The sequence below is a fragment of the Streptomyces ipomoeae 91-03 genome (assembly GCF_000317595.1).
Taxonomy (GTDB): domain Bacteria; phylum Actinomycetota; class Actinomycetes; order Streptomycetales; family Streptomycetaceae; genus Streptomyces; species Streptomyces ipomoeae.
Genome location: NZ_AEJC01000397.1, coordinates 1 through 115,343 on the forward strand (window position 1 = coordinate 1; position 115,343 = coordinate 115,343).

96 protein-coding genes, 2 pseudogenes and 1 riboswitch (1 of these 99 running past the window's edge) are annotated in these 115,343 nt (G+C 71.5%); of the genes and pseudogenes, 33 read left to right on the plus strand and 65 right to left on the minus strand.

The genetic code is table 11. The features are described 5' to 3' along the window. Positions 1–129 precede the first annotated feature (129 nt). The 5 genes from STRIP9103_RS25460 to STRIP9103_RS25480 are packed head-to-tail and all read right to left on the minus strand — an operon-like array spanning position 130 to position 3,718. Positions 130–363 carry a hypothetical protein gene (locus tag STRIP9103_RS25460; protein ID WP_009322817.1) on the minus strand — a complete coding sequence of 78 codons (234 nt, stop codon included), beginning with the start codon at positions 361–363 and terminating at the stop codon, positions 130–132. Continuing rightward, the gene (locus tag STRIP9103_RS25465; protein ID WP_009322764.1) at positions 360–776 is read right to left on the minus strand and encodes an ATP synthase subunit C; all 417 of its coding nucleotides are present in this window, start codon (positions 774–776) and stop codon (positions 360–362) included. Before STRIP9103_RS25465 ends, STRIP9103_RS25460 begins: the two co-directional genes overlap by 4 nt. Further along, positions 773–2,221, minus strand: coding sequence for a V-type ATPase 116kDa subunit family protein (locus STRIP9103_RS25470; RefSeq protein WP_234022286.1), 1,449 nt, complete (start codon positions 2,219–2,221; stop codon positions 773–775). Before STRIP9103_RS25470 ends, STRIP9103_RS25465 begins: the two co-directional genes overlap by 4 nt. Positions 2,222–2,258: 37 nt before the next feature. Beyond that, the gene (locus tag STRIP9103_RS25475) at positions 2,259–3,218 is read right to left on the minus strand and encodes a V0D/AC39 family V-type ATPase subunit (RefSeq protein WP_048820962.1); all 960 of its coding nucleotides are present in this window, start codon (positions 3,216–3,218) and stop codon (positions 2,259–2,261) included. Further along, the gene (locus STRIP9103_RS25480) at positions 3,218–3,718 is read right to left on the minus strand and encodes a hypothetical protein (protein WP_009322876.1); all 501 of its coding nucleotides are present in this window, start codon (positions 3,716–3,718) and stop codon (positions 3,218–3,220) included. The genes STRIP9103_RS25475 and STRIP9103_RS25480 overlap by 1 nt, the downstream gene beginning before the upstream one ends. Before the next feature lie 175 nt (positions 3,719–3,893). Here STRIP9103_RS25480 and STRIP9103_RS25485 point away from each other — a divergent pair, with 175 nt between their 5' ends. Next, entirely contained in the window at positions 3,894–4,754 is an 861-nt protein-coding gene (locus tag STRIP9103_RS25485) for a CBS domain-containing protein (RefSeq protein ID WP_009322788.1), read from the plus strand. Between the two features lie 26 nt (positions 4,755–4,780). Here STRIP9103_RS25485 and STRIP9103_RS25490 read toward each other — a convergent pair whose 3' ends face one another. From STRIP9103_RS25490 to STRIP9103_RS25540, 11 genes are all read right to left on the minus strand, one after another. Beyond that, entirely contained in the window at positions 4,781–5,407 is a 627-nt protein-coding gene (locus tag STRIP9103_RS25490; protein WP_009322765.1) for a hemerythrin domain-containing protein, read from the minus strand. Positions 5,408–5,417: 10 nt separating this feature from the next. Continuing rightward, on the minus strand, positions 5,418–5,663 hold the full coding sequence (locus tag STRIP9103_RS25495) for an acyl carrier protein (protein ID WP_048820963.1): 246 nt from the start codon (positions 5,661–5,663) through the stop codon (positions 5,418–5,420). A gap of 2 nt (positions 5,664–5,665) precedes the next feature. Continuing rightward, positions 5,666–7,126, minus strand: a complete 1,461-nt coding sequence (locus STRIP9103_RS25500; RefSeq protein WP_009322819.1) for a dihydrolipoamide acetyltransferase family protein — start codon at positions 7,124–7,126, stop codon at positions 5,666–5,668. Between the two features lie 2 nt (positions 7,127–7,128). Further along, on the minus strand, positions 7,129–8,124 hold the full coding sequence (locus tag STRIP9103_RS25505) for an alpha-ketoacid dehydrogenase subunit beta (protein WP_009322825.1): 996 nt from the start codon (positions 8,122–8,124) through the stop codon (positions 7,129–7,131). A 2-nt stretch (positions 8,125–8,126) separates the two neighbouring features. Further along, positions 8,127–9,221: a pyruvate dehydrogenase (acetyl-transferring) E1 component subunit alpha gene (gene pdhA / locus STRIP9103_RS25510; protein ID WP_009322762.1), complete on the minus strand. Its 1,095-nt coding sequence runs from the start codon at positions 9,219–9,221 to the stop codon at positions 8,127–8,129. Next, positions 9,218–11,008, minus strand: a complete 1,791-nt coding sequence (gene acsA, locus STRIP9103_RS25515; protein WP_009322867.1) for an acetate--CoA ligase — start codon at positions 11,006–11,008, stop codon at positions 9,218–9,220. Before acsA ends, pdhA begins: the two co-directional genes overlap by 4 nt. 302 nt (positions 11,009–11,310) lie before the next feature. Then, positions 11,311–12,339 (minus strand): alcohol dehydrogenase catalytic domain-containing protein, encoded by a 1,029-nt coding sequence (locus STRIP9103_RS25520; RefSeq protein WP_009322829.1) that lies wholly within the window; start codon positions 12,337–12,339, stop codon positions 11,311–11,313. A 123-nt stretch (positions 12,340–12,462) separates the two neighbouring features. Continuing rightward, complete coding sequence (locus tag STRIP9103_RS25525; protein WP_234022287.1) at positions 12,463–14,067, minus strand: FAD-dependent monooxygenase; 1,605 nt, start codon at positions 14,065–14,067, stop codon at positions 12,463–12,465. Further along, positions 14,064–14,510, minus strand: a complete 447-nt coding sequence (locus STRIP9103_RS25530) for a hypothetical protein (RefSeq protein WP_234022288.1) — start codon at positions 14,508–14,510, stop codon at positions 14,064–14,066. The genes STRIP9103_RS25525 and STRIP9103_RS25530 overlap by 4 nt, the downstream gene beginning before the upstream one ends. Positions 14,511–14,806: 296 nt before the next feature. Next, positions 14,807–16,282, minus strand: a complete 1,476-nt coding sequence (locus STRIP9103_RS25535; protein ID WP_048820965.1) for a bifunctional aminoglycoside phosphotransferase/ATP-binding protein — start codon at positions 16,280–16,282, stop codon at positions 14,807–14,809. Positions 16,283–16,385: 103 nt separating this feature from the next. Next, positions 16,386–17,252: a universal stress protein gene (locus tag STRIP9103_RS25540; RefSeq protein WP_009322748.1), complete on the minus strand. Its 867-nt coding sequence runs from the start codon at positions 17,250–17,252 to the stop codon at positions 16,386–16,388. Positions 17,253–17,455: 203 nt separating this feature from the next. On the opposite strand from STRIP9103_RS25540, the gene STRIP9103_RS25545 reads away from it, so the two are divergent. The 5 genes from STRIP9103_RS25545 (at position 17,456) to STRIP9103_RS25565 (ending at position 21,255) form a co-directional block, all read left to right on the plus strand. Further along, entirely contained in the window at positions 17,456–18,274 is an 819-nt protein-coding gene (locus STRIP9103_RS25545) for a universal stress protein (protein WP_009322848.1), read from the plus strand. 136 nt (positions 18,275–18,410) lie between these two features. Next, positions 18,411–19,028 (plus strand): Rv1733c family protein, encoded by a 618-nt coding sequence (locus STRIP9103_RS25550; protein ID WP_048820966.1) that lies wholly within the window; start codon positions 18,411–18,413, stop codon positions 19,026–19,028. 41 nt (positions 19,029–19,069) lie between these two features. Further along, a complete protein-coding gene (locus STRIP9103_RS25555) occupies positions 19,070–20,422 on the plus strand; it encodes a nicotinate phosphoribosyltransferase (protein WP_048820967.1) in 1,353 nt (450 codons plus the stop codon). Between the two features lie 59 nt (positions 20,423–20,481). Then, a complete protein-coding gene (locus tag STRIP9103_RS25560) occupies positions 20,482–20,793 on the plus strand; it encodes a DUF1876 domain-containing protein (protein ID WP_048820968.1) in 312 nt (103 codons plus the stop codon). A 3-nt stretch (positions 20,794–20,796) separates the two neighbouring features. Further along, a complete protein-coding gene (locus STRIP9103_RS25565; protein WP_009322859.1) occupies positions 20,797–21,255 on the plus strand; it encodes an Hsp20/alpha crystallin family protein in 459 nt (152 codons plus the stop codon). 22 nt (positions 21,256–21,277) lie between these two features. Here the strand turns inward: STRIP9103_RS25565 and STRIP9103_RS25570 are convergent, their stop codons facing one another. Next, complete coding sequence (locus tag STRIP9103_RS25570) at positions 21,278–21,952, minus strand: CBS domain-containing protein (RefSeq protein WP_009322743.1); 675 nt, start codon at positions 21,950–21,952, stop codon at positions 21,278–21,280. 230 nt (positions 21,953–22,182) lie between these two features. On the opposite strand from STRIP9103_RS25570, the gene STRIP9103_RS25575 reads away from it, so the two are divergent. After that, complete coding sequence (locus STRIP9103_RS25575) at positions 22,183–23,109, plus strand: DUF1918 domain-containing protein (protein ID WP_048820983.1); 927 nt, start codon at positions 22,183–22,185, stop codon at positions 23,107–23,109. A 41-nt stretch (positions 23,110–23,150) separates the two neighbouring features. Here STRIP9103_RS25575 and STRIP9103_RS25580 read toward each other — a convergent pair whose 3' ends face one another. Together STRIP9103_RS25580 and STRIP9103_RS25585 are read right to left on the minus strand one after the other, a co-directional pair. Then, on the minus strand, positions 23,151–23,828 hold the full coding sequence (locus STRIP9103_RS25580) for a CBS domain-containing protein (RefSeq protein WP_009322871.1): 678 nt from the start codon (positions 23,826–23,828) through the stop codon (positions 23,151–23,153). 24 nt (positions 23,829–23,852) lie between these two features. Then, positions 23,853–24,254: a Crp/Fnr family transcriptional regulator gene (locus tag STRIP9103_RS25585; protein ID WP_078614044.1), complete on the minus strand. Its 402-nt coding sequence runs from the start codon at positions 24,252–24,254 to the stop codon at positions 23,853–23,855. A gap of 362 nt (positions 24,255–24,616) precedes the next feature. Between STRIP9103_RS25585 and STRIP9103_RS25590 the strand changes: the two genes are divergently transcribed. From STRIP9103_RS25590 to STRIP9103_RS25610, 5 genes and pseudogenes are all read left to right on the plus strand, one after another. Next, the gene (locus STRIP9103_RS25590; protein ID WP_048820984.1) at positions 24,617–25,489 is read left to right on the plus strand and encodes a universal stress protein; all 873 of its coding nucleotides are present in this window, start codon (positions 24,617–24,619) and stop codon (positions 25,487–25,489) included. Between the two features lie 100 nt (positions 25,490–25,589). Next, positions 25,590–27,926, plus strand: a pseudogene (locus STRIP9103_RS25595) (hypothetical protein); the annotation flags it as partial. Between the two features lie 122 nt (positions 27,927–28,048). Continuing rightward, positions 28,049–28,918 carry a potassium channel family protein gene (locus STRIP9103_RS25600; RefSeq protein ID WP_048820969.1) on the plus strand — a complete coding sequence of 290 codons (870 nt, stop codon included), beginning with the start codon at positions 28,049–28,051 and terminating at the stop codon, positions 28,916–28,918. After that, a complete protein-coding gene (locus STRIP9103_RS25605) occupies positions 28,915–31,560 on the plus strand; it encodes a cation-translocating P-type ATPase (protein WP_009322854.1) in 2,646 nt (881 codons plus the stop codon). Before STRIP9103_RS25600 ends, STRIP9103_RS25605 begins: the two co-directional genes overlap by 4 nt. 278 nt (positions 31,561–31,838) lie before the next feature. After that, the gene (locus STRIP9103_RS25610) at positions 31,839–32,189 is read left to right on the plus strand and encodes an Hsp20/alpha crystallin family protein (protein WP_009322769.1); all 351 of its coding nucleotides are present in this window, start codon (positions 31,839–31,841) and stop codon (positions 32,187–32,189) included. 172 nt (positions 32,190–32,361) lie between these two features. Here STRIP9103_RS25610 and fdhF read toward each other — a convergent pair whose 3' ends face one another. From fdhF to STRIP9103_RS25640, 6 genes are read right to left on the minus strand one after another with little or no spacing between them, the layout of a single operon-like run. Continuing rightward, on the minus strand, positions 32,362–35,082 hold the full coding sequence (fdhF, locus tag STRIP9103_RS25615; protein WP_009322732.1) for a formate dehydrogenase subunit alpha: 2,721 nt from the start codon (positions 35,080–35,082) through the stop codon (positions 32,362–32,364). After that, a complete protein-coding gene (locus STRIP9103_RS25620) occupies positions 35,079–36,764 on the minus strand; it encodes an NAD(P)H-dependent oxidoreductase subunit E (RefSeq protein ID WP_048820970.1) in 1,686 nt (561 codons plus the stop codon). The genes fdhF and STRIP9103_RS25620 overlap by 4 nt, the downstream gene beginning before the upstream one ends. 51 nt (positions 36,765–36,815) lie before the next feature. Beyond that, positions 36,816–37,547, minus strand: a complete 732-nt coding sequence (gene narI / locus STRIP9103_RS25625; RefSeq protein WP_009322839.1) for a respiratory nitrate reductase subunit gamma — start codon at positions 37,545–37,547, stop codon at positions 36,816–36,818. Continuing rightward, entirely contained in the window at positions 37,544–38,176 is a 633-nt protein-coding gene (narJ, locus tag STRIP9103_RS25630) for a nitrate reductase molybdenum cofactor assembly chaperone (RefSeq protein WP_009322842.1), read from the minus strand. The genes narI and narJ overlap by 4 nt, the downstream gene beginning before the upstream one ends. Further along, positions 38,173–39,870 (minus strand): nitrate reductase subunit beta, encoded by a 1,698-nt coding sequence (gene narH / locus STRIP9103_RS25635; protein ID WP_009322862.1) that lies wholly within the window; start codon positions 39,868–39,870, stop codon positions 38,173–38,175. The genes narJ and narH overlap by 4 nt, the downstream gene beginning before the upstream one ends. Next, the gene (locus STRIP9103_RS25640) at positions 39,870–43,511 is read right to left on the minus strand and encodes a nitrate reductase subunit alpha (RefSeq protein ID WP_234022291.1); all 3,642 of its coding nucleotides are present in this window, start codon (positions 43,509–43,511) and stop codon (positions 39,870–39,872) included. Before STRIP9103_RS25640 ends, narH begins: the two co-directional genes overlap by 1 nt. Positions 43,512–43,982: 471 nt before the next feature. Between STRIP9103_RS25640 and STRIP9103_RS25645 the strand changes: the two genes are divergently transcribed. Next, positions 43,983–45,146 carry an MFS transporter gene (locus STRIP9103_RS25645; RefSeq protein WP_078614040.1) on the plus strand — a complete coding sequence of 388 codons (1,164 nt, stop codon included), beginning with the start codon at positions 43,983–43,985 and terminating at the stop codon, positions 45,144–45,146. Between the two features lie 151 nt (positions 45,147–45,297). On the opposite strand, the gene STRIP9103_RS25650 is transcribed toward STRIP9103_RS25645, so the two are convergent. From STRIP9103_RS25650 to STRIP9103_RS25670, 5 genes are all read right to left on the minus strand, one after another. Next, positions 45,298–46,422 (minus strand): hypothetical protein, encoded by a 1,125-nt coding sequence (locus STRIP9103_RS25650; protein WP_009322865.1) that lies wholly within the window; start codon positions 46,420–46,422, stop codon positions 45,298–45,300. Further along, entirely contained in the window at positions 46,406–47,236 is an 831-nt protein-coding gene (locus STRIP9103_RS25655) for a thiopeptide-type bacteriocin biosynthesis protein (protein ID WP_009322883.1), read from the minus strand. Before STRIP9103_RS25655 ends, STRIP9103_RS25650 begins: the two co-directional genes overlap by 17 nt. Positions 47,237–47,255: 19 nt before the next feature. After that, entirely contained in the window at positions 47,256–48,419 is a 1,164-nt protein-coding gene (locus tag STRIP9103_RS25660) for a lanthionine synthetase C family protein (RefSeq protein ID WP_009322716.1), read from the minus strand. Positions 48,420–48,495: 76 nt separating this feature from the next. After that, positions 48,496–51,357: a lantibiotic dehydratase gene (locus STRIP9103_RS25665; RefSeq protein ID WP_234022289.1), complete on the minus strand. Its 2,862-nt coding sequence runs from the start codon at positions 51,355–51,357 to the stop codon at positions 48,496–48,498. A 125-nt stretch (positions 51,358–51,482) separates the two neighbouring features. Beyond that, on the minus strand, positions 51,483–51,665 hold the full coding sequence (locus STRIP9103_RS25670) for an FxLD family lanthipeptide (RefSeq protein ID WP_009322874.1): 183 nt from the start codon (positions 51,663–51,665) through the stop codon (positions 51,483–51,485). A 155-nt stretch (positions 51,666–51,820) separates the two neighbouring features. On the opposite strand from STRIP9103_RS25670, the gene STRIP9103_RS47040 reads away from it, so the two are divergent. Next, positions 51,821–52,611, plus strand: a protein-coding gene (locus STRIP9103_RS47040; protein WP_411572440.1) for an IS5 family transposase whose coding sequence is annotated in 2 segments (ribosomal slippage) — positions 51,821–52,151 and positions 52,151–52,611 — 792 coding nt in all. Because the reading frame shifts where the segments join, the coding sequence is not laid out codon by codon here. A gap of 6 nt (positions 52,612–52,617) precedes the next feature. Here the strand turns inward: STRIP9103_RS47040 and STRIP9103_RS25685 are convergent. Continuing rightward, positions 52,618–53,655: pseudogene (locus STRIP9103_RS25685) on the minus strand (thiamine pyrophosphate-dependent enzyme); the annotation flags it as partial. Then, positions 53,618–54,637, minus strand: a complete 1,020-nt coding sequence (locus STRIP9103_RS25690) for a sugar ABC transporter substrate-binding protein (RefSeq protein WP_009322793.1) — start codon at positions 54,635–54,637, stop codon at positions 53,618–53,620. The pseudogene STRIP9103_RS25685 and the gene STRIP9103_RS25690, both read right to left, overlap by 38 nt. A gap of 292 nt (positions 54,638–54,929) precedes the next feature. Here STRIP9103_RS25690 and STRIP9103_RS25695 point away from each other — a divergent pair, with 292 nt between their 5' ends. Further along, on the plus strand, positions 54,930–55,961 hold the full coding sequence (locus STRIP9103_RS25695; protein WP_009322861.1) for a LacI family DNA-binding transcriptional regulator: 1,032 nt from the start codon (positions 54,930–54,932) through the stop codon (positions 55,959–55,961). 401 nt (positions 55,962–56,362) lie between these two features. On the opposite strand, the gene STRIP9103_RS53535 is transcribed toward STRIP9103_RS25695, so the two are convergent. Beyond that, the gene (locus tag STRIP9103_RS53535; protein WP_078614041.1) at positions 56,363–57,079 is read right to left on the minus strand and encodes a transposase; all 717 of its coding nucleotides are present in this window, start codon (positions 57,077–57,079) and stop codon (positions 56,363–56,365) included. A gap of 15 nt (positions 57,080–57,094) precedes the next feature. On the opposite strand from STRIP9103_RS53535, the gene STRIP9103_RS25700 reads away from it, so the two are divergent. Further along, on the plus strand, positions 57,095–57,301 hold the full coding sequence (locus tag STRIP9103_RS25700) for a hypothetical protein (RefSeq protein ID WP_048820971.1): 207 nt from the start codon (positions 57,095–57,097) through the stop codon (positions 57,299–57,301). After that, positions 57,298–57,996, plus strand: coding sequence for a phosphatase PAP2 family protein (locus tag STRIP9103_RS25705; RefSeq protein ID WP_009322714.1), 699 nt, complete (start codon positions 57,298–57,300; stop codon positions 57,994–57,996). The genes STRIP9103_RS25700 and STRIP9103_RS25705 overlap by 4 nt, the downstream gene beginning before the upstream one ends. A gap of 46 nt (positions 57,997–58,042) precedes the next feature. Here the strand turns inward: STRIP9103_RS25705 and STRIP9103_RS25710 are convergent, their stop codons facing one another. The 21 genes from STRIP9103_RS25710 to STRIP9103_RS25810 all read right to left on the minus strand — a co-directional run bounded on the left by STRIP9103_RS25710 (position 58,043) and on the right by STRIP9103_RS25810 (position 85,707). Then, positions 58,043–59,368 carry a glutamate-1-semialdehyde 2,1-aminomutase gene (locus STRIP9103_RS25710; protein WP_009322835.1) on the minus strand — a complete coding sequence of 442 codons (1,326 nt, stop codon included), beginning with the start codon at positions 59,366–59,368 and terminating at the stop codon, positions 58,043–58,045. Positions 59,369–59,375: 7 nt separating this feature from the next. Further along, positions 59,376–59,927: a dTDP-4-dehydrorhamnose 3,5-epimerase gene (gene rfbC / locus STRIP9103_RS25715; protein ID WP_009322831.1), complete on the minus strand. Its 552-nt coding sequence runs from the start codon at positions 59,925–59,927 to the stop codon at positions 59,376–59,378. Next, positions 59,924–61,177, minus strand: a complete 1,254-nt coding sequence (locus STRIP9103_RS25720; protein WP_009322807.1) for a polysaccharide pyruvyl transferase family protein — start codon at positions 61,175–61,177, stop codon at positions 59,924–59,926. The genes rfbC and STRIP9103_RS25720 overlap by 4 nt, the downstream gene beginning before the upstream one ends. Continuing rightward, complete coding sequence (locus STRIP9103_RS25725; protein ID WP_009322728.1) at positions 61,174–62,121, minus strand: glycosyltransferase family 2 protein; 948 nt, start codon at positions 62,119–62,121, stop codon at positions 61,174–61,176. Before STRIP9103_RS25725 ends, STRIP9103_RS25720 begins: the two co-directional genes overlap by 4 nt. Next, positions 62,118–63,425, minus strand: a complete 1,308-nt coding sequence (locus tag STRIP9103_RS25730; RefSeq protein WP_048820972.1) for an MATE family efflux transporter — start codon at positions 63,423–63,425, stop codon at positions 62,118–62,120. Before STRIP9103_RS25730 ends, STRIP9103_RS25725 begins: the two co-directional genes overlap by 4 nt. After that, complete coding sequence (locus STRIP9103_RS25735; protein ID WP_048820988.1) at positions 63,422–64,696, minus strand: DUF4910 domain-containing protein; 1,275 nt, start codon at positions 64,694–64,696, stop codon at positions 63,422–63,424. Before STRIP9103_RS25735 ends, STRIP9103_RS25730 begins: the two co-directional genes overlap by 4 nt. 20 nt (positions 64,697–64,716) lie before the next feature. Next, positions 64,717–65,742, minus strand: a complete 1,026-nt coding sequence (locus STRIP9103_RS25740) for an NAD-dependent epimerase/dehydratase family protein (protein ID WP_009322836.1) — start codon at positions 65,740–65,742, stop codon at positions 64,717–64,719. A gap of 3 nt (positions 65,743–65,745) precedes the next feature. Then, positions 65,746–66,393 carry a PIG-L deacetylase family protein gene (locus tag STRIP9103_RS25745; RefSeq protein WP_009322878.1) on the minus strand — a complete coding sequence of 216 codons (648 nt, stop codon included), beginning with the start codon at positions 66,391–66,393 and terminating at the stop codon, positions 65,746–65,748. Continuing rightward, positions 66,390–67,184, minus strand: a complete 795-nt coding sequence (locus STRIP9103_RS25750) for a sugar phosphate nucleotidyltransferase (RefSeq protein ID WP_009322752.1) — start codon at positions 67,182–67,184, stop codon at positions 66,390–66,392. The genes STRIP9103_RS25745 and STRIP9103_RS25750 overlap by 4 nt, the downstream gene beginning before the upstream one ends. Continuing rightward, positions 67,181–68,431 carry a class I SAM-dependent methyltransferase gene (locus STRIP9103_RS25755; protein ID WP_009322760.1) on the minus strand — a complete coding sequence of 417 codons (1,251 nt, stop codon included), beginning with the start codon at positions 68,429–68,431 and terminating at the stop codon, positions 67,181–67,183. The genes STRIP9103_RS25750 and STRIP9103_RS25755 overlap by 4 nt, the downstream gene beginning before the upstream one ends. Beyond that, the gene (locus STRIP9103_RS25760) at positions 68,428–69,672 is read right to left on the minus strand and encodes a glycosyltransferase (protein WP_009322815.1); all 1,245 of its coding nucleotides are present in this window, start codon (positions 69,670–69,672) and stop codon (positions 68,428–68,430) included. Before STRIP9103_RS25760 ends, STRIP9103_RS25755 begins: the two co-directional genes overlap by 4 nt. A gap of 2 nt (positions 69,673–69,674) precedes the next feature. Continuing rightward, positions 69,675–70,943: a membrane protein gene (locus STRIP9103_RS25765; protein ID WP_048820973.1), complete on the minus strand. Its 1,269-nt coding sequence runs from the start codon at positions 70,941–70,943 to the stop codon at positions 69,675–69,677. Between the two features lies 1 nt (position 70,944). Then, a complete protein-coding gene (locus tag STRIP9103_RS25770) occupies positions 70,945–72,483 on the minus strand; it encodes a right-handed parallel beta-helix repeat-containing protein (RefSeq protein WP_009322740.1) in 1,539 nt (512 codons plus the stop codon). Positions 72,484–72,491: 8 nt separating this feature from the next. Continuing rightward, entirely contained in the window at positions 72,492–74,477 is a 1,986-nt protein-coding gene (locus STRIP9103_RS25775) for an alginate lyase family protein (RefSeq protein WP_048820974.1), read from the minus strand. Continuing rightward, entirely contained in the window at positions 74,474–76,660 is a 2,187-nt protein-coding gene (locus STRIP9103_RS25780; protein WP_009322725.1) for a bi-domain-containing oxidoreductase, read from the minus strand. Before STRIP9103_RS25780 ends, STRIP9103_RS25775 begins: the two co-directional genes overlap by 4 nt. Positions 76,661–76,677: 17 nt before the next feature. Beyond that, a complete protein-coding gene (gene asnB, locus STRIP9103_RS25785) occupies positions 76,678–78,612 on the minus strand; it encodes an asparagine synthase (glutamine-hydrolyzing) (RefSeq protein ID WP_009322881.1) in 1,935 nt (644 codons plus the stop codon). A 3-nt stretch (positions 78,613–78,615) separates the two neighbouring features. Beyond that, on the minus strand, positions 78,616–80,169 hold the full coding sequence (locus STRIP9103_RS25790; protein WP_009322858.1) for a Wzz/FepE/Etk N-terminal domain-containing protein: 1,554 nt from the start codon (positions 80,167–80,169) through the stop codon (positions 78,616–78,618). Next, positions 80,166–81,533 carry a Wzz/FepE/Etk N-terminal domain-containing protein gene (locus STRIP9103_RS25795; protein ID WP_009322785.1) on the minus strand — a complete coding sequence of 456 codons (1,368 nt, stop codon included), beginning with the start codon at positions 81,531–81,533 and terminating at the stop codon, positions 80,166–80,168. The genes STRIP9103_RS25790 and STRIP9103_RS25795 overlap by 4 nt, the downstream gene beginning before the upstream one ends. Continuing rightward, positions 81,530–82,810, minus strand: a complete 1,281-nt coding sequence (locus STRIP9103_RS25800; RefSeq protein WP_009322821.1) for a glycosyltransferase family 4 protein — start codon at positions 82,808–82,810, stop codon at positions 81,530–81,532. The genes STRIP9103_RS25795 and STRIP9103_RS25800 overlap by 4 nt, the downstream gene beginning before the upstream one ends. Further along, positions 82,800–84,125, minus strand: coding sequence for a nucleotide sugar dehydrogenase (locus tag STRIP9103_RS25805; RefSeq protein WP_009322799.1), 1,326 nt, complete (start codon positions 84,123–84,125; stop codon positions 82,800–82,802). The genes STRIP9103_RS25800 and STRIP9103_RS25805 overlap by 11 nt, the downstream gene beginning before the upstream one ends. Positions 84,126–84,228: 103 nt before the next feature. Then, entirely contained in the window at positions 84,229–85,707 is a 1,479-nt protein-coding gene (locus tag STRIP9103_RS25810) for a sugar transferase (RefSeq protein WP_078614042.1), read from the minus strand. A 582-nt stretch (positions 85,708–86,289) separates the two neighbouring features. Here STRIP9103_RS25810 and STRIP9103_RS25815 point away from each other — a divergent pair. From STRIP9103_RS25815 to STRIP9103_RS25840, 6 genes are all read left to right on the plus strand, one after another. Beyond that, positions 86,290–87,843 carry a TIGR02677 family protein gene (locus tag STRIP9103_RS25815; protein ID WP_009322809.1) on the plus strand — a complete coding sequence of 518 codons (1,554 nt, stop codon included), beginning with the start codon at positions 86,290–86,292 and terminating at the stop codon, positions 87,841–87,843. Beyond that, complete coding sequence (locus STRIP9103_RS25820) at positions 87,840–89,186, plus strand: TIGR02678 family protein (RefSeq protein WP_009322853.1); 1,347 nt, start codon at positions 87,840–87,842, stop codon at positions 89,184–89,186. Before STRIP9103_RS25815 ends, STRIP9103_RS25820 begins: the two co-directional genes overlap by 4 nt. Continuing rightward, a complete protein-coding gene (locus STRIP9103_RS25825) occupies positions 89,183–93,340 on the plus strand; it encodes a TIGR02680 family protein (RefSeq protein WP_009322767.1) in 4,158 nt (1,385 codons plus the stop codon). Before STRIP9103_RS25820 ends, STRIP9103_RS25825 begins: the two co-directional genes overlap by 4 nt. Continuing rightward, positions 93,337–94,578 (plus strand): TIGR02679 family protein, encoded by a 1,242-nt coding sequence (locus STRIP9103_RS25830; RefSeq protein WP_009322771.1) that lies wholly within the window; start codon positions 93,337–93,339, stop codon positions 94,576–94,578. Before STRIP9103_RS25825 ends, STRIP9103_RS25830 begins: the two co-directional genes overlap by 4 nt. A 211-nt stretch (positions 94,579–94,789) precedes the next feature. Then, positions 94,790–97,270, plus strand: coding sequence for a glycoside hydrolase family 2 protein (locus STRIP9103_RS25835; RefSeq protein WP_009322849.1), 2,481 nt, complete (start codon positions 94,790–94,792; stop codon positions 97,268–97,270). Continuing rightward, complete coding sequence (locus tag STRIP9103_RS25840) at positions 97,267–98,313, plus strand: LacI family DNA-binding transcriptional regulator (RefSeq protein ID WP_009322797.1); 1,047 nt, start codon at positions 97,267–97,269, stop codon at positions 98,311–98,313. Before STRIP9103_RS25835 ends, STRIP9103_RS25840 begins: the two co-directional genes overlap by 4 nt. A 391-nt stretch (positions 98,314–98,704) precedes the next feature. Here the strand turns inward: STRIP9103_RS25840 and STRIP9103_RS25850 are convergent, their stop codons facing one another. Beyond that, a complete protein-coding gene (locus tag STRIP9103_RS25850) occupies positions 98,705–99,199 on the minus strand; it encodes a MarR family winged helix-turn-helix transcriptional regulator (RefSeq protein WP_009322840.1) in 495 nt (164 codons plus the stop codon). 66 nt (positions 99,200–99,265) lie between these two features. Continuing rightward, the gene (locus STRIP9103_RS25855; protein ID WP_181800411.1) at positions 99,266–99,718 is read right to left on the minus strand and encodes a carboxymuconolactone decarboxylase family protein; all 453 of its coding nucleotides are present in this window, start codon (positions 99,716–99,718) and stop codon (positions 99,266–99,268) included. 335 nt (positions 99,719–100,053) lie between these two features. On the opposite strand from STRIP9103_RS25855, the gene STRIP9103_RS25860 reads away from it, so the two are divergent. Then, complete coding sequence (locus STRIP9103_RS25860) at positions 100,054–100,755, plus strand: helix-turn-helix transcriptional regulator (protein ID WP_048820976.1); 702 nt, start codon at positions 100,054–100,056, stop codon at positions 100,753–100,755. A 24-nt stretch (positions 100,756–100,779) separates the two neighbouring features. Here the strand turns inward: STRIP9103_RS25860 and STRIP9103_RS25865 are convergent, their stop codons facing one another. The 3 genes from STRIP9103_RS25865 to STRIP9103_RS25875 all read right to left on the minus strand — a co-directional run bounded on the left by STRIP9103_RS25865 (position 100,780) and on the right by STRIP9103_RS25875 (position 103,802). Then, positions 100,780–101,976 carry a sensor histidine kinase gene (locus STRIP9103_RS25865; RefSeq protein ID WP_009322834.1) on the minus strand — a complete coding sequence of 399 codons (1,197 nt, stop codon included), beginning with the start codon at positions 101,974–101,976 and terminating at the stop codon, positions 100,780–100,782. Between the two features lie 229 nt (positions 101,977–102,205). Continuing rightward, positions 102,206–102,883, minus strand: a complete 678-nt coding sequence (locus tag STRIP9103_RS25870) for a response regulator (RefSeq protein ID WP_100243990.1) — start codon at positions 102,881–102,883, stop codon at positions 102,206–102,208. After that, on the minus strand, positions 102,846–103,802 hold the full coding sequence (locus tag STRIP9103_RS25875; protein ID WP_009322852.1) for an NAD(P)-dependent oxidoreductase: 957 nt from the start codon (positions 103,800–103,802) through the stop codon (positions 102,846–102,848). The genes STRIP9103_RS25870 and STRIP9103_RS25875 overlap by 38 nt, the downstream gene beginning before the upstream one ends. Before the next feature lie 104 nt (positions 103,803–103,906). Here STRIP9103_RS25875 and STRIP9103_RS25880 point away from each other — a divergent pair, with 104 nt between their 5' ends. Further along, positions 103,907–104,512 (plus strand): TetR/AcrR family transcriptional regulator, encoded by a 606-nt coding sequence (locus tag STRIP9103_RS25880; protein ID WP_048820977.1) that lies wholly within the window; start codon positions 103,907–103,909, stop codon positions 104,510–104,512. A 9-nt stretch (positions 104,513–104,521) separates the two neighbouring features. Here STRIP9103_RS25880 and STRIP9103_RS25885 read toward each other — a convergent pair whose 3' ends face one another. Beyond that, positions 104,522–105,706, minus strand: a complete 1,185-nt coding sequence (locus STRIP9103_RS25885; protein ID WP_234022290.1) for a pyridoxal phosphate-dependent aminotransferase — start codon at positions 105,704–105,706, stop codon at positions 104,522–104,524. 208 nt (positions 105,707–105,914) lie between these two features. Between STRIP9103_RS25885 and STRIP9103_RS25890 the strand changes: the two genes are divergently transcribed. Further along, on the plus strand, positions 105,915–106,667 hold the full coding sequence (locus STRIP9103_RS25890) for a hypothetical protein (protein WP_141581707.1): 753 nt from the start codon (positions 105,915–105,917) through the stop codon (positions 106,665–106,667). Between the two features lie 39 nt (positions 106,668–106,706). Here STRIP9103_RS25890 and STRIP9103_RS25895 read toward each other — a convergent pair whose 3' ends face one another. Continuing rightward, positions 106,707–107,105, minus strand: a complete 399-nt coding sequence (locus tag STRIP9103_RS25895) for an aromatic-ring hydroxylase C-terminal domain-containing protein (protein ID WP_009322855.1) — start codon at positions 107,103–107,105, stop codon at positions 106,707–106,709. 110 nt (positions 107,106–107,215) lie between these two features. Here STRIP9103_RS25895 and STRIP9103_RS50110 point away from each other — a divergent pair, with 110 nt between their 5' ends. From STRIP9103_RS50110 to STRIP9103_RS53180, 5 genes are all read left to right on the plus strand, one after another. Next, positions 107,216–107,368 (plus strand): hypothetical protein, encoded by a 153-nt coding sequence (locus tag STRIP9103_RS50110; RefSeq protein WP_009322851.1) that lies wholly within the window; start codon positions 107,216–107,218, stop codon positions 107,366–107,368. A 69-nt stretch (positions 107,369–107,437) separates the two neighbouring features. Then, positions 107,438–107,649: riboswitch (cobalamin riboswitch) on the plus strand. A gap of 168 nt (positions 107,650–107,817) precedes the next feature. Next, positions 107,818–108,834 carry an ABC transporter substrate-binding protein gene (locus STRIP9103_RS25900; RefSeq protein ID WP_048820993.1) on the plus strand — a complete coding sequence of 339 codons (1,017 nt, stop codon included), beginning with the start codon at positions 107,818–107,820 and terminating at the stop codon, positions 108,832–108,834. A gap of 37 nt (positions 108,835–108,871) precedes the next feature. Then, positions 108,872–109,885: a FecCD family ABC transporter permease gene (locus STRIP9103_RS25905; protein WP_086019309.1), complete on the plus strand. Its 1,014-nt coding sequence runs from the start codon at positions 108,872–108,874 to the stop codon at positions 109,883–109,885. Then, a complete protein-coding gene (locus STRIP9103_RS25910) occupies positions 109,882–110,694 on the plus strand; it encodes an ABC transporter ATP-binding protein (protein ID WP_009322730.1) in 813 nt (270 codons plus the stop codon). The genes STRIP9103_RS25905 and STRIP9103_RS25910 overlap by 4 nt, the downstream gene beginning before the upstream one ends. Before the next feature lie 61 nt (positions 110,695–110,755). After that, the gene (locus tag STRIP9103_RS53180) at positions 110,756–111,175 is read left to right on the plus strand and encodes a hypothetical protein (RefSeq protein ID WP_009322712.1); all 420 of its coding nucleotides are present in this window, start codon (positions 110,756–110,758) and stop codon (positions 111,173–111,175) included. 84 nt (positions 111,176–111,259) lie between these two features. Here STRIP9103_RS53180 and STRIP9103_RS25920 read toward each other — a convergent pair whose 3' ends face one another. The 4 genes from STRIP9103_RS25920 to STRIP9103_RS25935 form a co-directional block, all read right to left on the minus strand. After that, a complete protein-coding gene (locus STRIP9103_RS25920) occupies positions 111,260–111,760 on the minus strand; it encodes an RNA polymerase sigma factor (protein WP_009322827.1) in 501 nt (166 codons plus the stop codon). Between the two features lie 65 nt (positions 111,761–111,825). Continuing rightward, positions 111,826–112,461 carry a class F sortase gene (locus tag STRIP9103_RS25925; RefSeq protein WP_009322847.1) on the minus strand — a complete coding sequence of 212 codons (636 nt, stop codon included), beginning with the start codon at positions 112,459–112,461 and terminating at the stop codon, positions 111,826–111,828. Then, the gene (locus tag STRIP9103_RS25930) at positions 112,458–112,859 is read right to left on the minus strand and encodes a hypothetical protein (protein ID WP_009322737.1); all 402 of its coding nucleotides are present in this window, start codon (positions 112,857–112,859) and stop codon (positions 112,458–112,460) included. The genes STRIP9103_RS25925 and STRIP9103_RS25930 overlap by 4 nt, the downstream gene beginning before the upstream one ends. Positions 112,860–113,022: 163 nt before the next feature. After that, positions 113,023–113,646: a hypothetical protein gene (locus tag STRIP9103_RS25935; protein WP_009322757.1), complete on the minus strand. Its 624-nt coding sequence runs from the start codon at positions 113,644–113,646 to the stop codon at positions 113,023–113,025. 176 nt (positions 113,647–113,822) lie between these two features. Here STRIP9103_RS25935 and STRIP9103_RS25940 point away from each other — a divergent pair, with 176 nt between their 5' ends. Continuing rightward, positions 113,823–115,112, plus strand: coding sequence for a sensor histidine kinase (locus STRIP9103_RS25940; RefSeq protein ID WP_009322838.1), 1,290 nt, complete (start codon positions 113,823–113,825; stop codon positions 115,110–115,112). Beyond that, on the plus strand, positions 115,109–115,343 hold the 5' end (the start) of the coding sequence (locus STRIP9103_RS25945) for a response regulator transcription factor (protein WP_009322823.1). Its footprint extends 368 nt past the window's final position; 235 of the gene's 603 nt are visible here — the first part of the coding sequence; the start codon lies at positions 115,109–115,111; its stop codon lies off the right edge, out of view. Before STRIP9103_RS25940 ends, STRIP9103_RS25945 begins: the two co-directional genes overlap by 4 nt.

Sequence of the window (115,343 nt, forward strand, 5' to 3'; positions counted from 1 at the left end):
GGTCGAGCAGTGCGGCTGCCTCCCGCTCGGCGCGGGCCAGGAGCGCCTCCGAGTCGACGCGAGCCGCCCGCAGCAGCCCCGCCCGGACCGGCCGGAGCGCGTCGATCGTCTGGTTGGGGGCCGGGAGCGTCATGACGGCATCACGGCCGTCAGCGGGTGGCGACCCCCGGGCGCCACGGGGTCCGACCCCAGTGCCTCGGCCGCGGCGGGGGTGAGGATCACCAGGTCGACGCTGTCCGGCAGGCTCCGCCAGACCCGGCGTACGTCGTCGGGGCCGTCGGCGGCGAGGACGACAGCTCCGGCCAGGGCCAGACCGGCCACCCGGGCCCGTTCTCCGATGGCGGCGACGCGGCCCATGGTCATGCCTTCCCGATGAGGATGACCGCGACGACCAGACCGTAGATGGCGATGCCCTCGGCCAGGCCGACGATGACCATGGCTCGGCCGAAGAGTTCGGGCCGTTCGCTGAGCGCCGCGAGGGCCGCCGCACCGGTGTAGGCGACGGCGATGCCGGCCCCGATCGTCGCTCCGGCCACCGCGATCGCGGCTCCGATGAGGGCGGCGGATCCGGAGCCGGAGTCCTGTGCCGTTGTGGTCGCGGCCTGCGCGGATCCGCCGCCGAGTGCCAGGGCCAGCACCACGGTGGCGGCCACCAGGAGCACGGCGTCGGCGGCGACCATCCACCACAGGGCCGTCCGGCCCGAGCGCCGCAGCACCAGGCGTACGGCGACGAAGCCCGCGACGATGACGGGCAGGGCCAAGAACCAGGTGATCACGATTCCTCCTCCCTCACGGTGCTGTGGCGGACGACCGCCGCCGCTGCGAGCGGCCCGGCGTCGGCGCCCGGCGCCGTGAGGTGTTCCACAGGCAGGTGCCAGGGCCTGAAGGGGCGGCCTTCGCCCTCGAAGAGCCGGGAGAACAGTTCGTAGAACTCCAGCCGCAGGGCCTGGACACCGGCCACGAGTGCCTCCAGCGAGAAGGCCAGGGCATTGCCGACCAGGAAGACCAGCACCGCTGCGACGACCCCAACTGGGCCCAGGCCCGCCAGCGCCGTCGTGCCGTCCCAGACGATCGCGCCGAGTGCCGCATGGGTCAGCCCGAAGGCCGCGAGCCGCGCGAAGGACACGACGTTCGAGCCGATCCGCACCACCGCGTCGAACAGTTGGATGCCGGTCTGCACGGCGCCGCCCGGGCCGCCCGCCGTGGTCGCGTACAGCCCCACCCCAGCGAGCGCCAGGCCGACAGCCGCGATCACCGCACCCACGACCCCGTACGCGACCTGGCCGAGCCACACGTACCCGGCGACGACGGCGAGACCGAGATAGAGCGTCGCCCCGGCGATCCCGGTCGTCGCGTAGAGGGCCGCTGCCGGTCCGCCCTCCCGCCACCGGTTCACGATGCCCGCGGCGTAGGCGACGGCGAGCAGTACGGCGCCGAGTCCGACGGCGGTGGCCAGCAGCCGCATGGGCTCCTCCAGCGGCTCCAGCCACAGCACCGGCAGTATCCCGGTCGGGCCGAAGAACTCGCCGTACGCCACCCCGGCCAGGGTGGCGGTCAGACCCGCCCCTGCGATGAAGGGCCACAGCGGGCGAAGCATCGCAGCTCGGCGCGGTCGGCCCGCGCGCAGCAGGAATGCGATGGCGACCAGCAGCAGCCCGTGCCCCGCATCGCCGAACATCAGGCCGAACATCACCACGTAGACGAACCCGGCCGCCATCGTGGGGTCGAGGTCGGCGTAGGGCACGGTTCCGTACGTGCTGACCAGAGGCGTGAAAGAGCGGCGCACAGTCGTCGCCGCGTACGCGGAAGGCGCGGTGTCCGCTCCGGTCAGCAAGGTCGGCGGATCGACACCGCGCGGGGCCCGCAGCGGCACCAGCGCGCCCCCGGCACCGGCTATGCGCGCCGCCGTGGCGCCTACCTCCGTCTCGGGACACCAGCCGGCCAGTGCCGCGACCGCCCCGTGCCGGACCGCGCTGCCGAGGCGTTCCTCCAGCTGCGCCTCACCGGCCAGCAGGTCCGTCCGGCCCTCGCGTTCCAGGGCGTCCAGGTCGGGGGGAGCATCGCTGAGAACGGGTCGCGCCGGCTCTGAGCGCACCCGCTGCAGACGCGTCGCCGCGGGCCCGCGGACATCCGGCCCTCCGTCCCCGGCCAGGTCGATCTCGACGCAGCCCGCCTCGGCGATCCGCACCAGGCTTTCCCGCAGCGCCTTCTCAGGGGCCACGATGGCCACCCTGCGCATCCGGACCGGCATCGCTGCCTCAGCCCGGAGCATCGAGCACCTCCGCCGGCCAGTCCCCGGGGCCGCCGCCCCGGGCGGCCAGTTCCAGCGCGCCGCGGGTCCGCCACGCATCGGCGGACAGCAGTGCCACGGCCCCCACCACCGGCTGCGGACCGAAGTGGGCCCGACGCAGCAGTTCCAGGCCGTCCCGCTCGACGGCCTCCCACCACCGTGCCTCCGCCCGCCACAGGTCCGCAGCCTCGTCGACGTCGTCCAGCAGCCACCTCGCGGTGGTCGGAAGCGCCTGCCGGAAATCGGCGTACGACCCCGCGTCCACCGCCCGCAGGCCGAGAAGACGGGCTGCCCGGCGGGTCGAGACGTCCGGCACCCGGCGGCCGACGACGAACACCTCACGGCCGAACAGCAAGGCGAGCCGGGCCGCCGCCCAGCGCGCCACGTCGGGAACGGCGGTGGCGAGACGTACGGCGGCGGAGACCCGCATACCGGTGGCGACCGCGGCGGGGGAGTCGCCCCCGGGGTCGCCCCAGACGGAGGCCGCCAGCGCGGTCCGCAGCTCCGACGGCGTACGGGTACCGGCGAGCCGCGTCCAGGCGATCGCCAGCGCGCCCAGACGGTAGGCCGGGGGACGGAGGCGTTCGGCGCCCGGCTGACGGGAGTCGGCCGCGAGAGCCCTCAGGTGGTGTTCGGTGTTGGAGATTTCGAATCCAGCGGCGAGTGCCCGGATGGCGTCGGCGCCGGCGGCCGGCTGCCAGCCGGCGAGAACCCGCAGATGCCACAGCAGTGTCGCGGAGACCGCACGCTGGGCCTCGGTCGGCGTGGCTCCCGAAGTGACGTCGTGCCGGTATGGCGTGGCCGCCAAGTACCGCAGGGCGTCATCGAGGGTGCGGGACGCGGCTACCTCCCTGATGCCCTCGGCGCCCAGGCACCTGGTTCGCAGAGCGCGGGCCCGGGTCACGCCCGCCACCCATCCGGCGCCCATCACGGACCACCCTCCTGTGGTTCCTCCGGGCCTGGAGCCAGTTGATCCGCCGGTGCGAGCGGCGACGTCTCCTCCGCCGCGAGGTCCTCCCGCACCAGCGCGAGCACATGCTCGGCGAGCGCAGGCGTGCGGTTCCTGGCACGATCGCGTACGGCGACCGCCTCGCGTTCTGCCTCGGTCAGCAGTGCCGCCGCCTCGCCCTCGGCCGCACGCAGCACCTGCTCGGCTGCGTGCGCCCGTACCCGACCGGCCTGCGCACGTGCCTCGGCCACGATCTCCTCGGCCTGCCGTTCGGCTTCCCTCCGACGGGACGCGGCGGTGGCGTCGGCCCGCTCGCGTACGGCCTGGGCTTCCTCCTCCGCCTGTTCGAGCAGGGCCAGGGGCGGCGCGAGTTCGGCATGGAGTTCGGCGGAGCGGTCCACGGGGACACCACTCGGTGCGGCCCGGCCGGGCGACGCCGCCGGCCGGAACCGTGCCAGAAAGTCCCGGAAACCCGTCACGAACTCTCCTCCAGGTGGGCCCAGGCCCCGTTTCCCAGTCTCCTTGGTAGGCGATGGCGTGTCGCGCCGCGCCGGGCCACCTGTCCCGCAAAACGGGCCGTTCGGCCCGCAGGCCGCACCCGTGGATCGATGCGAGACTGACCGCGTAGGTGGACTGTGTCCCCGGGAGGCAGCCATGAGCGACTACGAGCACAGCTCTGCGCAGAAGGAAGCCCGTCGCACCACGCCGCGCCGCCCCTGGACACCTCAGGAGGAACCGCGCCAGGACGCGCTGCGCCGCTACCTCACGGCAGTCGCCGCCGCCGCGTCGGCGAGGAGCACCGAGGGGCCCGAGACCGCTCCCGGGAGCGAGAAGACACGGCCTCCCGCCACGGCTGCACACGAACCGCCCGCCGGTGAACCGGCCATCCTCCGTGTCCGGGACGTCATGCAGGTACCGGCGGCCTCCGTCCCCGGTGACATGCCGTTCCTGGACGTGGCCCACACACTCGGCCGCGAGCAGGTGAGCGCCCTGCCGGTGGTCGACGCCGACGATCACGTGATCGGTGTCGTCTCGGAGTCCGATCTGCTGGCCAAGGCCGCCGTCATGGCGGAACCGCACCGGCACGGACCTGTCGGCAAGCTGCGGCAGCACCACCTCTACGAGAAGAGCCGCGGGGACACGGCAGCCACCTTGATGACCTTCCCGCCGGTCACCGTCCACCCGGCGCAGCGAGTGGCGGACGCAGCGTGGACCGCTGCCCACGCGCGGCTGAAGCGGCTCCCGGTGACCGACCACCACGGCCGGCTCGTCGGTGTGGTGAGCCGACGCGACCTGCTGCGTGCCCTGATCCGTGACGACGCCGAGATCCGGGCCGAGGTCGAATCGCTGATCGGCCGGCATTGGCTGGATCCGCGTGCCGTCGGGGTCGCCGTGGAGAACGGCGTGGTGACCATGACGGGGAGGGTGGACAAGGCCGTTGCCCCCGAACTGCTTGCATCGGTGCGGGACATCGATGACGTGATCGAGGTCGTCGACGACATGGAAGCGTTCTGAGCCGTGATCGTCCGGCTTGGCGGGTTTCACCGGCGGGGGTCGGGGTGGGCCAGCTCGGCGAGAAGCTGTTCGGCCTCCGAGGCGGTGAGCCGCTCTTCGAGCAGCGGCAGGTAGATCTCCTCTTCCTTCGCGAAGTGGACCTTGACCAGTGTGTACAGGCCGTACAGGACGCGTCGCAGTGCGGCCTGGCCTTCGCCGTTGAGCCCGTCCCGGCCCATCGCCTCCCGCAGTGTGCCCAGCTCACGCGCCAGTCGACCGACCTCGGCGTGCTCCCTGGACATGGTTGCGGTCGCTTCTGCGGCGCCCATCACTCGAGCGACCGCCGGGTACAGCACCCGCTCCTCGGCTTCGGCATGCGGGATGAGGTGATCGGCCAGGAAGAGCTGAAGGTCGGCGAGCGCGGTGCCGAGCGCCTCCGGCGTCGCTCGGCCCACGGTATCCGCGACCGTGCGCAGTGCTTCGATGTGTGGCAGCAGGTGCTCGTGCTCGTGGTGCAACTGCTGGGTCAGCGTGGTCACGATCTCCTCCTTGCTCGGCAGGGCTGTGGTGGTCGCCCCTGTCATCAGGCTGGGGAGCTCGACGGCTCGCGCCCCCCCGAGGCGCGGTCCGCTCAGGGCCGCGACGGCCACCTTCGTCGGCGGCTGGTCATCCATGGGGCGCACGTCACTGCATGCGGGTGACGAGGAAGTCGGCGCTGCCGGACAGCGTGGTGAGCCGGGGCGTGTCCTCGTCCTCGATGCGGATGCCCGACCGTTCGCTGAGGACCTCGACAAAACTCAGGAAGTCCAGCGAGTCCATTTCGAGCACCTCGCGGAACTTGTCGTCGGGCGCCAGCGCGGCGACGTCGGCGTCGGGGATGACCGAGGAGATCGATTCCCTGACCATGCCCAGTGCATCGGTTCGGTTCATGTTCACAGTTGCTCCGGGTTCTGCAGAAGGCGGGAGACCGCCGTGAGGTAGCGGGCACCGACGGCACCGTCTGTCGCCCGGTGGTCGGCCGAGAGGGTCGCCGTGACCACGGGGCGCACGCCCAGCAGCCCGTCGACGGCACACGGCCGGTCGACGACCCGCCCGAATCCGACCAGTGCCACTTGTGGCGGGTAGATCACGCCGAAGACGGTCTCCACGCCCTGGTCGCCCAGGTTGGTGACCGTGATCGTGGCGTCGGACACCTCGGAACCGCGCAGCCTGCCGGTGCGGGCCCGGCCGACCAGGTCCCTCAGGGCGGTCATCAGCTGCGGGAGTGCCAGGGTGTCGGCGTTGTGCAGAGCGGGGGCGACGAGCCCGCCGTCGCGCAGGGACACTGCCACGCCGAGGTGGACGCCCTCGCCTGCCGTGAAGTGGTCGTCGGTCCAGAAGCCGTTGAGGTCAGGGACCTCCCGGGCCGCCAGGGCCGCCGCCTTGAGCAGCAGCGCCGCGGGGAGCAGCCGTTCACCGACCGGGCTGCCCCGATTGTGTTCGTGCAGCCAGTCCATCGCGGCGGCCATGTCCACGGTGGTGGAGAGGTAGTAGTGCGGGATGTCCCGGTTGGCGCGGGTCATCAGGCCGGCGATCGCCTGGCGCATGGCTGCCGCCCGGTCTTCGGTCGGGGGCGCGGCAGAAGGCCGTGGAGCGGAAGAACGTGCCGCGGTGACGCCCGCGGGTGCGGGGGCGGGTGCGGGTGGGGTCGACGGGCCGGGGACTGCCCGGCGTACGTCCACGGCACGCACGGCCGACTCCCTGCCCGTCCCCGTCACCGTGGCCACGTCGACGCCCAGTTCGGCGGCGAGCCGCCGGGCGAAGGGAGTCGATCGCACGCGTGGCGGTCGAGAAGTGGTTCGGGCAGCCGCTTCCTCGACGTCGGTCCGGGTGACGCGCCCTCCGGGTCCGGAGCCGTGCAGCGTTTCCAGGTCGACGCCGCTGTGCTCCGCGAGGTGCCGGACCAAGGGGCCCGCCTCGATGTGGCCGCGCTGCCGAGCGGCGGACGGTATCGACGGCACCGGGACCGGGACGGGTCCGGGTGGCGGGGATGGGGCCTCGGAGGGCTCGGCCTTCCTCGACACGTGGGGGACTGGTCCCTTCTCCGCCTTCTCGGCTTCCGTAGGGCCCTCGGGCCTCCTGGTCTTCCCTGCCTTCTCCGGTTCCTGCGGCTTCCCCGCCGTCGGCCCGATCAAGGCGAGGGGAGTGCCCACCGGGACCGTCGCGCCCGGTTCGACGAGCAGCTCCGTCATGGTCCCCGTCTCGAAGCACTCCACCTCGATCGTCGACTTCGCGGTCTCGACGACCGCGACCGGATCGCCCTTGTGGACGAGGTCACCGGGCCCCACCAGCCACTCCAGGAGCGTGCCCTCGTCCATGTCGGCGCCCAGGGACGGCATGGTGAACTCGCCCATGATCAGTCCACCGCCCGGTGGGCCGCCGCGACGATGTCGGCGGTCTGCGGCAGGGCGGCCTCCTCCAGCCGCCTGGCGTACGGCACGGGCACCTCCGCGCTGCACACCCGCTCGACAGGCGCGTCCAGTTCGTAGAACGACTCCTCGGCGATGCGGGCGGACACCTCCGCGGCGAGGCTGCCGGTGCGCCAGCCCTCGTCGATGATCACCGCACGGTGGGTACGGGCCACGGACGCGGCGATGGTCACGCCGTCGAGAGGCCGCAGCGTGCGCAGGTCGATCACTTCCGCGCTGAGCCCCTCGGCGGCCAGCTCGTCCGCCGCCGCAAGAGTCTTGGGCAGCGAACCGCCGTACGTGATCAGGGAGATGTCGGTGCCGGGCCGGTGGATCGCGGCATGGTCCAGGTCCACGGGGGCGGTGGGCGGGAGGAGTTCGCCGGAGGCGTTGTAGAGGCTGCCGTGCTCGAAGATCAGTACGGGGTCGGGATCAGCGAGCGCGGGAGCCAGCATGTGGCGTGCGTCCTCGAGGGTGGCGGGGGCGAGAACGCGGATGCCGGGGATGTGGGCGTACCAGCCCTCCAGGCTGTGTGAGTGCTGAGCGGCGAGTTGCCGTCCGGCGCCCGTGGTCATGCGGATGACCAGCGGCACGGGCAGTTGGCCGCCCGACATGTGCAGCAGGGTGGCGGCGTTGTTGAGGATCTGGTCGAGGGCGAGCAGGCTGAAGTTGACGGTCATGATCTCGACGATCGGCCGCATCCCGGCCAGGGCGGCGCCGATGCCGGCGCCGACGAACGCGGACTCCGACAGCGGGGTGTCGCGGACGCGTTCGGGGCCGAACTCCTCCAGCAGTCCGAGGCTGACGCCGAAGCATCCGCCGTACCGGCCCACGTCCTCGCCCATGAGGAAGACCCGGTCGTCGGCGCGCAGAGCCTCCCGAAGAGCCTCACGCAGCGCCTCCCGGTAGGTCGTCTTCGCTTCCTGCGTTCCGCCGGCGCCCATGGTCAACTCACCACTCCCGTCGACGCACTGGTGACGTGGCGGAGCAGGGTTTCGACCGGCTCCTCGGGTGCCTGTTCGGCTGCTTCCACGGCACGGTCGATCTCGGCGGTGATCTGTTGCTCGATTCGAGCGAGCTCCTTCTCGCCGGGTTCACCGTTCTCGCGCATGCGGTCCATCAGCCGGTTGATCGGGTCCCGGGACTTCCACTGCTCGATCTCCGCCTTGGCGCGGTAGCGGTCCGGGTCGTACATCGAGTGGGCACGGAAGCGGTAGGTGCGCAGCTCCAGGAAGTGCGGTCCGGTACCGGCCCGTACGCCCTCGACCGCCCGTCGGGCGGCCTGCTCGACGGCCTCGACGTCCATGCCGTCCACGGCCCAGGCGGGCATGCCGTAGGAGGCGGCGCGCATCGCCAGGTCGGTCTGCGCGTGCTCCCGGGCGAGCGAGGTGCCCATGGCGTAGAGGTTGTTCTCACAGACGAGCAGCAGAGGCAGACTCCACAGCGCGGCAAGGTTCGCCGTCTCGTGGAACTCGCCCTCGGCGAAGGCCCCGTCGCCGAAGAAGCAGCAGGTGACCCGGGACTTTCCGCGCATTCGGTCGGCAAGTGCGAGTCCGGCGGCGAGCGGAAGCCCGCCGGCGACGATCGCGCTGCCCCCGTAGAAGCGGCGACTCGCGTCGAACAGGTGCATGGATCCGCCCCGGCCGCCGCTGCATCCAGTGGTCCTGCCGTACATCTCGGCCATGACTGCCTCGGCTGTGATGCCGCGCGCCAGGGCGTGCCCGTGTTCGCGGTAGGTGGAGACGACCGCGTCCTCGGGTGTCAGCGCCTCGTTGACGCCGACGGCGACAGCCTCCTCACCGATGTAGAGATGGACGAAGCCGCGGATCTTGGCGGCGCTGTACAGCTCGACGCACCGCTCCTCGAAGCGCCGGATGCGCAGCATTGCCTCCAGCAGGTCCATGCGGTGCCCGGTGCCCGGTCGGTCGGCCGGAGCTCCGGCACTCGCGTTCCGCTTGGGCGCCCCGGTCGTCGCCGTCTTCTTGCCGGATTTCGAAGGCGCCGGGTCCTTCCGCGCGCGGGTGGAGCGGGCCACGCTCATGCGGATCCCTCCAAGGTCGACAAGTCGCCTGTGGGCAGGCCGAGTTCACGTGCACGCAGCAGACGGCGCATCACCTTCCCGCTGCGGGTCTTGGGCAGGTTCTGGTCGAACGCGATTTCCCTGGGAGCGACGGCGGGCCCCAGCTTGCGGCGACCGAAGGCCAGCAACTCCCGCTCCAGATCCGGGGTTGGCCGGACATCGGGGCGCAGCGACACGAACGCCTTGACGACGTTCCCGGCGACCGGGTCGGGCCGTCCGATCACCCCGGCCTCGGCCACTGCCGGGTGCTCCATCAGCGCGCTCTCCACCTCGAAGGGGCCGATCAGATGCCCCGCCGACTTGATGACGTCGTCGGCGCGCCCCACGAACCAGTACCAGCCGTCCGCGTCCCGGCGGACCAGGTCACCGGTCAGGTACCAGCCGTCCGCGAACGCGGCGTCGTAGCGCTCCTTGTCGTGCAGATAGCCGCGGAACATCGACGGCCAGCCCGACCGCAGCGCCAACTCGCCCTCGACATCGGGACTTTCGACCTGCGTGACCCGGCCGTCGGTGACCAGTGCCCGGCCGTCCTCGCCCTGCTTCAGCACCGTCGCGTCGACGCCGGGCAGCGGCCGCCCCATAGAGCCGGGCCGGATGTCGCAGGCCGCGAAGTTCGCGATCATGATGCAGCCGGTCTCCGTCTGCCACCAGTTGTCGTGCACCGGCAGACCCAGCACGTCCCGGCCCCACACGACTGCTTCCGGGTTGAGTGGCTCGCCGACGGAGGCGATGAAGCGCAGGGCCGACAGGTCGTAGGAGCGGGGCAAGTCGTACGGGCCCTGGCGCGGGGTGGCGCGCATGAGCATCCGCAGGGCCGTAGGGGCCGTGTACCAGACGGTGACCCGCTCTTCGCCGAGGATCCGGTACCAGCGCCGGGCGTCGTAGTCGCCCTCGTCTACGACCAGCGTCACGCCGTGGACGAGTGGGGCGACGATCCCGTACGACATGCCGGTGACCCAGCCGGGGTCGGCGGTGCACCAGTACACGTCCTCGGGCTGCAGATCGAGGGCGTACGCGGCCGTGGCGTAATGCGCGACCACGGCCTCGTGGACATGGACCGCACCTTTCGGTGTGCCGGTGGTGCCGCTGGTGAAGTGCAGCAGGGCCATGTCGTCGGGCGAGGTCGGCGGGATGGTGAAGGTGTCCGGGGCGGCGGACATCATGTCGTTGAAGGAGGCCGTGCCGGGCAGCTCCTCCGCGCCGGGGCCGACGATCAGGACGTGTTTGAGGCCGGGAACGGACGCCCGGCGCTCGGCGACCTTGCGCCGGTACAGGGCCGCGGTGGTGACCAGGACCTGGGCGTCGCCGAGACCCAGCCGCTGCTCCACCGGGTCGGGGCCGAACGCGGAGAAGAGCGGGCAGACCACGCTGGTGTTCTTCAGCGTGCCCAGCACCGTGGTGTAGAGCTCGGGGCAGCGGCCCAGCAGCGTGAACACACGGTCCCCGTGGCTGACGCCGAGTGACCGCAGGACGTTCGCGAAGCGGGATGTACGACGGGCCAGTTCCGCGTAGGTGACAGTCGAGACGGAATCGTCCCGGGCCACGCACCGCAGCGCGACCTTGTCCGCGCGCTCCGAGGCGGCGTGCCGGTCGACCGCCTCGTGGGCCATGTTGAGCCCTCCGCCGGGCAGCCCGGCCAGTGCGGTGCGCGCCTGCGACCAGGTGAAGTCGGAGCGGACCCGGTCGTAGTCGGTGAGACGGGGTGGGACGACCGGTGCGGTGTCCTTGTGGATCGTTTCCCAGTGCATGGATGCTCCTCCCGGCACTGCCCCGATCTCCAGAGTCGCCGAGCCCGGCCCTTGCCGCATTTCGGCCGGAGGACACGGACCGGTTGTGGCATACTGCCGCGCTGCCGACGCTCATGGAGCCGAGGGCCGCCCGCTTCTTGCGGGCCCGAATCGCACGGTGCGCGGTTTCGCTCCGCTTCGCCGTGTCTCCTTGTGGCCCTCGGCTCAATTCCATGGGACCGCCGCTCGCCGACGGGTTGTAGGGCCGGACGGCCCTGACCGAGGATCCGGTTGGTCCGTTCAGGCTCCTGCCGGCGGACGGTTCACCCGCGCTGCAGCACGACTTTGAGGGCGCCCGTGCTGGTGCCGTGTGCGAACACGTCGTAGGCGTCCTCCATCCGATCGAGGCCGTAGGAGTGGGTGACCAGCTGGGAGACGTGCAGGCGTCCGTACCTCACCAGCTCCAGCAGCCACGGTGTCGAGGACGTGTCCACCTGGCCCGTGCTGATCATCACGTTCTTGCGCCACAGTGCTTCGAGATGCAGCGTGACCGGTTTGCCGTGCGTGCCGATGTTGGCGATGTGACCGCCTGTGCGGACGGCGCGGGTGCACAGGACGAAGCCCTCCGGTTCACCTGACGCTTCGATGACCACGTCGGCCCCCGGTCCCTCGGAGAGGTCGGCGATCATTTTCCCCGGCAGTTCGGCGGCATCGGCACCCACACGGAGGGCGGCTTCCAGCCGTGCGGCGGACAGGTCCGTCACGATGACCCGGCGGGGCGAGTAGAGCCGCGCGATGACCGCCGCGGCGAGACCGACGGGACCCGCGCCCACCACGACGACGGTGTCTCCCGGGCCCACATGCCCGTTCCGCACCCCGACCTCGTAGGCGGTGGGGAGGACTTCGGCGAGCAGGACGGCGTCGCTGAGCGCCAGGGCATCGGGCCGCCGTCGCGCCGAGTAGTCGGCGAAGGGGACCCACACGAACTCGGCCTGTGTTCCGTTGACCAGGTTCCCGAGGATCCAGCCCCCGCCGCCGTGGCACTGTCCGAGCATGCTGTCCCGGCAGAATTCACAGCGGCCGCAGGCCGAGACGGACGACACGATCACTTGATCGCCCGGAGTGAGGGAGTGGACCTCGTGGCCGACGCTCAGCACTTCGCCGACCGCCTCGTGGCCGAGGACGGTTCCCGGCTTCACCTCGGGCAGGTCTCCGCGCAGGATGTGCAGATCGGTGCCGCAGACGGTGGTGGCGTCGACGCGCACGACGGCGTCGGCAGGGTCCTCGATCCCCGGATCCGTGACCGTGTCCCAGGAGATCTGTCCGGGGCTGTGGTAGACGAGGGCTCGCATGGTCACCCACTCCTTGGCTGACTCGGCCGGCTCTCTCCACCGTCGCCCTGGAGGGATGCCCGGGCAACCGGGATCAGCACTCCGTCGGACTCCCCGGGGCCGTCGGGCTCCGGCGCTCGCGGTTCATGGCCGGATGGGTGGGGGTGCCGCTGCGCCGATCAGCGAGAGCCAGCCGACCAGCCCGGCTTGGTCGGTGGTCCCGCATCGGAAGCCGACATGGCCGTCCGGGCGGACGGCCACCAGACCGTGACCGGGGCTGTTCGTCAGCCGGAGGACATGGATGTGGGGACCGGTCACAGCGTCCGGCAGCCCCTCGGCGTCGCGTTGCAGTAGGAGGTGCACACCTGGACGGGCCAGTAGTTGGTGCAGCCGCCTGGGAGGTCCTCCGACGCTGACGGTTGCGTCCGGCAGGCGGTCGCCTGGGCGAGGAGCGCCCCGCAGGCGCGGTGTTCCCTCCACCGACAGGGGGCTGCGTCGGTAGTTGACCCGCAACTGGGAGATGACCCGGAGCGCCTCGGCGATCAGCCGTCGCTGCCCCAGGAGGACGGGTATGGCCGGGGTAGCGAGCGAAGCGGCCACCGCGCGCAGCCATGAGGGAATCAGGCCGGTCGACGCCTCTGCCCAGAACGCGGTGTGAGTGAGGATCATCCGTCGGTGGGCAGCGGGCCTGCGCTCTCTCTCATAGGAGTCGAGCAGCACGTCTGTGCCTGGCACGTCTGCGGACTCCCCGCTGAAGCGGCCCGCCGCGAAGCCGAGCTTCCAGCCGAGATTGACCGCGTCCTGGATGCCGGCGTTCATGCCCTGGCCGGTGGCCGGCGAGTAGTTGTGTGCCGCGTCCCCCGCGAGGAAGAGCCGCCCCTGGCGGAACCGCCGGGCGAGCGCACACTGCAGCGGAACCCGCGCGGACCACGCGAGGTGCTCGATACCTGCCGGAAGCCCCGCGTCTTCCAGGAGGCGCTGGACCTCGGCTCTCGGGACGGCGGCTCCGGGCTGGCCGAAGCTCTGCCCGGGTTCGCCCGTGGACGCCCGCGTGGCCAGCAGTCGCCAGGTGGCCTGCTCTCCGAGCGGGAAGAGGAACAACAGCCCTTGGCGCCCCACGTAGAGCTGGGCACCAGAAGGACCGGACGGCCCCGAAGGTCCGGAGATGGCATCGGGCTCGAGGTCGGCGAGGACCACCTCTGCGGCGTAGGGCCTGCCGTGCCACCCGATACCAGCGCAGGACCGCACGGTACTGGCCGGCCCGTCGCAGCCGGCGACGAAGGGACAGCGGACCTCCTCGATGCCGTGCGCCGATCGCAGCACGGCCCACGCACTGTGCCCGTCGTCGCGGGCAGTGATCAGTTCGGTTCCCCGTTCCACCGTTACCCCGCGGTCGGCGAGCGCCTGCGTCAGCACTGTTTCGACGTCCATCTGCCGCAGGAGTGACAGATGGGGGAACGCCGTGTCGGGCAGCGCGAGGTCCGCGAGCCTGGTTTCGACGACGCGGGAGCCGAGATGCAGGTGGGCCGTCGGGGCAGTGTCCGCCACCTCCAGCAGGGCGTCCGTGACGCCGAGTGGGCGCAGGACTTCCAAGCTGCGTGGATGCAGGATGAGCGCGCGGGAGGGCCGGAACGGCTCGGGACGTCGCTCGACGACCCGGACCCGTGCTCCGTGGTCATGAGCCTGTAGCGCCAGGGTGAGGCCGGTCGTGCCGGCCCCGACGACCAGGATGTCCACCGCTGTCGTCATACCCCGGCCTGGATGCGCCACCATGCCGCGGCGTCGTGCGAAACGAGATCCTCGATCAGCCCGGGGTCTGCGATCACGTCGTCGCGGCGCACGCCGGGGAGCACGGTGTAGCTGATCGAGCCGGGCACGCTGACCAGAGCCAGAACCCGCCACAGGGAACGCGCGTAGTGCTCGGCGCGCTCCCGGCCGTCCCACTCGTACACGCCGCGGTAGCGGTCGTGCTCGTCGTGGGCCAGCCACAGCTTCGAGGTGAAACCGGGGAAGCCCACGAACAGTGGCGTGTTCAGCAGGCTCTCCCTGCGGAACAGTGCGTGCGCGGGCCCGCGGACCAGGCGCAACCTGAAGGTGACCACCAGTGTGCAGGGGTCCTTCGCCAGGCCGCTGCCGAGGCGGGTTTCCCGGTACACCCGGGCCGAGGTGCCATCGGCGAAGCGCAGCCCCATTCCCACCCGTTCCTTCGGGAGGCGGATTCGGCGCCGCGTGAGCAGGGGGAAGGTGGTGAGGAAGCATGCGGCCACGGCTCGCCAAGCCTCGCCAGGGGGAAGCGGTCTCTGTTCACCCATGGTGGCCTCCTCCCGAAGAGCCTAAGTGAGCCTGCGATGCCCGGTGCTGCCCCGCCCACTGGGCCTGGGTTCTGCCCGTACAACCACCATGAAGGACGGCACCACGTCCCGCGAAACCTGGAGAGGCGCACCGGCGACCAACGGTCGTGCCCGGATACCTGGGCATGACCGCTCCTCTAGTCCGGCTCCATATAGGGGCGGCGGAAGACCGGGGCCTGGCCGGTGCCCCACGGGCGTACGGCAGCCAGTGCTTGGGCGACCGCGGACTCCAGCGGACCGCTGGTGTCGACGGCGACGGCCTCGGGCCACGGCGATTCCCTGGCCGCCATGGCGGTGGCGACGTCGAAGTCGGCGTCGGACGGTCCGGGGGCGCGTGTGCTCAGGCGGGCCGCTGACACGTCGCCCGGCACATGGCAGTGCAGGGCCACCAGGTCGGCGCTGGTGCGTTCGGCCATGCGCAGCGCCGCTTCTCGCTGTGCCGCGTCGGACCAGGTGGCGTCCAGGACGACGGACTCGCCGGAGGACAGCAGGGCGGCCGCGCGGTCGAGCAGGGTGACGTAGGTCCTGGCCGTCCACTGGGGCGTGTACAGGCCCTCTCCGTAGTCGGCGGCCGCGGACTGCTCGGCGGGGATGCCCGCCAGCTCCTTGCGGAGGCGGTCGCTGCTGAGCAGCGTGACCCCCAGCCGGTCGGCCAGCGCCCCGGCGAGGGTGGACTTCCCGCTGCCGGGCAGCCCGCCGACGAGCGTCAGACCCACGGCGGAGGTGCGCAGGTGGCGCAAGGTTGTCGAGACCAGCCGTCGTGATGCCGTCTCTGCGTCCGGCGCGCCCTGGCGGGCCTGGATCAGGGAGACCTTGGCCCGCACGAAGGCGCGGTAGGCGACGTAGTGGTGCCACAGGGAAGGGGGTGCGGGGTCGCCGGAGTACTCGCTGTACTGGGCGAGGAAGTACGCGGCGGCCTGAGGGGCGCCGAGCTGTTCCAGGTCCATGGCGAGGAAGGCGGCGTCATCGAGACCGTCGACGTAGCGCAGGTGGTCGTCGAACTCCAGGCAGTCCAGGACGCGAGGCCCGTCGCCGAGGCAGAAGATGTCCTCGGCGAGCAGGTCGCCGTGGCCGTCGACCACCCGTCCCTGGGCGATGCGGGAGTCGAACAACCGCTTGCGGCCGGTGAGATAGAGGCGTACCAGCTGCTCGATCTCCGCCATCCCGTCGGGCACGTGGCCGTCGTCGGTCAGTGCGCGGACCTGCGCGAAGCTGGCCTCCCAACGCGACGACAGCGCGTCCCGCGTGCCTTGTTCGTCGATGTCCCGGCCGTGGGGCGCCTGCGCGTGCCACGCGGCGAGGTGTCGGGCGACGGCCCGCAGGACGTCGTCGACGGCGGCCCCTTCGCGTACCAGACGGGACAGGCGGCGGTCCGCCGGCATGCGGCGCATCACCACGAGTGGTTCGGGCGTCTCCGCGTCGGGGCTGCGGATTACGCCCAGGCCCAGGTAGACGTCGGGAGCGAAGCGGCGGTTGAGAGCGACTTCGCGTTCGCACGCGGCCCGGCGAGCCGCGACCGTGGTGTAGTCCAGGAATCCCAGATCCACTGGCTTCTTGAGCTTGTAGGCGCGGTCGCCGGCGAAGAACACGATCGCGGTGTGCGTCTCGCACACCTCCGCACGCGGCAGCGGCTCACCGTCATGCCGGGCACTGCTTCGGAGCACTGACGCGTCGGCCCGGGGCACTGACCGGACCGACGTCACCTGCGAGCCGGGCTCAGTCATGAGGGACGACGACGACGGGGCAGCGCCCGTGATGGATCGCGGCCTGGGCCACTGGACCCAGGTGGGGCGGAAGCCCGTGCCGGTGTGCGCGTCGGCCGACGACCAGCAGCGCGGCGCCTTCGGCGGCCCGTACGACGGCCTTGGCGGGGCTGTCGAGACGGATGCCCTCGGCCACGTCCACCTGCGGGTACTTCTCACGCCAGGGGCGGAGCACCTTGTCCAGCTGCTTCTGCGCGTCCTGAGTGATCTCTTGGGAGACGTCATGGTCCACCCCCCAGGGGACGCGTGCATGGAGCGGCACGCTTCGGCCGTGGATGGCCTGGAGAGGAACGCCTCGTGCCGCGGCGGTGTGGAAGGCGAAGTCGAGCAGGTCGTCGGAGGATCCGTGCAGTTTCAGGGCCACGACCACGCGGCTCGCGAGTGCCTGGGGCGGCCCCTCCTGGTCTTCGGCGCGGACCAGTACGACCGGCCGCTCGGCCCGTGCCACGACGGGCATGCTGACGTCTCCCAGGAAGTAGCTCTCGACGGGCTCCAGCCCCCGTGAACCGAGGACGATCATCTCGGACTCCGACGCCGCTTGGAGCAGCGCGTTCTGCGCGTCTTCAGCGACCAGATTCCCGACGATGGACAGGCCCGGGTGACGTGCCTGGAGCTCCGCTCGCGCGGTGTGCACGAGACGCTTGGCCCAGTAGTTCTGATCGACTTCCGAGGGGACGCGGGGCGGTTCCGGCGCCAGCAGCGGCCAGGCGTGCAGCAGGCGCAGGGTGAGCTTGCGCTTCTCCGCCTCGTCGGCGGCCCAGCGGGCGGCGGCAAGACTCTCGGGTGAGCCGTCGAGGCCCACGGTGACGGCTGCTTGCATGGCGGCGGCCTCCGTCTCGTACGAAGCTGGAAATGGCGGTGGATGACGGTGAATGAGTCCGATGGCGTGGAGGTCCGGACGCCGCCGAACGCCGAGCGTGGTGTCTTCTCTCCTTCGAGGAGTACCCCAATCCGCGCGGCAGCGCATGTGGACCTGTGGCCGCGGGGCACGAGGCGCGGAATCCGGCACGAGAGGAGCAGGCGGTGACGATTCCCCTGGTGGTCGGCATCGACGGGTCCGAGGCGAGCCTGGAGGCGGTGGACTGGGCCGCCGGCGAGGCCGTCCGGCACGAGGTGCCGATCCATCTCCTGCACGCGGCGGCGCAGGACGACGAAGCGTCCGATGTGATCGGCACAGCCTCGGAACGCGCCAGGAAAGTCGCCCCCACGGTGCGGCTGTCGAGCGAGGTGCTGCATGTGGACGCGGCCTCCGCGCTGGTCGACAAGGGGCGCAACGCCTTCGCGCTGGTGCTCGGATCCCGAGGGCTCGGAGACCTCGCCGGGATGCTCCTTGGCTCGGTCAGCCTGGCCGTGGCCGCCCACGCCGACTGCCCGGTCGTCGTCGTGCGCGGTGGGGTGGAGCACCGGGGCAGCAGGTTCGGGAACGTCGTCGTCGGCGTCGAGGACGGGGAGGGCAGCGGTACGGCCGTGCAGTTCGCTTTCCGCGAGGCCCACGTGCGGCGCTGCCGACTGGTGGCGCTGCACGCCTGGAGTGTCCCGGTCGGGCCCCCTGGGCCCCCGGGCGTGTCCGGATACGCCCTCCAAGCCTTCCGGCGCCCGCCGACGCAAGTGCTGTCCGAAGCGCTGCGCGAGACCGCGGAGCGGTACCAGGACGTGAAGGTGAGCAGCGAGGCGGTCGAGGGCCCGGCACGACGGGCGCTCCTGGACGCGGCCTCCAACGCGGATCTGCTCGTCGTCGGGGCCCGCAGGCGGCTTGGGCACCTTGGTTTGCAGCTGGGTCTGGTCAACCACGCCGTTCTGCATCACGCTCCGTGTCCGATCGCGGTCGTGCCGCAGATATGACCGATGGTGGGCGGGGTGGGCCGAGTGGTGGTCGGCAGGGACCTTCGGCCCCGTGACCGGGTCCTGCCGCCCTTGGAAGGTGGTGAGGAAGAGAAACGTGGCGGGGGACGCACCAGCGACAGCTGGAGGCCAGATCATGAGCGCACAGGATCCGCCGCACGCGTCCGGTCCTCACCGACCGCACCAGGAGCAGCACCCGCGCAAGGGCGCGAACCCGCTGAGGCGTACGTCCGACCGCGTCGAAGCCTGGTGCTCCGCATTGCTGTTGCTGTTGCTGGCCCTCGGACTGCCGGTGGCTTCGGTGAGCGCCGGACTGGCTGTCTACGAGTCCACGATGCGCACCGTCCAAGCCCAGGCCGCGGAACGGCACCAGATCACCGCACGGGTGACCTCGGCCCCCGAGGCAGCACCGGGCAGTGCCGCGGACGAGAAGCAGACGGTTCGGGTGAGCTGGACCGGGGAGGACGGCCGGCAGCGGACCGGAACCACCCGCGTACCCCCGGACAAGACCGCGGGCTCGACCGTGCGGATCTGGGTGGACCGGGAAGGAACCGTCCAGGAGCCGCCGATGTCCGCGGACAATGCGACGGCCACCGGCTGGCTGACGGGCGGCCTGACAGCGGTCGCCGTGTACGCCGGCTTCGTCGCCGGGCGAAAGGCTGTGCGCTTGGCGCTGAACAGCAGAAGGTACGCGCGGTGGGACGCCGAATGGGACCTGGTGGAGCCCACGTGGTCCGCGCGGTTCCACGGGTGAGAGGCGGGGGTCCCGGGGCGAGAGTCCAGGAGGTGACCGTGATGTCCGATGCGACGACCACGGATCTGTACGAGGTCACGATGGCGATGTCGTACCTGAAGGAGGGGCTGACCGGCCCGGCGACGTTCAGTCTCTTCGTCCGTGACATGCCGCCCGACCGGGGGTTTCTGGTGGCTGCCGGCCTGGAGCCGTCGCTCGACTTCCTCTCCGGCTATCGGATCACCTCTGAGGACATCGACGCGTTCGCCTCGGCGCTGCACCGGCCTGTCCGCGATCTGGAGCCGCTGCTCGGCACGGAATTCACCGGTGAGGTACGGGCGATACCGGAAGGGCGGATCGTCCTGGCGGGAGAGCCGCTGCTGGAGGTGACCGCTCCGCTTCCGCAGGCGCAGCTGGTCGAAACGTACGTACTCAACCAGGTCAGCCACCAGACGACGATCGCCTCGAAGGCCGCCCGGTGCGTCCTGGCCGCGGCGGGACACCCGGTCGTGGACTTCTCCCTGCGACGCACCCACGGCCCTCAGGCCGGTTTCCAGGCCGCGCGGCTGGGCGGCCTGGTCGGCTTCGCCGGGACAAGTAACGTCGCCGCGGCCACGGCTGAAAGGCTGCCTGCCGTCGGCACGATGGCCCACTCCTACATCGAGGCGTTCGCGACGGAGGAGGACGCGTTCCGTGCCTTCGCCCGCTCCCACCCCGGCCCGGTAACGCTCCTGGTGGACACCTACGACACCGAGGAGGGAGTCCGGGTCGCGGTGCGCGTGCTGCGAGACCTCGACCACGCGGCCCGCGGGCCCGGCTCGGCCGTACGGCTGGACAGCGGCGACCTCGGCGCCCTGGCCGTGCGCGCCCGCGCACTCCTCGATGCCGGCGGGCTGCCGGACGTCCGGATCATCGCCAGCGGCGGCCTCGACGAGTACTCCGTGGACGAACTGGTCCGCTCCGGTGCGCCGATCGACATCTACGCCGTCGGCACCCGCGTCGGTGTCTCGGCCGACGCCCCGTTCCTGGACTCCGCCTACAAGCTGGTCGAGTACGACGGCCGGCCGGTGATGAAGCTCTCCTCCGCCAAGGTGACCGCCCCAGGGCAGAAGCAGGTTTTCCGTCGCCCCGGATACGGCGATGTGATCGGGGTGCGTGATGAGCAGCCTCCCCGGCAGGGCGTGCCGTTGCTGGTGACGGTGATGGAGAGGGGGAGGCGCACCGTCGAGCGCCCAACGCTGGAGGAGAGCAGGGAGAGGTTCGCCGCTGACCTGGCCGGGCTCCCTCCGGCGGCGCGCAGGATCCGGGCGCCCGTTGCGCCACGGGCGGTGACCTCCGGTCAACTGACCTCGCTCAGTGAACAGGTCCGGCGCCGTATCGAAAGCGAGGTCCTGGCCTCGGCCGTGGACCTGTGAAGCCGTGAGCAGAGCGCGTCCGGATCACAGCGGTCCGTACCGGGATGAGGAGGAACGTGATGGCGCATACGGTGGAGTGGAAGGTCCGTCTCTACCTCTTCGAGGAAGAGGGAACGACCAAGGCGCGCGTGGTGCTGAACACCGGGACCAACGAGTTCACCGGGCACGGTGACGCACACCGGAACCCCGCGGACATGGATGTGCCGGAGATCGGTGACGAACTGGCGGCGGGCAGGGCGATGCACGACCTCGGCCGGCAGCTGGTGGATGTTGCGGAGCGTGACATCGAGGGTGTGAGCCCGCCCGCCACTGGGCCGAGTGCTCGGCCGGAGACCGGCTGGCCGCTGCCGGATGAGATACGAGGAGGATGACCGATGACGCTGCCTGTCCGTCGTGGCAGGGGTGCTTTCCCGGTATGGGACCCCTTCCGCGAACTGGAGGAACTGCACACACGCATGGACCGGCTGATGCAGTCGGCTTTCCCCGGTGGCGGTGAGTTGGGAGTGGCTGGGGCGTGGGCGCCACTGGCTGACGTCGAGGACACCGAGGACGCGTATCTGGTGGAGCTGGAACTTCCCGGTGTGGACAAGGACCAGATCACCGTCGAGGTCGCCGAGGGCGAGCTCGACATCCACGGTGAGATCAAGGAGAAGGAACGCACCGGTGTGGTTCGGCGCCAGACCCGCCACGTTGGGCAGTTCGACTACCGCACGAGTCTGCCGCCGAACGCGGACACCGCACACGTCAGTGCTGAGCTGACCAACGGAGTGCTCACTGTGCGCGTCCCGAAGGCTGAGAAAGGCAAACCGCATCGCATCGAGATCGGTGGCTGACGCAGCAATTCCGTTGTAGGGGTCAGGTGCCGTCGCGGGAAGCACGGGAGTCGTCTGCCCGGTCGGCGATGTGCCCGGAGACCGAGACCACGCCGTCCACACTCCGGCACAGCCGCTCGATCACCTGGATCAGGGTCTTGACCTCGACGCATCCCCCCAGGGTGACCTGCCCGTCGCGCACCTCGACCGTCACGTCCGAGGCAGCAGGGCCCAGCGTCCCGCGCAGTACGTCTTCGGTGATCTCGTCGCGGATGGCGTCATCACGGCGCAGGAAGACTCTCAGCAGGTCACCGCGGCTCACGATGCCCTGCAGCCGGTCGGCCTCGTCCACCACGGGCAGCCGCTTGACGTTGTGTGCCGCCATGAGGCGAGCTGCCTCGACAACGGTCCATTCGGGACGCGCGCACACGGCGGGAGCCGACATCAGTTCCTCGGCCCTGGCGCCCTCGGCCTTGGCACGCTCCCATTCCTCAAGACGGGGGACCGGTGTCAGGCCGGAAGGGTCGACTTGGGTGGAAGACTTGCGCAGCAGGTCGGCCTCGGACACCACGCCCATGGGATGGTCGAGTTCGTCGACGACCGGCACGGCGGTGACATCGTTCTCCGCGAGCAGCTTGACGATCTCCTTGAACGGCATGTCGCGCCGCGCCCGCACGACGTCTCGGGTCATGAGGTCTGCGACCGTGCGGTGGTGCATGTCGCCTCTCCGTTCCTGGTGGAGACAACCGGTGGTGACAGGGGTGGTCGGTTGCCCAGCGGGCCATGGCCATGCACGGCAGGTGCTTCGGCCGGTGTTGTGGTCCAGCCTTGGGGCGGCCGTTGGCGGTCGTCCATCTGACCGGACCACCGGCTGTCTCATCCCATGCGTCGGTACGCCGTGCGTGGCACGTTGGGTTACAGCAGCATTCTCAGGAAACGGTGGCGATCATGCGAGCTCGACTCGGCGATCAACTCATTGTCGAAAGCCCTGCCACCGGCGCCACCAGGCGCGATGGCGAGATTGTGGGACTCCACCACGCGGATGGCACGCCGCCCTACGACGTGCGCTGGTCGGACACGGACGAGGTGACGCTCGTCTTCCCTGGGCCCGACGCGCACATCCGTCACATCGAGCACCAGCCCAGAAGCCCACACACCCCTTCCCGGCCGAGCATGCACGGGACGGGCGGGCAGCCAAGTGCCGGGTCCGGCGGGACACCGCCGGGCAGGGCGCCCAACCCCGGTGACATCGGCCGACGCGTCGCTGCCGAGCGCACACGCCAGGGACTGACCCGGGCCGAGACGGCCCGCCGCGCCGGAATGGCGCCGGGGTACCTGGCATACCTCGAAGAAGAGCCGGCCGACCCGACCTCGGCCAGTCTCCTCAACCTGGCCGCCGCACTGGGAACCAGCGCCGCAGCCCTGCGCGGGGGCGGCATCGATCTGCCGCCCGGCCAGGGCCAGGCGCTCCTGCATCCTCAGCTGCGGGACCTTGGCCTCGACGAATGCCGCGCCTTGCTCTCCACGCACGGCGTGGGGCGCGTCGCGGTGTCGACACCGGACGGCCCGGCCGTCGTTCCGGTCAACTACGAGGTCGTCGACGACGTGATTGCGTTCCGGACGGCGCCGGACTCGGTTCCGGCGAGGGCCGTGGGATCGGAAGTCGCCTTCGAGGTCGACCATGTGGACGAGGCGATGAGCCAGGGCTGGAGTGTGCTCGCCGTCGGATCGGCGCGGGTGGTCACCGAGCCCGAGGTGCGGAAGCTGGTCGAACGTGCCCACACAAAGCCGTGGGCCGGGGGCGAACGCGAGATGTGGGTGTCGATCGAGCCAACGCGCCTCACAGGCCGCCGCATCAGTCCGGCCGAGCACTGAGCGAGCCGCGTTTCCTTCTGCAGGCAGGGCGTACTCATGTCTCACTGCGTGCCCTCCGCACCAGCCGAAGGGCCGGACTCACCGGTGAGATGGGGTTCGACGTCCACGACGCCCTCCACGGCGCGCACCAGGCGCACGGCGACCGAGATGAGTGAGGTGTCGCGGATGTGCCCGCGCAGGGTGACGACCCCCTCGTCCACGTTCACGTGGATGGCGTGGCTGAAGGCCGGGAAGAGGTAGGACACCACGGTGCGGCGGACCTCCTCCTCGATCTCCTCGTCCGACCGCAGGAAGACCTTCAGGAGATCGGCGCGGCTGACGATGCCCTGGAGCATGCCCACGTCGTCGACCACAGGCAGCCGCTTGACATGCCGGACCGCCATGATCCTGGCCGCATGCGCCAGGGTGACGTCAGGGTGGACCGTGATGGCGGGGGTGCTCATGAGATCCTCCGCCGTCACCGCCCCGGCCTTGGCGACGTCGGAGAGGCGCTGGCGTTCCTCGTAGAGACTCGGGTCGGTGTCGCGGAACTCCTCCTTGGGCAGCAGGTCGGCTTCGGAGACGACGCCGATGACGCGCCCTTCACCTTCCAGGACCGGCATGGCGCTGACTTTCCACTGCTCCATGGTTCGGACGATCTCCTTGAAGGGTGCGTCGCGGCCGACAGCCACGACCGTCTGGGTCATGACATCGCTCACGATGTGTGGGGTTTCCGGCATTGCCAACCACCTCGTCTCGCCTCGTCAGGGCACTTCGCCCGCGCCGTGGGGTGCGTACAGGTCGAGCAGTCGTACCCGGGCGGACCTGAGCCGGCGCGCGAGCACGCCGAGGACGTAGGTGCACAGCTCGTGGTCCAGGGCCGGGTCCTTCGCGCACATCTCACGGACCGCCGCCGCGTCGAACTCGTAGGCACGCACCGGGCTGCTCGCCTCGGCCCCCAGATGCCACTGATGGGGAGGGACCAGCCAGGACCAGCCCAGCAGTTTTCCGGCGTCGAGGGTCTCGATGACCGCTGCTTGCCGGCCGGGCACGTGAACGTCGAGAGCGACCGTGCCCGTGTGAATGATCCAGAAGCGGTCGGCCTTTCCGCCCTCGTTGAAGATGCGCTCGCCCGTCGCGAACGACACCTCACGAGCGAGTGGCATGAGCTGCTCGCGATGCTCCGTGCTCAGGGCGCCGAAAACGCCGGGCCTCGTCACCACTGTGGTCTTCCCTTCTCCATGGCCTCGAAGGTGGAGGGCGGGCTTCGTCCAGTCACGGACGTCGCACCGTGCGGGGCCGTGGTCTTCGTGGTCGGGTCGGCGATGGGCACGCACGCAGCGCTGTCCCTCCCGGCCGTATGACTCCACCATCGCCGCAAAACGGCGCGGTGCAACCGGGGCCGAGGTCTGCTCCCAAGCCGATCCGCGTGTCACGAAGCCGGTCCACGTGTCGCGACGGACCCAGGGCGGTGCGACGGTGTTCACAGGAGGTCTCGCGGTTGCCGGACAGAAGGGCGGTGGGGACAGTGGAGCTTCCGCTGGTCGTGGGCGTCGACGGATCGGATTCCAGCCTGCAGGCCGTGGACTGGGCGGCGGACGAGGCGGCACGCCATGGGCTGCCGTTGCGGCTCGTCCACGCCTCCCTGTGGGAGCGGTACGAGGGAGGCCGCCCGTCCTTCACCACCGACCGCCCGGCCGAAGAGATCATGGCGGAGCACATCGCCGCGTCCTGCGCGGAACGAGCCCAGCTCCGCAACCCGGAGCTGAAGGTGTCGAGCGAGGTGCTGCCCGACGACGCCGTGTCCGTGTTGCTGCACGCGGGCCATGAATCCTTCGCCCTGGTCACGGGCTCCCGCGGCCGCAGTGAGCTCGCTGGGTTGCTGTTGGGCTCGGTCAGCCTGGCGGTGGCCGCCCGCGCCGTCTGCCCGGTCATCGTGGTCCGTGGCGGGGAACGGAATCGGCAGGGCTCCTTCGGCCGGGTGGTGCTCGGAGTCGGCGATGCCACCGAGGGCTCGGCCGCCGTACGGTTCGCCCTGCGCGAGGCCGAGGTGCGCGATTGCGCCCTGGATGCCGTTCGGGCCTGGCGCTACCCCGCCCATGAGCACGTGGACCAACCCCTGCTCGAGGTCGCCGCCAGTGTCCACGAGGAACGAGCCTCTACCCTCCTCACCGACGCACTGCGCGACGCGGTGAGGGATCATCCCAAGGTTGAAGTACACCGCCAAGCGGTGGAGGGTCCCGCGCACAAGGCCCTTCTGGACATGTCGGCCGACGCCGACCTGATCGTTGTGAGTGCACTGCGCCGGCACGGCCACTTCGGTCTGCAACTCGGCAGGGTCGCCCATGCCCTCCTGCATCACGCCGCGTGCCCGGTGGCCGTTGTCCCGCAGCGAGCCTGAACTCCAGTACGTGGGCTGGCGGGAGAGGGTGAGGCCGGCGGATGTCGGAGTGGACCTGGGAATACGAGGGCTACGATCCCGCCGCCGAGCGGTTGCGTGAATCGTTGTGCACACTCGGCAACGGCTACTTCGCCACCCGCGGCGCGGTGCCCGAGCGCAGAGCGGGCCTTGTGCACTACCCGGCCACTTACGCGGCCGGGGTCTACAACCGCCTGGAGTCCACCGTGGCGGGGCGCCAGGTGGTGAACGAGGACGTGGTGAACCTCCCGAACTGGCTGCTCCTGCGGTTCCGTCTCCGCTCCGCCGCGGGCACGGCGGGCCCGTGGTTCTCTCCGGACGTGCGGAAGCCGTTCGAGCACCGGCACTCCTTGGACTGCGCCGTGCCACGCTGACGCGCACGTTCTGGTTCCGGGACGGTGAGGCAGGCGCGCTGAGCGTGGAACAGGTCCGCCTGGTGCACATGGCGGACCCTCACCTGGCCGCGTTGCGGACCGTGTTCACCACGCAGGAGTGGTCGGGGGAGATCGAGGTCGAGTCCGTCCTCGACGGCGACGTGGCCAACGGCAACGTGCACCGTTACCGCTCCCTCAACCGCAACCACCTGGCCCATGTACGGACCGGGACGGCGAAGGACGACATGACGTGGCTGCGGTGCCGCACCAGCACCTCCTACATCGGTATCGGTATGGCGGCCCGTACAGTCGCCCTGGGACAGCGGCCGACATCGTCGCAGCTGCGACCCTCCCGTCGCCGCGCTGTGCACCGGCTGGTGCTGCCGATCGCTCCGGGCCGCCCCGCCGTCGTAGAGAAAACCGTGGCCCTGCACACCTCACGTGACGTGGCGATCGGCGACCCGCTCGAAGCGGCGCTCGACCGGGTGACCGCGGCTCCCGGATTCTCGGAGCTGCTGGACTCCCACGTCGCGGCGTGGGCGCGGTTGTGGCGGCGCGCGGACGTGCAGGTGCCCGGGGAGGCGGGCCGCGTCCTGCGCCTGCATCTGTTCCATGTGCTGCAGACGTTGTCGCCGCACACCACGGAGCTGGACGTGGGGGTGCCGGCCCGGGGGCTGCACGGCGAGGCGTACCGGGGCCATGTCTTCTGGGACGAGCTGTTCGTCCTGCCGTATCTGAACCTGCACTTCCCGGAGGTCTCCCGGGCGCTGCTGAACTACCGGTACCGGCGCCTGCCTCGGGCATGCCAGGCTGCGGCTGCGGTCGGCCGGGCCGGGGCGATGTACCCGTGGCAGAGCGGCAGTGACGGCCGTGAGGAGACCCAGGTGTGGCATCTCAATCCCCGCTCGGGGCGCTGGCTGCCGGACCACTCGCGGCTCCAGCACCACGTGGGCTCGGCGATCGCCTACAACGTGTGGCAGTACTGCGAGGCCACCGGCGACACCGAGTTCCTGCACACCAGGGGTGCGGAGATGCTGCTGCAGATCGCCCGCTTCTGGGCGGACCTCGCCGACTTCGACCCCGAAACGGGCCGCTACCGCATCGGTGGCGTCGTAGGCCCCGACGAGTATCACGACAGCTACCCGGGTGCCGGCCTGCCGGGCCTGGACGACAACACGTACACCAACGTCACCGCCGCCTGGGTCCTTACCCGCGCCCTGGATCTCCTGCGGCGCCTTCCCACATGGCGCCGGGAGGAACTGCTCGAACGCGTGCGGCTGGACTGCGGCGAACTTCCGCAGTGGGAGGACGTCTCCCGGCGGTTGCGGGTGCCGTTCCACCAGGGCGTCATCAGCCAGTTCGAGGGCTACGACGACCTCGCCGAGCTCGACTGGGACGCCTACCGGGCACGCTACGACAGCATCCGCCGACTGGACCGGATCCTGGAGGCCGAAGGCGATTCGGTCAACCGCTACAAGGCGTCCAAGCAGGCCGACGTCCTCATGCTCGGCTACCTCTTCTCGCCCGCCGAGCTGCAGCACCTGTTCCGGCGTCTCGGATACCGTCTGGACGACGAGATCTGGCGAAGGACCGTCGACTACTACCTCCACCGCACCAGCCACGGCTCCACCCTCAGCGGACTCGTCCACGGTCTGGTCCTCGCCAGGGCCAGACGGGCCGAGGCGTGGAGTTACGTCCACGAGGCGCTGGAGGCCGACATCGCCGACATCCAGGGTGGTACGACCGGCGAAGGCATCCACCTGGGGGCCATGGCCGGAACCCTCGACCTGATCCAGCGCGGCCTGACGGGACTGGAGACACGCGAGGACGCCCTGTGGCTGGACCCGGTGCCTCTTCCGGCGCTCTCCGAGTACGGGTTCTCGCTGCGCTATCGCGGTCATTGGGGTGTCGGCGTACGGCGCCGGAGCGGGCAACTGGAGATCGGTGTGCCCGACTCGGAGGAGTCGCCGATCCGTGTGGTGCTGGCCGACCGAGCCGTGACCGTCGCGCCGGGAGAGACATGCGCGCTGGTGCTGCCGACGAGTTGATCCGACGGGATGTGGCCTGTGAGCGCGGCGATTCGGCCCTGCCTGCGGCGGTGTTGCCATCGGCCTACGCTCCGAGAGCGGGGGTTCGGCTTCGGGGATCAGAGCCGTGGGAGACACGTATGGAGTGGTTGGTCTCACTGGTGGGCGCGGGTCTTGTCATGGTCACCCTGCGGGACCTGTTCCATACGCTCTGGCACCCCACCCGCCACGGCGGCCTGAGCCGCCTCGTCATGACGGCGCTATGGGGACTGGCCCGGCGTTTCCGTGCCCGCAGGCGTGTGGTCGGGCTGGTCGGGCCGCTCGCCATGGTGGCGGTCGTGTGCATGTGGGCCGGCACCGTCATCCTCGGCTGGGCGATCGTCTACTGGCCTCACATGCCTGGCGCGTTCACCTTCTCGCCCGGTTCCGAGGCGGCGCAGGAACCGGCGCTGCTCGACTCCCTGTACCTGTCGCTCGTCACGGTGGCGACGCTCGGGCTGGGGGACATCGCGCCCGGTGAGGGTTGGCTCCGCGTGGTGTCGCCGTTGGAGGCATTGGTCGGGTTCGCCCTGCTGACAGCCACGGTCTCCTGGGTGCTGGAGATCTACCCGGCGCTGACCCGCAGGAGGGTCCTGGCCATTCGGCTGGCGCTGCTGCGCGACGCGGACCCGGCGCAGCAGCAGATCGACTGCACGGCCGGGGCAATGCTGCTGCACAGCCTGGCCACCGAAGTCGTACGAGTCCGCGTCGACTTCACCCAGTACGCCGAGGCGTACTACTTCCATGACGGGGAGGACCACTCGTCGCTGGCGGCCATGGTCGGCTGCGCCGCCGCGCTTGCCGAGCGCGGACAGGCAGCCGGGCGGCCGGAGGTGCGACTGGCGGGTGACGTGCTCGCCGATGCGCTCAAAGATCTCGCCGCCATCCTTGATCAGCGTTTCCTCCACACCGGCGGAACACCGACGGACGTTTTCGCGGCCTACGCCGCCGACCACGGGCGGGCCTCGTGAACCGGCCCAGGGACAGCAGGACGCCCGACGCGGACATCGGCGAACCCCGGGGTGCGACCCCCTGGGCGGGTCCGTCGGGCCTGTCGTCGGACGAGGCCGCGCGGCGGCTGGAGTTCCATGGTCCCAACGAGATCCCGGCGGAGCCGCGGATCCCGGTGTGGCGTCGGGTACTGCAACAGCTGCGCGACCCGCTGATCCTCGTCCTGCTCGTGGCCGCCGCTCTGACGATCGCCACCGGCGATCTCTCCGACGCCGCCGTCATCCTGCTCGTGATCACGGTGAACACCGTGGTCGGTGTCGTACAGGAAGTCCGGGCGGAACAGGCGGTGATGGCCCTGTCCGCGATGAGCGCTCCCGCCGCCAGGGTGGTGCGCGACGGCGAGGAACGCTCTATCCCGGCTGCCGAGGTGGTGCCGGGCGACCTGGTGCTGGTGGCCGAGGGGGACATTGTTCCCGCGGACGGAGACGTGCTGGCCGCGGCGTTGCTTCTGGCGGACGAGTCCTCGCTCACAGGTGAGTCCGTGCCGGTGGAGAAGGCCCCTGACCAGGACGCGTCGCGAGGTGCGGTGTCGGCGGGCACGATCGTCGTCCGCGGCCACGGACGTGTCGTGGTCACGGCCACCGGCGCCGACAGCGCGCTCGGCCGGATCGCTGCCCTGATGGGTGCCGCACCCGGTCTCACTCCGCTCCAGCACCGGCTGGCGAGGTTCGGCCGGACTCTGGCGGCGGCCATCGTGGCGCTGTGCGCGGTGGTCCTCGCTCTCGGGCTGGTCCGCGGACAGCCCGTCGAGCTGATGATCGTGGCGGCTATCAGCCTTGCCGTCGCCGCCGTCCCGGAGTCCCTTCCCGCCGTGGTGACCCTGGCTCTGGCTCTGGGAGCGCGGCGCATGGCGGACCGGCACGCCATCGTCCGCAGACTGCCCGCGGTGGAGACACTGGGTTCGGTGACCGTGATCGCCACCGACAAGACCGGCACCCTCACCGAAGGCCGGATGGCGGCCGAGCAACTGTGGACACCGTACGGCGAGGCGGCGGTCGTGGGCACGGGCTACGAACCCGAGGGCCAAGTCGTCCGCGACGGCGAGCCGGTCATCGTGAGCACCGCGCCCGACCTGGCGGAGCTGCTGCGTGCCGCGATGCTGTGCAATGACGCGGCGCTGGAGCCCCCGCCGGACGGCTCCACGGAATGGAGTGCGCTGGGCGATCCCACGGAGGCCGCTCTGTTGGTGGCCGGGGCCCGCCTCGGGCTGGACCGTGGGGCGCTGGATCGAGGGTTGCCGCGCCTGGAGGAGATCCCGTTCGACAGCGGTCGCAAGCGCATGACGACCATCCACCGCAGGCCGGAGGGCGGAGTGCGGGTCGCATGCAGAGGAGCGCCGGAATCAGTGCTCCAGCCGCAGATCCTCACCGACCGGCCTGACGTAATCGCCCAGGCGGCCGCACAGGCCGAGGTGCTGGCACGCTGCGGATACCGGGTCCTCGCCATCGCCTCGGCCGACCACCAGGACACGGCGCAGCAGCCCCCGACGTGGGAATCGGGCCTGTCGCTTCTGGGCCTCGTCGGCATCCTGGACCCACCCCGCAGTACGTCCGAGTCGACGATCTCCGCCTGCAAACGCGCCGGCATCGTCCCCGTACTCATCACCGGAGACCACCCGCTGACCGCACGGGCCGTGGCCGGGCGCCTCGGGATCGCTGCCCGGGACGAGGAGGTCACCACGGGGGACCGGATCCGGGAAGGCACAGCGGGCGACCTGACGGACGTACGGGTCTACGCCCGCACCACCCCCGAGCAGAAGCTGGACATCGTCCAGGCGTGGCGCGGGGCCGGGCACGTGGTGGCGATGACGGGGGACGGCGTCAACGACGGCCCGGCTCTGCGGCAGGCCGACATCGGTGTCGCCATGGGGCGGCGCGGTACCGAGGTCGCGCGCCAGGCGGCCGATCTGGTCCTCGCCGACGACAACCCGGCCATGATCGTGTCCGCCGTCGAGGAGGGACGCCGGGTGTACGCGAACGTACGCCGGTTCCTGCTCTACGGCCTTGCCGGGGGCACCGCGGAGATCCTGGTCATGCTCCTCGGCCCCTTCCTGGGAATGCCGCTGCCGCTGCTCCCCGCACAGATCCTGTGGATCAACCTGCTGACGCACGGCCTGCCCGGCGTTGCCCTCGGCGCGGAGCCCGTCGACCCGGACACGATGCGCCACCTTCCCCGTCCTCCCGAGGAGAGCGTGCTCGGGGCCGGCCTGTGGCCCCGCATCCTCTTCATGGGAGCCTTCGTCGCCACGGTGACCCTCGTGGTCGGTGTCTGGGCCCGGGAGACCGGACGCCCCTGGCAGTCCATGATCTTCCTGATCCTCGGCGCCACCCAGCTCGGCGTGGCGCTCGGCTCACGGGCCCGCCCGGGCAGCCTGGCCAACCCGTTCCTGCTCGTCGCCGTCGGCGCGGCACTGAACCTCCAGGTAGCGGGCGTCTATCTGCCGCCCCTGCAGGAGCTGCTGGGTACGGAGCCGCTTCCGCCCACCGACCTCGCGATCGCCTGCGCGGTGTCCGGTCTCGGCCATGTCGTCATGCGCCTTCAGGCCCGACTGAAACCGGAACGCCCACCGCGCGGGGGCCCTCCGGAGGTCCGAGAGCGTTGAGCCCGTCATGCGCGACGGAAGCGCGAATTCCCACCCGCTGACCGCCATGTGACCCTCACGAGAGGGTGAGGCCGGCCCGCGCTGGAGGAAGTCGCTGATCGGCTGACAGGGCCGAACGGACCGCGCACGGGGACCGGTCGGCCCACGCGTCTCGAACTCGGGCAGGTGACCCTGGAAGCGGGGAAGAAGGAGGTGCTGGACATGACCGGCACGACCGAGCGGCTCCCCGGCGCCCTGCACTGCCCGACCTGTCCGAATGGGCGGAGGCGGGATTCCCCGTGCTGGAGGAAATTCCGGCGACGCACGGTGTCCACGTCGAAGAACGCCTGGCGGACGGGCGGTACGTGCTGCAGGCCGAGCTTCCGGGGATCGACGCCGAGGATATTGAGATCACCGTCGCGGAAGGTTGCCTGACCCTCCGGGCCGAGCGCAGCGAGGAGACCACCCAGCAGGGCCGCGCGGAATTCCACTACGGCCACTTCACCCCGCTGCCGCCGGGGGCCGAGAGCGACGAGGCGACGGCTGAGTACAAGCATGGTGTCCTGACCATCACGATGCCGGTGCGGGAGGCGAAGACGGGCATGAGGACCATGCCGATGCGGGAACTTCTGAGCGTAGGTGCGCATTGAACCGCATCCTGGTGCGCGGCCGATCCGTTCTTCTGGCCGCGCACATATCTGTTATCTGTCCGTGGGCTGCCGACACCCAGCGCGTCACCCGTCCGCTCGGCCCCTGCGGCAGCGCCACTACATCCTCTGCCCGAGCGGGTGGGCCATTTCGTTCGCTCGTCTGCGCGGCCCCCTAACCCATACCAGTGACCCCTTGGACCGCCCCGTCCGACGCGGTCATGATGCGCCCCACGCGCACGGCCGTGACCTTGTACTCAGGGCAGGACGTGACGGTGTCCGCCTGGTCGGAGGTGAGGCGGTTCACCCCGCTCGTGGGGAAGTGGAAGGAGCAGAAGACCTGGCCGGGGGCGGTCTGCTCACCGACCCGGGCGACGAGCCGGGCTTGGCCGTGCCGACTCTCCACGGTGAGCTGCGTGCCGTCCCGCACACCGTAGCGGGCGGCATCGTCGGGATGGAGGTCGAGGAAGTCGACCGGGTCGAGTGCGAGGTTGCCGCCGCGTCGGGTCATGCTGCCGGAGTTGTAGTGCGCCCAGCGCCGCCCGGTGACCAGGACCAGCGGGTAGTCGTCGTCGGGCTGTTCCCCGGGCGGGAGGTAGGGAGCTGCGATGAGGCGGGCCTTGCCGTCCGGGGTGGCGAACCGTTCCTTGTAGAGCTTGGCCTCTCCTGGGCGGTCGGGATCCGGGCAGGGCCACGGCACGGCGCCTTCCCGGTCCAGCCGGGCGTGGGAGAGGCCGGCGAAGACGGAGGCGATACGTCCGCATTCGGCCAGGGCGTCGGCCGGAGTGGGGCAGCCCAGGTCGCCGCCCATCAGGCCGGCGAGGGCGTGTACGGCATCGAAGTCGCTGCGTGTTTCGCCCGGCGGGGGTACGGCGGGGCGGACCCGCTGGAAACGGCGGTCGAAATTGACGAAGGTGCCGTCCTTCTCCAGCCAGGACGTGACCGGCAGAACGACGTCGGCGTGGCGGGCGGTCTCGGAGAGGAACAGTTCGTTGCAGACGACGAGCGGGCAGGCGTCCAGGGCTGCGGCTACCTGGTTGCTGTCGGGGTCGGTGGCGCAGACGTCCTCGCCGATGATCCACAGCGCCCGCAGATCCCCCGCCCGTGCGGCGGCGAACATGTCCGGGATCCTCAGTCCGGGGCGCTCCGGAACCTGTACTCCCCACACCGCTTCGGCCCGGGCTCGGGCGGTAGGGTCGGTCACCTTCCCGTAGCCGGGCAGGAGATCGGGCAGCGCTCCCATGTCGGAGGCGCCCTGGACGTTGTTCTGGCCGCGCAGGGGGTTGACGCCGTGCCCGCGGTCGGTGCCGACGGCGCCGCGCAGGATCGCGAGGTTGGCCAGGGACCGTACCCCGTCGGTGCCGTGCAGGTGCTCAGTGACGCCCAGGCCGTAGACGATCGCGGGCTGCCGGGCGCGGCCGTACAGCCGGGCCGCGGCGACCAGGTCAGCGGCGGGCACCCCGGTGATGTCCGCGATACGGTCGGGCGGGTAGTCCAACAGCAGCTCGGCGAGTTCCGGCAGGCCGGTGACCCGTTCGCGCAGAAACTCCTCGTCCACGAGCCCCTCGGTGAGCAGGACGTGGGCGAGGCCGTGGAAGAGCGCCACGTTGGTGCCGGGCCGGGGCCGCAGGTGTACGTCGGCATGCAGCGCGAGGCCGACGGCGCGGGGGTCGGCGACGACCAGCTTGGCTCCGCGCAGCACGCGGCGGAGCAGGCGGGCTCCGACCACCGGGTGGGCTTCGACGGGGTTGGCGCCGACCACGAGCAGGCAGTCGGACCGCTCCACGTCATCGAAGCTGTCGGTGCCGCCGGAGAGCCCGAAGGAGGCGGTCAGGCCGGCGGCGGACGGGGAGTGGCACAGGCGGGAGCAGTTGTCGACATTGTTCGTGCCGATGACGACCCGCATGAACTTCTGGACGAGGTAGTTCTCCTCGTTGGTGGCGCGGGCCGAGGAGATCGCCGCCACCGCGTCCGCGCCACCGGCGTCGATGGCCTTGCGCAGGCCCTGGGCGACATGGCCGAGCGCCTCCTCCCAGCTCACCGGCTCCAGGCGGCCGTCGCGCCGCAACAGAGGCCGGGTGAGCCGTTCGGGAGAGGCGAGGTAGCCGTGGGCGAAGCGGCCCTTGACGCAGGTGTGCCCCTGGTTGACGGGGCCGTCCCGGGCGGGCAGCACGGCCGTGACCTCGCCGTCGGAGGTGACGACGTCCAAGGCGCAGCCGACGCCGCAGTACCCGCACGTCGTACGTGTGGCGGTCGGCCGGTGGGCGGAGGTGAGCCCGTGCCCCGGGCCGGGCTGGGTGATCGCACCGGTGGGGCAGGTGTCGACGCAGCCGCCGCAGGCCACGCAGTCCGACTCGGCCCAGGTCCCACCGGTGCCGGGAGCGACCACGGTGTCGGCGCCCCGGCCGGTCAGGGTCAGGGCGAAGGTGCCCTGCACCTCGGCGCACATGCGGACGCACCGCCCGCAGGCGATGCACAGGTCCCGGTCCAGGTGGACGTACGGGTGGGAGTCGTCCCCGCCCCGGCCTCCGATGCCCTGTGCCGCGTCCGGGCCGATGCCCAACGACCGGCAGACATCGGCCAGTTCGCTGGGATTGTCCTCGGTGAGGGCACGGGGAGGCAGGGCGGAGGCGATGAGCTCCACCGCATCCCGGCGCAGCTGCCGGAGGTCTTCCGCGGCGGTTTCGACGTGGACACCGGACGAGGCCGGGGTCACGCAGGCCGCCACGATCTGTCCGTCGGCCCGTACGAGACACGTACGGCAAGAGCCGGCCGGGCTGAGCCGGTCGTCGGAGCAGAGCGCGGGCAGCTCGGCGCCGGCCGCCCGCACCGCCGAGAGCAGTGAGGCTCCCTCGGCAACGGCGACCCTGACGCCGTCCACGTCGATTCCCGTCATGGTTCCCATCCCGTGAGTCGGGCCCCGTAGGCCAGGGCGAGGCTGTGCACCGCGGGCGGAATGCGCCGTCCGAAGGCGCACAGGCTCGCCTCGGCCAGGACACTGGCGAGCCGTCCCCATTCCGTTCCGGGCGGGGTGCCGGCGGAGGCCAGCTCCAAGCCGCGGCGCGAGCCGACGCGGCAGGGGGAGCAGGCGCCGCAGCTCTCTGCCGCCGCGAACTGCCAGATGTGCCGCAGTACTTCCTCCGGCGGCACGTGCTGGTCGAAGGCGACCAGCCCGGCGTGGCCGAGGGCGGCGCCCCGGGCCGCGAGGTCGGAGGTCGTCAGCGGTACGTCCAGCGCGTCGGGGCCGAGGAATCCGCCCAGCGGCCCGCCGACCTGCACAGCGGTCAGTTCGCTGCCGTCCTTCAGACCGCCGCCCAGCTCGGTGACGATCCGCAGCAGCGGGGTGCCCAGCTCGACCTCGTACGCCCCGGGCCGGGCGAAGCGCTCCGACAGGCACACCAGCTTCGTCCCGGTCTCGCCCGGATCACCGCGCCGGCCGTACGCGTCTCCACCGTGGGCGATGATCCACGGGACGGAGGCGAGGGTCTCTACGTTGTTCACCACCGTCGGCTCATCCCAGAGGCCACGCTTGGTCGGGTAGGGCGGGCGCGGCCGGGCACAGCCACGGTCCCCTTCGAGGCTCGCGATCAGGGCGGTCTCCTCACCCGCGACGTAGGATCCGGCGCCCTGCACCACTTCCACGTCCAGGCTCGTGTCCGTTCCGTGTACGGACGGACCGAAGTGCCCATCGTCGTACGCCTGCCTGACCGCTTCGCGTATCCGCGCCAGCGCACGCGGATACTCCGAGCGCACAAGGATCACGCCTCGGCGTGCCCCGCATGCGAAGCATGCGAGGGCCAGGCCCTCCAGTACGCGCTCCGGCTCCGCCTCCATGAGCAGCCGGTCGGCGTACGAACCGGGATCCCCCTCGTCGCCGTTGGCCACCACCACGGTGCCGGGCGCCCGGCCGGCCGATTCCCACTTGGCGGCCACCCGGAACCCCGCGCCGCCGCGCCCCCGCAGCCCGGATGCGGCCACCTGCCGTTGGACCTCGTCGGAAGCGCTCGTGGTCACCGTCCGTGGCCACACCTGCCACGGGGGCTCACCGGCCACCACGCTTCCCAGCAGCACGGGGTCGCCGGTGTCGTCGGCCGCCGGGATCTCGGGCGCCCGAGGGGCCTTACGTCCCGCGAGCTGGCCAGCCAGCGTCGGGCCGGTGCAAGGCGTGTCACCGTCGAGGGCGGCGGGACCCGCGTAGCAGTACCCCAGACAGCGGACGGTCTGCAGCGAGGTCGCCGCGTCAGGCGAAACCATGCCCGCGGTGACGCCCAACTCGTGCTCCACCTCGGTGAGGTGCCGTCCGGCCTGAGCGGCGAAGCACGCCGTCGCCGCGCAGGCGCGGACGTGACGGCGGCCGTGCGGGGCGGCGAGGTCCGCGTAGTAGCCCGCAGGCCCGAGCGCGGCGGCAGCGGGCAGGCCGAGACCGGCAGCGACAGCCGGAGCCCACGTCCCAGGACTGTCCGCCGTACCCGCCCTGACGTCGGCCAGCGACTGGATCAGCCTGTCTCCCGGCCGACCGCGCCGGTCGTCCAGGGCCCGAAACGCGTCGAAACGGTCTGCGGAACCCACCGGAGTCATGACCTCATCGTGGAGCCAGTCACCAAGGCTCGCAATCCGGGGCATCAATGCTCATCTTGGTCCTTCCCAACCCCGGCGGGGCCCCCGCGACGGGACACCGGCCGAGCGGGACCGGTAGACGATGTACGGCCGGAACAGGTAGCCGACGGGCGCGGTGAAGGCGTGGACGAGCCGGGTGAAGGGCCAGATGGCGAAGAGCAGCATGCCGATGAGGGTGTGCAGTTGGAAGGACAACGGCGCGGCGGTCATGGAATCGAGGTCGGGGCGCAGCGTGAAGACGGAGCGGAACCAGGGGGAGACCGTCGCGCGGTAGTTGTGCTCCTCACCGACGACACCCGCCCCCAGCAGGGTGGTGATCAGTCCGACGACGATGGCAGCGACGAGGACGACGTACATCGTCTTGTCGTTGCGTGTGGTCGCCATGAACACCGGTCCGGTGGTGCGTCGGCGGTAGATGAGGATCGCGACGCCGGCGAGCGTGGCTACGCCGGCGACGCCGCCGAGGACCAGCGCCTGGACGTGGTATGCCGTCTCGGACAGGCCGACGGCCGATGTCCAGCTCTCTGGAATCAACAGTCCGATCACGTGGCCGATGACCACGACGAGGATGCCGAAGTGGAACAGCGGGCTGCCGATGCGCAGCAGCCGGGACTCATACAGCTCGGAGGAGCGGGTGGTCCAGCCGAACTGGTCGTACCGGTACCGCCACACGGTGCCGCCGATGAGGATCGCAAGGGTGACGTACGGCAGGACGCCCCACAGGAGGATGTCGAGAGCGCTCATCGCCGGGCACCTTCCGACGGTGCCGGACCTACGAAGGGCTCCAGGCCGACGGTCTCCTGTGGTGGTCCGGTGCGGGCCAGGCGCTGGGCGGCGGCGCGGTCCTGCGGGGACGGGCCGGGCAGAGTTGCGCACACGGCTTCGAGGACGGCGGCGTAGGGCGAGCCCGCGTCGCGCAGGGCCAGCCGGAGCAGTTCCATCCCGGCGCGGTGCTCCTGGAGGAGCGCGAGGCCGTCGGTCAGGTCGCCGGTCGCCGTGTACTCGAGCGCGACCGGGAGGTAGTCGGGCAGCTCGGTGCTGCTCAGTTCGAGGCCGTGGCGGCGGTAGCGGTCCTTGAGCGTGGCCAGGGCCTGGCCACGGCGGCGGGTTTCGCCGTCGGTCCACCAGGTCAAGTAGAGGCAGCAGCGGCGGCGCCGGTCGAAGGTGGCGACGTAGGTCTCGGCGAGGTCGCGGGGCGAAGTGGCTGCGATGTGCCCGAGGAAGCGGGTCAGGGCCGAGTGCGCCGTGCCGCGAGGCAGTGCGGCCACGGCTTCGGTCACCAGGGGGATGCGGTCCCGAACCGTTTCGTCGGGGTACTGCAGCAGGATCGCGGCTGCCTGGCAGACCACGGCGGCATGGCGCTCGGCGATCACGGCTCCTCCTCGGGCTGGGGATGCCTGGGCGGGAAGAGGCCCTCGGGCCGGCCCTTGCCATCCCAGTTCAGCAAGTTGATCCGCGCGCCGGGGCGCTCCGGATCGGCGATGCCGCCGGTGGTCTGCCGTTCCTTCAGGGCATGGAAGGTTTCGACGGAGACGGGTGTGGGCCGGCCCGAGGCTTCGCCGAAGGGCCCGCTGTCGTACATTCCGGGGCCGCCTTCGTAGTCGAGGCTGCACGCGGTCTCTTCGAGCCGCCGGCCCTCGGCTTCGTGAGCGGAGGGAATGACGTAGCGGTCGTGGTACTTGGCGATGGCGAGCAGACGGTAGAGCGAGGTGACCTCGCGTCCGGTCATGCCGGCCGCCGCCGCGATCCGTTCGTCGGGTGGGTCGCCCAGATTGACGGCGCGCATGTAGGAGCGCATGGCCGCCAGCCGTTCCAGCACCTGGCGGACAGGTTCGGTGTCGCCGGCGGTGAAGAGTCCGGCGAGGTACTCGATCGGGATCCGCAGCGTGTCGATGGCGCCGAAAAGGTTGTCGACGTCCTCACCGTCGTGGCCGGTGTCGGTGAGCGCGTCGACGACCGGGGACAGCGGGGGCACGTACCAGACCATCGGCATGGTGCGGAACTCCGGGTGCAGCGGCAGGGCCACCCGGTAGTTCCGGGCCAAGGTGTAGACAGGGGAACGCCGGGCTGCTTCCAGCCAGTCCTCGGGGATGCCGTCCCGGCGCGCTGCTGCGATCACCTGGGGGTCGGCCGGGTCGAGCATCAGGTCCAGCTGTGCCTGGTAGAGGTCTTTCTCGTCGGCGACCGACGCGGCGGCGCCGACGCGGTCGGCGTCGTAAAGGATCAGGCCGATATAGCGCAGGCGTCCCACGCAGGTCTCGGAGCACACGGTGGGCAGGCCGACCTCGACGCGGGGGTAGCAGAAGGTGCACTTCTCGGCCTTGCCGGTCCGGTGGTTGAAGTAGACCTTCTTGTACGGGCAGCCGGTCACGCACATCCGCCAGCCCCGGCAGCGGTCCTGGTCGACCAGGACGATGCCGTCCTCGGACCGCTTGTACAGCGCCCCCGAGGGGCAGGAGGCGACGCACGATGGGTTCAGGCAGTGCTCGCAGATGCGCGGCAGGTAGAACATGTACGCCTGCTCGTACTGGAAGCGCACCTTCTCCTCGGCTTCGCGGCGGATGCGTTCGACGACGGGGTCGTGGTCGGCGATCTCGGCGCCGCCCGCGAGGCTGTCGTCCCAGTTGGCGCTCCACTCCACGCTCATGGGCTCGCCGGAGATGAGTGACTTGGGCTGCGCGACGGGGAAGTCGTCGCCGAGCGGTGCTGTGGTGAGGTTGCCGTAGTCGTAGGTCCAGGGCTCGTAGTAGTCGCGGATGGTGGGCAGCACGGGGTTGGCGAAGATGGTGAGCAGCTTGCGCAGCCGCCCGCCGGACTTGAGCCTGAGACGGCCGCCGCGGGTGCGGACCCAGCCGCCCCGCCACTTCTCCTGGTCCTCGTAGCGCCGCGGGTAGCCCTGGCCGGGGCGGGTCTCGACGTTGTTGAACCAGACGTACTCGACGCCGCTGCGGTTGGTCCACGCCTGCTTGCAGGTGACCGAGCAGGTGTGGCAGCCGATGCACTTGTCGAGGTTCATCACCATCGCGAGCTGCGCCATGCAGCGTCCGATCGGCTCACTCCCGGGCATCAGTACGTCACCTCCTGGGAGCGGCGGCGGATGACGGTGACCTCGTCGCGCTGGTTGCCCGTCGGGCCGAGGTAGTTGAAGGCGAACGACAGCTGTGCGTAGGCGCCGATGAGGTGGGTGGGTTTGATCAGGATGCGGGTGAGGGAGTTGTGGATGCCGCCGCGTCGGCCACTGGCCTCGGCAATGGGGACATCCACGACCCGTTCCTGTGCGTGGTGGACGTAGACGGTGCCGGTGGGCATGCGGTGGGAGACGATCGCGCGCAGCACCATCACGCCGTTGCGGTTCACCGCCTCGACCCAGTCGTTGTCGCGGGCGCCGATCGCCTCGGCGTCTGCGGGGCTCAGCCACACGGTCGGGCCGCCGCGGGAGAGCGTGAGCATGAGCAGGTTGTCCTGGTACTCGGAGTGGATGGACCACTTCGAGTGCGGGGTGAGGTAGCGGACGGTGACCTGGCGCGCGCCGTCCGGGCCGATCTCGGGCTCCCCGAACAGCCGGTGCATGTCCAGCGGCGGCCGGTAGATGGGCAGTGTCTCGCCGAACTCGTGGATCCAGTCGTGGTCCAGCAGGAAGTGCATCCGGCCGGTGAGGGTGTGCCAGGGCTTGAGCTCCTCGACGTTGGTGGTGAACGCTGCGTAGCGCCGCCCGCCGGTCTCACTGCCGGACCACTCGGGGCTGGTGATGACGGGCACGGGTTGGGCCTGGGTGTCGGCGAAGGTGATCCGTCGTTCCCCGCTGCCCTCGGCGAGGTGGGCGAGTGGCCGTCCGACGCGCTGCTCGGCGGTGCGGAAGCCCTGGACGGCGAGTCGGCCGTTGGTGGTCCCGGACAGGGTGAGGACGGCCTCGGCCATCTTGGCGTCGGTGTCCAGGGCGGGCCGTCCGTCGCCCGCGCCGCCCAGCATCACCCCGTTGACGCGGGCGAGGTGCTCCACCTCGTCCTTCGGGGAGAGGGTGAGTCCTTTGACGGGGAGCCCCAGTCGTTCGGTGAGCGGGCCCAGCGCGGCGAGCTTGTCCGCGACCGCCCCGTAGTCCCGCGTCACCAGCGCCAGGGCGGGCATCGTCCGGCCGGGGACAGGGGCGACGTCGCCGCCTCGCCAGTCGCGGACCGTTCCCAGGGCCTGCCCCGCGGTCTCGCCGGGGGTGTCGTGCTGCAGCGCGGTGGCGACCACGTCACGTCGTACGCCGAGGTGCTCGCGAGCCAGCTCGCTGAACCGCCGGGCGATCGCGGTGAACGCGGCGAAGTCCGAGCGGGTCTCCCAGGGCGGGTCGATGGCCGGAGTGAAGGCGTGCACGTACGGGTGCATGTCCGTCGAGGACAGATCGTGCTTCTCGTACCAGGTCGCGGCGGGCAGCACGATGTCCGCGAGCAGCGTCGAGCTCGTCATCCGGAAGTCCAGCGCCAGCAGCAGGTCCAGCTTTCCCTCGGGCGCCTCCTCTCGCCACCTGACGTCACGGGGGCGGCACTCCGGCGGTGTCTCGGCCACGCGCAGGCTGGAGTGCGTGCCGAGCAGGTGTTTGAGGAAGTACTCGTTCCCTTTGCCCGACGAGCCGAGCAGGTTGGCGCGCCACAGCGTCAGGCAGCGCGGCCAGTTCTCCTCGGCGTCCGGGTCCTCGCAGGCCCAGCCCAGTTCTCCCGACGCCAGCGTGCGGGCGACATACTCCGTGGGCGCCTCGCCCGCCATGGCGGCTTCGTCGGCCAGGTCGAGCGGGTTGCGGTCGAACTGCGGGTAGGAAGGCATCCAGCCCAACCGGGCGGACAGCGCGATGGTGTCGGCGGTGTGCAGGCCCGTGAGGTCGCCGCGGGCCAGCGGCGAGGCGAGTGCGTCGGCGCGGTATCCGTCGTAGCGCCACTGATCGGTGTGGGTGTACCAGTACGCCGTGCCGATCATCTGCCGGGGCGGGCGCTGCCAGTCCGTTGCCATCGCCAGCGTGGACCAGCCGGTAAAAGGACGGCACTTCTCCTGGCCGACGTAGTGCGCCCAGCCGCCGCCGTTGCGGCCCATGGCCCCGGTGAGCATCAGCAGCGCCAGGATCGCCCGGTACGTCGCATCGCCGTGGAACCACTGGCAGACACCCGCCCCCATGATGATCATGGTGCGGCCGCCGGACCGCTCGGAGCTGCGCGCCATCTCGCGAGCTACTCGGATCATGGCGCCGGCCGGTACGGATGTGTGCTCCTCCTGCCAGGCAGGCGTGTAGGGCCGAGTGGCGTCGTCGTACCCCGTCGGCCAGTCTCCGGGCAGGCCATCGCGTCCAACGCCGTACTGCGCGAGCATCAGATCGAAGACCGTCGTCACCAGCCTGCCGCCGATCTGCCGTGCGGGGACGCCGCGGCGCAACACCGCGCCGGTCCCCTCCGCCGTGTCGAAGCGCGGCAACAAGACCTCGACAGGCTCCGCCCGCTCTCCGAGAAGCGTCAGCTGGGGGCTGGTGTCCCCGAGGCCGAGATTCCAGCGCCCCATGCCGGATTCGGTCCACCGCTCACCCAGCGTGCCGCGCGGCACGACCGGCTCACCGGTGCGCCCGTCGACGAGTACGGTTTTCCACTCGGCCCCTTCGGAGGTGTCGCCGAGGTCGGAAGCCCGCAGGAACTTTCCCGGTGTGAAGGCGCCGTCGCGCTCCTGAAGCGTCACCAGGAACGGCAGGTCGGTGTACGTCCGCACGTAGTCGACGAACAACGGTACCCGGCGCTCGACGAAGCACTCCTTGAGGATCACGTGGCCCATGGCCATCGCCAGGGCGCCGTCCGTGCCCGGCTGGGCGTGCAGCCACTGGTCCGCGAATCTGGTGTTGTCGGCGTAGTCCGGCGACACCACGACCACTTTCTGGCCGCGGTAACGGGCCTCGGCCATCCAGTGCGCGTCCGGGGTCCGGGTGACGGGGACGTTGGAGCCCCACATGACCAGGTAGGCGGCGTTCCACCAGTCGCCGGACTCCGGCACGTCGGTCTGGTCCCCGAACACCTGCGGGGAGGCCACCGGCAGGTCGGCGTACCAGTCGTAGAAGGAGGTCATACAGCCACCGATGAGCTCGATGAACCTCGATCCGACCGCGTGTGAGACCATCGACATCGCCGGGATCGGCGAGAACCCTGCGATCCGGTCCGGGCCCCACCGTTTGATCGTGTGCACATGCGCGGCGGCCGCCATCTCGACCGCCTCGTCCCACGTCACCCGCACATGGCCGCCCTTGCCCCGGGCCTGCTGGTACCGGCGCCGTCGCTCCGGGTCGCCCACCACGTCGGCCCACGCCAGCACCGGGTCACCCAGGCGGGCCCTGGCCTCCCGGTACATCTCGACCAGGAGACCGCGCGCGTAGGGGAAGCGCATGCGGGTCGGTGAGTAGGTGTACCAGGAGAACGCAGCGCCGCGCGGGCAGCCGCGCGGCTCGTACTCCGGAGAGTCCGGGCCGACGGACGGATAGTCGGTCTCCTGACTCTCCCAGGTGATGATCCCGTCTTTGACGTAGACCTTCCAGGAGCACGAGCCGGTGCAGTTCACTCCGTGAGTCGATCGCACGACCGTGTCGTGGCTCCACCGGTCCCGGTAGAAGACATCGCCCTGCCGGCCGCCCTTGAGGAAGACCGCCCGCCGGTCGGGTGAAGCCTCGCGCCGGGTGAAGAAGCGCCCGGCGCGCAGCAGGGCGTCCGCGGCTGCGCCGTCGTACGCGAGCCTGTCACCCCTGACGGGCTCGCCAGGGGTACTGCTGCCGTCCGCCACGATCGTCACCTCTCGCCTGCATGCGAGTCGCGGGACACCTAATCGTCCGTAATTTACCTATATGTCGCATTTCTGGAGGGGTGAATCGTGGACAGGTATCGGCCGTCCTTCCCCTTGTCCACTCCAGCCGTACCGAGGCCGCGCGGCCAGCGGCCGAACGTCCCATGCTTGACCTCGATGGTCCTCGCGCCGCATCACACGTTCTGGGCAGCATCAACCGAAGCGGCGGGCGCGTCGAGCCGATAGGCAGGTGAGCACCCACCAGCATCGTGAGGTGGAGCGACAAGTCACTGAACCCCGAGGAAACCCGCCCTGGAGCATGGAGGACGCCACTTGAGCCGCATTCCGACGCCACGGATCGCTGGGGCGGCGGAAGCCGCCCAGCCGCAGCGGATGCTCGCCCTGGCCACGGCCGGATTCATGCTCTGCTTCTGGGCATGGGCGCTGCTGGCTCCGCTCGGCCCAACCCTCCGTGAGGATCTGGACCTCACCTCGCTCCAGCAGTCCCTCGTGGTGGCGGTACCGGTGATCGTCGGCTCGCTCGGCCGGATCCCCGCGGGCGCCCTCACCGACCGCGTCGGGGCGCGCCGCATGTTCCCCCTCGTCGCCGCCCTCACCGTCCTGCCGGTGCTCTACCTCGGCCACCTGGCCGACTCCCTGCCCGAAGTGCTGGCGGGCGGCTTCTTCCTCGGCCTGGGCGGCACGACCTTCGCGGTCGGCGTGCCGTTCGTCAACGCCTGGTACCCGCCCGAGCGGCGCGGACTGGCGCTGGGGATCTTCGGCATCGGCACCGGCGGCACCGCCCTGTCGTCCTTCACCACCGTGCAGCTGGCCGACGCCGTCGGGTACGCGTTCCCCTTCGACATGGTCGCCGGCCTCCTGGTCGTCTACGCCGTGGCGGCACGTCTTCTCCTGCGCGACAAGCCCGACCGCGCCGTCCCGGCCGGCTCGCTGCTCGCACGAACCAGGGCGACCCTGCGGATGCCCGCCACCGTGCAGCTGGCCTTCCTCTACGCCGTGGCCTTCGGCGGATTCGTCGCCTTCAGCGTCTACCTGCCCACCTACCTCACCACCGCCCACGATCTCGGACGGTCCGATGCAGCGCTGCGCACCGCGGGCTTCGTCGTCCTCGCCGTCGCCATGCGCCCGGTCGGCGGATGGCTCTCCGACCGGCTGCATCCCGTGCCCGTGCTCGTCCTCGCGTACGCCGCCGTCTCGGCCCTCGCTCTCCTCGCCGCCTTCGAGCTCCCGCTGATCCCGGTCGGAACGCTCGCCTTCCTCGGCATGGCGGCCGCCCTGGGCACGGGATCGGGCGCCGTGTTCGCGCTCGTGGCCCGCCTCGTACCCCCCGATCGGGTCGGTGCGGTCACTGGTGTCGTCGGGGCCGCCGGAGGTTTGGGAGGCTTCTTCCCGCCCCTGGTCATGGGCGCCGTTTACGGTGCCACGGACGACTACACCTGGGGATATGTGTTGCTGGCGGTCACCGCGGGCGCCGCCGTGGCATTCACGACTACTGCAGTACGGCGCGAAGCTGGGCAGGCAACGCGCCGGGCGTAGGCTGTCCACGCTGACCAGCGTGTCCGGCACCACGGTGCGAGCGGCGAGAATTTTGGCCGAATCGCCGAAGTCTGAAACTCCGGTGACACGTGAGGTTTCCGCCGGGATGGCTCATGACGAGAGCGGGCATCACCCCGGAGTAAGATCATTCCTATTCAACTACGCAAGCCCGTTTCAGACGGGCAACGTGTTTTCGGATCGTGTGGTCGCTCGTACGCAGCGCCTTGGCCAACTGGCTACTCAGCCCTGTGGGGAGTGCCCCGGTTTCGAGCGCGCAGGCGTGGAGGAGAGCACGGCAGTCCTGCGCCTCTCGGTTCGTGGCGAGAGCGGTGAACAAGGGGTGCGCCAGGATCTCTCGGGCGGCGTATCCATCGGTTGCCTTGATCGTCCGGCGATACAGTTCCGCGACCACCACACGCGCCACTGGGTCCTCGGGCGAAATGAGCACGTCCAGGACTGCGAGGCCGAGCCGCGTGTTGAAGACGGTCATGCCGTCCTCGCCTGGTTGTTCGAGGTAGGTGGTCACCAGGTGCTGCTGGTAGTCGCGCCACGGCAAGCCAGCTGCGCGGTGGCATAGGACAGTCAGGCAGTGCGTGACGGCGTCCTCCCAGGGGTCCCCGGACTCCGTGGTGGTCAGCAGGTTGTCGGCGCCGAGGGTGTTCCCCGTGGCGATCGCGGCAAGGACGGCGACTTGGCGGCCGTCGAGCATGCGCTGCCCGACGCCGCGGTGTGCCTCGACATGGGCGAGTGCTTCGGTCCAGCGGCCGGCTGTCGTCAGAGCGCGTGTCCCGTCGGAGAGGAGGACCCGCCACAGCCAGGTGCGGACCTCCTGGCGGTCCTCGGCGTTCGCGGTCAGGTCGGCGGGTATGGCGATGCCCTGGACTTGGGCTGGGGATTCGGCGCTGACGGCGTCAAAGAGTGTCAGGAGGTGTTGGTGGCCGTCGTCGGCCTGTCCGGCGCGGATCTGGAGGCGCGCGAGGTTGACGATGGGTTCGAGGGCTCGGATCGCGGTTGTGCCGGGCAAGGGGGCGGCGTTCAGATAGGCAGCGGCGTGCTGGTGGCACATCGTTTGGGCAAGGTCCGTGGCTCCTACGTCAGAGGCGATCAACGCGGCCTGGTTGTAGACCGTGGAGGCCACGCTCGCGTCGCCCGTCTTCGCCGCGGTGTCAGCGAGTTCGGCCAACGCCTGCACGCGCTGGGCCAGAGGGAGGCAGGCGGGGCGGGGGCGCGCGACGAGTGGGAAGCGCTGGGCTACGGCGTCAGGGAGTTCCCACACGGTCCCCGGTGCTCCTCTCGGTGCTGGGGTCCGGGCCGAAGAAGACGGTCTTCGCGGCGGCGGTGAGGGTGGCTTGCGTGGCGTAGGGCAGGCCGATCCGGTTCCAGGCGAAGAGCACGTGGTGGGCCAGGACCTCACGCAGGCCACGGTGAAGCTGTCCGGAATCTGTGAGGTGGGCCAGTTCCCTTCCGGCGTCGGCGTAGGCGCTGGCCCACTCGGCAGCGCGGGCCAGCAGTCCACCTCCGCGCATCATGTCCTCCCCGTTTACGGAGACGAGTCGGTGCACGGCGGCGAGCAGTCGGTCGCTGTTGCCCTGTTCGGTGTCGGCGGGCAGCGCGCGGTGCGCTCCCACGCGCGCCCAGACGTCGCCCTGCTCATACCAGTCCAGTCCGGCGGACCGCATCATGAGGCTGCACAGCAGGAGGGATGTCTCGCGTCGGTGTTTGGCGGCGTCGCTCCGGAGAAAGTCGATGAGGCTCCGGCTGTCGCGGTGGAAGAGGCGATGCGCGGATGTCATGGCTCCGGCGCCGCCGAAGGCGTGGATCTCGGGTTCGTAGATGATCTCCGTCCACGCTGTGATGGAACCCTCGGCGATCAGGAAGTCGAGGCCCTGGCCGATACGGTCCTGCCCGCCGGCAGCGGGCAGGTAGCGCACGCGCCAGCAGGGACGCTTGCGGATGATGAACCACGAGGTGAGGGCGCCGTCGTCCTCTGCGGTGCGTAGGAGTGGGCCGAGTCGGGCCACGGCGATGGTCTCGGCGCGTTCCCAGTCCGGGAACGCAACGTTGGCCTGGCACCAGGTGGGTGAGTTCATGAGATGGTCTCCGAGGTGATCACGCCAGGGCGAGGAAGGTGTCCCAGTGCGGTGCGGGCGCAAGGTCCGTGCCGAAGGTGTGCAGGGCGAGGGCCGCTCCGGCGGCTCCGTCGAGGAGTTCCGGGTCGTGGTCGTCCTGGTCGAGCGCGGTGATCAGACGGTCGGCCAGGCGCGGCAGCTCCGCAGAGATCTCAGCGTTACCTGTCTCGGTGGCCATCCGCCAGGTAGCGTGCAGCAGTCCGGCCATGCCGTGACACAGCCCGATCTCGGGGAGCTTGTCCAGCTGATGCGGGTCGCGCAGGGTTGCGAGGATCGCGCTCTCGGCGGCCTGCAAGCGGGCTGGGTCTCGGAGGGCGAGTCCGGCCAACTGCTGGGCGCGGGCGGTGCCGGTGACCCCGTAACACCAGGAGGGGCGGGGGCGAAGGGCGGAATGGATGTGATGGTCGGTCGCCTGCTGCATCGAGATGTAGCCCGGCCACCACGGGGCGATCTCGTCGACTTGGCGCCAGTGGTCGGTCCAGGCGCAGATCCGCTCGACCGCATCGACCAGGCCGGGCACGGCCAGATCGCGTAGCAGGGCCAGGGACAACACGGAGAGGGCGGACCCGATGCCGTGGGAGAGTCCGAAGTTCCCATGCCCGCCGGGGTAGTCGGTGTGCGGTGAGCCAGTGGGTGCGACGTTCATCCACCATGGTGGCAGTCCGGCCGGGTCGGGCAGGGGCTCGGTCAGTCGCACCAGGTAGGACAGGACGTCCCGGGTGACCTGGTGGTCGGGATGGCGGCTCAGGTGGTATGCCCCCAGCCCTGACAGGCCCTGGATCAGGTCGAATTCCTCCATGGGAGGCCGCTCGGCGCGGTCGATGCGCTGATGGGCCGCGGCCAGGCGGTTCCGAGTGACGGTTAAGGTCGCCGTGTCCAGACGTTCCAAGATGCGCAGGTACCGGCTCGCTGCGCTGGCCGCGCGGTGCGTGATGTACGCGAGGGCGGGAGCGCCGAAGTACAGGTTCGCGTTGACCGCTGCGCTGACTTCGCCGCGCATGGCCGTGGTCAGCCAGGTGTGCGCGGTGTTCCAGTCGCCGTGGCCGGTCCGGGCGCGCTCGATGTGCAGTAGGGCGATGCCCGTGGCTCCCCCGGCGAGCGACTGCGGCCAAGCGCGGGCGCCGTCGGCCGGCCGCCGGGCCACACGATGCTTGGGTCGGCCAGTGCGCGGGCCATCTGGTCGGCGGTTGACAGCGCGGCGTGGGCGGGGGCTGTCGTGGTCACGATGTCCTCCTTGCTCGTGCTGTCCAGCTCAAGGCGGCAGCTCTGGCCAGGTGCAGGTGCGTGCTCTCCTTGGGCAGTCCCGGCCCGCGCATCCGGACGTGGTGGAGGTGCAGTAGGTCCGGCAGCACGTCCTGGGGGTGCGTGGCCGTGTCCTCGAGCGCGTGGCGGTAGGCGGTCAGGGCCACGCGGCGCGCGGACCAGGCCGAGGTGACGCGCTCGTGCAGGGCGGAAGGGCCGGCGTTCACCAGGTCGACGGCTTGCCGGTAGACGGCGCGGGGCGGAGCGGCCTGGTCGGTGCGGGTGCGCTTGATGAGCCAGTGCATCGCCGCAGCGGAGTCGCCGAGCAGGCCGGTGACGATGTCCACCATGCTCGCGGCGGTCATCGCGCGGGCATCCGGGGCGTTCTTCCCGTCCCGGGTGGCGAGTTGGGCCAGGGCGGCGGTGGAGTCGGCGGTGAAGTAGTGCTCGGCCGCGTCGATCGCCGCGGGGCCACCGAACCGGGCGGTCTCCGGGTGGTAGGTCTCCACGCTGGCGTGCGTGATCAGGCCGCTGTGCCGCAGCTGCTGGGTCCACTCCCCAATGCGCTCGATGGCAGAGCCGAGGGTGCCGGGAGCACAGGTGAACCGAACGCGGAGGTGGTGCTCGGGGTCTGGGTAGCGGACGAACCACCAGTGGGGGTCGCCCAGTTCCTTCAGCAGGGTCGGCAGGTGCCGGGTCAGGAGCGGGTTTTGTCGGTCGCGGTGTCCGTGGAGCTGGAGGTAGATGCGGTTGCCGCAGCCGGGCAGGTGGCCGTGCTCGCGGCTGACGACGTGGCCCGCTGCCTTGACGGGGGCGACGTTCTGTTCTGCGGTCAGGGGGATGACGACTTCGTGGGCGCGTCCGCCGGTCCAGCCCAGGTCCTGGGGTTCCGGTGCGGGGCGCAGCGTCACCGTGCCGTCGCGGTCCAAGTGGGCGCGCAGCAGGGACCGGTGTGAGAGCTCCGTCAGGTCCAGGGCTATGCACTGGTCGGCTTCGCTCAGGTATACCCGCTCGGGCAGATGTACGTCGCGGCGCCATTGGGTCAGGGCTTCGTCCCACTGCGGCCACGGTGCCGGCGCGGAGGGGAGGTCGTCACTGGCGAGGAGCCAGCGGGCCGGAGAGAGGATCGTGCGTCCGTAGCGCAGCGCGGGCAGGAACGGCAGGTTGGAGGCGGCGGTGCCCCACATGAATCCGGTGCATGGGACCGCCAGCGCGACGGGTGCCTCGGCCAGGAACCGGGCCAGCGGATGGGTGTGATAGCCCAGATCTACGGCGTTCAGCAGCAGCGTGTGAACCGGGCGCCGGCGGGAGAGCGAGACCAGGTGCAGCCGTTCGGCGTCGGCGGTCACCGCAAGGTCCGTGAGGGGAAGGAGCTTGGTATCCGAGCCGTGATAGTCGCCGAGTGAGATCACCAGGTCGGTCACCTGCGGGGCACGCGCGACGTTCTCAGCCGGTGCGGACAGCGGGGTAGAGCTGATCTGCGCGAGGAGCGCGCCCTGGTGCACTCCGGGCAGCCCGGCATACACCGTGGTCATGCGGCGGCGGTCCTCGTCGTCCAGTGAGGCCAGGAAGCGGCCGGTGGTCGTTCCGGCCGAGCGTGCCACCCCGACGACGTGCAGGGTGAACTCACCCTTCCGTAGCGCCGGAAGGCTCGCGGCGGCGATGCGGACGGTCACCTCGGTGCTCGGCTGGACGCAGTGGTCCGGATCGGTGGTGGCCATCTCCTCAAGCGCGGCATCGTCGAGCTCCACTTCAAGGCGGCGGTGCATGCCGGCGGCGTGGGCGAGCTTGATGAGCCGGCTGTCACGGTCGGGCAGCGGGGAGGGCGTCGGCGCGGAGGTAGACCCGAGGTAGCCGGGTGGATATCCGAGCGCGTCGATGGCATCCACGACGGGGACGAGCGCCCCGGGCCCGTACCGTTCAAGGAACCGGCCGTGCCACTCGGGCCAACCGGCCAACGTCGCACGGGGCGCAAGACGGGTGAGTGCCTTGGCCGCCGCTGCCGCCTCCTGGGCCACCGCCTCCGGGACGACCAGGTCCCAGTCCACCCGCAGGTCGAGCGCGGTCTTGGGGGCCTCGTACAACTCTGCTGTCTCCGTGGGCGCAAGGTACCGCGTGTGTGTGCGGAGGGCGGCGAGCGGGTCGGTGGTCGTCATCGACGGGCGGAGGCTGTTGATCAGGAATCGTTGCCTGACCAGGCCCGCGAGCAGGCTCTCAATCGAGGCGTGCGGCGCGGCAGGAAAACAGGCCGAGAGCTTTGCGGCGAGATCGCTCCACAGAATCGGAGTCCGCGCACCATCCAGTGCTTTGCGGACCGGTCCGGTCATGCGTATGTGCACGTGTTCAGAAGAGCCGTCACGCGTGCCGCGTGAGCTGTGCTCGATCACCACGTACCCGTCTCGCTCGACGGTGAGGCTGGACGCGACCAGCATCAGATGGGGCCGCAGTCCGCTGTGCTCCTCGAACCGGTCGATGAGCGCCGCCGTCCATGCGGCGTCGGGTCTGGCGGATGCCTGGTGCCCGGTGCCCACGCGCAGTACCGGGGCGGCGCCTATTCGCGCTGCCGCGACCCCGGCGAACAGACCGAACGGCGTTGCGCGCGTGCGGGCCCGCAATAGGTACCGCAGGACCGAGAGCACGGTGCGGCGTACAGCAGCATCCGGCAGCGGTCGGCCGGCACAGACCTGGTCCACTCGACCGGCGAGGTCCGGGCTGGCGGCTTTGACGGCGGTCGCGAAGTCGGCTGTCTGCCAGGTCTGTTGCAGCCACGCCCGCCACGACGCCGTGTTCGCGAGCGGGCCGGTCAGCCCGGGCCAGATCACCTGACGGTCGGATTCCAAGACAGCCGCCCGTACCACTGCTGCATCAACGTAGCGATACACAACCCCTCCTGTGGCCGAGCAGTGCCCGGGCCGCGCCCGTGGGGCAGGCGCGGCCGGACACCGCCATCACGCGGTCTGTGCTGTTACGGGCAGCTCGTGCACGCGGACGCGCACGTCGAGCCGCAGCCGTCGTTCGTCAGACGGATGAGCTGGTCCGCGGCTGGGCCGCCCTCGACGATCGTGATGTCCAGGTCGAAGTCGTCCTGTCCGGACGCCCCCTGTTCGGTGACCGGCTGAGCAGCCGGACGCTCCATCTGAACGGTCATACATGCCTCCTTGGCAGTGAGTGATGGTGCAAGGAGCCGGGGCCCGGGAGCGGACCCCGGAGTCTTAGAGGTCCTAACAGAAGTTGTTGATCATGTGACTTTCGGCGTGGACGGTCGTTGGTCTGGTCGTGGGGAAACGTCAGTCGCGGCCTTGGATCGTGTCGGATGAACTGTGGTCGCTCATCGAGCCGTTGCTGCCCGAGCCGGGGCCGAAGCTGGTGGAGGGTCGGCCTCGGGTGCCGGACCGGCAGGCGTTGTGCGGGATCCTGTTCGTGCTGCACACCGGTATCCAGTGGGAGTATCTGCCCCAAGAGCTGGGCTTCGGCTCCGGCATGACCTGCTGGCGGCGCCTGGCGGCCTGGAACGAGGCCGGTGTGTGGGACGAACTGCACCTGGTGCTGCTGAAGAAGCTGCGGGCCGCGAAGAAGCTGGACTGGTCGCGGGCGGTGATCGACTCCTCCCGCGTCCGGGCGGCCCGGCGCGGCCCAAAAGCGGGCCCAGCCCGGTCGACCGAGCACGGCCGGGCAGCAAGCACCACGTCCTCACCGACGGACAGGGCATCCCGCTCGCGGTGTCGCTGACCGGCGGAAACCGCAACGACGTCACCCAGCTGATCCCGCTGGTGGACAAGGTTCCGGCCGTGGCCGGCGTGGTCGGCCGGCCCAGGCGCCGACCCGACGCGCTCCTCGCGGACCGTGGTTACGACCACGACAAGTACCGGCGCCTGGTGCGGGCTCGCGGTATCACGCCGGTGATCGCCGAACGAGGCCAGCCACACGGCTCCGGCCTGGGTGTCTTCCGCTGGGTGGTCGAGCGCACCATCGCGTGGCTGCACGGCTTTCGTCGCCTGCGCATCCGATGGGAGCGGCGCGACGACATCCACGAAGCCTTTCTCGGCCTCGCCACATGCCTGATCACCCACCGCCACGTCCAACGCCTTTGTTAGGACCTCTTACAGGTAGTGGCGCTGGGCGCGCTTGTGCGTGGCGTACGTCTCGTACGCGGAGCGCGTGGAGTCCAGGGCGGAGACTTCGCTGACGGGAACGTCCCACCAGCCGTGGCCGGGCGGGTTGGGGCCGTGGAGGTCGGTCTCGACGTGGACGACGGTGGTGCGGGTGGCGGCCTTGGCCTTTTCCATCGCGGAGCGGAACTCTTCGACGGAGGTGGCGTGCAGGACGTCGGCGCCGGGGCTGGAGGCGTGGGCGGCGAGGTCGACCGGGAGGATGTCGCCGTCGAGCCGGCCGGAATCGCCGTTGCGGTAGCGGTACTTGGTGCCGAAGCGGCGGCTTCCGAGGGACACCGACAGCGAACCGATCGAGGCGAAGCCGTGGTTCTGGACGAGGACGATGATGACCTTCAGGCCCTCGGAGACCATGGTGACGATCTCCTGAGCCATCATCGGATACGAGCCGTCGCCGACGAGGACGACGACCTCGCGACTCGGGTCGGCCATCTTGGCGCCGACGCCCGCGGCGACCTCGTAGCCCATGCGGGAGTAGGCGTACTCGACGTGGTAAGCCTTCGGATCCCGGGCCCGCCACAGCTGTTGCAGGTCGCCCGGCATGGAGCCGGCCGCGTTGATGACCACCGCGCGGTCGTCCGGGACGTCGTTCAACGCGCCGAGGATCTGCGTCTGCGCGGGCAGCTCACCAGTGTCGCGGTCGTCGGCGAAGCACTCCTCCTCGACCTGCCGGGTGCGGGCGATGAGTTCACGTGTGCGGCGGCGACAGGACTCCTCGACCTCCCAGCCGTCCAGGGCCCCGGCCAGGGCCTGGATGCCCGGCCGGGCGACGTTGAGGTTGACGAAGGTGACGTCCGGGTTGCCGAAGACGGTGTGGCTGGCGGTGGTGAAGTCGCTGCAGCGGGTGCCGATGCCGAGGACGACGTCTGCCTCGCGGGCGAGTTCGCCGGCGGTGTGGTCACCGCCGGCGCAGCCTGTTGGGCCATGCTCATCACCGGGTGCCCTTCGCGGCGAACTCGGCGACCCGGTCGACGTTGGACTTGTCGACGAAGGCCGGGCCGGTCAGCACCGGCTGCTCGCCGCCGCCGCTGAAGTTGCCGTTGGTCTTGTAGAGCCACAGCGAGTCGACGGCGAGGTAGCCCTGCAGATACGGCTGCTGGTCGACGGCGAACTGGATGTCGCCCTTCTCGATCGCCGAGACGAGCTCCTTGTTGAGGTCGAAGGTGGCGACCTTCGCCTTGCCGCCCCCCTCCGACACGGCCTGAACGGCGGTCAGTGCGATCGGGGCGCCGAGGGTGACCACCTCGTCGATGGAGGAGTCCTGCTTGAGCTTGGCGGTGATGGTGGATTTCACGGACGGCATGTCGGTGCCGTTGACGTAGAGGATGTCCGTCGTGCCCTCGAAGGTCTTCTTCACGCCGGCGCAGCGCTCCTCGAGGTTGACGTCGCCCTGTGCCTGGATCACGCACAGAGCGTGCTTGGCGCCGGTGCCGTTGAGCCTGCCGCCGAGTGCCTGGCCGGAGACGGACTCGTCCTGGCCGAAGAACGACAGCAGGCCCTGCTGCTTCCACACGCTCAGGCCCGCGTTGAGGCCGACGACCGGGATGCCGGCCTTCTCGGCCTTGGCGACGACGGCCTTGAGCGCGTCGGGCTTGGCCAGGGTGACGGCGATGCCGTCGACCTTCTGGTCAATGGCGTTCTGCACCAGGTTGGCCTGGTCGCCGGCGTTCTTGTCGTTGGAGTAGACGAGCTTGACGTTGTCCTTGGCGGCGGCGGCCTCGGCGCCCTTGCGGATGGTGTCCCAGAAGGTGTCGCCGGAGGGGGCGTGGGTGACCATCGCGATGGTCATGCGGGGCGTGTTGGCCTTGCCGGCGGAGACATCGTTCGCTGACTCCTCGGCCTTCTTGCCGCCTGAGCTGCTGGAACAGCCGACGAGGGTCAGGGCTGCCGCGGCGGCCACGGCCACGACGGGGACGGCTCTGCGGGAGCGGGGAAGATCTGTGCGATTCATGCTGTCTGCACCTCACTGTGCAACTGGGGGAGCGGAGTGTGATCGCCGGCTGCCGGCGTGGGCCGACTGGGGTGGCCGCCCCTGTCGGGGCGCGCTCGGGAAGGAACGAGGCCGAACCCGGTTCGGCGGATCCCCGGCGCGGGTGGCAGTAGGGGTGGCTGCCACGGTCCGGAAGATTGCTTCGTTGGAACGACAGGACGAATTAAAGCGCTTTAAGTCCTGGTACTATCGGCCTTGTTTCGCGAAGGTGTCAAGGGTGTTGCACGAGGGGATTTGCCGCGGGGAGGCACAAGTGAACGACGACGGCTCCGTGCGTCACCGGAACGGCACGCACAAACGCCCCAGGCTGGAGGACGTGGCCGCACGCGTGGGCGTGTCCATGGCGTCGGTCTCCCTGGTGCTGCGCGGAGTGCCCGGCCCGAGCGAACGGACCCGGCAGCGGGTGCTGAAGGCCGCCGCCGACCTCGGCTACCAGGTCGACCGCACCGCGAGCACCCTGGCCAGCAGGCGCAGTCGGCTGCTCGGCGTCATGGTCGACGTCCACCGCCCCTTCCACGCCGAACTCGTCGAGCACCTGCACACCGCCGCCGAAGAAGTCGGCTACGACCTCGTCCTGAGCACCACGACGCGCACCCGTGGCGAGCAGACCGCCGCCGAGACACTGCTGGCCTTCCGCAGCGAGGCGCTGATCCTGCTCGGACCGACCTCCCCCGACGAGACACTGGCAGTCCTCGACCGCAAGGCGCCCGTCATCGTCGTCGGTCGCCGAGTTGCCGATGCCCCGCTGGACGTCGTGCGTACCGCTGACAACGACGGCGTGGGACAGGTGGTCGACCATCTCGTCGGACTCGGGCACCGTGAGATCGTCTATGTGGACGGCGGCAAGGGCGTCATCGCCACCGACCGGCGCCGCGGCTACCGCTCCGCGATGCGCCGGCACGACCTGGACGCGCACATCCGGATCCTGCACGGCGACCACACCGAGGGATCGGGCGAACGAGCCGCCCGTAAGCTCCTCGACAGCGGCGACCTGCCCACCGCCGTCGTCACCTACAACGACCCGGCCGCCATCGGTGTCCTGGCCGCCCTCGCCCGTGCCGGCGTCGCCGTCCCCCGTGAGGTGTCCGTGGTGGGCTACGACGACGACACGCTCTCGCGGCTGAGCTGCTTCAACCTCACCACCGTCAGTCAGAGCGCCCGTGAACAGGCCCGGCACGCGGTGGCCGCCGCGGTCGAGCGGCTGGACGAGGACCGCACCGAGCCCCGCGAGGTCGTTCTCACCCCACGCCTCGTCGTACGCGGTACCACGGCCGCACCTTCCTGACGGCAACGGGGCGCGCCGGTCTGTTCCGCGGATGGACTCGCCGGCTCATGAACGCCGCGCCAACGGGGATGCCGAAACGGTCGGAGGACTGGGAGAGGCGACCGGGCGACGTGGTTGCGGTAGCGGGGGTGTGCGTCGGAAGACCGTTCGTGCCTGATCGCGAGGGTGAGCGTCCCGGTGCTGGGCGGCGTCCTCGGCGGTGAGGTGTTGCCGGCCCGGCGCGGTCATCCCTCGGGGCAACCCAGCGCTCCGCACGTCGGCCGGGCCCGGGGGTTCCTCGTCCGGCGCGTTCTGGGAGCGTTGGGATCGAGAACGGCCATGGCGGCCTGATGAGGCGGGCCGAGCACTCTTCGGGCGCGTCCGAACGCGAGCCGAGGCTCGGGAACAGGCTCTTCCCGGGCCTAGGTAAGGAGCGAGCCGCATCCCGTTTCGTAGCGTCTCTGGAGCCAGGACAGCGGCTGCTGTGCCAGAGTGCTGACACGCGGACTGTCCGACGGCGGTTTGCCGCGACCGCAGTGTTGGGCAGGGTGGCGAGGAGAGACTGATTCCGATGCTCTTGGCCAGGGGGATGGACAGGCCGGTGGGTTCGGGGCTGCGCAGGCTGACGGCTCCCGCGCGGGCCAAGTCGGACACGACGGGGGCTCGTTGGGGGGAGTCGGCGCCGGCAGAAGCCGAAGGTCACGTCGACCGGCGTCAGTGGCCGGCGGGCAGTTCTCGGGGACGCGGCATCGTGGTAGCGGCGGGTGACACGGCGTCAACGGTCCCGACGGGCGGGGGAGGTGTATCGCATCTGCTGGATGGTCTGCGACGGTGTGCGGGCTTTCCCCCGTCTCGGTCATGAGCGGGGTCTTCGGCTCGACCGCCACCCCGTAGGGGGGCGCGGCGTGCGGCGGATAGGGCACGAGCTCATCGGCCCGGACGGTGGTGGCCGCGACCATGCCGTTTCCGACCTGCCCGCCGGAGCCGAGGTACTGACGGGACACAGGGGCCGTGGCGTGCCCGGACCTACGGTTGCCGGAGGCGTCCGGCAACAACGCCCCGCCGTCGTGGGGCACGGGCATCAGCAGGTCGATCCGCCGGTCGTCGACCGGCTCGTGGTCCCACGGGGACCGGGACATGAACCACTGCCGCGCATGGCGGACAAGAAGGTCACCGAAGGCAGGCCGGGCAGTCTTCAGGAGGGCCTGGAGCAGGGCAGACAGGAAGCCACTGATTCAGGGCTGCCCACCGGTCGGATGAAGGGCCGCACCCTCACCCTGCCTCAAGAAGTCAAGATCCGGAACACCATCTACCGATCACGGCAAAGCACCGCAGGCCGACCGGACGCGGTGGGCGTGTGACCGGCCGGTCGGCGCCCGCGGCGCTGCCCCGGGCGCTGTGCGCGTGGCTCGGGCCGATCGCGGCCCTCGCCGCGCTGGTGGTCGTCGTGCTCGGGGTCCTGTACGCCGGCCACAGCCGGCCCGGCAGGGTGGACAGGTGGATCATCCAGCCGACGGCGGACAGTGTGCGGCCGCCGTGGCGGCGCGTCGCTCTGGCCGTGGACTTCCTGGGGGAGCCCGTGGGAGCGGCGACGCTGGTCGTGGCCGCCGTGACGGGCTGCCTGCTGCTTCGGCGTCCTCGCGCGGCGGTGCTCGTCGTTGCCGGCGCCGCCATGACCGTGGGGACGGCGACGCTGCTCAAGCACCTGGTGGGGCGCACCATCCACGGCGACGGCAACCTGTCCTACCCGAGCGGGCACACCGCCTTCCTCACCGCACTCGCCCTCATCGTGGCGCTGCTCGCGAGCGGCCGGCTCGGCCTCGGCAGGACGGCCGGCACGTCACTCGTGCTCGCCGCGGCGCTGGTCGCCGGCGCAGCCATGGGGTGGGCGCAGGTCGCCCTGGGCGCCCACTATCCGACCGACGTCCTCGGCGGCTGGTGCACCGCGCTGGCGGTGATACCGGCGACCGCGTGGCTGGTCGACCGGCTGGCCGACCGGACGGCCGACCCGCTGGTCGATCGGGTGGCCGACGCCGGCCGGCGGGAGCGCCGCTGACGTCACGTCACGTACCTCACGTCACCTCACATCACGTCACCTCACATCACGCCAAGCGGCGGAACACGGGCTTCACCGGTCGTCCTGCCAGCCAGGGGGTGGGGTCGGCGGCGTCCAGCGCCTTCCGGTACACCGCACATGCCTGGGCCACCACGTCGACGGTGTGATCGATGTCGGCGTCGTCGAGCGCGCTGCTCACCACGAACGACGGGGCCAGCACCCCGCCCGCGAGGAGCCGGCGCAGGAACAGGGTGCGGTACTGCTGCGACGGCTGCCGGTTCTCGTCGAGGGTGGCGAAGACCAGGTTGCTGGCCCGGCCCCGGACGACGACGTGGTCGCCGACGCCCATGCTCGCCGCGGCGTCGCGGACACCGGCGGCCAGCTTCTCGCCGAGGGCGTGCAGCCGCGCGGTGATGCCCTCCTCGACGTAGGTGGTCTGCACGGCCATCGCGGCTGCCAGGGAGTGCGTTTCCGCACCGTGCGTGGTGGACAGCAGGAACACCCGGTCGTGGGAGTGGCGCAGCCCGCCCCGCTCCATCAGATCGCGGCGCCCGGCCAGCGCGGAGACGGCGAATCCGTTGCCCAGCGCCTTGCCGAACGTGGAGAGGTCGGGGACGACGCCGTACAGACCCTGGGCGCCCGCCTCGGACCAGCGGAAGCCGGTGATCATCTCATCGAAGACGAGCACGCAGCCGTGCCGGTCGGCCAGCTCGCGCAGGCCGGCGAGGTACCCGGGCGGCGGCTCGGTGTGGGAGGCGGGTTCGAGGATCAGGCAGGCGACCTCGCCCTCGTAGCGGGTGAGCAACTCCTCCGTGGCGGCCAGGTCCCCGTACGGGAACGTCACGGTCAGCTCGGTGGTCGCCGCCGGAATGCCGGCGGACATCGGCGTGGTGCCGATGAACCAGTCGTCGACGGAGAAGAACGGATGGTCGGCGCAGATGGCCACCCGCGGGCGCCCGGTGGCGGCGCGGGCGAGGCGCACCGCGGCGGTGGTGGCGTCGGAGCCGTTCTTCGCGAACTTCACCATCTCGGCGGTCGGCACCGTGGCCAGGAAGCGTTCCGCGGCCTCGACCTCCACGACGGACGGCCTCACGAAGTTGCTGCCGCGGTCGAGTTCGCGCCGCACCGCCTCGGTCACGCGTGGGTGGGCGTGGCCGAGGCTGACCGACCGCAGGCCGGAGCCGTACTCGATGTAGCGGTTGCCGTCGACGTCCCACACGTGGGCACCGCGTCCGTGGCTGATGACCGGGGCCAGGTTCTCGGGGTACTGGTCGTCGCCCTTGGCGTAGGTGTGCGCGCCCCCGGGGATCATGGCGTGCAGCCGCTCGTTCGCCGCCCGCGACCGGGGCAGATGGAACTCTTCGGTGTCCACGCGGACCTCATCTCTCTTTCTGCTTCAGGACCTCGGCGAGGCTCGGCGCCTCCCGGTCCCGCTGGGACATCGATGTGACCGGCAGCGGCCAGGGAATGGCGAGCTCCGGGTCGTCGAAGGCGATCGTCACGTCCTCGGCCGGATCGTGCGGGCGGTCGATCCGGTACGAGGTGTCGGCGGTCTCGGTCAGCGCCTGGAAGCCGTGCGCGCACCCCGCCGGGATGTACAGGGTCGCCTGCGTCTCACCGGACAGCTCGAAGAAGGCCCGGTTCCGGTACGTCGGTGAGTCCGGCCGCAGATCCACGACCACGTCGAAGATCCTCCCGTACGAGCAGCGCACCAGCTTGGCCTCGCCGGCGCCGGAGCGCAGGTGCAGGCCGCGCAGCACGCCCCGGACGGAGCGGGACACGCTGTCCTGGACGAAGGCGTGCGGGTCGAGGCCCACCGAGCGGACCACGTCGGCGTCGAAGGTGCGGCAGAAGAAGCCGCGCTCGTCGGCGTACGGTGTCGGCTCGAAGAGGAACGCGCCCGCGATCTCCGGGACTTCGATCGCTTTCATGAAGCCTCCTGCCGGGCGTGGGCCCGGGCATGGTCGGTCGTCGGGAACAGGACCGCCGTCAACTCGGTGAACTGCTGCTCAAGTTGCCGGGCGGCGACCAGGTTCCGCTCGGTGAGGGTCCGCCGCAGCTCGGCCGAGCGCTGTTCCAGCTCCCGGAACTGCGCGAGCAGCCGGTCGGCGTCGACCTCGCGCGCCGGGTGGCAGAACGCGCCGAGGCCCATCCGGTCCATGAGCGCGTCGCTCTTCGCCGCATAGCTGAGGGCGAGCACCGGTGTGCCGGTCTTCAGCGCGCAGATCAGGTTGTGGTACCGGACCGCCACCACGCTGTCGGCGGCCGCCATCTCCTTCATCAGGTCGGCCAGTGAGGACGGCTCGGCGGCGGTGACCAGCGGCGAGTCCACCGCGTCGAGGATCGCGGCGACCACCGACGCGTCACACGCGTCGCCGGTGAGCAGTCGGACCGGCCTGCCCTCCTCGACCAGCGCGCGGACGAACCGGATCGTCCCGTCGAGGTAGCGCCGGTGGATCTCCTCGGCCCGGGCGCGGTCGTCGTTGCCGCCGTGGAAGTCCATGACACCGACGCAGACCGTGCCCGGCGAGCCCGAGGGCGTGCCTGTATGTGAACGACTGGCCTCCGGCGTCGGCAGGGCGAACGCGAGGTCCGGGTAGACCTCGTCGCGCGCGGTGTCCACGCCCATCGCCCGCATCGCGTCACGGGACTGGGCGTCCCGGTACGACCGGTACGCGGCCAGCCGCGCCGACCAGCGCACCAGGGCCCGGGTGGGCCGGTTGCCGATCGTCGCGGCGCCGACGCCGACCAGCGCGACCCGGGTGCCGAGCAGCCGGCCGCTCGCGCAGAGCAGGAACAGGGAGTACGGGAAGCCCCACGGCCGCAGCGGCAGCGTGGCCTCCAGGACACCCATGCCCGGCACGATCACCACGTCGTGCCGACGCACCCAGGCAGCGGTGCGGAAGACGTCGACGAGTTTGCCGAGACCCTTCGCCGCGATCGCGCCCGCACGCGAAGCGGTCCGGTACTCCCCGCGGTACCAGTGCAGCCGCGTCGCGGGGATCCCGAACCGGGCCGCGACGGCCTCGGGTCCGCCGCACAGCGCGTCCACGACCGCCTCCGGGTGCTCGGCGCGCAGGTACCCGAGCACGGCCTCCAGCGACCCGTCGTTGCCGAGGTTGCCGGAGCCGAGCAGGCCGAACACCCCGACGCGCACCGGAGCTTCGTCTGCTGACGTCATCCCCGCCTCCCCTCACGGCCGGCGACGAGGGCGTCCACGGAGACGGTCGGCCTGGCCGGGTCGACCGGGGCGCGGTCCTCGACCCGCTCGCCGGCGCCCGGCCGGGCCCGGCTGGCCATCCATGCGGCCAGGTGGCGGTAGCACGCGCGCCGGTCGGCTGCGGACAGCGGCGCCCGCCGGATCGCCGAGACGAAGCCCCAGACGTACTCGGCGAGCAGCCGGGGCGTCGGGTGCAGCGGGCCCGCCCGGCGCGGGTCCAGGTTGACGCACCGGGAGCGCTTGGAGGGGTTCGCCCGCTCGGCGCGGGTGGGGTGGTCGCGGCGGAAGTACAGCAGCTCCGGCACCTGGTGGAAGGGCCCGTGCAGGCCGATCTCGGCGACGAACGTGCGGTCCGCGTGGTGGTAGCTGTCATGCGGCTTCACCTGGCGCAGCACATCGGCCCGCATCACTCCGTAGAAGTCGTCGCCGCCGGGCTCGAACAGCATGCTGCGGAAACGCTCCGGCGCGCTCGGCGAGGCGGTGGCGAGCGTGTACTCGTACGGGACCTTCACCTTGCCGTCTTCGTCGATGACCGCCTGGTCGGCGTGCGCGAGGATCACATGGGGCCGCTCGTCCAGCGCCTCCACGCAGCGCCGCAGCAGGTCCTGGGCGTACAGGTCGTCGTGCGAGGCCCACTTGAACAGCTCGCCGTGGCACTGGGTGAACACGTAGTTGTGGTTCGGCGCGGCGCCGATGTTCCGGGGCAGCCGGATGTACCGGATGCGCGAGTCCTGAGCCGCGTACTTGCGGCAGATGTCCTGGGTTCCGTCGGTCGAGGCGTTGTCGGAGATGACCAGCTCGAAGTCCTCGTAGGTCTGGCCGAGCAGGGCGTCGAGCGACTCGGCCAGGTACTCCTCGCCGTTGTACACGGGCAGGCCGATGCTCAGCCTGGGTCGGTCGGTCATGAGGTCCTCACTTCGGGAACGGAGTCGTGGCGGTGCTCGCGCAGGGCGGACCGCAGCTGCAGCCACCACACGGCCGAGCTGCTGACGGTCGCGGTGGCGACGCCCCAGGCCGAGCCGACCGTGCCGGCGACGGCCGCTCCGCCGAGCCCGCCGCCGACATAGCAGGCGGAGGCGAACAGCTGGGAGCGCAGGCTGCGCCGGGCCGCGCCGAGCGCACGCAGCCCGGCCGCGGCGCCGGTGCCGAGGCCCGCGCCCGCGACGCCGAGGGTGACCGGCACGATGAGCTCCGAGGCGGAGTGCCAGACGCCGCCGAGTACCAGCTCGCCGAGTCGGTCCGGCATCAGCAGCAGCGCCCCGCCCCAGAGCAGCGCGGCGGCGGCCTGCCCGCCACCCAACAGGAGGCAGAAACCGCCGAGCCGGTGCGGGGCCCGCCGCAGCACCCGTGCCGCCTCCGGGACGGTGACCAGCGACAGCCCCATCAGCACGGCGAGGAACGGGCCGAGCAGGAGCTCGGCGCCCCGCACCGCGCCCACCGCGCCGACCCCGACGATCGCGCCGAGCCCGTACGCCCGCAGCTGGCTCGCGCCGCTGAGGCAGGTGTTCTCGACCAGGTACCGGTAGCCGAGGTCGCGGTGCTCGCGAAGCCACTCGCGTGCTCCGCTCACCTGGGGCCGGATCCCGGACTGGAAGCAGCCGTACACGGCGGCCACCGCGGCGGAGGCTCCCCAGGCGAGTACGAAAGCGGCCACGCTGCCCACGCGGGCCGCCACGACCATGGCCGGGACGAGCGCGACGCACCACACGAGGTCGTTGACGAACGCCTTCCGCCCGGCGCCGGCGGCGAAGAACGAGAACCGCCAGGCGTCCTGCAGCAGCAGCCCCGGCAGCAGGACGCCGAGACAGGCGAACGCGGGCCCCACGCGACCGCCGAGACCGAGCCCGGCCACCAGACAGGCCGCGCCGATGGCTGTGCCCACGCCGAGTGCGGTACCCGACGACCGGGCCACCGCCCCGCGCCAGGACGCGTCCGACACGCCGCTGAAGCGCACCGTGAGAGGGTCTGTGGCCAGCCCGCGGGAGACGTTGAGCACCACGCCGTAGGTCACCCAGGCGAGGCTGAACACGCCGAACGCGGTCACCCCCAGCGAGCGGGCCACGTAGATGCCCACCGCGAAGTTGCTGATGCTGGAGGCCGCCTGGTCGGCGAGCCCCCAGGACAGCCGGCCGGCGATGGCCCGCCGGGCGGATCCGGCCGGTGGCGTCGTTGTCTGCGGATTCTCCCTCTCGGTGGTCATCGGCGTCATGCCTTGATCAGCCCGGCGCCGTGCAGGGCGTCGGCCGCGACGGCGACGGTGTCGAACGGCAGCCCGGACCGCTCGGCGACCTCCAGCAGACTGTGCTCGCCGTCGGAGAGATTGAGCACCCAGAGCATGGCCATCTGGGCCTGCTTGGTGTCGCTGCGCCCACCGAGCGCGTCGTACAACCCGCGCCGGCCCAGCTGTGGCTCGCCGTAGGGGCTGAGGTTGAGGTACCGCCGGTTGCGGTCGAGGACGGCGAACGCCTCGCGGCACACGGCGAGCGTGTCCGCCATCGCCTCCGGGGAGACGAAGTCCAGATTGTCCGCCGAGGTGTGGTACTCGGGATAGCCCGCGTACGGGGTCCGGGTGAGCGAGCCGACGCCGAGGTTGAATCCCGGCGAGCAGAACTGCCGCTCGTCATAGCCGTACGGAGTGAACTCGGCGACGCGGTGCGGGCGTTCTGAGGCGGCCAGCACATGCCGCATCACCCGGTCGATCTCCGCGTCGCCGCGCCTGCTCTGCTTGTACGTCAAGGAGCCCGGGTCGCCGGCGCAGGCCAGCACCAGCCCGTGCTTGACCCGCTCCACCCGCTCCGCGTTGCGGGCCAGCCAGGTGATCGCCCCGATGGTGCCGGGCGCGAAGATGAACCGGTAGGTGTAGTACGGCGTCTCCTCGGCCAGCGCCCTGGCCAGGAACGTCGCCACCGCGACGCCGGCCATGTTGTCGTTGGCCAGCGACGGGTGGCAGACGTGGCAGGAGACGATCACCTCGTCGGAGACCTGCCCGGGGACCACGTGCTCGGCGTAGGTGAGGTGGCCGTCGGCGAGGGTGGAGTCGACGCGCACCTCGTACTCGCCGTCCGGCATGGCGTCCAGGGTCTCCTGGGCCAGGCAGAACCCCCAGTCCGGCTTGTAGTAGCTGGTCCGGTACGGCACCCAGGACGGGTGGTCCGGCAGGGTGTGCAGGTGCGCGCGCAGCTCGGACAGCGGCATGGTCCTCGACACCGGCACGCTGTAGCCGAGCACGTGCAGGCTGGACGCGGCGAAGTCGACGACCCGGTGTCCGGTGGAGTCGGCGATGTACGCGTCCCGGATGTTCCACTCCTGCGGCACCGTCCAGTCGAGCACCTGCGTCCCGGTCGGCACCTCGTGCACCTGCAGCGGGACGTACTCGCCGACGATGTCCAGGGTGGCGCGCACACCGTCGCCGGTGATGCTCCGGCACAGCGGGTACAGCCGCTCCACCAGCGCGTACATCTCCTCGCCGGGCGTGGTCATCGGCTGGTCGCCGGCCGCCGTCACCGGCGCCACCGCAGGGTGTCGTCCACGGCACCGGCGTCGGACGCCGCGCGCAGCACGGCGAGGCGCGTGAAGCGTCGCTCGAAGTCCTCCCGGGTCAGCCCGTGTTCCCGGTAGGCGTCGGCGAGTTCGAGCGCGCCCTGCTTCACCGTCCACTCGCAGTCGAAGCCGGGCACCGCGGCGCGGAACCGGGAGAAGTCCACCCGGTACGACCGCGGATCGGCGCCGGTTTCCCCGGTGATCACCACCTTCGCGCCGGACACCGCCTCGGCGACCTGCCCGGCGATCTCGGCGACCGTGACGTTGTTGGTCTCGCTGCCGATGTTGAACGCCCGGTCGTGCACCGCCTCGCGCGGCGCGGTCAGCGCGGCCGTGAAGGCCCGTGCGATGTCGGCGGCGTGCACCAGCGGGCGCCAGGGGGTGCCGTCGGAGAGCACCAGGACCTCGCCGGACAGCAGCGCGTGGCCCACCAGGTTGTTCAGCACGATGTCGGCGCGCAGCCGGGGCGAGTGGCCGAAGGCGGTGGCGTTGCGCATGAACACCGGGGTGAAGTCGCCGTCGGCCAGCGCGTGCAGGTCGTCCTCCACCCGCACCTTGGACTCCGCGTACGGCGTCACCGGGCGCAGTGGGGCGTCCTCGGTGACCAGGTCGTCGCCGCCTGCGGCGCCGTAGACCGAGCAGGTCGACGCGTACAGGAAGCGCCGCACCCCGGCGTCGCGGGCCAGCCGGGCCAGCCGTACGGACGCGTGGTGGTTGATGTCGTAGGTGAGTTCCGGCGCCAGCGATCCCAGCGGGTCGTTGGAGAGCGCGGCCAGGTGGATCACGGCGTCGACCCCGGCCACGTGTTCGGCTGTGATGTCGCGCAGGTCCACCCGATGCCCCGGCGGGTCCGCGGGCGTCGGGCCGAGGACGCAGTCGGCGAACAGGCCGGCGTCGAGGCCGACGACCTCGTGCCCGGCGGCGGCGAGGACCGGGGCCATCACGGTGCCCAGATAGCCCTGGTGTCCGGTCAGCAGTACGCGCAAGGTTCAACCCCCCAGGTTGAGCGTGAGTTTGGTGACGGCGAACGCCTCGGCGTAGCGCTCGTGGCATTCGATGCCGCGGATCCGTGCGAGGCCGAGGAAGGCCTCCCGGTCGTACCAGGGCCGGTGCCGCTGCGAGGGGTAGTGCTCCTGCAGCAGTCGTACCTTCTCTTCGGCGATCTCCGGCGACAGCGGCTGGTACGCCGCCATACGGCCGAGATCGCCGTCCCACTTGACGATCTCGTAGCCGAGCACGAGGTGGTCGCGGAACGCGGTGGGTATCAGCTGCGCCAGGCCGCGGTGGTCCTGGTGCGCGTCGTCGGTGCGCGGGGCCAGGATCAGCTCCGGCTCGGTCTGCGCGCGCAGCTCCTCGACCGCCGCCTTGGCCTCCTCCCAGTGCACGGGCAGCCGGCCGTCCGGCAGTTTGTGCACGGTCAGCCGCAGGTCGGCGCCCGGGCAGAAGGCGGCGAGCGCGGCCTGCTCCTCCTGCTCCCGCTCGGTGCCGCCGCCGGAGAGCACCAGCGCGTCGACCCGGATACCCGGCCGCGCGAGGCACAGTGTCAGCAGCGTGCCGCCGGCGCCGATGGCGATGTCGTCGCAGTGCGCGCCCACCGCGACGATCCGGTCCGGGCGCCCGGACCCGAGCCGGATCACGCGCTCACCGCCGCACTGTCCCGCTCCCACACGGCCCACGGGCGGTCGCCCCGCGCGTAGGCGGCGTCGAGCGCGGCCCGCTCCTTCACGGTGTCGGTCGGCTTCCAGAAGCCGCGGTGCTGGTGCGCCACCAGCCGCCCCTGCTTGGCCAGTTGGGCGCATCCGTCGGCGACCAGGTCCCCGTTCTCCGGGATGTGGTCGAAGACCTCCTGGCGGAGCACGAAGTAGCCGCCGTTCTCCCACAGCGGCAGTTCGCTCACCGCCGTAATACCGCCCACCAGGCCGTCCTCGCCCAGCTCCACACAGTGGAACGACGACTGCGGCGGCACCACCATCATCGACGCACCCGCGTCGCGCCGGGCGAACCGGTCGATCATCTCCGGCAGCGGGGCGTCGGTGAGAACGTCGGCGTAGTTGGCGAGGAACATCTCGTCGCCGTCCAGGTGATGCCGCACCCGGCGCAGCCGCTCGCCGATCGGGGACTCGATGCCGGTCTGCGCGAACGTGATCGTCCAGTCCGAGATGTCGGTGGACAGCAGCTCGGTCCGACCGCCTCTCAGCACGAAGTCATTGGACGCCGTCTCCTCGTAGTTGAGGAAGAAGTCCTTGATGTGGTGCGCCCCGTACCCGAGGCACAGAATGAACTCCGTGTGCCCGAAGTGCGCGTAGTAGCGCATGACGTGCCAGATCAGCGGTCTGGGGCCGACCATCGCCATGGGCTTGGGCACGTCGTCGGAGGTTCCGTTGCGCATCCGCATCCCGTAACCGCCGCAGAACAGAACGACCTTCATGCTGTGACCTTTCGGGACGCGACCTCGACAATGCTCAGTTCCGGGATGGGAAAGACCAGCCGGCCGCCCCAGTCGTGCACGAACGACAGCTGCTCGACCAGCTCGGCCCGCAGGTTCCACGGGAGGACGAGGACGTAGTCCGGCTTGTCGGCGGCTATCTGCTCGGGCGGCAGGATCGGGATGCGGGTGCCCGGGGTGAACCTGCCGTGCTTGTAGGGGTTGCGGTCGACCGTGTACGCGAGCAGGTCGGGGCGGATGCCGCAGTGGTTGAGCAGGGTGTTGCCCTTGCCCGGGGCGCCGTAGCCGACGACCGTCTCGCCGCGCTCGGCCGCCTCGATGAGGAACTTCAGGAGGTCCCGGCGCACCTTGGCCACTCGGGCGGAGAACTCGGTGTACCCGGACAGTTCCTGCAGCCCGGCGGCCTTCTCCCGGGCCAGTACGTCGGCCACCCGCTGCGACGGCTCGCCCGCCACCTCAGCCGGCCGGGCCCACAGCCGGATGGAGCCGCCGTGCGTGGGCAGCAACTCGACGTCCACGAGCGCGAGTCCGCCGCTCGCCAGCGCCCGGATCGCGGACGCGACCGTGTAGTACTGGAAGTGCTCGTGGTAGATCGTGTCGTACTGGTTCTCCTCGATCAGGGTCAGCAGGTGCTGCACCTCGATGGAGACCCAGCCGTCGTCGGCGACCAGGGCGCGCAGCCCCTGGGTGAACCCGACCACGTCGGGGATGTGCGCGTACACGTTGTTGGCCACGACCAGCTCCGCCGGGCCGTGCTCTTCGCGGACGGCCGATCCGGTGTCCGGGCTCAGGAACTCCGTGAGCGTGGGCACACCCGCGTCCCGCGCCGCGGCGCCGACGTTCACCGACGGCTCGATGCCGAGGCAGCGGATCCCGCGGTCCACCACATGCCTCAGCAGGTACCCGTCGTTGCTCGCGACCTCGACCACGAAGGCGTCGGTGCCAAGAGCAAGGCGCCGCACGGCGTCGGCGACGAACGTGCGCGCGTGCTCCACCCAGGAGGTCGAGTACGAGGAGAAGTACGCGTACTCCTTGAACGTCTCCTCCGGCGTGATCAGCGGAGGAATCTGCGCGAGCCAGCAGGCGGTGCAGACCCGCAGGTGCAGCGGATACGCGGGCTCCGGCTGATCCAGTTGGTCCGCGGCGAGAAAGCTCTCACACGGTGGCGTCGCCCCGAGGTCGACGACGCTCGCCATCGCTTCCGAGCCGCAGAGTCGGCATCGTGTCATCTACTGTCCCCATCCCCCCTGCTCGCGCGGGTTTTCCCGCCGCGAGTCAGTGCTGACCGACCCGCGATCGCGGTCCGGTACTCCTCCACCAGACGCTCAAGCCCGACGGCCGGGCTGAAGCGCTGCTCGTAACGGCGCCGGGCCGCCTGGCCCATCTCCCGGCCCAGGGCCGGTTCGGCCGCGATCCGGCGTATGCAGGACGCGAGCGAGGCGGACTCGCCCGGCCGGTGCAGCAGTCCGGTCACCCCGTCCTCGACGAGTTCGACGAAGGCACCGTGACCGGCGGCGACGGCCGGGACCCCCGCCGCCATCGCCTCCGCGACCACCAGGCCGAACGTCTCCAGAGCCATCGAGGGAGCCACCACGGCGACCGACCGCGCGACGGCCTGCCGGACCTGGGCCGGGTCGAGCAGGCCGACGTACCGCACGTCGTCCCGGTCCGCCGCCCAGGCGGTCACCTCTTTCTCCAGCGGCCCCGCGCCGGCGAGCACGAGCGGCACGCCCGCACCGCCGCTCGCCGCGATCTCGTCCCACGCGGCCATGAGCAGCCGCACACCCTTGGCCTCCGCGAGCCGGCCGAGAAACAGCAGCTGCTCGCCGGCGCCCTCTCGGCAGGCACCCGGGTCGGGTACGAAGTTGTGCTTCACCGTCAGCAGCTCGGGTGGCATGCCGGACCGCACCAGGATGTCGCGCTGCGCCGCGGAGATGCAGAAGAACCGCTCCACGCCGGACCACCACCGCCGCCGGTTGACCGACAGGCTGACCGCGAGCGGCACCGTCGCGAGGCGGGAGCTCCGGTAGCAGCCGTGCCGCACGGCGGGCAGCGACGCCGCCGACCCGACGCACTCGGTGCACAGCCGGCCGTCCCGCTGCAGCGTGCCGGGCGGGCAGATCTGGGTGTAGTTGTGCAGGGTGGCGACGGCGGGCACGTCGGCGTCGGCGCAGGCGGCAAGCACCGCGGGCGACAGGAGCGGGAAGACGTTGTGGACGTGCACCACGTCCGGCCGCTCGGTGCGGAGCCGGGCGGCCAGTTCCGCGCGGACCGCCGGGTTCCACGGCACCAGCAGCGGCACCGCGACCTTGCCCAGCAGGGACCGGGCGGCGATGTCGTCACTGCGCCGCTCGAACACGTCGACCCGGTGGCCGGCCGCGCGCAGCAGCGCCACTTCCTCGTCGACGACCCTGTTCTCCCCACTCGGCTGCGCCGAGGAGTACCGGTTGTGCACCACGAGAACGCGCATGGTCAGCTCACCTTCCGATCCCGGACCCAGCGCGGGACAGGTCGTCGGGGGACCGGGGGCGCCGGGAGGGGCGTGTCCGCGGCAGGGACGGCAAGGAGCGAGGCGGCCAGGGCCAGATGCAGCAGATACGGCGAGGCGTCGCCGAGACCGGCCTCGGTGTACGACGAGATCGCGACGTAGCTGATCAGGAAGATCGCGCAGGCCCTCGCCAGCGACGGCGGCCGTAGCAGCGCGACGCCGCCGAGGACGAGGATGATGGCTGCCACGAGGGTGACGCCGACCAGACCCTGCTCGTTGTAAACGGCCAGCCAGCTGTTGTCGATCGGCAGCCCGCCGAACGACTTGTCGCCCAGGCCCATGCCGAACAGCTGCTCCGAGGTGGTCCGGGGGGCTGCCAGCAGGGCGTCCCAGACCTTGGCCCGACCGGTGAGGCTGGAGAAGTTCTCCTTGCTCTGTCCGCGCAGGAACCACGTCTGGAGCGCGGAGGCGAACCCCACCGCGGCCACCGTGACCACCAGCACCGCCCACGCGAAGAACCGGCGGGCCGCGGCGCTGGTCAGGACGAGCGAGCCGATCGCCAACACCAGCCCGATGAGCAGGCCGACCGTGGCCGTCCGGGTATGGGTGAGCGCGAGCAGGACGAGTGAGGCGGTGATGACCACCGCCGCACTGGCCTTGTCGACCTGGCGGCCCAGGAGAAGCAGCACGGTGAGCCCGGTGATCACCGCGGTGTACTGTCCGATCTGCGGCGGGGTGAGCGGCCACAGCGCGCCGACCAGCCGCCCGCCGTAGAGCTCGGGCATGGCCGCGCCGGGTGAGACGGCCAGGCCGGCGACCACCGACACGAGCACCGCGAAGTACATCCGGATGTGGTGGCGGACGAACGTCAGGCTGCCGTCCCACCAGCGGCTGACCAGCCACAGTGTGCCGACGAAGAGAGCCAGCCGGGTGCAGCGGAACAGCGCGCCGAACCCGGACTCCAGGTCCGCGCTGGAGATCACGCTCGGCACCAGCAGCAGGGTGAGCAGGAACACGAAGGCGCTCGGCCGGATGCGCAGCCGGAGATTGACCGTGAGCGCCAGCGCGAACGCGGCGACCAGCGCACCCATGGTGACCATCTGGATGAGGGAGCGGGGCAGCGGGACGATGGTCTTCGCCCCGGCGGAGCCGAGCGTGTTGAGGCCCAGCAACGCCCAGACGATCCCGACGGTCTTCGGCGTGCCGGCAGGGGCCCGGTCCCTCTCGACCCGGTCCCTCTCGACCCGGTCCATCTCAACCACCGGTCCCTGGGGCGAAGGTGCTGCCCGTGTCCTGCTTGTACGGCGGGCTCTGCCACTGCCCGGAGTCGAGCACCTGGCTCGGGTCCTGGACGACGAAGGTCCACGACCCGAGGTAGACGTTGTCGTGCCAGCGGTTGTGCTGCTTGCGGGTGATCGCCTCGGCCACCCGCTTGCCCTTGTACGGCGACCAGTCCGGATAGGTGCCGTAGTTGGAAAGCACCGCCATGCGGTCGCACTTCGCCGTGCACTCGACGACGGACTTGTCCAGGACGAAGCGGTTGCCGTGGATGTCCACCCGCTGGGTCTTCCACCGGCAGTCGGCGTGGAGCGGTGCGGTGGCGATCGCCGGCTGCGCGCAGCGGTCCTTGTCCTTCACCAGCAACGTGCAGTCACCGGACGAGGTGTTGGCCGGGCTGTTGCAGAACCGGTCGGCGTTCTCCCACAGGGTGATCCCGTTCCAGTTGTTCTCCAGCACGTTCCGGTAGACGTCGATCTTGTCCGTGCGGGCCCGGACCCGTGGTTCGCCGCCGGCCTCGGACAGGTAGACGGTCGCGAACGGGAAGTTGTCGCCGCGGTCGGCGGACCTGCGGCCCTCGACCCAGTTGTTCCGCCGGATCGTGTTGTTCCGGATGACCGCGTTGTAGCTGATCTCGTAGATCAGCGCGGCACCGTCATTGGCCTCGAGCACGTTGTTCTCGATGCGGAAGTCGTTGTTGTTGGTGTCGGCCCACAACCCGGCTCCACGGTTGTCGTGCACCCAGTTGCCGCGTATGTCGGCACCGTTGACGGCCCAGAACTTGATGCCTCCGGTGCAGCCGCAGCCCGGCTTCCGCCGCTCCCAGTCGCCGGTGTTGTTGCCCACGATCTCGTTGCCCTCGACCACCAGGTCACGGATGGAGTTGCCGGTCTTGTAGGCGTTCATTCCGTACTGGCCGTTGTCGCGCAGGCAGTTGGCGCGGACCTGCTGGCGGGCGCCGGCCATCAGCCCGGCGCCGCCGTTGTCCTGGATCGTGGCGTGCTCGATCACCCACCCGTCGGCCATGTCGTGGTTGACCACGCCCTCGTCGGTCGGTGCCACGAAGCGCTGCACGGTCAGGTAGCGGATGGTGACGTCGCGGGCGGTGCCGCTGAACGCGTACGCGTTCTTCTTCCCGCCGTCGAGAACCGCGCCCGGCGCGCCGAGGTAGCGGTTCCCCTTCTTGGCGATGACCTGGGCGTAGCGGTCCGGCTCAAGCCTGTGCTTGCCCGGTCGAAGCCAGAACGTGGTGCCCGGGGGGCTGCTCTTGGTCTTCTCCGCCAGGTCACCGATCACCCCGGGGTCGACCGTCACCGCGCCCGCCGGCGCCTTCGCCGGCCCGGCCGGGGGCTTGGCGCACACCCGGGCCACGGACGTGGAGGGCGCCCCGGTTGCGGAGGGCGCATCGGTCGGCTCGGCTCGGGCGTCCGGCGTGCTCGTACAGCCGGTCGCCGCCAGCAGGGCCAGCGCCAGCGGTGCCGTCGGCCACGCCCAGTGCCGCCTCTTGATCCCCACGCGCCCCCCTAGCCGCGGAACCTGAGTACGGTGGTGAACCCCGCCACGCCGTCGGTGAAACCGGTGCCGACCAGCGTGGTGGCGGGTTCCTTGCGCCCGAAGCCGGCGGAGTACCAGCCCAGCGGCGGATCGGTCTCGCCGCGATGCGCCCGCCAGGACAGCTGCCCGGGCAGGTCGAGCACCGCGGAGCGGTCCTCGCCGTCCCGGGTCCAGGTGAGCACCGCCCGGTTCCCCACGAGGTCCGCGGCGATCGCCGGGCCGAGGTGGAACGCCAGCCGCACGGCCCTGTTCGGGCTGTGTTGGCCGCGGACCTCGTCCACCACCCTCAGCTCCTGGCTCGCGGCCGTCAGCTCCACCCGGCGGCGGTGCACGGAGCCCTGGTAGCCGTCGTGCTCGGCACACCAGCGGGCCGTCCCCCCGTCGGAGGTGCCGGAGGTGTCCACGGCCAGGACCCGGCTGCGGGCATGCCGGGTCCACAGGAACGGGCCGCCGGAGACGGACTGGTCACCGCCGTCCAGCTGCAGGGTGTTGTGGCCGAGGGTCGACCGGAAGTACTGCCGCCACTCGGGCTGCCCGTGGTAGCAGTACGTCCCCGGGTCGGCGAGCACGTCGACCCCGTCGTGCCGGACCTCCACGGACAGCGCGTCCGCGTGGGCATGCGCGGCGATGGACAGGAAGCCGTGCGGACCGCCGTCGCAGCGGCACCAGATCTCCTCCGGACCGCGCAGGATGGTGAGCCCCGCGTCGGCGAAGTGGGCCGGTCGGTTTGCCGGGCGGGTCACGGCCGGTGCGGTGCCGTCCTTCGCGTACGGCCGGATGAGCGCGGCCAGCAGCGGGGTGCGCACATCGGTGCCGGTCACCTCCGGCCACCAGGCGAGCCGGCCGAACACGGCGTCCCCGGTGGCCAGCAGCGAGGCCCAGCGGTCGGTGCCCGCGCCGTCCACGATCAGACCGTGCCCGTCGTCCGCGTCTCCCTGGCGCGGCGGCCGTAACCGGCTGTCCACGATGGCCGCGAGCGCGTCGGTCATCCGCAGCAGCACAAGGCGGATCGACTCGGGGACCGGCCTGCCTGCGGCATCCGCCTCGGCCACCGCGGCCAGGCCGAGTTCAAGGACGAGTCCGTGATACTCGGTGGCCAGCTCGCGGTTGAGGCCCGAGTCGAAGGTGTTGCTCCGCAGGTGCCGCTCCAGCGACCACAGTGCGTCGGCTCGCCAGCGAGCCGAGGAGGGGAACCACCCGAACGCGCAGGCCGCGGCGAACTGCCCGGCGGCCTCGGCGATGACGTGGTTGTTCGCCGAGGACCCCCGGCTGGGGAAGGCGGCCAGCCAGCGCTGGTGGTGCCAGATCTGGTTCAGGGCCACCGGGTTGTCCTCGAACAGCCCGGCCGCGCCCGGCCAGCCGTCGAGCAGCCGGCGGATCCACACCCACGACAGCAGCCGGATGCCCAGCTCGATGCCGCTGATCCAATGGACGCCGCGCAGGGGTGGGTTGGCCGCCCACCACGACCGCAGGTGCTCGGCGACTCGCTCGGCGTACCGCTCGTTCCCGGTGATCGCGTAGGCGGCGGCGAGCACGGTGAGGTACTGGTGCCGGGACGGCTCCCAGATCTGCTTGATGTCCCCGACGGCGTCCTCGTTCCGGTACGGCACGTCGAAGGCGTAGTCCCAGGGAGCCCGGCGCCCGGTCTTCGGGTCGTACGACCAGTCCGGGTCGGTGAGGTCGTCGCGGACCACCCCGAAGTACTCGGCATGCCCGTACATGAGCCGGTCCGCCTCGGCGACGAGACGTTTCGCGGCATCGGGAGGTATCGCGGCGACTGCCTCGGCGGGCAGGACCGCGGTGAACCGGGCGCCGGTCACGCTCGGGCAGTCGGGCCGCGCCGACCGCCACCGCCGCCTGCGCACCGCGTCGCCCACCCGGCCCGCGACCTCCTGCGGTCCCATCCGGGACAGCCGCCGCAGGTACCAGCCCGGACTCCCCGAGTTCACAGTCATCGCGTCCTCGCCAACGTCACCGGCGCGCCGCCCGCCAGGCCGGTCCGCACGGCGAGGGTGGCCGCCGTGGTGGCGACCAGCGACTGAAGCGGCACCGGCATCGGCCCGCCGGTCCGCACGGCCTTGATGAACGCGGCCAGCTCGGCGTTCTGGCCCTTGTCGCGGGCCTTGGGCAGCCGCGAACTGACCCACCGCTTGCGGCCGACCCCTCCGTCTGCAAACAGCGAGGCACGGACGAAGTCGTCGAGCCGCAGCGCACGGCCGTCCGCGACCAGGTCCAGCGTCTCCTTGGGGAAGTTGGATGGGCCGGTGGTGACGTAGCTGATGGTGGCGGTGGACCCGTCCGGGTAGCGCAGCACGACTTGGAGGTCGTCGTTGCCGGACGTGGCGACCGCGTACACCGAGACCGGGTCGGCGTCGAGCAGCCAGCTCGCCGTGTCGATGAAGTGTCCGCCCTCACCGGCGAACCGTGAACCCTCGGTGCCCTGTTGGAGGTACCAGCTGCCGTGCTGCAGTCGGCCCGCGTTGACCAGGTAGCGGAGGTTCGCCGGACCGGTCCGGGCGCCGAACCGCTTCCTGGCCTCCTGCAGCAGCGGCGCGAACCGGCGGTTGAAGCCCACCTGCAGCCGGTCGTTGCCGGACTCCTCCACCGCCGCGAGCACGCCGGCCAGTTCGTCCTCGGTGAGCGCCAGCGGCTTCTCCACGAACACGGTCTTGCCGGCCAGCAGTGCTTTTCGGGTCAGTTCGGCGTGCGAGCTGTGCCGGGTGACGACGAACACCGCGTCGATGGACTTGTCGCCGAGCACGGCGTCGAGGTCGGTGGTCGCCTCGGCGAAGCCGAACTTGCGCTGCGCGTTGGCCGCGGACAGCGCCGTCGTGGTGACGACGGTGGACAGCTCGACGCCGTCGCGCTGTACCAGGTGCGGCAGCAACATCGACGTCGCGTAGTTTCCCGCGCCGACGAACGCAAGACGCACCGGCGTCTTGGCGGCCCGGACCGGGCTCCGCTTCACGTCGACCTCGGGCACGGCCACTGCCGGGGCCTCCGCTTCCACCTTCTGTTCGGGGTAGCGGAACAGCACGGCCACGGCCTTCAGGTCGCCGTCCTTCAGGCTCTGGTACGTCTCGACGGCGTCATCGAAGTCGGCGACGTGGGAGACCAAAGGCTCCACGTCGACGCTGCCACGGGCGAGGAGATCGAGGAAGCACGCCAGGTTGCGGCGCTCGGTCCAGCGCACATAGCCGATCGGGTAGTCCCGGCCCTCCAGCTCGTACTCCGGGTCGTAGCGCCCGGGGCCGTAACTGCGAGAGAACCGGACGTCGAGTTCCTTCTCGTAGTACGCGTTCCACGGCAGGTCCAGGCGGCACTTGCCGATGTCGACGACCCGGCCGCGGTCGCGGCACAGCCGGGCGGCCAGCTCGACGGGTTGGTTGCTGCCGCCGCCGGCGGCCAGGTACACCTGGTCCACGCCGTGACCGCCGGTGAGTTCGGCGACGGCGGTTTCCACGGCCGCGGACGCGGGGTCGCCGCAGGCCTCCGCGCCCAGGCGCTCGGCGAGTTCGCAGCGCACCGGGTCGGGGTCGGCGCCGACGACGCGGACTCCCGAGGCGGCCAGGAGCTGCACCACCAGCTGCCCGATCAGGCCGAGGCCGATGATCAGCGCCACTTCGCCGAGCTGGGACTCGCCCTGGCGGACGCCCTGCAGCGCGATCGACCCGACGGTGCCGAAGGCCGCGTGCCTGGGCGCGAGGCCGTCCGGCACCGGGGTGTAGAGGTTCTTCGGCACCCAGTTCAGCTCGGCGTGCAACGCGTGCTCGTTGCCGGCGCAGGCCACGAGGTCGCCGACCTTCACGTCGTCGATCCCGGCGCCGACCTGCTCGACCACCCCGCACAGCGAGTAGCCCAGCGGCGTGTAGGAGTCCAGCTTGCCCATCACCTTGCGGTAGGTGGCGGGCACCCCGTTGGTGGCCACGCTCTGCATGACCTTGGCCACCTGGTCCGGCCGGGAGCGGGCCTTGCCCAGCATCGACATGCCGGCCTCGGACACCTTCATGAGCTCGGTCCCGGTGGAGATCAGCGAGTAGGCGCTGCGGACCAGCACACCGCCCGGCTTGCACCCCGGCACCGGCACGTCGAGCACCGCCAGCTCGCCGCTCTTGTAGTTCTGCACAACCTGTTTCACCCGAAGTCCCCTGATTCCTAAGCCGTTTGCCGAGTGCTCTGGCCGGACCCGGAGGTCGCGTCGCGATACCAGTACTCGAGGGTCAGCACATGCCACAGATGCTTGGAGAAGTCCCGCTGCCCGGCGGCGTCCTCGGCGACCATCCGCGCCAGCGCGTCGCGGCGCAGGAACCCGGAGCGGACGAGCTCGCCGTCGTTGACCACCTCGCGCACCAGCGGTGCCAGATCCCGGCTCATCCAGGCCCGCAGCGGGGCGCTGAACAGGCCCTTGGGCCGGTACACGATCTCCCGGGGCAGGACCGAGCCGGCCGCCTCCTTCAGGACCGCCTTTCCCTGCCGTCCGACGATCTTGCGATCACCGGGCACCGCGAACGCCGCCTTGACCACCTCGACGTCGACGTACGGAACCCGCACCTCGGTCGACGCGGCCATGCTGGAGCGGTCCGTGTACGTGAGGTTCAGGCCCGGCAGGAACATCCGGGCGTCGGTCAGGCACATGCGGTTGACGAAGTCGTCGAGGTCGTTGTCCTGGTAGATGTCCGCATGCTCGGTCAGTACGTCGTCGACCGCCTGGGCCAGGTCCGGATCGAGCAGGGCGAGCAGCTCCTCCTGGTCGTACATGGTGTAGCTGCGCCGGAACGCGGTCTCCTCCGGCAGATCGGCGAAGGAGAGGAACCGCTTCGCGAAGCGCACCGACCGGTACCCCCGGCGGCTCGTTGCGACCGGCAGCCGGTCCACGGCCCTGGACAGGCCGCGCCGCAGAGGCCGCGGGACGCGCTGGTAGCGCAGCGCGATCAGGTTGGCCAGGTGCTTGCGGTAACCGGCGAACAGCTCGTCGGCGCCCATCCCCGAGAGCATCACCTTGACCCCGGCCTCCCGGGCGGCCGAGCAGATCAGGAACGTGTTGATCGCGGCGGGGTCGCCGATCGGTTCGTCCAGGTGGTACGTCATCTGCGGCAGCAGGTCGAGCACGTTCGGGGCGATCTCGATCTCGTGCAGGTCGACGCCGAACCGCTCGGCCACCTGCCGGGCGTAGCGCAGGTCGTCGGGCATCGCCTCGAACCTGGCGTCCTCGGCGCGGAACCCGATCGTGTAGGCGGAGATCCCGGGTCGGTGGCGGGCCGCCAGCGCGGTCAGCCAGCTGGAGTCGAGGCCGCCGGAGAGGAAGGTCGCCACGGGTACGTCGGAGAGCAGGTGCTGCCGGGTCGACTCCTCGACGACGGCGGCAAGGTCCGGCCGCTCGCCGCTCCGGGCCCGCTCCCGGCCCTCGGCGGCGACGTCCTTCAGATGCCAGAACCGGCCGCGCTCCACCCGGCCGTCGGCCCGGCACCTCAGCCAGCTCCCCGGCGGCAGCTTCTCCGCTTCACGGAACGCGCACCGTGAGTCCGGCACCCAGTAATAGAGGAGCGAGGCCACCAGTGCCGCATGGTCCACCTCCAGCGACCCGCCGGTCGCGGCGGCCAGCGCCTTGAGCTCGGAGGCGAACACCAGGCCCTCGCCGCGCCGGAGCAGGAACAGCGGCTTGATGCCGAGCTGGTCGCGGGCGAGCACCAGGTCACCGGTGCGCTCGTCGAAGATCCCGAACGCGAACATACCGCGCAGCCGGGGCAGACAGTCCGTGCCCCAGCGCCGCCAGGCCTCGAGCAGCACCTCGGTGTCGGAGGTACCGCGAAAGCTCACCCCGGCGGCTGCCAGCTCGGCACGCAGCTCGGGCGCGTTGTACAGCTCGCCGTTGTACGTCAGGGCGAGGCCGTCCGAGACCATCGGCTGGGCGCCGGTCTCGGACAGGTCGATGATGGCCAGCCGACGGTGCCCGAGGTGCACTTCGCCGTCACCGACGGGGTGACCGTACCGGCCCGCCCCGTCCGGACCTCGGTGGGCGAGGGTTTCGGTGAGCCGGTCGGTCACCAGCTTCCCGTCCGGCCATCGGTAAGTACCTGCGATGCCACACATGTCCTACCGCGCCTCCTGGTCGTTGTCCGGGACCCGTGCGGCCCACATCGCCTGCCGTTCCGCCCGCCGCCGGCCCTCCCCCACTGCCTGAACGGCGTGGGAGGTACCCCCACCGCTCTGCCGGGCCGGCGGCTCGCCATGGCCGCGCAGCGCGGTGTGCGGCCCGTCCCACAGCGTGCCGTCGGTCCGGTCACGCGGATCGGGGTCGATCAGCACCACACCGATCACCGGAATGCGCTGGTCCGCGAGCTGCCGCGCCACGGTGTGCAGCCATGCGGCGCTGCCGTGCCCGGCACGCACGACGAGCACGGTCCGGGTGCCGAGGTACTGGAGGTCGGTCCACGCCGTGCCGGGCGCCACCGAGCCGACGCCGAGCCGGCGCTCCTGAGGCGACACGGCCGCGGCACGCTCGCCGCTGACCACGGTCGGGTCTCCTGGCTTCGGGCGGCGGCCCGAGAGCCGCGGGCCGGGCAGACCGTCGATGACGGCCACCGGCCCGTCCGCCGCCAGTGCCCTGGCGACGTCCAGGGCGATCGCGCCGGCGCTGCGCGCACAGCCCAGTTCCAGCAGCGACACCGGTTCCGCGGAGCCTCGTACGGTGCGGGCAAGGCTCGCGGTGAGCCGTTCGCGTGCCGCCCGGGTCCGTCGGCGCTGCCACAGCCCGCCCGACCGGCGGGGCAGCTCCGCGACGACCGAGGCGCCCAGGTTCGCGGCGATGTCCCGGCGCAGCACGGGACGGTCCGCCACCACCGTGCCGACCGCGGCCAGCGCGAGCCCGACGACGAGCCCGAGGACGAGCCCGATCGCGGCGTTGGTGACAGTGGCTTTGGGCAGGGAGTGCCGCACCGCGCGCGGGGCGTCCACGATCTGCGTGCCGGCGATGACCTTGGGCGTGCCGATGCGCGCCTCCTCGGCGCGCTGGTCGAAATCGGCGATCCGCGAGTTGAGCTCGGCCCGGCGGGCGAAAAGCGTCTCGATGCTCGCCGACGCTTTCGGGTCGCTCTCCGGCGATCGGTTTCCGATCGCCTTGTTGATCTTGGTGAGCTCGTCCCGCATGCGGTCACGCTGGTCGAGCAGGGCCTCGGCCTCGGCGTTCGCGGCTTCCCGCATCCGCCTCACATGGTCCGCGACGAACGCGTCGGCCAGCGCCTCGGCCCGGGCCACCGCATCCGCGTCGCTGTCACCTGTCACGGTGATCTGCAGCAGGTTGTTGGTCAAGCCGGTGCCCCGGTAGTCCCGCATGAAGTCCTCTGGATTTTCCGGGGACTTGAGGGTCCGCAGGGCCTTGTCGGCGATCCGCGTGGTGTGCAGCAGCTCGACGTCGGTGCGGATCAGCGTTCCGGTGTCGTTCGGCTGGTCCTCCTGATGGGTGACCAGCACCTTGGTCACCGCGGTCGGTGGCGGCGGCAGCAGGACCGCCACCGCCGCGCCGACCAGCAGCCCGAGCAGCGCCAGGGAGCCCCAGAGGCGGCGGCGCCTGCGCACCGCCACCACCAGCGCCTGCAGGTCCAGCAGCGGAGCGGCGGCCGACGACTCCGCGGTCTTGCTCGTCGTCACACCGAACCTCCCGTCGCGTGGCCGCGCACCGCGAGCGCCAGAGTGGCCTCATCCGAGGAACGGCCGGCGGTCCGCGTCGGACGGGCCCGGACCGTTCCGGCGACGACGATGCCGACGACCGCGTGCCCGGCGTCCGCACACGCCTCGGCGATGCCGGCGAGCTCCTCTGCGGTCCGGCTGCCCACGCTGAGGACGACCAGGGCACCGGACTCGGTGTCGCGGTCCGGCACCATCGGCCGGTCCACCGAAACCTCCACCACCCGCAGCAACGGATCGCTCTTGGCCTCGGCGACGAGCTGCCCGGCGGCCCGGCGGGCGATCTCGTCGCCGTCCGGTACGACAACCAGCAGCCGCCGGGGGGCCGGCAGCTGATCCCGGAGGCGAGCACACACCCGCCGGTAGCGGATCCGCCTGTCGGCCTCGTCGCCGGGCCTCCGCGGCGTCGGTAGGTCCCACCGGGTGTCGACGCCGAGGAGCCGGCGGATCCAGGCCTGTGGGCCACGGCCCTCCGACCGGTGCGCGGGCCATTCACCAGGCACGTCGACGGTGCCCAGCAGTGCCGAGCCCAGCGCCGCGGCGATCTCCGGTTCGGTGCGCAGTCGGCGGTTCATCCGTGCGGCGGCGAGATGGCCGATGACCGCGAGCAGGAAGAACAGCACCGCCCCGGCGACGATGAGCTGCATCCTCGTCGGTGGCGCCTCGCCGGTCGGCCGGGCGGCCGGCCCCATGACGACCATGCCGGCCTTGTCGGTCGCCGGGTCGGCCTCGTCCAGCTTCTTCATGGCCTCTTCCAGCGAGGTGCGCAGCTTCTCGAGCGCGGTGCGGGCCTGGACGCTCTCCACGGTCTGCCCCGGATCGGCCGCATTGGCCAGGTCGGTGATGCGGCGGTTGGTCTCCACGACCTTCTGCCGCAGCGCCTCGGACTCCGTAGCCGCTTCGGGGTCGGTGCCGCCGCCCGCGATCCGCGCGGCGAATCCGACGAATTCCTGGGCCACCCGGTCGGAGAGCTGCTGAGCGCGCTCCGGGGTGTCGGCCGTACCCGAGATCTTGATGATGTTCCCGTCGGCGGCCTTGGCGCTCACACGATCCAACAGCTCGCCGCCGCTGACACCCTTCCAGCCGAGCGTGGCGGCAGCGCGGTCGACCACCGCCGAACTGGTCGCGATGTCCACCTGAGTCAGCAGCTCGCGCTCTTCCCACTGCCCCGGCAGCAGTACCGATGCCGACGTCGTGTACCGCGGCGGAAACAGCAAAGAAGTGCCGTAGCCGACGAGCGCGCCCACGACGGCGATGACGGCGAGAAGCCGCCGGCGCCGACGGAGAATCCGCCCGATCGTGACCAGGCGTATGGTTTCCTCGCTCAACTGCGCGGCCTCTTCCCTGTGCGGACCGGGCCACCCGCCGACACCGGAGTGCGGTCACGGCAGGCAGCGGCGTAGGCGGCGAGCAGCGACGCCTGCGAGTTCCGCCAGGAGAGCGGCCCGCTGATCCGCTCCTGGCCGATCTTGCCCATCCGGGCCCGCTTCTCCGGATCGTCAAGGAGCAGCGCGATGAGCCCCGCGAACCGGGCCTCGTCGTTGGCGGGCGCGTAGACGGCGGCGTCACCGGCGGAGACGCGCGCCTCCTTCAGGTCGAAGGAGACGATCGGCCGGCCCATCGCCATGTACTCCAGGACCTTGTTCATGGTCGACACGTCGTTGAGCGGATTGCGCGGGTCGGGGGAGAGACACACGTCCGCGGTGGACAGGTAGCGCACCAGGTCGGCGTCCGGAATGCGCCCGGTGAACCGCACTTGTTCCGAGAGCCCGAGCCGCCGGGACAGCTCCACCATCGCGTCGAAGGCGTCGCCGGAGCCGACGAACACCGCATGCCAGTCGGTCCGCCCGCACTCGTCGCGCAGCTTCGCGAGGGCCCGCAAGGCGTAGTCGACGCCGTCCTGCGGGCCCATGACGCCGAGGTAGCACAGCAGATGGGGTTTGCCGCGCTTCAACTCCGGCTCGGGCGGCACCGGTTGGAACCGCTCGATCTGGGGCGCGCTGCGCACCACGAAAACGTCCTCAGGGCGTCGGCCGCCACGGCGCACCGCGACGTCCCGGTAGCTCTCGTTCGTGGCGAGGACGACGTCCGCCGCCCGGTAGGTCCGCCGTTCCAGCGCGCGCACGGCCCGGTAGAGCAGGTCCTTGCCGCGGTCGAACCGGGAGAGATACAGCTCGGGTACCAGGTCGTGCTGGTCGAAGACGAACCGCGCGCCGCGCCGCTTCAGCCACAGTGCCGGCAGGAACAGCAGGTCGGGCGGGTTGCAGGCGTGGACCACGTCGACCGGGCCGACCTTCCGGGCCAGCCGGGCCGTGTGCCACAACGCCGATCCGTACTCCCGCAGGTAGCCGGCGGGTCCTCCGGTGGCCGCGCGCAACGGGTAGCGGTGGATCCGCACCCCGTCGATCTCCGCCTCCGGCTCCGTGTCCCGCTTCTCCCCCCGGGGGCAGATGACGTGCACCTCCCAGCCCGCGTCGCGCAGCGTCGTGCACTCCTGCCACACCCGCCGGTCGAACGGCACCGACAGGTTCTCCACCAGGATCAGCGCGCGCCGGTCCGGCCGGTTGCCGCTGGTCGTGTCACCAAGCGTCGTGTCACCAAGCAAGGCCCATGTACCCCGGTTCGGCCCGGCGCGCCTCGGCGTCGGGAAGGCGGATGAGGTCGACGATCACCGGGCCGCCGCCATGGGGCAGCGCCGACAGCACGGCCGGGTCCCTGGTCCCGACCAGGCACACCTCGGCGTGCTCCAGCACCTCGTCGACGGAATCCGCGAGCAGTTGCGCGAGGTGCGGCAACCGGGTCTCGATGTACTCGCGGTTCGCGCCGATCAGCCGGGAGAGGCTCACGTTGGCGTCGTGGATCTTCAGGTCGTAACCCTTGCCGAAGAGCCGCTCCGCCAGTTCGACGAGCGGGCTCTCGCGGAGGTCGTCGGTGCCGGGTTTGAAGGAGAGCCCGAACAGGCCCACCCGGCGCTTGCCGGTGCGCTCGACCAGCTCCACCGCGCGTTGCAGATGGGCGGAGTTGGAGGACAGCACGTGGGACAGGATGGGCACCGAGACGTCGGCCCGCTGCGCCGCGTGGACCAGGCTGCGCAGGTCCTTGGGCAGGCAGGAGCCACCGAAGGCGAAGCCGGGCCGCAGATAGGCGGGGCTGATGTTCAGCTTGCGGTCGGCCAGGAACACGTCCATCACCTGGTGCGAGTCCACGCCGAGCGCCTGGCACACCGCGCCCAGCTCGTTCGCGAAGCCGATCTTGAGGCCGTGGAACGCGTTGTCCGCGTATTTGATCGCCTCGGCCGTCGGGACCGGCACCCGGAACACCTCGCCGGGCAGGCCGTCGTACAGCGCCGTCACCGTGTCGCCGCTCGCCGGGTCGAGCTCGCCGATGACGGTCTTGGGCGGGTCGAAGAAGTCCCGCACGCTCGTGCCCTCGCGCAGGAACTCCGGGTTGACCGCGACCCCGAAGTCCACCCCGGCCGTGCCGCCGACGTTCTTCTCCAGGATCGGTACCAGCAGGTTCAGGCAGGTACCCGGGAGCATGGTGCTGCGGAACACGACGGTGTGCCGACCCCCCTGCTCGGCCCCCTCGGCCAGCGCGGCGCCGATCTGCTCGGTGACCCGTTCCAAGTACGTGGTGCACAGGCTGCCGTTGGGCTCCGACGGGGTGCCCACGCAGACCAGAGACACCTCGCTGTTCATGATCGCCTCGCGGACGTCGCCGGTGGCGCGGAGCGCCCCGGTCCGCACGACCTCGGCGATGAGCTCGCCGATCCGCTCCTCGACCACCGGGGCCAAGCCGCTGTTGACCAGGTCGACCTTCACCTGGTTCACGTCCACCCCGATGACCTCGTGGCCCATGCTGGCCAGGCACGCGGCCGACACGCAGCCCACGTAGCCGAGCCCGAAAACGCTGACTCTCATGACGCGTTCCTCCCCCCAGGCAGGCCCTTGTGGCCTGCGGTCCCCCAATGCAGGCCCTTGTGGTCTGCGTTCCGCGCGCCGGCCGGACGACGGCCGCCGCGCATCAATAGGCCCCCTGCCCGTGGATCACCGCACGCAGCGTCTTCCACAAGATCACTGCGTCCAGGGCGAGCGACCAGTCCTCCACGTACCGCAGGTCGAGCCGGACCGCCTCCTCCCACGGCAGGTCGCTGCGCCCGCTGATCTGCCACAGGCCGGTGAGCCCGGGCTTGACCAGCAGCCGCCGCCGGATGTCCGGGCCGTACGCGGCGGACTCCTCCGGCAACGGAGGCCGCGGACCGACGAGCGACATCGATCCGGTGAGCACGTTGAAAAGCTGCGGGAGCTCGTCGAGCGAGTACCGGCGCAGCACCGCTCCCACCCGGGTCACCCGCGGATCCCGGCGGAGCTTGAACAGCAGGCCTGCGCCCTCGTTGCGGTCGGCCAGCTCGGCACGTGCCCCATGAGCCCCGGCGACCATGGTGCGGAACTTGAGGATGGTGAACTCGCGGCCGTCCTTGCCGACCCTGCGCTGGCGGTAGAACGCCCCGCCCCGGCTGTCCACCATCACGAGCAGCGCGACGAACACCATCAAGGGCGCGAACAACATCAGCAGAAACGTTGCGCCTACTCGGTCGACCACCCCTTTGACCGCCCGGCGGCCCCCGGTGAAGGCCGGCATGCTGACCCGCAGCAGCGGGATCCCGAGCACCGCGTCGACGTGCAGCCGCGGGCCGGCCACCTCCATGAGCACGGGGGCCACGACCATCTCGGCGTCGCTGCCTTCGAGGTTCCAGGCCAGCCGCTGCAGCCGGTCCGGTGACCAGTGCGGGTCAGGTGTGACCGCGACGACACGGTAGCCGTCGTGGCGGACATGCTTGGCGACGTCCTCCAGTTGGCCGACGACCGGCACTCCGTCCAGTTGGTCACCGTCGAGCCCGCGACCGTCCGCCGTGCACACCGCATCCACTCGCCAGCCGAGGTGCGGGAACTTGCGGGTGCGGGTGATCAGGTCCCGCACGGTGGCCGGGCTCCCGGCAGTGAGCACCGGTCTCAGACACCGCCCTTCCTTCCGCTGTTTGTGCAGCCAGAGGCGCAGCAGATACCGCTCGGTCATGGTGATGAGCGCGATCGCGGGGATCGCGACGAAGATCCAGAGCTTGATGTTGCGCGAGGTGAGGGCGATCCCGCCGAGTGCCAGTACGACGGTCGCCATGAACAGGGAGCGTCCGAGCCGGCGGAATTCCTCGGCGCCCTGGCCGAGCACGGCCGGAGCCCAGGACCGGCTCACCGCAAGAGCTCCCAGCACCAGCAGCTCGGTGCCGAATGCGAGAATTCCCCACTTCTCGTGCCAGTTGGCCGCGTCCCGGGCCCCGAAGAATTCGCCGATCGTCGCCACCACGAAGGCGGTGGCCACGGTATCGCTGGTGATCACGGCACGGCGGTACCGCTGCTCCCAGTCGTTCGCGCTCTGGCTGATCGCCCCGTTCGCCAGACGCCCGCGCGCCGACGGAAACGGGTCGACTAATTCCCCCTGCTGCACAGGACCCCCCAGGTCGCCAGTGGTTCGACGTGCTCGCCTCACACTGTTTCTCCCGGGAGGCACCCCCGCCCCCCGTGCCGCGCTGTTCCTCCCCTCGGGAGGACCCCGCCCCCCGCGCATGACATTCCGGCTATTTCAGCGCCACTTGAACAACCCACCCCGGCGGCAGCGGACTCACATGTCCTGCCGGACTCTCGACGTGCGCCGGGAACCCATCGAAACCCCGGGTGCTCCCCGCACCCAAGGCCCCTCTCGGGCTCCAGGCATTGATCACCCCCAGGTCGGCGCCGGGGACGCGACTGCTGGCTGTCTGTGGCGCCGGACCTATAGATCATTAACGGTTGCTTCGTGTTCGAACAGCTGAAGCACGGTCAATCTAGACCATCGGGGCCAGTATGAAGAGAGGGCGTGGGGAATTTGTGCGCAAGCTTTGAGACTGGATTCTCCGGCCGATGACCGCCTACGGGTGCCCTGTTGAGGGCGCTACGGCGAGCGCGGCCATGTCCTCCTCGGCACCGGCACGCGCCCTCTACGGTGGAGATCCGGATGCCGCCGAGGCGGTGGGGGAGGAGGGCGACAGGCGTGCGCAGGGTTCCGCCGGAGATGTTCCGGTTCACGACGGTGGAGAGGTCGGATCTGTACGGGGCGGTGCTGGACGCCTTCGGTGTGGCCGGCGAGCACCTGGAGACGGCGCTGGGGCTCGACGCGGTGCGCGAGCGGCTGCGCGGGGTGGGCTGGGCAGCGGCGGTCGAGGACGAGGAACTGCATGAGGCGCTCAGGCGGCTTGTGCAGTGGGAGCTCCTGGACGTGGTGCACAACCACGCGGAGAACTACCGCATGGCCGAGGAGTACGAGCGGCGCAACCTGCAGTACTCGCTGACCCGCCGGGGCGAGGCCGCTCTCGCCGGAGTGCGGCACGCGCTTGAGGTTCTCGCCTCCACGGGGGCGCTGCAGACGGCCGTGCTGGAGGCGATCGCCGACCGGCTCGACGAGCTGTGCCTGCTGTCCGGCGAGCCCGCCTCGGCCGATCGCCGGATCTACACCACGCTGCGGGAGCTGGAGGGGCATCTGGAGGCCCTGGTGGAGAACACCAAGGCATTCAACGGCGAACTGCAGCGGCTGCTGCGCGCCGAGGGCGCCGATCTGGAGGTGTTCCGCGAGGTCAAGGCCGCCACCGTCGCGTATCTGCAGGAGTTCCTGGTCAACCTCGACCGGCGCGGGCAGACGGTCGCCGCCGCGGTGGCCCGGGTGGAGGAGCGAGGGACCGCCGTGCTGCGCGAGCGAGCCCTGCGCGGGGCCGAACTGCCACCGGTGGCCGGTGAGGATCCCGCGGCCGGCTGGCTGGAGAGCCGGCGGGCACGCTGGGCGGGCCTGCGGGCGTGGTTCCTGCCGGACGACGGGGCGCGGCCCCGGATCGAGCAGTTGCACGACATCGCCCGGCGGGCCATCGTCTCGCTGCTGCAGGTCCTGGAGCGGATCAACGAGTCACGGCGCCGCTCCTCCAGCGCCGTGCAGGACTTCAGGGAGCTGGCGCGCTGGTTCGCGGCGGCCCCCGTGGAGGAGGACCTGCACCGGCTGTGGTCGGCGGCCTTCGGTCTCGGCCCGGCGCGCCACGCTCATCTCGCCCACCCCGACCCGGAGTTGATCCCGTCGTCCCATTCCTGGTCCGAGGCCCCGCCCGTGCGGGTGTCGGCGCTGCTGCGGACCAGCGGACGGACCGAGCGCTTCACACGCACGGCCAGGGTGCGGGACGTCGCGGCGGTGAGGGCGGAGCGCGCCGAGCGGGCCCGCGCGGAGCGAGCGGAACTCGCGCGTGCCTGGCGGGTGCTGGAGACGGACGGCCCCGTGCGTCTGTCCGCCTTCGGCGCGCTGGATCCCGCTGTCTTCGACCGGCTGCTGGACCTGCTGGGCCGGGCCCTGTCCGCCCGGCCGGACGCGGGCGGTCTGCGGCGCGCCACGACCGGGGACGGCCGGGTGGAGATCGCGCTGTCTCCGCCTCCCGACGAGCGCACCGCCGTACTGCGCACCGCGAAGGGCGCGCTGGCCGGACCGGACTACGTCGTCCACATCATGGCGGCGGGCGGAGCGAGCGCCTTCCCGGCCTTCGGCGCCGCGCGGCAGGAGGCGGCCGGATGAGCACCCTTGCCAACCAACTGGCCGCCGCGGAACGGGAGGAGGTCGCGCGCGCCATCCGTCTCCTGCTGGCCCGCCCCCTGCTGACCGAGGCCGCCGACCCGGCCGGCTTCGAACTGGTACGCCGCCGTCGTGAGCCGCTGGCCCAGTGGTTCGACTACACCTGCGGCTGGAGCCTGGTGGTGGAGCCCCGCCGCGGTTACGCCCGCCTCACCAAGGTCCGCGCCGACCCGGACGGCTCCCGCCCGGCCCGCAGGGCGCGTTCCGGCCGGGCCCCGTTCGACCGCCGGCGTTACGTGCTGCTCTGCGTGACGGCGGCCGAACTGTTGTCGATGCCGATGACGACCATCGGCATGCTCGCCGACCGTGTCGTGCAGGCCACGGCGGCCGACCGGGCACTGGCCGCGTTCGACCCGGTCCACCGGGCGGAGCGGACGGCGTTCGTCGACGTCCTCAAGCTGCTGGAGTCGTACGACGTGCTGCGCGTGGTGGACGGGACGACCGAGGCGTACGTCGAGTCAGCGGAGGCGAAGGTCCTCTACCGTGTGGACACCACGCTGCTGATGCGGCTGCCCGCCGCGCCCGTCGGTGCCTCCCGCCTCGCCGTACCTCCGGACGAGGTGCCGGCGCGGTTCGAGGAACTCCTCACGGGGCTGGTGCGGGAGCGCCGCTACGGCGGCACGGTCGTCGACGGGACGGCGGACGAGGCGCACGGCGAGACCGCCGCCACGGACGCACAACGCAACCTGCGGCTGCGCCACTCGGTGCTGCGTCGCCTCTTCGACGACCCGGTGCTGTACCGGTCGGACCTCGCCGACGACGAGCTGGCGTATGTCACCTCCCTGACCGGGCGCCAGATCCTGCGCCGCTCGGTCGAGCAGGCCGGCTTCCTCCTGGAGGAGCGAGCCGAGGGCTTTCTGCTCGTGGACCCGGACGGACTCGCCACCGATGTCCGCTTCCCCGACGACACGTCCACCGCCCGGGTCGCCGCGCTGCTCCTTCTGGAGCCGCTCTGCGCCGCGCCCGCCGGGATGCTGCCCGAACAGCTCGCCGAGGCCGGAGCGGATCTGCTGCGCCGCTTCCCGCGCTGGGCCAAGGCGTACCAGTCCGAGGACGGCGCGGCCCGGCTGTCCGACGACGCCGTACGCGTACTGCGGGATGTCGGCCTGGCCCGCCGGGCCGGGGGCCGTGTCGTCGCGTGCCCGGCCGCGTACCGCTACCGCCTGACGGAGACGACGAGTTCGGACCCGGAAGACAAGCCCGGACCGGAGCGGGGCGCGAGTCCGCGCGAGACGGCAAGTGCCACGGCCTCCCGTGGCGTTGTCGCGGAAGGAGACCAGCAGTGAGCGTGACAGAGCTTCCCCACCCGCGGCGGCCGGAGTCCGTCGAGCCCGCCGAGGCACCGGCACAAGCGGCGGATGCCGCCCGCAGCCGCTGGCAGCCGCACCGCGCGGGCATCCTCAACGTCTGGCGCTACTACGACGAGACCTTCACCTTCCACCAGGGCCGCCTGCTGCTGCGCGGTCAGAACGGTTCGGGCAAGTCCAAGGCCCTCGAACTTCTGCTGCCCTTCCTCTTCGACGCCAGCCTCCGCCCCAACCGCCTGTCCACGTTCGGCGGTTCGGAACGCACCATGCACTGGAACCTGCTGGGCGAGGGCGCCTCCGGCAAGACCCGCGTCGGATACGTGTGGATGGAGTTCCGCCGCGTCGGCGACGACGGCAGCGAGCGGTGGTTCGGCTGCGGGGCGCGCCTCCAGGCGACCGTGCACACCAGCGGGGCCCACGCCGACTACTTCACCACCGGCGCCAGGATCGCCCACCCGGACGGTGTGCTCCTCGTCAACGAGGCGGGACAGCCACTGACCCGGGCCGCCCTCGCCGAAGCCCTGCGCGACCGCGGCGACGTGCACGCCTCCGCCACCGACTACCGCACGGCCGTACGACGTGAGCTCTTCGCCGGCATGGGGGAGCAGCGTTACGAGTCGCTGCTGTCCGCCCTGCTCCAGCTGCGCCAGCCCAAGCTGTCCGAACGGCTCGACCCGTCCCTGCTCTCCACCCTGCTGTCCCGTGCCCTGCCCCCACTGGGCGAAGGAGAGATCGCCGAACTCGCCGAGGGCTTCGAGCGGCTGGACCGCCAGCGCGAACACCTCAAGCGGCTCGACGACGAGGTGACGGCGGCCGAGACCGTCGCATCCCGGCAGCGCGCCTACGCGCGACGGGTCCTGCGTGCCGGTTCCGCCGCGCTGATCTCGGCGACCACCGAGATGGACAACCTCACCCGTGTCGCCCGCCGGAGCGCCGAGCAACTCGAACAGGCGTTGGCGGAACGCGAGTCGGCCCAGGCGCTGCGCGAGGAACAGGGACTGCGCGCGCACGCCCTGGAGGAGACCGTCGAGGGCCTGCGCGAGAGCGACGCGTACAAGCAGGGTGAGGAACTCGACCGGCTCCGCCGCCGCACGGAAGACATGGCAGCCGCCGCCGGGCGGCAGCGCGCCACCGCCCAGGCCGCTCAGGCCAGGGCGGAGGAGGATCAGCGGTACGCCGACGAGGCCGCGAGGCAGGCCCGCGCCCTCGACGAGCACGCGCGCGAGGCCGCCGAGGAAGCACGCCGGTCGGCCCGGGCAGCGGGTCTGGAGTCCATCCATCACGAGGCGAGGACAATCCTGGGCGCTGATCATGTGGTGCCCCTCCCCGACGGCACGGGGGGTGAGGCGGGCGGCAGTCGGCCCGAGGGCTCCGGCGCTGCACCCACGGTGGGCGAGAACGGGGCCCGGCAGGCCCGTCGGCTGCTGCGGGGCGCGGTCACCGCCCGACGGCAGCAGGTCACCCTCATCACCGAGGCGATGGACGACCACGATCGCGCGGTACGCGACCGGGGCGCCGTCGAGGACCTGCTGGACGAGGCCCGTACGCGGCTCGCGGAGGCGATCGCCCGGCGGGACGAGGCGTCCGGCGCCTGGGACGACGCCCTCGCCGCGCAGGGGGAACGGCTGCTCGCCTGGGCCGGGGGCTGCGCGGAACTGCGTATCGCCGACCCCGGGGAACTGGTTGCCGGGGCGGCGACCGAGGCCGCGGTGACGGCCCTGACCGAAGCCGCCGCGCGCCCGCTGGAACAGGAGATCGCCACCGCGGAGGCCACCGCCCGAGCCGCACGCCAGGGCCTGCGGGACGAGCGGAGCCGACTTGAGGAGGAGGTACGACGGCTGAGCGGTGAGACCGACCTGCCGCCTGCGCCCCCGCTCACCCGCACCACCGTCCGCACGGCGACGGCGGGAGCACCACTGTGGCGGCTGGTCGCCTTCCGCGAAGGTGTCCCGTTGTCCGTCCAGGCCGCGGTGGAGGCCGCTCTGGAGGCGTCGGGCCTCATGGACGCGTGGGTCAGCCCCTACGACGGGATCACGCTGCCGGGGCACGACACGCGGGCCGAGGCGGCCCTGGCCGTGGCCGCCCCTGGGCCCAGCCTGCTGGAGGTGCTGAGGCCCGAGGAGGCCATCCCCGTCCCGGTCGACACCGTGATCCGTATCCTCGCCGGTGTCGCGTACGGCACATATCTGCCCGGCGGGCACCCCGCGGCCGTGTCGGCCGACGGTGCCTGGCGTCTCGCGCTCGCCACCGGTACCTGGAGCAAGCCGGAACCGGCCCACATCGGCGCCCTCGCGCGACAGCGGGCCCGGCAGCGCAGGATCGGTGAACTGACCGAGCGCATCAGCGAGACGAACGCCTCCCTCGCCGCGCTCGACGATCAACTGCGCGGCCTCGCCGCTCGCCGCGCCCGGCTGGACGCCGACCGCGCCGCTCGCCCCGACCACCGGGAACTCGACGCCCGGCGGCGCGACTGGGACCGCGCCGAGGAAAGAGTGGCCGCTCGGGACGACGCCGTACGTGACGCCGCCGGGCAACTGGCACGGCGCGAGAGCGAGGTGGAGGGCACTCTGCGCACGCTCAGCCGCCGGGCCGCGGAACACGGACTGCCCACCGACCGCGACCGATTGCGTGAACTCTCCGCCGACATCGACCGGTTCCGGGACTCCGCCGACAGCTGGGTGGACGCCCGCCTCACCGCGACCGCCGCCGCCGACAGGGCCCACCAGTTGGCCGCGCAGGCGGAGCGCTCGCGCCGGACCGCCGGGGAACAGGCCGAGGTGGCGGCTGCCGCCGAAGCGGAGGCGGCCGGGCTGAAGGCCCGCCTGGAGGCGGTGGAAGCCACCGTCGGCGAGGACTACCGGCAGATCGTCGCACGCGTCGCCGAGGCGCGCGCCGAGCTGCGCCGCTGCCGCGAGGAGGCCGGCCGGGCGGCCGACCTCCTGCTGCGCCTGGAAGGGCGCATCGGAGAGCTGCGGGCCACCAGCGGACAGGACGCCGAACGACGGGAACAGGCTGTCGCGACCCGGGACGGCGCGGCGCACCGGTTCCGGCACCTGTGCCTGGTCGGGCTGGCCGAGGACGCCGGCATCACACCGGAACTCGACGCCGGGGACGGCACCAAGGCCACCTTGGAGGCCGCCCGTGCCACAGCGGCGAAGTGGCCCGGCATCCCACACGCCCCACGCAACCTGGGCGACGCCGCGACCCGCCTCTCCGAAGCGGTCCACGAGGCCCGCCGGCGCCTCGGTGCCCGCGCCGACCTGGACCTGGAACCCGACGACGACATCCAGCTCTTCACCGCGACCCTGGACGGCGTACGCGTGGGGGCGACGGGCCTGCTCACCACGCTCACCCAGGAACGCGACCGCAGCCGCGACGACATCACCACCGCCGAGCGGCGCCTCTTCGACCAGATCCTCACCGGCGACATCCGCCGCCACCTCGCGGCCCGCATCCGCCAGGCCGGCGAACTCGTCGACCGTATGAACGGGCACCTGGAGCGGGTCCGTACCGCCTCCAACGTCGCCGTCCAACTCGTCTGGGACGTCCGCCCGGATCTTCCGGACAGCACCCGCACCGCCCGCCAGCTGCTCCTCAAGGACCCCGGCCGGGTCACCGAGACCGACCGGGAGGCCCTGCACGCCTTCTTCCGCGCCCGTATCGAGGAGGCCAAGGACGGCGACACGGCCGCGAGCTGGGAGGAACAGCTCGGCGAGGTGCTCGACTACACCGCCTGGCACCGCTTCACCGTCCGCCTGGACCGGGCGAACGGGACCGGCTGGCAGCCGCTGACCAAGAAGCTGCACGGTGCGCTCTCCGGCGGAGAGAAGGCCATCGCACTGCACCTGCCGCTGTTCGCCGCCGTCGCCGCCCACTACGAGGCCGTGCCCCTGGCACCCCGGCCGATCCTGCTGGACGAGGTCTTCGTCGGCGTCGACACCGTCAACCGCGGACAGGTCTTCGCGCTGCTCACCGCACTCGACCTGGATCTCATGGTCACCTCCGACCACGAGTGGTGCACCTACGGCGAGCTGCCCGGCATCGCCGTCCACCAACTCCTCACCGACGGGGACGACGACGCGGTCACCAGCGCCCGCTTCGTCTGGAACGGCACCGACCTGGAGGCGGGATGACCCACCCGGAACCGGCCCCGGGCGAACGCACCCTGCGCCGCCCCGAACTCCGTCCGCTCTGGCACACGGTCCACGACCGCCTCTCCTCCGGCCGCCCCGTCACACGGGTGCGCCTCGGACCGCTCGACGACGCCCAACGCGAAGCCCTCGCCGACCTCCTCGGTCTGGACCGGCTGCCGGACGTCCGGCCCTCCGTGGCCCTGGCCCGGCTGGAAGAAGCCGTCACCGAGCTGTGCGGCCGTACCGTGCGCGAAACCGTCACCGAACTCGTGGGCCCCCTCGACGACCGGGCGGGCGAACGACGCCGCCAGGACGGCGAACGCGCCGAATTGTGGACATGGCTGGACGGCCACGACATCGTGCGGGCTCTGCCGGCGCTCGCCGACTGGGTCGCCTCCTGCCGAGCCACCGGTCTGGTCGACGGCTCACCGGAACGCACCCGATCCCTGCTGACCGACGCGCTGACCGTGCTCGCGGAGCTCCCCGCCCGAGCTGAGCCCCTGCCCGTGTTCGCCGCCCGAGTCCTGAAGGGCGACTCCCACGCGCTCGACGACGGCACCCGCCTTTCCACCCTCGTCCTGCGTGCCCTGGCGACCCTCCACGACACCGCCCCGCCACAGTCCGCGGCGGACCGGCGCGCCCTGTGGGCTCGCGCGGGTGTCGCCGACGACGACCTGTCCGCCACCGTTCTCGTCGGTGGACTGCGCCCGTCCGGCGACGGTCCGCTCGCCCGCGTGGCCCGCGTCTGTGCCGAGGCCGGGCAGGCGGCCAGCCTGACCCTCGCCCAACTGCGGGCCCCGGGCGAGTTCACGCTCGATGCCGACCCCGCGCCCGTCGTCCACGCCGTGGAGAATCCCAGCGTCCTGGCCCTCGCGGTACGCCGCTTCGGGCCGGACTGTCCGCCGCTCGTGTGCACGTCCGGCTGGCCCAACAGCGCGGCCATCCATCTCCTCCGCCTCCTCGCGGACCAGGGCGCCGTCCTTCGCTACCACGGCGACTTCGACGGTGAGGGCATCCGCATCGCCGCGTATCTCCTGGACAAGACGCCGGCACGCCCCTGGCGCATGACGGCGGCGGACTACCGCGCCGCGGTCGCCCGCACACCGCACGGCCCTCGGCCGGGCCGTCTGACCGAGGCACCCTGGGACCCCGAACTCACCCGTGCCATGACCGAACACGGCATCGCCGTGGTCGAGGAACTGGTGGCCGACGTCCTGCTGGCGGACCTGGCTATGTGAACCGGTAAAGCTCGGCTTTCCATCGCGATGGGCAATCGTTGCGCGAGCGGCTTGAAATACCCTCAACTTCCCGGGACCAAGTGGTGTATCGCCAATGGAATCCGGCAAATCGGACTGCACTATACCGGTTCATGGACATCGATAGGGCAGCCGGTTAGGTTGTCCCGCGTCACATCCAGACCGGCCGTGCGTCACGTGAGGGGAGCCGCAGATGAAGGACGTCACCCTGCTCAGCGACGGGTGGGGGCTGTGCCACGAGGGCGCGGTGCTGCCCGCCCGGGTGCCGGGCTGTGTCCACACCGACCTGCTGGACGCGGGGCTCATCCCCGACCCCTTCATCGGCACCAACGAGCACGAGATCGCCTGGGTCGGCGAGCGGGAATGGACCTACACCACCCGGCTGACCGCCTCCGGCACCGCGCACGAGCGCACCGATCTGGTCTTCGACGGCCTCGACACGGCCACCGAGATCACCCTGGACGGGGAGGTGCTCGGCCGGACCCGCAACATGCACCGCATGTACCGCTTCGACGTCACCGGCCGCGACGGCGAACTGCGCGTGCGCTTCCTCCCGGCGCACGAAGAGGCGGAGGCCGTACGGCAGTCGACCGGCGACCGCCCGAACGTCTATCCGGCGCCCTCGCAGTACATCCGCAAGATGGCGTGCGGCTTCGGCTGGGACTGGGGCCCCACCGTCGTCACCGCCGGAATGTGGCGGCCCGTCCGTCTGGAGCACTGGTCGACCGCCCGGATCTCCCAGGTCCGGCCCCTGGTCACGGTCGCCGGACGACGGGGCCGCGTGGAGGTCCACCTCACCGTGGAGCGCACCGCCACCGGCACCGGACGTCCCCTGACCGCGCGGGCGTCGGTGGCCGGGGTGGACACCGAGGTCACCGTCGAGGACGGACACGCGCTGCTCACGCTGGAGGTGCCCGACCCCGAGCTGTGGTGGCCGCGCGGCCACGGCGAACAGCCGCTGTACGACCTGACCGTCACCCTCGCCGACGGCGACACCGCACTCGACACCTGGCAGCGCCGGATCGGCTTCCGCGCCATCGAGCTGGACCGCACCGCCGACGAGCACGGCACCGGCTTCACCCTCGTCGTCAACGGCGTGCGCCTCTTCGCGCGCGGCGTGAACTGGATCCCCGACGACGTCCTGCCCTCCCGCGTCACCCCCGAGCGCTACCGCCACCGCCTCACCCAGGCCGCCGAGGCGAACGTCGACCTCGTCCGCGTCTGGGGCGGCGGCATCTACGAGGACGACGCCTTCTACGACGTGTGCGACGAACTCGGCCTGATGGTCTGGCAGGACTTCCTCTTCGCCTGCTCCGCCTACCCCGAGGAACAGCCACTGCGCGGCGAGGTGGAGGCCGAGGCGCGCGAGAACGTCGTACGGCTGATGCCGCACCCCTCGCTGATGCTGTGGAACGGCAACAACGAGAACCTCTGGGGCTTCCGGGACTGGGGCTGGGAGCCCGAACTCGCGGGCGACTCCTGGGGCGAGGGGTACTACCTCGGCCTGCTGCCCCGTGTCGTCGCCGAGCTGGACCCGACCCGGCCCTACACGGCGGGCAGCCCCTGGTCCGGCTCCTGGGACCACCACCCCAACGACCCGGCGCACGGCACCCACCACTCCTGGGAGGTGTGGAACCGGCGGGACTACGCCGAGTACCGCGACAGCGTCCCCCGGTTCGTCGCCGAGTTCGGCTGGCAGGCCCCGCCCGCGCTGGCCACCCTGCGTCGCGCGCTGCCCGGTGAGGAGCTCGCCCCCGACTCGCCCGGGATGCTCCACCACCAGAAGGCCGAGGACGGCAACGGCAAGCTGAACCGCGGGGTCGCCCGCCACTTCGCCTTCCCCGAGGGCGACTTCGACCGCTGGCACTATCTGACCCAGGTGGTCCAGGCCCGGGCCGTCGCCGCCGGTATCGAGCACTGGCGTTCCCACTGGCCGGTCTGCGCGGGCACCGTCGTATGGCAGCTGAACGACTGCTGGCCGGTCAGCTCCTGGGCGGCCATCGACGGGGACGGCCGGCTCAAGCCGCTCCACCACGAGCTGCGGCGCGTGTACGCGGACCGGCTGCTCACCCTCCAGCCCGCCCCGGACGGTGTGGTGCTGGCCCTGGCCAACCAGTCGGCCGAGGACTGGGCCGCCCGGGTCACCGTGCGTCGGGTGACCGCCGACGGCACGGTCACCGCCGAGACGACGGTCGCGGCCGACGTGGACGCGCGCGGCGCGGTACGCATGCCCCTTCCCGCCGACTTCGCGCTCGGCGCGGAGGGCACCAAGGAGTTCCTGGTGGCGGACGCGTGGGGGTCCCCCCGTCCGAGCGAAGCCGAGAGTGGAGGAGAGGTCGAGGGTGGGGGAGAGGTCGAGCGTGGGGGAGGCCTGCGCGCGCTGCACTTCGCCGTGCCGGACCGCGAGTTCGCCTACCCCCGGCCGCGGTTCGACGTACAGGTGGAGACGGATCCCGGCTCCGGACCGGACGCTACAGTCGACGTCGTGGTCACAGCACGCACCTTGGTACGCGATCTCCTTCTGCAGCCCGACCGTCTCGCCCCGGCGGCGGTGGCCGACACGGGCCTGGTCACGCTGCTCCCCGGTGAGCAGGTCCGGATCCGGGTCGGCGGCTGGTCCGAGCCCACCGTCGCCGGTGCCCGCTCGGCGCTCTTCTGCGTGGAACCGGCGTGAGCGTCCCGGCCTCCCGTGTGCCCGCCTCCCGCGTCACGATCAAGGACGTCGCGGCACGAGCCGGTGTGTCCAAGGGCGCGGTGTCCATGGCCTTCAACAACAAGCCCGGTGTCTCCGAGGCCACTCGGGACCGTATCTTCCAGGCGGCCCAGGAGCTGGGCTGGGCGCCCAACGCCCGGGCCCGCGGCCTCTCCTCCGGGACCCGGGTGGACACCATCGGCCTGGCGATCTGCCGCCCGGCCCGGCTGCTCGGCCTGGAACCCTTCTACATGGAGTTCATCTCCGGGGTCGAGAGCGTGCTGGCCGAGCGGTCCTGCTCGCTGCTGCTGCACCTGGTGCGCGACCCCGACGAGGAGATCACGCTCCAGGAGAACTGGTGGCGGGCGCGGCAGGTCGGCGGCTCGATCCTGGTCGACTTCCGGCAGAACGACCCCCGGGTGCCGGCGCTGCGGGCCGTCGGACTGCCCGTGGTGGCGGTCGGCCATCCGTCCCTGACGGGCGGTTTCACCTCGGTGTGGACCGAGGACGCCGTCGCCGCCGCCGAGGCGGTCCGCTATCTGGCCGCGCTCGGCCACAAGCGCATCGCCAGGGTCGGCGGACCCGCCGGACTCGGCCACAGCGCCATCCGCACCGAGGCGTTCGCGGAGGCGGCACGCGAACTCGGGCTGACCGGCGACCTCCAGGTCACCACCGGGTACGAGGGGGAGGAGGGCGCCCGCGCCACCCGCTCGCTGCTGCTCAGGGCGGACCGGCCCACGGCGATCCTCTACGACAACGACATCATGGCGGTCGCCGGGGCCGCCGTCGCGGCCGAACTGGGGCTGTCCGTACCGCAGCAGCTTTCCCTTCTCGCGTGGGACGACTCCCAGCTGTGCCGGCTGACCCACCCCCCGCTGTCCGCGATGAGCCACGACATCCACGGCTTCGGGGCCGATGTGGCCCGGACCCTGTTCGCGGTCATCGACGGAGAGAATCCCGAGTCCCACCAGGTCCCCACGCCGTCCCTCACCCCACGCGGCTCGACGGCACCGCCGCCGGGATAGGGCTCAGGTGAGGGATGGCCCGGAGCATCATGGCCCCGGGCCACTGTCATGTCTCCCCGTCCGTACGGTCAGGGGCGGCGGGGTCCGATCGCATCGCGGACGTCACTCGTTCGCGTCCCGGAGAGTGCGCGGGATGCGTTCCGGACGGTGGCGGTCCTCGAGTGGGAGCGGACCGGTGACGTGGGTGCGGAGATGGGCGACGCGGGCGGTCATCGCGCGGTCCAGTGCCTCGGCGCCCTCACGCCGCCAGGGCGGCAGAAAGCCGCGGCCGGAAGAAGCCGCCGTTGCGCTATCCGCTCTTGCGGTTATTGCCGCCGCTGGGCGAGTTGTCCGCCGACGACGGCGAGCTGATGTGACGAGGGGTACGGCCGGCGGCGCGTCGCGAGAGAAGTCAGCGGCGCCAGGGAAGGTCGGCGGGGAACGCCGGGCGGTCCGGGCCCGTGAGACCGGTGAGGACGATCTCGCACGCTTCGCCGAAGGCGCGCGCCTGCTCGGGCGTCAGCCGGTCGAAGACGGCGGCCCGTACGGTGGCGACATGGCCGGGGGCGGCCCGCTCAAGGGTGGCCAGACCCTCGTCCGTCAGCACCGCGAGCTGGGCCCGGCCGTCGCCCGGCGCGTCCTCACGGCGCACCCAGCCCCGCTCCTCCATCCGGCTCACGGTGTAGGAGAGGCGCGTCCGGGCGATCTTCAGCTCCGCGGCGAGGTCCGTCATGCGCAGCCGCCGCTCGGGGGCCTCGGAGAGGAACACCATCACCGAGTAGTAGAGGTGACTGAGGTCGGCCTCACGGCGCAGCTGCTGGTCGAGGGCGTCCTCCAGCACCAGACTGAGGGCGCGGTACGCGCGCCAGGTGCGATGCTCCTCCGGAGTGAGCCAACGGGGTTCCATGACTGCACTCTAGTGAGCGCCGGACGCGCGTCGGCGGCGTGGGCGGCCTCGGTGGTGGACGGTCCGTCACACGGTGCCCGGCGTCTTGCGCGTCGTGACGTTCATGCGGTTCCACGTGTTGACCGTGAAGATCAACGCGATCAGCTGGGCCAGTTCCCGCTCGTCGAAGTGCCGGGCGGCCTCGTCGTAGACCTCGTCCGGCACACCGTCGGGCAGCCGGGTGACGGCCTCGGTCATTGCCAGGGCGGCCCGCTCCTTCACGGTGTACAGGCTCGACTCCTCCCAGGCGGAGAGCTGGTGGACGCGCTCCTCCGTCTCCCCGGCCTTGCGGGCGTCGGTGCTGTGGTAGCCGATGCAGTACGCGCACCGGTTGATCTGGGAGGCGCGGATCTGCACCAGCTCCAGCAGGACGGGGTCGATGCCCTCACGGGCGGCGGCGTCCAGGGCGAGGACGGCCTTGAAGACCTTGGGGGCGACGGCGGTGAAGTTCATGCGCTGAGGCACCTGAAAAGTTGTCATGCGAAGAGCGTAGGAGTGAAAAAGACCCATGCCATGGTTCATTTCAGGGGTGGAAACATGGGTCAATTCCTGCCCTTCGACGGGGCGCCGCCCCGGGTGCCCGCGGGGGCGGAGGGGCTGATGGACGGCGCCCTCAAGTCGACGAGCCCACGGGGGATCGGCCGAACGGCCGATGCGCGCGGACGTGTTCACCGGTAATCGGCCGAACGGCCGATCCCGTGGCCGCGGCACGCCGAGGACAGTTGAAGCACCGTCCCCCAGCGTCCCGGACGGACGCCGAGCGCCCTCGTACGAGAACCTGCGCCGGTCGTCGCCGTCCCCGGCGGAAGGAACACATGGTGCGTCCCTTGCAGTGTCCTGTCCCGGCGCCCGCCACCCGGCCTCCCGCTCCCCTGGTCGTGGCCGTGATCGGCGGCCACGTACCGGCGTACGAGCGGCTGCGCCGCACCGGCGACCTGGTCCTGCGGCACATACGCCCGCCGTACACCGTGGTCGGGGGCGGCGGCTGCGACGTCGTCCTGCTGTGCACCCCCGATCCGGCCCCCGACCTTCTCCGGCGGCTGGGCGAGCGGGTGCCGCCGATCCTCATGGTCTCGCCCGCCACGGGGGCGCGGCGGATCACCACCGCGTTGCGTCTCGGCGTCAAGAGCTGTCTGGTCGACGGGGACTACGACGACCGGACGCTGGCGAACGCGCTGCGCAGCACCGCCGCCGGGATCACCGTCCTGTCGCCGGCCGCCGTCAAGGCCCTCTCCGGCGACCTCGGCCGTCCACAAGCCGGCCCCGCGAGACCGGAGAGCCACGGTCTGCGGATCCGTCCGTCCCTGTCTCCACGTGAACAGCAGCTCATGGACCTGGTCGCGAGCGGCCTGACCGTGGCGGAGATCAGCAAGCGGATGACCCTCGCGGTGAAGACCGTGCGCAACTACCTCAGCGCCATCTACACCAAGCTCGGCGTCTCCAGCCGTACGGAGGCCGCGGTGCTGTGGCTCGGCGCCACCGCCCGACCCCGACGCCCTGCCGAACACGGCGCCTGACCTACGGCCGCGCCGCCGTGGCCGTCATGCGCGCGCCGTGTCCGCCCTGTCTGCCCGGTCCGCCCTGGTACGTCGATGGCGTGGCGCGTGACTGACACCGGTGGGTGCTCCGGCCGTCGGGAAGTGGGCGATCAGCCACCAGCCGTCGTCATCGGTGGGGCCGGCCGTCAGCGTGCCGCCCACCGCCTCGGCCCGTTCCCGCAGACCGATCAGGCCGTATCCGCCGTGACCGCCCGAGGGCGCGGCGCGCCGGCCCAGCGGTGCCGTGTTGTACACATCGACTCTCAACTGGCCGTCGCCGGTTCGGTGGAGGCGTACCGTCGCCTGACCGCCGGGTACGTGACGGCGGACGTTGGTCAGCGCCTCCCGGACCACGGAGTGGATCGCGGCACACACCTCGGGGCTCAACTCGCTGTACCGGGCGGCGGCGGTCACCTCCAGACGGGCCGCCGACCCGTCGCCGTGGTCGCTGAACGCGCTGACCAACTTGGTGAGCTCCGCGTGCAGTTCGCCGGAGCCCCGTACCTGGGGCTCCTCGTCGTCGGTGCGCAGCACTCTGATCAGCCGGCGCATGGAGTCCATGGTCTGCTGGCCCGCGTCCACGATGTTGTTGAGGATGGGGCCCACCTGGTGCGGCTGGCTCATATGGACCACGTGGGCGGCGTGTGCCTGCGCGAGGATGCCGGTGACGTGGTGGGCGACGAAGTCGTGGAGTTCCCGGGCCAGTTGCAGCCGCTCGGCGAGGCGGACATCGGCCACCGCCCGGGCCCGGCGCGCCTCCACCGTCCGCAGGAAGCATCCCGCTGCGATGGCCCCGCCCACGGCGAACGTCAGCAGGAAGGGGTAGGTCAGTGTGATGCCGCTGCCCTCGGTGCGCAGCGGCTCGTCGATGACCGCGGCCCCGAGCAGCACCGACAGGGACAGCGCGACGGCGGGCCGTTCGACCTTCCGGCAGGTACGGACGAGCAGGGCCAGCAGGCACGCCGTCTCCAGCAGTCCCCAGTCGGGCGGGGTCCACCCCAGCAGAGCGGCGGTGGCGGTCAGTACGGCCGAGCCGGTGCCCGCCAGTGCCGCCCGCCAGGGCGTGCTCAGTCGCCGCTCCGACCCGAACGCCAGCCACAGGGCGATCGTTCCGGTCAGCAGCGGCACCCAATCGACCGAGGCGTGCTCGTGAAAGCCGATGAGCCAGAAGTCGAGCCCCCACAACAGCCCCAGCCCCATGCACAACACCCCAAGACCCAGCCGTCTCGCACGCCCCGGTTGGGGTGTGGACGCCGTACATGACATGTTCGAAGAGTAGCCAGCGGACTGCGGTCCGGGACGGTGCTTCGTGAAATGTATGAGCACGGACACAGGGTGGGTGGGGGGAGGAAGGCCGCCGGGCCGGTCAACCGAGTCGTCTGTCCTGGTCGGTTGAGTCCGTCCCGGTCGGCTGAGTCGTCCGTCCCGGTCAACTGTCCACGCGGACGGCCCCGTTCGCCCAGGCCCATGCCGCGATCTCGACCCGGTTGCGCACCCCGAGCTTGCCGTGGATCTTGCCCAGGTGGGTCTTCACGGTGGACAGGGACAGCCGCAACGTGTCACAGATCTCCTGGTTGGTCCGGCCCACCGCGACGAGCCGGACCACCTCCAACTCGCGTGTGCTGAGCTGGGACTCGGACAAACGGGCGGTGGACGACGGCGAGAGCGCCGCCTCCTCCAGACGTCTGAACAGCCGCAGCGTCACAGCGGGGGAGACCAGCGCGTCGCCCCGGGCCGCCGCGCGCACCGCCTCGATCAGCAGTGCCGGAGTGGCGTCCTTCAGCAGGAAGCCGCAGGCCCCGTTGCGCAACGCGATGTTGACGTAGTCGTCCTGATCGAAACTGGTGATGACCACGACCTGAAGAGGACGTTCGACGCCGGGTCCGGCCAGCAGTTTGGTCACTTCGAGGCCGTTGAGCTTCGGCATACGGACATCCACGAGGCATACGTCCGGTCGCAGCGCACGTGCCAGTTCCACACAGCGGGCACCGTCGGAGGCTTCGCCGACCACTTCGATGCCGTCCTGGGCGTCGAGGATGAGCCGGAATCCGGCCCGCAGCAGATCCTGATCATCGGCGATCAGAACACGGGTCACTGTGCTGTCCACGTGGTCGATCCTTGCACGTTTGGGCCCAACTGGTTGCACCCTTGACCATCTCCGTTCGGGCCTCGAGTGCGTGCAGTACGGCCACCATGTCCTCGTCGCCGTGCCCCCGGGCCACGGTCTCGCCGAAGAGGGCGTGGCAGACGTCGAGGAGGGGGGAGGCCAGACCGGTCCTGCGGGCGGCCTCCGCGATGAGGCGGTTGTTCTTCAGGACGTCCGCGGCGCCCGCCTGAACGGTGAAGTCCCGGGCCAGCAGCTTCGGTGCCTTCATACGGGAGACGGCGCTGGCCATCGGGCCCGCGTCCAGGACGTCCCGGAGCAGGTGTCGGTCGAGCCCGTGCCGGTCGGCGAAGTGGAACGCCTCGGTCAGACCGGTGACCAGTGTGATCAGGAACAGGTTCACGGACAGCTTCATCAGCAGGGCGTCCGGTACGGGACCGCAGTCGAAGATCTCCCGGCACATGGGGGCGAGCAGGGGACGTACGGCCTTCACGGCGTCGTCGTCGCCCGCCAGCATCCCCACCAACCGCCCCTGCTCCGCCGGGACACGGGAACCGGAGACCGGCGCCTCGACGTAACCGCCGCCCGCGTCCCGGACGTCGTCCCGCAGGCCGCCCGAGTACTCCGGCGAGGTCGTGCCCATGTGGACGACGGTGCGTCCGGCGACGCGCGCGGCGAACTCCGGGGTGCCCCGCCCCAGCACCGCGTCGATGGCGGCCTCGTCGGCCAGCATGAGGATCACCGTCTCCGCCCGGCCGAAGACCTCGGCGGCGCTCCCCGCGACCTCGGCTCCGGCGGCCCGCAGGGGCTCGCAACGGGCCGGGGTGCGGTTCCAGACGACGAGCGGTGTCCCCGCGTGGGCGAGGTTGAGCGCCATGGGCTGTCCCATGACGCCGAGACCGATGAAACCGACGTACGCCACGAGGCACCACCGCTTCCGCTGACTATGACCGCGGTCATAGTAGTCGCCTCTATGACCGCGGTCATAGGGTGGACTCGGGAAAGAGCAGGAGTGGGAGGCCGGGAATGGCAGCGACTGGGGCGTCGGCACGGGGGCCGCGTGAGCGGATGGTCTTCAGCGCGGCCCAGCTCATCCGGCGCGAGGGGGTCGCCGCCACGGGGATGCGCGAGGTCGCCGCGCACGCCGAGGCGCCGCGCGGTTCGCTTCAGCACTACTTCCCCGGCGGCAAGGAGCAGCTGGTCAACGAGGCGGTGGGCTGGGCCGGCCGGTACGCGGGCAACCGGGTCGCCCGGTTCCTGGCGGCGCTGCCCGAGCCGACGCCCGGCGGGCTGTTCGCGGAGATGGTGCGCCAGTGGACCGACGAGTACGAGGCGGCCGGGTTCGCGGGCGGCTGCCCGGTCGCCGCCGCCACGGTGGACTGCGCGGAGTCCACCGTGTCCACGCGGGAGGCCGCGTCCGCCGCCTTCGCCACCTGGAACGGCGCGGTGGCCCGGGCCCTGGCGGACATGGGCGTACCGGAGGAACGGGCCGGCGCGCTCGCCACGCTCATGATCAGCGCCTTGGAGGGCGCGATCCTCATGGCCCGCGCCGAACGGGACGTCCGCGCCCTGACGACCGTGACCCGCGAACTCGGCCCCCTCCTCGACGCGGCGGTACGGAAGGACGACTGACCGCCCGCGCTAGCCGAGGGTGGTCAGGAACTTCTCCAGCCGGGCGATTCCCTCGCCGAGTTCGTCGGCCGATGCCGCGTAGGAGAGCCGTACGTGCGTGTCGGCCGTGTGCGTGCCGAAGTCCCTGCCCGGTGTGAGCGCGACATGTGCCTCCTGGAGGGCTCGTTCGCAGAACTCCCGGGAGGTGAGCCCGGTGCCGCTGACGTCGAAGTAGACGTAGAACGCGCCGTCGGGTGGCACGGGAACCGGCAGTCCGATCCGCTCCAGGCCGTCCACGACGAGCGCGCGCCGTCGGCCGAACTCGGCGCGGCGGTCCTCGCAGACCGCGAGGGATTCAGGGGTGAAGCAGGACAGGGCCGCGTGCTGGGCGGGAGCGGAGGCGCACAGGAAGTAGTTCTGGGCCAGCCGCTCCAGCGCCGGTACGAGGGGCTCGGGTACGACGCACCAGCCCAGCCGCCAGCCGGTCATGCCGAAGTACTTCGAGAAGCTGTTGATGACGACGGCGTCGGGGTCGTACGACAGGACGCCGCGCGGGGGTCGGCCCCGGTCGTCGTGGTCGCTGAGGTCGAGGTAGATCTCGTCGACGATGCGCCAGGCACCGCGCTCACGGGCGAGGTCGCAGATCGCCGCCAGTTCGTCGGCCGGTACCGAGGTGCCGGTCGGGTTCGACGGGGTGGCGATCATGATCCCGCGGGTGCTGTCCGTCCAGTACGACCGCACGGATGCCGTATCCAGCTGGAAGCGGCTCTCGGCGCCGGTCGGGACGAGGGTGACGCGGGCGCCGAAGCTCTCGGCGATCTGCCGGTTGCAGGGATACGACGGGTCGCCGATCAGCACTTCGTCCCCGGGGTCGACGAGGGCGGCGGTCGCCAGCACCAGGGCGGCCGAGGCCCCCGCGGTCACGACGACCCGGGACGCGTCGACCTCGACGTCGTGCCGCTCGGCGTAGAACCGCGCTATCGCCTGTCGCAGCGCGGGCAGCCCGAGGGCCGCGGTGTAGGTCATGGGCCGTCCGTCCATGGCCTCGCGCATCGCGGCGAGAACGGCCGGGGGCGCGCCGAAGTCCGGTTCGCCGAGGCTGAGTTTGACGACGTGATGGCCCTGGGCCTCCAGTGCCGCGGCCTGCTGGGCGAAGTCCATGGCGTGGAACGGGGCGACGGCCTGGGCGCGTTGCGAGATCTTCATACCGCTCATGATGTCGCTGTCCTCCACACTCGTCATGAAACACGTCGCCGGCGACCGCCAGGCGGTCGCCGGCTCACGGCCCCGGGCCTGCCCGCGGTGTCGCGCTTCTGCCTCGGCGCGGCGCGCGTGCGACGACTTCTTCCTGGTCCGGCGTGTACTCCTCGATCCGGCCGGGCATTCCTTCTGCCTGTCGACGCACGATGACGAGGGGGCGGACATGTCGGATACGTCTGAGGCCGGGCCGAGAAGAGCCGGCGTGCCGCGTGTGGTGTTCCGCGTTGTCATGGCCGCTCTGATCGTGTGCCTCGCGGTACGCACCTACGAGGAAACGGCCGTCGCGGTGGCACGGTCGATCGGGTCCCTGCACACCGAGGCCGCCACCGTCACGGAACTGGACGGGCACACCGAGCACGGCTCGTCCGGCGGCGGCCAGGACGGCGGCGGTACGGCGTACAGCTACACCCTCTACACGATCGAACTGCGCCTGGACGACGGCGTGAAGACCCTGGACGGCGTCACCTCGGACAGAGTGGACGAGCTGTGGGACGGCAGGCAGGTCACCGTCGGACTGTGGCACGGACGGATCGTGGAGATCGACGGACGACAGGTGTGGCCCGGGTGGAACCGCAGCGGCTGGGACCTCGCGCTGATCGCCCTCTACCCGTTGATCACGGGGTATCTGATCTCCCTGGTGGTGTCCGGCTGCGTGTACCTCATGGGCCGGAACGGCAGGGTACGGCTCAGGCCCGACGAACCGGTCGGAGCCACCTTCCCCGGCATCCTCACCGCGCTGGCCGCGACCATCGCGCTCCTCGCGCTCGGCGCGGCCGGAGCCGCCCCCTCCTGCTGGCCGCTCATCCCCTTCGGTGCCGGGCTGGCCGTCGCGCTGACGCGTCTGGGCACGATCGTCCGCCGCGCGGAACGGGCCGCCCGTACCGCGGCCTCCGAGGCCGCGCCCTCCAAGGCCTGAGCGGTCGTGTGCGCCGCCGGTCGTCGAAGCCGTGCGGAGTCACCTGGACCGCACGCCCACGAGTGCCGCGTCTCGGTCGGTCGTGGCCGGGCCGAACCAGGTGGTGAGGGCGGTTCGGAGAGCGGCGATGTCCACGGGGGCGCCGCCGGGGGCCGTCCAGGCGATGTGGCCGTCGGGGCGGATGAGGAGGGCGGCGGGGCCGGTGCCCTCGGCGGTGGTCGTGAGGTCCGGGGTGCCGTCGACCGCGGCCGTGAGGTCGGCGTCGCCGCCCGTGGCCGTGCGTGCGCGGAGGTCGAGGAGCACCGGGCGGGCGGAGTGCAGGAGTTCGAAGACGCGGGTGGGGCCGGTGGTGGTCTCCAGATCGATGCCGGGGACCCGGCGGCCGGAGAGCGGATGGGTGTCATCAACGGGATAGCGCACGTCCAGCGCGGTGATCATGCCGCCCAGGTGGCGGTTGACGTCGTCGTGGGCGATGAGGGAGCGGAGTATGTCGCGCAGCGCGTCGGTCTGTGGGCCCGGGCGGGACAGCGCCGACTGGGCCCGAGCGAATGGCCACGATCATCGACGCCGAACGCTTCCCGCTCACCGCCCGGGTGTCGGGCGACCTGCTCGGCATGGACGCCGACGCGGGCTTCGAGCACGGGCCGCGCCTCATCCTGCGCGGGCTGCGCACCGCCGGGACGGACCAGGAGCGGGCCTGACCCCGGGCGCGCCTCGTCGTCGTACGGAACTCCTACGAGGCCTGCGGCTGCGTCGCCCGGGCATGGGCTTGGTAGCCTCGGGGAGCCAGTCGTGCCACATCCGAGGCCAGGGAATCCGGTGGGAATCCGGAGCTGACGCGCAGCGGTGAGGGGGACGGGCGGGGCACGACGCCACTGGGCGGAGTCCGTGACGGCCGCAGGGCCGCCGGGGACGAGGACCGGGAAGGCGCTCCGTCCGGACGAACCCGAGTCCGAAGACCTGCTGGCACCTCCGCGCCGCGTGCGGGGAGGCCGTCCGTAGGCCAGGCTCCGCGTACGAGCCCCGACTCCGAGGCATACCTGTGCTCCGTCGCATACCCCCGCGTACTCGCCGTACCGCCGCACCCCGGCTCGCTGTCGACCGTCGCAGCTCCGCGCCCCGCTTCGCCGGCGCCCTCCGTCCCGCCACTCTGCTGCTCGCCCCCGCCCTCCTGCTCACCGCGTGCGGTGGCGGCTCCGACGGCGGTGACGTGAACGCCGCCGAGGCCACCGGATCGGCGGGCTTCCCGGTCACGATCGAGAACTGCGGGCACGAGGTCACCCTGAAGTCGGCGCCGAAGCGGGCCGTCTCGCTCAACCAGGGCACCACGGAGATCCTGCTCTCCCTGGGCCTCGCCGACCGCATGGCCGGCACCGCCACCTGGACCGACCCGGTGATGAAGGGGCTGGAGAAGGCCAACGACTCCGTGCCGCGCCTCGCCGACAACGCGCCCTCCTTCGAGAAGGTCCTCGACGCCGAACCCGACTTCGTCACCGCCTCGTTCGTCTCCACCCTCGGCCAGGGCGGCGTCGCCACGCGTGAGCAGTTCGAGGAGCTGGGCGTCCCCACGTACGTCTCGCCTTCCGACTGCGCGGCGGGCAAGGACAACGACAGCGGTGGCGACGGCTCCCGCAGCGAGCCGCTGACCCTCGACGTCGTGTACGGCGAAATCGAGGATCTGGCCCGGGCGTTCGGTGTCGAGGAGCGGGGCGAGAAGGTCGTCGCCGGGCTGAAGGAACGGGTACGCAAGGCCACCGACGGGCTGGACGCCTCCGGGGTCTCCCTCATGTACTGGTTCGCCAACTCCCAGTCGCCCTACCTCGCCGGATGCTGCGGCGCGCCCGGCGCCATCACCCGCGCGGTCGGCGCGGAGAACGCCTTCTCCGACACCCACGACGAGTGGCCCCAGATCAGCTGGGAGACCGTCGCCGACCGTGACCCCGACGTCATCGTGATCGGCGACCTCACCCGCAAGCAGCAGACCGCGGAGACCGCCGAGGCCAAGATCCGCTTCCTGGAGACCAACCCCGCCACCCGCAACCTGACCGCGGTGAGGAAGAAGCGGTACGTCCTGCTCAGCGGGCAGTCGATGAACCCGTCCATCCGCACGGTCGAGGGGATCGAGAAAGTCGCCGCCGGGCTGCGCGATCTCGGGCCGGCCAAGTGAGTGTCGAGGCCCAGTGGGCGTCAAAGCCGTGAGCCACGTGAGAACCCGTCTTCTGCTGCTGACCGGCGCAGGCCTGGCCGCGCTGCTGGCGTCGGTCGCCGTCGCCGTGACGATCGGGCCCGCCGACATCTCCACGAGCGATGTGTGGGCCTCCGTCGCCGCGCATCTCGGCTTCGGCGAGAGCGCGTTGGCGCCGCTGCGGGACGGCATCGTGTGGAACCTGCGCATGCCCCGCACCCTGCTCGCCGCGGTGTGCGGGGCCGGGCTCGCGGTCTGCGGGGCGGTGATGCAGTCCCTGCTGCGCAATCCGCTGGCCGACCCGTTCGTCCTCGGCGTCTCCTCCGGCGCCTCCACCGGCGCGGTCGCCGTGGTCGTCCTCGGGGTGGGCGGCGGTGTCGTGTCCCTGTCCGCGGGGGCGTTCCTCGGCGCTCTCTCCTCCTTCGCCCTCGTACTGCTGCTCAGCCACACCCTCGGCGGCAGCGCCGACCGGGTCGTGCTGTCCGGGGTCGCCGCCATGCAGCTGTTCTCCGCGCTCACCTCGTTCATCGTGCTGACCTCCGCCGACGCCGAGACCACCCGGGGTGTGCTGTTCTGGCTGCTCGGCTCGCTCACCGGCGCCGACTGGGGGCAAGTGCTGCTCTGCGCCGCCGTGCTGGCCGTGGTCCTCGTCGTCTGCCTCGGCCACGCCCGCACCCTGGACGCGTTCGCCTTCGGCGAGGAGGCCGCCGCCGGGCTCGGCGTCCAGGTCGCCCGCACCCGGCTGATCCTGCTGTGCGCGACCGCCCTGCTCACGGCGGCCCTGGTCAGCTGCGCCGGTGCCATCGGCTTCGTGGGGCTGGTCCTCCCGCACGCCACCCGCGCCCTCACCGGCTCCGGCCACGCCCGCCTCCTGCCGGTCACCGCGCTCGTCGGCGCCGTCTTCCTGGTGTGGGTGGACACCGCCGCCCGCACCGTCCTCGACCCCCAGGAGGTACCGGTGGGCGTGGTCACCTCCCTCATCGGCGTACCGGCGTTCGTGGCGGTGCTCCACCGGGGGCGGAGGAAGGCATGACGGGCGTACGCAAGGACGCTCCACCGCAGCCGACGGCGGTCACGACCGGCCTGCATGCCGATCGTGTCGTACGTCGTGTCGCCGGCAAGGTCATCGTCGACGGTGTCACGCTCGCCCTCCGACCCGGCGAGACGGTCGGACTGCTCGGCCCCAACGGCTCGGGCAAGTCGACGCTGTTGAGGCTGCTCGCCGGTGTCCTCGCCCCCACCGCCGGAGTCGTCACGCTGGACGGGTGCCCGCTGCCCGAGGTCGGCCGCCGCGCCACCGCCCGACGGATCGCCACGGTCGAGCAACACGCCCACACGCAGACCGAATTGACCGTCCGCGACGTCGTGGCCCTCGGCCGTGTCCCGCACCGCCGCGCCTGGACGCCCGTGTCGGCCGCCGACGCCGAGGCGGTCACCGCGGCCCTGGAACGCACCGGACTGACCGATCTGGCCGACCGGTCCTGGCACACCCTCTCCGGCGGCGAACGCCAACGCGCCCAGATCGCCCGCGCCCTCGCCCAGGAGCCCCGCGAACTCCTCCTCGACGAACCGACCAACCACCTCGACATCCAGCACCAGCTCGACCTCCTGGACCTCGTCGTGAGCCTGCCCGTCACCACGGTGATCGCCCTGCACGACCTCAACCTGGCCGCGATGTACTGCGACCGCCTGCTCGTCCTCCGGGACGGTCACGCCGTCGCCGAGGGCACCCCGGCCGACGTCCTGACCCCGCCCCTGATCAAAGAGGTCTACGGCGTCCACGCCGAGGTCACGACCGAGGACAACCACCCGGTGATCCGCTTCCTGCGCCGAAGCCGGTAGCCGGTAGCCGGCGCAGGCGACCGAAGCCGCTGGTCGTCCGGGCGCTCAGGAGGGGGTGGGCGTGGTGGGAACCGCCGCCGGGCCGCCGGTCCGGCCGGGGGGCGACGACGCCGCGTCGGAGGTGCTCGGCGCCCCCGTCGTGGCCGCTGAGGCGGAGACCGAGGGGTGCTCGGCGGGGCCGGTGGTCGGGGACGAGGGGGACCCCGGCGTGGTCGGTGTGGGGGCCGGGGGTCGCTCGGCGGGGGCGGAGGGGACGGGCGACGCCGATGCCGAGGGGACGGGCGACGCCGGAGTCGAGGGGGCGGGGGAGACAGGGCCCGTGGGGGACGGCACACCCGGGGACGCGGGAGGCGTGGAGGTCCTGTTCGCCGAGAAGTACACCGGCAGCGCGACGAGGGCGGCCACGGCGCACGCGGTGGCGGCTCCGGCCGCGGCGCGCAGCAACCGGCGGCGGGACGCGGTGCGGCGGATCGCCTCGTAGCGGCCGGGGGGCGGGCCGAGATGGTCGGCGGGGGGCCGGAGGAGCACCGCCAGGGGGTCGTCGGCCTCGAACTCCGGGCCGTCGTCAGGGCGTGTGATCAAGGCTTCTCCTCAGATGGGCGCGGAGCAGTTCGCGGGCCGCGTGAAGGTCGGCCTTGACGGTTCCTTCCTTGCGTCCGGTCAGTACGGACACCTCCCGGATCGGCATGTCAGCGTAGTAGTGCAGCAGGATCGGGACGCGCAGCCGTTCCGGCAGCGACTGCACGAGCAGTCGCACCGAGGGGTCGGCCTGCTGGGTCCGGCCGTCCGGCGCGGCGACCGTGGCCTCGGCGGTGGCACGGTGCATCGCCTTGCGCTCGCGCTCCAGCTTGCGCCAGTGGTCCCGTACGAGGTTCGCCGCGGTGACGTACAGGAAGCCGTGCGGCTCCGCCACGGCCGTCCAGCGGGCCCAGAGCCGGGTGAACGCCTCCGACGCGATCTCGTGGGCCGTCTCGTCGTCGTCGACCAGACGGCGGCACCAGCCGGCCAGGCGCGGATAGAGGGCGGCGAACAACTCGGACGCGGCCTTCTCACGGGACCGTTTCAACGCTCTCCATGGTCGTGCTGTCGTAGGGCGGCCTGTCAGATGCCGCGGGGCGGTCAGGGGTTCGGTCACGGGCTCGTCGAGGTGAGCGTGGCGAAGACGATCACGTTGTCGCGGTACTCGTCACCGCTGCGCGGACCGCCGCAGGTGATGAGCCGCAACTCCGGGCGGTCCACGTCCCCGTAGACCGCGTCCGCCGGGAAGTCGGCCTTGGCGACGGTCCGTACGTGGTCGACGGTGAACACCGCGGTCGTACCGTTCTCCAGGCGCGCCATGATCCGCTCACCCCGGCGCAGCTCCGCGAGACGGCGGAAGACCCCGTCCCCGTAGACGCCGACCGTGACATGACCGAGGATCACCGACGGGCCGGTCCGGCCCGGCGTCGGCGAGTGCTCGTACCAGCCCGCCCGGTCGTGCGCCGTGACCGGAGGCACCTCCACGGTGCCGTCCGGGGCCAACCCCAGCCGGATGACCGGGGTGTCGACGTCGATGGCCGGGATCCGCAACCCGACCGGCACCGAGCGCCCCAGCGGGCGCACGGCGTCGGCGGAGGAGCGCGGCGGCGGGGACGTGAGCGTGGCGGCCCCGGTCGCGCCCTCGGTGTCGGGCGAGGGCCTGGACCGGTCGTCCCGGCCGCCGCCGCAGCCCGCGAGCAGCGAAGCCGCCCCGGCCGCGACGAAGGCGCGCCTGGAGAGCGATGTCATGCCTCGTTCGCCCGCCGACGACGTACGACGAAGACCGTGGCGCCACCCATGAGCAGCGCGGCGGCGCCCGCTCCGGCGACCACACCACCGGTTCCCGACTCCTCCGACGCCGGTGCCGTGCCCGTGTCGGGAGCGCCGCTGGGGACGACGGAGACCTGGCTCGGCACCGGGGACGCGTCGCCGCCGGCCGGGGCCTCGCTCGGCACTGCGGAGGGGTCCTGCGTCGGCGCGGCGGACGCGTCCTCGGCGGGCGCGGGGGTGGACGGGACCGGGCTCGGCGACGTGCCGGCCGACGCGACCGTGGGAACGGGGCTCGCCCCGTCGGCGAACGCGGGCAGCGCGCCCGCCGGCACGGCGGTGCAGGCGAGTGCCGTCGCAGTGAGGACAGTTCGGCGCATGAAGTCGCTCTCTCTCGTCGGGCCGCCCGCCCGGATCCCCGGACGGGCGGCGTTACGGATCGGTCGGAGAGACGAGGCAGCCAGGGGGCCAGTTGTAAAGAGATGGCAAAGCCGTTGGGGTGTGTTGGGGAGTGGGGGGGGCGGCGTACGCGTCGTCCGCCGCTCACACGAAGAACAGCAGCTCCACGGCGACCACCACGTCCACCACCGCGCACCACTCGGCGAAGGTGGGGGCGACGATGCCCTTGAGCCGGCGTATCCGCAGATGGGCGAAGTCCCAGACACCGTGGCAGAACCAGCCGGCGGCCACGACATAGCGGCCCAGGTCCGGGTCCACGAGCAGCCCTGTCACCGCGAGCGCGCAGAACACCATGGCACTCGCGGCCTGGATCCCGAAGACCGTCCGCCCGTGCGGAGTGCCGCGGAACGCACCCCACAGCAGCACGGCAAGCGAGACCGCCACCATGACGCCCGCCGGCGACACGACGTCCCACAGCTGGAGGGCGAACGCGAACACGACCCCCGCCACGAGCACCGGCCAGGTCACCCCGGACCGCCCGGCCTGGTGGATGACCACGTACAGCAGCGGGAGCAGGGGCAGGAACTCGCCGTACCCGTCGACGGTGTCGGCCAGTTCGCCCGCCGTGCCCAGGACCAGGCCCGGGACCGTCAGCGCGAGACCGAGCACCGTGGGCCAGCGGCGCAGCAACGCCCTGACCGGGCGCCGCTCTTCGGAGGTGCCGCGAGAGGTGCCGTCGGAGGTGTTTCCGGGCGTCGTGGCGGACATGGCGGATCTCCTGAGGTGTGAGGTTCGGTGACATCGAGATACCGAGGCGGGGTATCTCCCACGCCCCTCAGCCTGCTCGGGGAGAAGAGCCGTCAGTAGTGCCGTATCCGCACGTCCCCGTGTGGGGGTGTCACGTTCGCGGGTGACATCTGTCATACGGCTGCGACAATGGCCGCGTGGGGGACGGGGCGGGCGAGCGCGGGGCGGGGCTGACGAGCTTCCGCCGTTTCACCTGGTGGACGGTGCCGGGGACCACGGTCGGCCTGCTGGTGGTGTTCTTCGGCGAGTGGATCCTGGACACGGACGTGCCCGCCTGGGCGCGGATCCCGACCGCCGTGGCCCTCGCGGTGGACACCGTGGCGAGCGCGGTGCTGCTCGGCGGCCGGCTGACGCTGCCGGCGGCGGCCGACGACACCCGCTCCCCGCGCCCGCCGAGGCGTTGGCTGATCGCGGCGGTCGCCGCCACGGCCGTACTGGCGGTGCTGCCGCTGGTCCGGCGCAACTACGGGCTGTGGGCGGTCGCGCCCGCCGTCACGGTGGCGATCTGCGCGACCTTCCTCGGGCCGCGCCACCGCACATCGCTGATCACCGGCGCGGTCCTCCTCGCCCTGCTGCCGGGCGCCGCCGTCAGTCTGGCCGCCGCGGACGGGGAGTTGGCGTACGCCGCGCTCTTCCCGGCCGGGCTGGTCGCCTTCACCGCGTGGATGGTGCTCGGCCCGCTGTGGGCCTGGAACCTCGCCGGCCGCCTCGACCGGGCCCGGCGGCTGGAGGCCGAGCTGGCCGTCAAGGACGAACGGCTCCGGTTCGCCGCCGACCTGCACGACATCCAGGGGCACCACCTCCAAGTCATCGCGCTGAAGAGCGAGTTGGCGGAACGGCTGGTCGAGCGGGACCCGGCGCGGGCCGCCGCCGAGATGCGGGAGGTACGACAGCTGGCCGCGGACGCCCTCCGGGACACCCGGGCCGTGGTGCGGGGCTACCGCCGTACGACACTCGACGACGAGATCGCCAACGCCACCAAGGTGCTGGCCGCGGCCGGCATCGACGCCCGTACGGCCTTCGACCCCGGTGCCGTCACCGCCATGACCGACTCCGCCCGCCATCTGCTGGGCCTGGTCGTACGGGAGGCCATCACCAACGCCCTCCGCCACAGCCGGGCCCGATGCGCCGAACTCGACTACCGGGTCATCGACGGCCGCGCCCGACTGCGGGTGAGCAACGACGGCGCGGAGGAGCGTCCGGGTGGCGGGGACGGCCCGGAGGAGGGCGGTACCACGGGGATCGGGCGCACGGGGGACGACGGCACGGGCCTGACCGCCCTCGGCGAGCGACTGCGGGCCGCCGACGGTGAGTTGACGTGGCACCGCGACGGCGACCGCTTCGTGGTGACGGCCTGGCTGCCGCTGGGACCCACGGCCCCGAAGAGCGCGCAACCGGTCAGCCGGGCGAACGGAGTGGTGCGATGATCCGGCTTCTCATCGCCGACGACGAGGACCTTCTCAGGAGCGCGCTGGCCGCCCTGCTCGCGCTGGAGGACGACCTCACGGTGGTCGCGGAGGCGTCCACCTCCACCGACGCGGTGCGGCTCGCCCGTGAACACCGTCCCGACATCGCCGTACTCGACCTGGAGATGCCACCCACCGACGGGCTGCGCGCCGCCGAGGAGATCGGGGCCGAACTGCCCACCCGGACCGTCC

What these genes read in the sequence shown, in the direction of transcription:
- STRIP9103_RS25460 (WP_009322817.1), bottom strand. Translation starts at nt 363, where the DNA reads ATGACCATGGGCCGCGTCGCCGCCATCGGAGAACGGGCCCGGGTGGCC.
- STRIP9103_RS25475 (WP_048820962.1), bottom strand. Translation starts at nt 3,218, where the DNA reads ATGGGCGCCGGATGGGTGGCGGGCGTGACCCGGGCCCGCGCTCTGCGA.
- STRIP9103_RS25485 (WP_009322788.1), top strand. Translation starts at nt 3,894, where the DNA reads ATGAGCGACTACGAGCACAGCTCTGCGCAGAAGGAAGCCCGTCGCACC.
- STRIP9103_RS25490 (WP_009322765.1), bottom strand. Translation starts at nt 5,407, where the DNA reads ATGGATGACCAGCCGCCGACGAAGGTGGCCGTCGCGGCCCTGAGCGGA.
- STRIP9103_RS25495 (WP_048820963.1), bottom strand. Translation starts at nt 5,663, where the DNA reads ATGAACCGAACCGATGCACTGGGCATGGTCAGGGAATCGATCTCCTCG.
- STRIP9103_RS25500 (WP_009322819.1), bottom strand. Translation starts at nt 7,126, where the DNA reads ATGGGCGAGTTCACCATGCCGTCCCTGGGCGCCGACATGGACGAGGGC.
- STRIP9103_RS25505 (WP_009322825.1), bottom strand. Translation starts at nt 8,124, where the DNA reads ATGGGCGCCGGCGGAACGCAGGAAGCGAAGACGACCTACCGGGAGGCG.
- pdhA (WP_009322762.1), bottom strand. Translation starts at nt 9,221, where the DNA reads ATGAGCGTGGCCCGCTCCACCCGCGCGCGGAAGGACCCGGCGCCTTCG.
- acsA (WP_009322867.1), bottom strand. Translation starts at nt 11,008, where the DNA reads ATGCACTGGGAAACGATCCACAAGGACACCGCACCGGTCGTCCCACCC.
- STRIP9103_RS25520 (WP_009322829.1), bottom strand. Translation starts at nt 12,339, where the DNA reads ATGCGAGCCCTCGTCTACCACAGCCCCGGACAGATCTCCTGGGACACG.
- STRIP9103_RS25525 (WP_234022287.1), bottom strand. Translation starts at nt 14,067, where the DNA reads ATGACGACAGCGGTGGACATCCTGGTCGTCGGGGCCGGCACGACCGGC.
- STRIP9103_RS25530 (WP_234022288.1), bottom strand. Translation starts at nt 14,510, where the DNA reads ATGGGGCTGCGCTTCGCCGATGGCACCTCGGCCCGGGTGTACCGGGAA.
- STRIP9103_RS25540 (WP_009322748.1), bottom strand. Translation starts at nt 17,252, where the DNA reads ATGCAAGCAGCCGTCACCGTGGGCCTCGACGGCTCACCCGAGAGTCTT.
- STRIP9103_RS25550 (WP_048820966.1), top strand. Translation starts at nt 18,411, where the DNA reads ATGAGCGCACAGGATCCGCCGCACGCGTCCGGTCCTCACCGACCGCAC.
- STRIP9103_RS25555 (WP_048820967.1), top strand. Translation starts at nt 19,070, where the DNA reads ATGTCCGATGCGACGACCACGGATCTGTACGAGGTCACGATGGCGATG.
- STRIP9103_RS25560 (WP_048820968.1), top strand. Translation starts at nt 20,482, where the DNA reads ATGGCGCATACGGTGGAGTGGAAGGTCCGTCTCTACCTCTTCGAGGAA.
- STRIP9103_RS25565 (WP_009322859.1), top strand. Translation starts at nt 20,797, where the DNA reads ATGACGCTGCCTGTCCGTCGTGGCAGGGGTGCTTTCCCGGTATGGGAC.
- STRIP9103_RS25570 (WP_009322743.1), bottom strand. Translation starts at nt 21,952, where the DNA reads ATGCACCACCGCACGGTCGCAGACCTCATGACCCGAGACGTCGTGCGG.
- STRIP9103_RS25575 (WP_048820983.1), top strand. Translation starts at nt 22,183, where the DNA reads ATGCGAGCTCGACTCGGCGATCAACTCATTGTCGAAAGCCCTGCCACC.
- STRIP9103_RS25580 (WP_009322871.1), bottom strand. Translation starts at nt 23,828, where the DNA reads ATGCCGGAAACCCCACACATCGTGAGCGATGTCATGACCCAGACGGTC.
- STRIP9103_RS25585 (WP_078614044.1), bottom strand. Translation starts at nt 24,254, where the DNA reads ATGCCACTCGCTCGTGAGGTGTCGTTCGCGACGGGCGAGCGCATCTTC.
- STRIP9103_RS25600 (WP_048820969.1), top strand. Translation starts at nt 28,049, where the DNA reads ATGGAGTGGTTGGTCTCACTGGTGGGCGCGGGTCTTGTCATGGTCACC.
- fdhF (WP_009322732.1), bottom strand. Translation starts at nt 35,082, where the DNA reads ATGACGGGAATCGACGTGGACGGCGTCAGGGTCGCCGTTGCCGAGGGA.
- STRIP9103_RS25620 (WP_048820970.1), bottom strand. Translation starts at nt 36,764, where the DNA reads ATGACTCCGGTGGGTTCCGCAGACCGTTTCGACGCGTTTCGGGCCCTG.
- narI (WP_009322839.1), bottom strand. Translation starts at nt 37,547, where the DNA reads ATGAGCGCTCTCGACATCCTCCTGTGGGGCGTCCTGCCGTACGTCACC.
- narH (WP_009322862.1), bottom strand. Translation starts at nt 39,870, where the DNA reads ATGCCCGGGAGTGAGCCGATCGGACGCTGCATGGCGCAGCTCGCGATG.
- STRIP9103_RS25645 (WP_078614040.1), top strand. Translation starts at nt 43,983, where the DNA reads ATGCTCGCCCTGGCCACGGCCGGATTCATGCTCTGCTTCTGGGCATGG.
- STRIP9103_RS25655 (WP_009322883.1), bottom strand. Translation starts at nt 47,236, where the DNA reads ATGAACTCACCCACCTGGTGCCAGGCCAACGTTGCGTTCCCGGACTGG.
- STRIP9103_RS25670 (WP_009322874.1), bottom strand. Translation starts at nt 51,665, where the DNA reads ATGACCGTTCAGATGGAGCGTCCGGCTGCTCAGCCGGTCACCGAACAG.
- STRIP9103_RS25690 (WP_009322793.1), bottom strand. Translation starts at nt 54,637, where the DNA reads ATGAATCGCACAGATCTTCCCCGCTCCCGCAGAGCCGTCCCCGTCGTG.
- STRIP9103_RS53535 (WP_078614041.1), bottom strand. Translation starts at nt 57,079, where the DNA reads ATGTCCCGGTCCCCGTGGGACCACGAGCCGGTCGACGACCGGCGGATC.
- STRIP9103_RS25700 (WP_048820971.1), top strand. Translation starts at nt 57,095, where the DNA reads ATGGCGGACAAGAAGGTCACCGAAGGCAGGCCGGGCAGTCTTCAGGAG.
- rfbC (WP_009322831.1), bottom strand. Translation starts at nt 59,927, where the DNA reads ATGAAAGCGATCGAAGTCCCGGAGATCGCGGGCGCGTTCCTCTTCGAG.
- STRIP9103_RS25720 (WP_009322807.1), bottom strand. Translation starts at nt 61,177, where the DNA reads ATGACGTCAGCAGACGAAGCTCCGGTGCGCGTCGGGGTGTTCGGCCTG.
- STRIP9103_RS25725 (WP_009322728.1), bottom strand. Translation starts at nt 62,121, where the DNA reads ATGACCGACCGACCCAGGCTGAGCATCGGCCTGCCCGTGTACAACGGC.
- STRIP9103_RS25730 (WP_048820972.1), bottom strand. Translation starts at nt 63,425, where the DNA reads ATGACGCCGATGACCACCGAGAGGGAGAATCCGCAGACAACGACGCCA.
- STRIP9103_RS25735 (WP_048820988.1), bottom strand. Translation starts at nt 64,696, where the DNA reads ATGACCACGCCCGGCGAGGAGATGTACGCGCTGGTGGAGCGGCTGTAC.
- STRIP9103_RS25750 (WP_009322752.1), bottom strand. Translation starts at nt 67,184, where the DNA reads ATGAAGGTCGTTCTGTTCTGCGGCGGTTACGGGATGCGGATGCGCAAC.
- STRIP9103_RS25755 (WP_009322760.1), bottom strand. Translation starts at nt 68,431, where the DNA reads ATGACACGATGCCGACTCTGCGGCTCGGAAGCGATGGCGAGCGTCGTC.
- STRIP9103_RS25760 (WP_009322815.1), bottom strand. Translation starts at nt 69,672, where the DNA reads ATGCGCGTTCTCGTGGTGCACAACCGGTACTCCTCGGCGCAGCCGAGT.
- STRIP9103_RS25765 (WP_048820973.1), bottom strand. Translation starts at nt 70,943, where the DNA reads ATGGACCGGGTCGAGAGGGACCGGGTCGAGAGGGACCGGGCCCCTGCC.
- STRIP9103_RS25775 (WP_048820974.1), bottom strand. Translation starts at nt 74,477, where the DNA reads ATGACTGTGAACTCGGGGAGTCCGGGCTGGTACCTGCGGCGGCTGTCC.
- asnB (WP_009322881.1), bottom strand. Translation starts at nt 78,612, where the DNA reads ATGTGTGGCATCGCAGGTACTTACCGATGGCCGGACGGGAAGCTGGTG.
- STRIP9103_RS25805 (WP_009322799.1), bottom strand. Translation starts at nt 84,125, where the DNA reads ATGAGAGTCAGCGTTTTCGGGCTCGGCTACGTGGGCTGCGTGTCGGCC.
- STRIP9103_RS25820 (WP_009322853.1), top strand. Translation starts at nt 87,840, where the DNA reads ATGAGCACCCTTGCCAACCAACTGGCCGCCGCGGAACGGGAGGAGGTC.
- STRIP9103_RS25830 (WP_009322771.1), top strand. Translation starts at nt 93,337, where the DNA reads ATGACCCACCCGGAACCGGCCCCGGGCGAACGCACCCTGCGCCGCCCC.
- STRIP9103_RS25835 (WP_009322849.1), top strand. Translation starts at nt 94,790, where the DNA reads ATGAAGGACGTCACCCTGCTCAGCGACGGGTGGGGGCTGTGCCACGAG.
- STRIP9103_RS25850 (WP_009322840.1), bottom strand. Translation starts at nt 99,199, where the DNA reads ATGGAACCCCGTTGGCTCACTCCGGAGGAGCATCGCACCTGGCGCGCG.
- STRIP9103_RS25855 (WP_181800411.1), bottom strand. Translation starts at nt 99,718, where the DNA reads ATGACAACTTTTCAGGTGCCTCAGCGCATGAACTTCACCGCCGTCGCC.
- STRIP9103_RS25860 (WP_048820976.1), top strand. Translation starts at nt 100,054, where the DNA reads ATGGTGCGTCCCTTGCAGTGTCCTGTCCCGGCGCCCGCCACCCGGCCT.
- STRIP9103_RS25865 (WP_009322834.1), bottom strand. Translation starts at nt 101,976, where the DNA reads ATGGGGCTGGGGCTGTTGTGGGGGCTCGACTTCTGGCTCATCGGCTTT.
- STRIP9103_RS25880 (WP_048820977.1), top strand. Translation starts at nt 103,907, where the DNA reads ATGGCAGCGACTGGGGCGTCGGCACGGGGGCCGCGTGAGCGGATGGTC.
- STRIP9103_RS25885 (WP_234022290.1), bottom strand. Translation starts at nt 105,706, where the DNA reads ATGAGCGGTATGAAGATCTCGCAACGCGCCCAGGCCGTCGCCCCGTTC.
- STRIP9103_RS25890 (WP_141581707.1), top strand. Translation starts at nt 105,915, where the DNA reads ATGTCGGATACGTCTGAGGCCGGGCCGAGAAGAGCCGGCGTGCCGCGT.
- STRIP9103_RS25895 (WP_009322855.1), bottom strand. Translation starts at nt 107,105, where the DNA reads ATGATCACCGCGCTGGACGTGCGCTATCCCGTTGATGACACCCATCCG.
- STRIP9103_RS50110 (WP_009322851.1), top strand. Translation starts at nt 107,216, where the DNA reads ATGGCCACGATCATCGACGCCGAACGCTTCCCGCTCACCGCCCGGGTG.
- STRIP9103_RS25910 (WP_009322730.1), top strand. Translation starts at nt 109,882, where the DNA reads ATGACGGGCGTACGCAAGGACGCTCCACCGCAGCCGACGGCGGTCACG.
- STRIP9103_RS25925 (WP_009322847.1), bottom strand. Translation starts at nt 112,461, where the DNA reads ATGACATCGCTCTCCAGGCGCGCCTTCGTCGCGGCCGGGGCGGCTTCG.
- STRIP9103_RS25930 (WP_009322737.1), bottom strand. Translation starts at nt 112,859, where the DNA reads ATGCGCCGAACTGTCCTCACTGCGACGGCACTCGCCTGCACCGCCGTG.
- STRIP9103_RS25935 (WP_009322757.1), bottom strand. Translation starts at nt 113,646, where the DNA reads ATGTCCGCCACGACGCCCGGAAACACCTCCGACGGCACCTCTCGCGGC.